We start from the raw sequence: 115,343 nt of genomic DNA, 5'->3' as shown, positions 1-115,343 counted from the left end.
GCGATTACTTGTGCAAATCTGTTTTCGGGTTGTATTGGAATCGTATTTGCATTTAAGGGCGAACTACAAACCGCTGCCTATTTTGTAATCCTTTCGGGTGTTTTTGATTTTTTCGACGGAATGGTTGCACGTTTGCTAAACGTAAAATCGGTTATTGGTAAAGATTTAGATTCGCTGGCCGATATGGTAAGCTTTGGTTTTTTGCCCGGCATCATCATGTTTCAGTTGTTAAAGGTTAGCGATTACACTTCACCCTATTTGCCTTACCTGGGTTTCATTATCACTGTTTTTTCTGCATTACGATTGGCAAAATTCAATAATGATGAAAGACAAACGGAAGACTTTATCGGTTTAAATACGCCAATGAATACGCTGTTTATTTGTTCATTGCCGTTTATAGCTGTAGATTATCCTCTGGTAATCGGTTCTACCATCCTTTTGGTAGCCATCACGGCGATAACCAGTTTTCTTTTGGTCAGCGAAATCAGAATTTTTTCCCTGAAATTCAGCAATCTAAGCTGGAAACAAAATAAGATCAAGTTTATCTTCCTGATCTTATCTGCTGTATTAATTACGGCGCTGCAATTTGCGGCAATACCGTTTGTACTGGTGCTTTATATTTTATTATCTGTTATGCACTTCCGAATTAGTAAGCCATTAACAACAAACGGCCTGTAATTGCGGTCAGTTTTCTGCTGAGATACTTTTTTTCATCTCGTCTATCTGAACATAAACGCGATCCAACATTTCTTCCAAGCGCATAACATCCAGCGGAATTTGCTCCAGCGAAACTTTGTTTCGGGCATTATGCTCTATCGTTTGTACAAAGTCCTTAATGTCGCTTCGCCCGATGTAACTAAACGTTGGCTTAATTTTGTGCGCACAATCGCCTACCTTATCCCAGTTTTCGACTGATAGGGCGTTCTCCAATTCTGCCATGTAGAAAGGCGTTTGTTCAATAAACATATCAAAAACCTCGATCATAAACTCAGGGTTATGACCAACCATTTCTGTAAGATATGATAAATCTAAGGGATGATTATCATAATTATCTTGCATAAAACAAAGCTAATAATTTACAACTTTTTTACGGCTAAATTATCAGTTATTTTTTTGCTGATCTCCAAAATCGTTTTACCTAGTCGTGGATGCATCATATCAGGGGCTATTTCGGCCAAAGGTTCCATCACGAACCTCCGATCTTGCATGTGCGGATGCGGAATCTGCAGTTTTCCGGGTATTTCTATTATTTCAACACCATAAAGAATCAAGTCGATGTCGATTAATCGCTCACCCCATTTTTCCTTTCTTACCCTACCCAGCTCCTGCTCTATCGCCAGCGCCTTTTCCAATACCTCTAAGGCCGAAAATTCTGTTTTCACCGCAATGGCCTGATTTAAAAAAGCAGGTTGGTCGGTTTTGCCCCATGCCGCGGTTTCATATATCGACGATTGCGCCTCAATTTCACCTATCTCCTTACTAACCAAAAAGATAGCTTTATTTAAATTTTCCTCCCGTTCGCCCAAATTTCCGCCCAGTAACAAATAAACAGTCGTGTACTCTAAATCCATATTAAGCACCATGTATTTTCATATCTTTACAACACAAAATTAAAATATTAAATGAGAGATTTTTTTAAATATCTATTTGCGTCGATGCTGGGTTTTTTCCTTTCCATCGCTATTATTTTCCTGATTCTTTTTGTAATTATAGTGGGTGCAATTTCTTCTATCGACGATGATAAAAGTGTTACTGTGGCCAATAATTCTGTATTGTTCTTAAATCTCGATCAGGCCATTACAGAGCGTACACCGAAAAATCCGTTCGGTAACCTGCCCATTGTAGGCGGCGGCGAAAAAGATGGCATCGGATTAAACGACCTGCTAAAATCGATTAAAAGGGCAAAAACCGACGATAATATCAAATGCATTTATTTAAATGTAAGTAGCCCGAACGCTGGCTTTGCAACCATGCGTGAAGTAAGAAATGCGTTAATCGATTTCAAGAAATCGCATAAAAAAATAATCGCCTACAGCGAAGTTTACACACAGGGCGCCTACTATCTGGCTTCGGCGGCAGATAAAATTTACCTTAACCCCGAAGGCGCCTTAGAGTTTAAAGGCTTTAGTTCGGAGTTGACTTTTTTTAAGGGAACACTGGAAAAAGCCGGTGTGGAAATGCAGGTTATTCGCGTTGGCAATTACAAAAGCGCAGTTGAGCCGTTTATTCTCGATAAAATGAGCGATTACAACCGCAAGCAGGTTACGGCCTATGTTGGCGGTTTGTACAACACCTTTTTAACGGATATTGCACAAACGAGAGATGTTTTGAAAGATAGCCTGTATACCATCGCAGATAATTACAAGGTGAGAACGCCTGAAGATGCTGTGAACTTTAAATTGGTTGATGCCCTGAAATACAAAGACCAGATATTGGAGGAACTGAAGGGCATATCTGGCAGAACAAGAGATGAAAACGTGAGAACGGTTTCTATTAACGATTATATCAAAAACAACGAAGATACAGGCACCGGCAAAGATAAAATTGCCGTTATTTATGCAAATGGCGAAATTAGTGGCGGCGAAGGAAATGATAATCAGATCGGTTCTGAACGCATCTCGAGGGCAATTCGCAAAGCCCGTTTAGATGATGATATCAAGGCTGTGGTGCTTCGCGTAAACTCACCGGGCGGCAGTGCGCTGGCATCTGATGTGATTTGGAGAGAAATTGTGCTGACCAAAAAAGAAAAGCCTGTTATTGCATCCTTCGGCGACGTGGCCGCGTCTGGCGGCTATTATATCGGTTGCGCTGCTGATAGTATTTTCGTTCAGCCCAATACCATTACAGGTTCCATCGGCGTATTTGGGATTATTCCCAACTTTCAAAACCTGATGACCAATAAGCTGGGTATTACGTTTGATGGCGTTAAAACCGGCAAGTACGCCGATATCATGGCCACAAACCGCCCAATGACCGAGGGCGAAAGGTTTATTATTCAAAACGAATTGAACAGAATTTACAGCGGCTTTGTAAGTCGTGTGGCCGATGGAAGAAAGAAAAGCAAGGCGTATATCGACAGCATTGGCGGCGGCCACGTTTGGATTGGCACCGACGCGGTTCAAATTGGCTTGGCCGACAGAATCGGTAGTTTTAACGACGCCATTAAGGCTGCGGCAAAAAAAGCCAGGTTAAAAGATTATAAAATTGTAGAATACCCTGATGTTGTTGACCCTTTAAAATCATTGGTAAACGAAGGCACCGAAAAAATCAAGACTTACTACGCCAAACAAGAATTGGGCGACAATTACATGATTTATCAGCAAATTAAAAAAGTAATGTCAAGCTCGGGAATACAAGTAAGAATGCCTTTTGAAGCAGTGATAAGATAAAGCTAAAGCCTTTCTCAGTAATTAAGTAAGCTCAGTAGCCGGCCCTTTCCAAAAGAGAGGTCCTAACACTTCGAGAGAAGTCAAGTTTTTGAAACTTGACTTCTCTAACATTCAACTGCCAGTTGCATAAGCAGCTAAGCATAACTAACTTTTCAAAAAAATTGGTGCCCTCTGTATTGTTTTTTTGCTAAAATCAATTCTTACACCATAACTTTAAACCACGTTATCATTATTTCGCTCCCTTTTTAGGGCAAAATTTGCAGTAAACAAGATAACCAACAAGCTTTAATCGAGAGGGGCTATCATCTTCCATTCCGGATGCAGCGTAAGGTAAGTATCATTAACCGATTTACTGGTTTGGTGCACCGTAAGCGCAATGCCTTTGCCCTTTAAAAATTCAAAACCAATGCCATCATGCTTCGCATCGTAAACTAAAACTGTGTCTTTTTCTTCATTTAAATACGCCGAAAGTTGCTCCATTGCAGGGAATTTCAACTTCGTATCGCGTAGGCTTCTGCCAAGGGAGAATCCGTCTTGCGTTTTAAAGCGGTTTGAGGTAATCCTGATCTGCTTTACATCCTTAACACGCATGCTGGTGTCTCGATACGATGAATAAATGGCGAGTTCGTTTCCGGTAGAATCATCGTCAAACCAAATTCCCCAGGCTTTTCCCATGGCCGCATCGCCGGCGTTAGGTTTTCCCAGTTTTTTACCTACAGCTTCCATATCCTCGCCCAATGAGATTTCGCCGATAGATTGACCCGGTACAATCAGAAACCTTTCATCAACAATTTTGCCTGGCCCCGATTCGATACTTGCAATTGAATCGCTTTGATGTTGTGAGTTTTTCGACGACTGGCAAGCCGCAAAACTAATGGCCAATCCGAACAGGATGATTTTGGTAAATTTCATCCCTGTAGAACAAGCCATCGCTAATTCTGTTTGCAAAATTGTATACCGCTGTAATTTTAACCCTTTATTTTCTAATTTTACAGCTTATGGAAAACAAAGCCATCGCCCGCAAGCTTCGCCTTTTATCGCAGTTAATGGAACTGCATGAAGAAAATCCCTTCAAGATCAAATCGATTGCAAACGCCTATTTTAAGGTAGATAAACTTCCCTTTGCATTAAAAGATAAACCTTTTAACGAATTAGAAAAAATTGATGGGATTGGCAAAAGCCTGGCGGCAAAAATTGTAGAATTGCTGCAAACAGGTGAGTTGACGGAGCTTACCGACATGATTGCGAAAACCCCTGAAGGCGTTGTAGAAATGTTGGGCATTAAAGGCATCGGACCGAAAAAGATAGCCATTATCTGGCATAAACTGGGCATAGAAAGCATTGGCGAACTCTATTATGCCTGCAATGAAAATCGGCTTACAGAGGCCAAGGGCTTCGGCTTAAAAACGCAGGAGGAAATTAAAAATGCCATTGAGTTTAAACTTGCTGCCAACGGCAGATTTCTATATTCACAAGTGGAGGGCTTCGCAAATGCCATATTTGCCGAGCTATCTGCATGGCTTACACAGGTAGATGCCGGTTATTCGCTGGGCTTTGCGGGGCAATATAGGCGCTGTTGCGAGATTATCGACGAGCTCGAATTTGTAATCGGTACCGACGCTATTGAGGAGGTTACATCAAAACTACCATCTTTTGAGCCGCTTTCGTTAATTAAAGGCGAAGAAGCTTTTATTACAACAACTGTTGCGGGTTTAAGGATAAAGATATTTTTAACGCCAAATGCTGATTTCCACCTGCTTTGGTTTAAACAAACGGGCAATAATGAACACGTAGCAAAGGTGCTGAAATTAGCTGGCAACGGCCCATTCAACGCCGAAATTGAAATATATGCCGCAGCAGGGCTGAGTTACATTGAGCCCGAATTGCGTGAGGATTTTGATGAAATTGATCTGGCCAGAGAAAATAAGCTACCAACGCTAATCAACTACAAAGACTTAAAAGGAAGTCTGCACAACCACTCTACCTGGAGCGATGGCGTACATACGCTCGAAGAAATGGCCACCTACTGTAAAGAAACATTAAATCTGCAATATCTGGGCATTTGCGATCACTCTAAAACTGCCGTTTATGCAAAAGGCTTAAACGAACAACGCGTTTTTGGTCAGCATCAGGAAATAGATAAGCTCAACGAAAAGCTGGCTCCATTCAAGATCTTTAAAGGCATTGAAAGCGACATATTGAGCGATGGTTCATTGGATTATACGGACGACATTTTAAAAACTTTCGACTTCGTTGTTGCTTCAATTCATAGCAATTTACGAATGGATGAAGCGAAAGCAACCGCTCGTTTACTCAAAGCGATCGAAAATCCATTTACCACTATTTTAGGCCATCCAACCGGCCGCATGCTCTTAACACGGGCCGGTTATCCGATTGATTATAAGAAAATAATTGATGCCTGCGCGGCAAATAATGTTGTTATAGAAATTAATGCCAACCCGTTGCGCTTAGATCTCGATTGGCGCTGGCATCGCTACGCCTTAGAAAAAGGCGTTCTGCTATCAGTAAATCCCGATGCGCATAGAATGGAGGGTTTCCACGATATGCATTACGGAATTTTAGTCGCCCGAAAAGGTGGCCTAAGCGCCGATAAATGTTTAAATGCATTATCTTTAGAAGAGATTACCCACTATTTTGGCACGAAAAAAGCTAATGAAGTTAATAGGTAGCATTTTGAAATTTAATATGGTGGTTTAAGCCACGTAAAAAGCGCTCAACTGCGAAATGAACTTAAAGTAAACAGATATGGCTAAGGAGTTATTGTTGGTTCGCCACGGAAAATCGGATTGGGGAAATTTGACTTTAAAGGACTTCGATCGTCCGCTAAATAAACGTGGCAAAGAGAATGCACCCGAAATGGCAGAGCGCTTGCTAAGCAGGGGCCTTAAATTCGACTTAATGGTTAGCAGCCCCGCAAAAAGGGCCAAATCGACGGCTAAATACTTTGCCGAGGCGTATCAAACAGACCACATTCAATACGAAGAAGCCATTTATGAAGCCAATACAAGTGCGCTGTTGAGCGTTGTTAACGGTTTGGATAATGCTGCGGATAGGGTGATCATGTTTGGGCACAACCCGGGCTTTACCGATTTCGCTAACGAGTTAAGCAATGCCAATATTTATAACATTCCAACCGCAGGAATGGTACTCATTTCTTTCCCTTTCGATTCGTGGGAATTGGTAAGCGGGGGAACCGGCGACTTGGTTTTCTTCGATTATCCAAAAAATAGCGATGAGATTTAAACTGGTTAATTGTTTAGTTGTTTTGCTTATCAAATTGTCAGTCTGAGCGGAGTCGAAGACCCTTTTCTGTAAGATAAAACGAAAGTTAATGTGGGGATGTAAGAATGATTGGATAGTCACAAGCGAGATGCTTGCGCCAGATGGGCAGCGGAATAACTAACTTAACATTTCAAAAAAACAAAAAACAGTCTCATTTGTAATTAAAAAGATTATCTTTGAGTTATTAAAACGAAAGTCCGGCAATAGACATTTCGGTGAATTCATAACCTGATCTCTTTTGGTTATTTCATAATTCGTATCGCCGGAAGATTTACCCATTAATTTTTTTGAACATGAATTTCGACTATAATACTACGCGAAGCCATTTGATTTTATCTGAATATGGCCGCAACGTTCAAAATATGGTGAAGTATATTTGCGAATTACCAACCATTGAAGAACGAAATAAATATGCACAGGCTGTTATCGACCTGATGGGATTTTTACAGCCCCATTTACGCGATGTTGCCGATTTTAAGCACAAACTTTGGGATCACCTTCACATCATTTCTGGTTATCAGATCGATGTAGATAGCCCCTACCCAAAACCACTGCCCGAAAATGCCTACAAAAAACCTGAACCTCTGGCCTATCCGCAGCAACGGATTACGTACAAACATTATGGCAAAACTGTTGAAGGTTTAATCGAAAAAGCCATGGGCGAGCAAGATCCCGAACGAAGGAAAGTGATGGTGCAAGGCATCGCAAACTTTATGAAGATGGCCTACGTTACCTGGAATAAGGATAACGTTTCGGATGAAACCATCATTAAAGACCTGAGTTATCTTTCTGGAGGCTTACTTACGCTCGATGAGGGCGTGAATTTGGCTAAAGTTGAATTCAGGGCGCAAAATCCTCGTCAGAATAGTAGCAACAATAGCAGGGGCCGTAGCAATAATAACAATAACAACAACGGAAAAAACCGTCAGAACAACAATAACCGCGGAAGAAGCAACAATAAATCTAAATATTAATTTAAGTAGGTAAAAGGTTGAGGATTTAAGGTTGAGCGTAGCAGATTTTAATCGAAGCGCTTAATCTTCATATTACACTCCTTGATACCGATACTAAATACTTGATACGAGTAAAAATATGAACGCATTTGAAATAACAGGCGGAATCAAATTAAAGGGAGAAATTACACCCCAGGGGGCAAAAAACGAAGCCTTACAAATTTTATCGGCGGTGTTACTGACCAAAGAAAAAATCATAATTAGCAACATCCCAGATATTAAAGATGTAAACAAGCTGATCGAATTGTTGGGCGATTTGGGCGTTGTAGTAGAGCGTATTAATAAAGACACGTACAGTTTCGAGGCCAGGAATATCGATCTCAACTTTTTTGAATCGGATACTTTTAAGGCCAAAGGCGGTGGTTTGCGTGGCTCGATTATGATTGTTGGCCCGCTATTGGCCCGTTTTGGTAAAGCGGCTATTCCGAAGCCCGGAGGCGACAAAATTGGTCGCAGGCGCTTAGACACCCACTTTATCGGCTTCGAAAAACTAGGTGCAAAGTTTATTTACGATAGCAAAAAAGCTTTTTTTAATGTCGATGCCACCAATTTACAGGGTGCCTATATTTTATTGGATGAGGCCTCGGTAACAGGAACCGCCAACATTGTAATGGCCGCTGTTTTAGCAAAAGGAACAACTACGATTTATAACGCAGCCTGCGAACCTTATTTGCAGCAACTTTGCAAAATGCTAAACCGCATGGGCGCAAAAATATCGGGCATTGGCTCTAATCTGCTTACCATTGAAGGTGTGGATGTATTAGGCGGTACGGAACATAGAATGTTGCCTGACATGATCGAGATTGGCTCTTTTATTGGCATGGCAGCAATGACCGAATCGGAAATTACCATCAAAAACGTTTGTTACGACGAGCTTGGCGTAATTCCGGAGGTGTTTAAAAAGTTAGGTATTAAGCTGGAGCGCCGCGGCGATGACATTTATGTTCCCTCGCAAAAGCATTACGAAATCGATACGTTTATCGATGGCTCAATATTAACCATCGCCGATTCGCCGTGGCCAGGGTTTACGCCAGATTTGTTAAGTATTGTTTTAGTGGTTGCTACGCAAGCCAAGGGCAATGTGCTCATTCACCAGAAAATGTTCGAAAGCCGTTTGTTTTTCGTAGATAAATTGATCGACATGGGCGCTCAAATCATTCTGTGCGATCCGCACCGCGCAACCGTAAACGGAATTGATAAAAAATACAAGCTTCGCGGCATCAGCATGACTTCTCCTGACATTCGGGCCGGGGTTTCGCTATTAATCGCAGCCCTATCTGCCGAAGGTAAATCGACAATCTACAATATCGAACAGATTGAGCGTGGTTATCAGGACATTGATACGCGCTTGCGTGCATTAGGCGCACAAATTAAACGTGTGAACGCCGACGCACCGAGTCACTAAAGCTGAAAGCATAAAGGCGAAAGCGGAAAGACTAAAGCTGAAAGCGTAAAGGCTAAAGCGGAAAGATTAAAGCTGAAAGGCTAAAGACTAAAGCTGAAAGACAAAAGTTGAAAGCGTAAAGGCTAAAGCGGAAAGATTAAAGCTGAAAGGCCAAGGTGCAAGTAGATAACCGCTCAATAGCAGCGAACGTTGACAACCAAAATACAAAAATGCCCGATTAAGGATTAATCGGGCATTTTTGCTTGCTGCTGGTCGGGATTTGTACTTTCGACTTTCATAACCCTGGCGCTAGTCGAGATTTGTAATCTCGACTCGTATAGCTAAGGATTTCCAATCCTTTAAAATGTGGTCCAAATCTCAAGTCTCAATCTCACATCCCATTTTTACTCGCTTGCTAATCGGGATTTGTCCTTTCGACTTTCACCCCTGGCGCTGGTCGAGATTTGTAAACTCGACTCACATAGCTAAGGATTTCCAATCCTTTAAAATGTGGTACAAATCTCAAGTCTCAATCTCACATCTCATTTTTACTCGCTCGCTAATCGGGATTTTACCTTCAGCTTTCAACCCTGGCGCTAGTCGAAATTTTTAATCTCGACTCGTATAGCTAAGGATTTCCAATCCTTTAAAATGTGGTCCAAATCTCAAGTCTCAATCTCACATCTCATTTTTACTCGCTCGCTAATCGGGATTTTACCTTTGGCTTTCATAACCCTGGCGCTGGTCGAGATTTGTAATCTCGACTCATATAGCTAAGGATTTCCAATCCTTTAAAATGTGGTCCAAAATCTCAAATCTCATTTTTACCCCGATATCGCATTGATAATATCATATTGGGTGATAATCTCAATCTTTCCGCTATCATCTTCTACCAACACCGCAGAATTTTCTTTATTGATCAACGATGAAATGCGATCTATCGAAGTATTCAAATCAACAAAAGGAAAAGTTGAGGTCATGATTTCAGCAATTGGAGCAGATTTTAAGCCCGGATTTTCGAGCAATGCCGATAAAATATCGCTTTCGGCAATCTTACCAACAATCATTCCTTGTTGCGTAACCGGAATTTGAGAAATATTCATCGATTTGATGGTGTTAATGGCTTCGAGAACCGTTTTCTGGTTATCTAAGGTAACAATCTCTGCACTTTCCTTTTTCGCTAATATTGATTTCGCTGTCAGCTTTTCATCTTGTAAAAAGCCCCTTTCACGAAGCCAGTCTTCGTTGTACATTTTGCCCATATAGCGGCTTCCATGATCGTGAAAGATTACCACAACAACATCTTCTGGCTTTAATTTAGCTTTTAACTGAAGCAGTCCTGCAATGGCCGCTCCGGCAGAGTTACCTACAAAAATGCCTTCTTTTCTGGCGATGTCGCGGGTCATTAATGCTGCATCCTTATCGGTTACCTTTTCAAATAAGTCAATCACCTCGAAGTTTACGTTTGCAGGAAGGAAATCTTCTCCAATCCCCTCTGTAATGTAGGGATAAATCTCATCCTTATCGAAAATACCCGTTTCCTTATATTTTTTGAACACCGATCCGTAAGTATCAATTCCCCAAACCTGTATATTCGGGTTCTTTTCTTTAAGATATTTCCCCGTACCAGAAATTGTTCCGCCAGTACCCACGCCAACAACTAAATGGGTAATCTTTCCTTCGGTCTGTTCCCAAATTTCGGGCCCGGTTTGTTCGTAATGTGCTTGTGTATTTGCTAAATTATCATACTGATTTGGTTTCCACGAATTTGGAACCTCACGCTCCAAGCGAGACGATACCGAATAATAAGAACGCGGATCTTCGGGCTCAACGTTTGTTGGACAAACGATAACCTCAGCACCAAAAGCACGTAAGGCATCTACCTTTTCTTTCGATTGTTTATCAGTTGTAGTGAAAATACATTTATAACCTTTAATAATTGCAGCCATGGCCAGGCCCATTCCCGTATTTCCCGATGTACCTTCAATAATGGTTCCACCCGGTTTCAGTTTGCCACTTTTCTCTGCATCCTCAATCATTTTCACCGCCATGCGGTCTTTAATTGAGTTTCCGGGGTTTGTTGTTTCAATTTTCGCTAAAATCGTTCCCGAAACTCCCTTTGTTATTGTATTTAATTTAACCAATGGTGTGTTGCCAATGGTTTCTAGAATGTTATTGTACCACATGCTACAAAATTAAGCAAAGGCATTAAGAATTTTATGAACTATATCAAATTCGAAACATAATTTTGGAAAAACCATTTAAATAGTTTTTCATTTCGTAATCTACAATAATGATAGGCAATATAGATTGATTATTGGGCGAAAAACGATATCGGTTGAAATTTTCGGTCATTGCCGGTTAACAGCGCACAGATTTTCGAAATCAATTATGCGAATTCAGTCAATTATACATCGCAAAAGTCACCGATCCATCTCAACCGTTAATTTTAAACCCGATAGCGCCAAATAGCCCGGAGCGAGCCAAAGCTTTGTGTGTTGGCAAAGCGAGGACTATGGGCAATAGCGGGGCTGCACGCCGCCAGGTGCCGCAAACACTCGTTTTCCAAATCTATTGATCGGTTACTTATATAGGATACGCTAGGATTTACTATAATTAGTCGTCCGATGAGTATGTGCGATATGCCGAAACTCATCGGATGACTTTGCAAAACAACTTTGTATCAAGCCAACTTATATACTTTACCAGGCAATGAAACGATAATTCCCTGCATTTCTAACGTGAGGATAACAATGGCCAGTTTGCTTTGTTGAATATTGAGTGCAATGCAAAGCTCGTCGATAGAAAGCTGGCCAGTTTGCAGTGCCTCAACAACTTTCTGTTCGTTTGGGGTGAGGCTGAGTTGCAAAGCTGTTTGAGTTTGCTTTTTCTCTTTAACCTTATCGTCCCAGCCCAGATAATAAATTAAATCGTTGGCGTTGTTGATTAACCCCGCCCGGTTGGTTTTGATGAGAAAATTGCAGCCCTCCGAAAAAACATCATTCGTTCGGCCGGGAAAAGCGTAAACGTCTTTATTGTAAGAATTTGCTATTTCGGCTGTGATTAGTGCACCACCTTTTATCGATGCTTCAACTACAATCGTGGCGTCGGCAATGCCTGCAATAATCCTGTTCCGCTGTGGAAAGTTCTGCCTATCCGGATTGGTCAGCGTTGGAAATTCAGAAAGCAGGCCGCCATTTAGCACCATTTTTTGCGATACGCTTTTATGTACCTGCGGATACAACCTATCTAAGCCGTGCCCAAGTACGCCAACTGTAGCAATTTGATTTGCAATACACTCTTTATGAGCCGTTACATCTATTCCATAGGCGAGGCCGCTCACAATCAACAAATCGTAGGGCGAAAGTGTTTCGCATAAGCTTTTGCAAAGTTGCTTACCATATTCGGTGGCATTCCGGGTGCCCACAATGCTAATAATGCGTGGGTGATTTAAGTTCGCTTCCCCTTTAAAGTAGAGTAAAATGGGCGAATCAAAGCAATTTTTCAGCCTTTTGGGATAATTTTCGTCAGTAAAAAAAAGCACCTCAATGCCATGTCGCTCAACAAATTTAAGCTCTTCTTCGGCTCTTTTAAGCGCATTGGTAGTTAAAATGGCTTCAACGGTTTTCTGGCCAATGCCCGGAATCTGCAGTAACTGCGTTCTGTTGGCCGAAAAAACGGCTTCAGCACTTCCACAATAGGCAAGCAGGTTTTTGGCGTTAACGGGGCCGATTGATTTAATAAAGGTTAAAGCAATGTTGTGGAGCGTACTCATTAATTTTTAGGTTAAGGTTAAATAAAATCGGGATGATTTATTTTCCTTGATAACGGCCTAAAAATCAATAGCTATTAAACTTTTAAGCGGTATGTGGATGTTGTTTTTCAATTGAACGTATTTTTCGGTAACCGACCAAACCGTTGTATCTACTCTTTTTGGGCCAATTGTGGTGTTAAAGGTAATTACCGCTTTTGCTTTAAACTCGTTCCCAAGTCGCTGCGCCTCATCGAGTTTCTTTTTTAAATCGTCGCTGTGATCTTCTTTCGCATTGATGATGTTCAAATACGCTATATGTTCTTTTTCTACGGTTTCTATTGGCATGATGTCTTTAACGATTAAGGATGAACAAGCTTATTAAATTTTTGTATAAAAAACAATCTCTGCTCGTACATTTATTGGGTAAAGGGCATAAAAAAACCGATGCATTTTAAAGCACCGGTCTAAAACTAGTGTCGTGTCAACCGTACTTTTTCATCCACGCTGTCGGGTTGGGCAGAGTCGAAGTCTACATTAACCCTTCGAATCCGCTCAGGGTGACAACCGGCTTGAAGCTTTACACGCCTGACTTATAACTGGTTGTTTGGCTTAGTTATTGAGTTTCAGTTTTCTGGTTTCTACCATTCCCTTAAATTCGTGATCGAGCTTTTCGTTAGCGTTATCAATCGACTGCCTTGATGATCCCGTGGTACTGCTGAGGCTATTATCTTTTAAGTAAGAGGTAAAATTGCCCGTTGCAGAATAATTCAGAGCCTCTGCCAATAATTTTTCTGATGGATCGCCGAAATCCTTTGTCAAATCGTCGGCAATATTTTTATTTACTGCCAACCCGTTAAAGTAACCGCCTTCGTCTACCTGGTTTTTGGTTTCGAACTGGGGAATATACAGATCGTTTTTATCAATTCGAAGCGAGAAAAACCCAACTGGCTTACCGTAGGTTTGTTTGCCGATCAGCTTTACATCCATTACTGGTTTCAAGTTATTAATAAGCAATTCGCTGGCTGAGGCAGTGCCGCCTAACACTAAAAAGTACACCCTGATTAGGCCGTTAAGTGTGCCTCTTTTGGCAAAAACCTCCTGATTACCTGCATCTATTGTTGGTTTGTAAGAATAATCATAATAAGAGTACAGCCGAACCACTTTATCATTTCCTTCAGCATAAAATTTTTGGTTTTGCAAAATCGTCGCTGCGCCATCTCGCATCGTTTTTGTCCAATAGGTGGTGTACATTACCTTTCCGTTTTCTGCGCTTGGCGCAATTAAATTTGTCAGGGCTTCAGCAGTAGCTACCGAGCCGCCGCCATTATACCGCAAATCTACAATCAGCTCACTAATTCCATCAGTGGCAAATTGATTAAACAATGGGTCTAATAACGCAACAGCATTTGTAGTGAATGTATTGAAGGCCACGTATCCAACCTTTTTTGCGCCGACGTTAAAGGTTTTCGATGATAAAATCGGATTAATGTTATAGGTTTTTCTCTGAATAGTTACATCTTCTGAACTTCCATCGGGCTTTACCACTGTTAATGATATACTTGGGTTGTCGCCAAAAATCCCATTGTTTAAATTATCAATATCGCTTTGGCTTGATCTTATTGTTGTTTTGCCATTTACCTTGGTAACCTGATAGCCTCTTTTAAGGCCGACAGCTGCGGCTGGCGAAGCTGAATACACATATTTTACCCTTAGCAGGTTCGAACCATCGTAATTTACAGAAAAGCCGTAATCGCCCCCTACCCCGCCCAACTCTGTGGCAACGGTGCCGTCATCAATAAACGAATATTTATCTTTCCCTCCGGTACTCGGCAAGGCCTTAATGGCGTTTAATACGGCTTCATTTGAGCTATATTTTCTGGGGTTAAAGCTCGAATAACTGGGCATGCCTGCATTCCAAAAATAAGTTTGCTGCGCATATAAATAAATCGAATCTTTGGTTAACTCAGCCCGGGTGCCTTTTCCGTTCGAATCTGATTTTTTACAAGAGGAAGCAAGGCCAACTACACCAACCAACACGCAAAAAAAGGCATTGTGTGCAAAAATTTTTCTTAACATAGTTTATCTGTAAATATCTAATGACTCAATATACGGCAAATTAATTAAACCAGCCTGATGTTCATCTAAATTATTTACGCCTACAACCAGCGCTTCGTCATTTGATAAATTGTTCTGGATTAGGATGTTCTTAAAAATTTCTGATTTTGTTTGATTCAGTTCTGCCGAGAAATAAACGGTGAGGTAGCTCTCTAATCCGTTCCATTCGGTTTGCTTTATTTTGTTAAGTTGTTGCTCGGGATTTCCAGCTGTTACAATGCAAATCTTTGTTCGATCGATCACCAGCTGCTGCAAAAACTCGAGCATATTTTTGTACAGCAAAAGTTTTAACGGCAACCGTGCATTGAGGTGCAGTAAATCGAAATTGCGCTTATACTTTCGGTCTATATCGAATGCCGTAGCCATTTTTTCGAAAATCTCCTCACGCCCATTAACTTCAAACTCATTGCGCATAAACTCGAGAATCGGTGTCGCCAGTTTTTGCTCTGTATATTCTATAAACTGGGCAAATAAGTAATAAACCTGCAACAAATAATCTTTTTCGGGGAATAAAACATTATCCAGTTCGAAAATTACGAGCTTTTTATCCTTTACTTTTTGATAAGCATCCATATTATATCGTAAATAGTTTTAAGTCATCGCCAGCTGTTTCGTAGCCAAATACCCCATTAACTTCTTCACTTTGTTTCACAAAAATTTCTTTTCCACTGGCAAAAATGCATTCTCCGGCGATAAATATTGCAAAGTTTTTATAAAAGTTAGCGTCCGGCGGAAGATAGTCAACTAGCTTATCGGCTGGCGGTGTTAAAACCTGAATGCCATATTCGTTGAACAGAACCGACGATTTGGCCAAAGGCTCGATTTCAAACTGGTGAAGTGGAATGATGCTATCGATGGCTTCGGTAATGCAGAAGTTTAACAAAACATGGGCAATACTCTCCTTATTAAGCTCGCCAAGCGATTTGATGGCGTAATTTGCGGTGGCCATTTCTGGTACCTCTCCATAATCGGCTAGCAAAAGAAAATGGTTTGGAAACGCCTTTAATAGCTTCATAGCCTTTGCATTGTTTGCTCCTGTAATGAGAATTTTCACGGGCGAAATATTGAATGAATGAGTGAATGAGTGAGTGAATGAGTAAGTAAATGAGTTATTGAATGACTGAATGAATGAGTGAGTGAATGAATTATTGAGTGAGAGAATAACATATGATCGAATTGCTAATATTGTTGAATTGATTATTGAAAACTGCTAAATTGCTAACTTAAAATAAGCATGTATCTTGAAGAAAAAAGGCTTGGTTCGCTTTAGTCTTCACCCATAATTCGGACACCGGACTTTCCGACTTCGTACTTTCTTCAAATCATGTCCTATATTATTAATCCGTCCTTCATAGTCACTACCCTATCTCCTGTTTTGGCCAGGTGCTCATTGTGGGTAACGATTACAAAAGTTTGGTGGAAATTATCGCGTAAGCTTACGAAAAGCTTGTGCAAAGCCGCAGCATTTTCAGAATCGAGATTTCCCGATGGCTCATCGGCAAGAATAATCGACGGACTGTTAATCAAGGCCCTGGCGATTGCAATTCGTTGCTGCTCTCCTCCCGATAATTGATTGGGTTTATGTTGTGCCCTGTCTTTTAACCCAAATAAATCGAGTAACTCCAAAGCCCGCGTTTCAGCCTGCTTCTTACCCGTTTTTGCAATAAAGGCAGGAATACAAATATTCTCGATTGCGCTAAATTCAGGCAATAAATGGTGAAACTGGAAAACGAAACCTACGTTTTGGTTGCGAAAAGCACTTAGCACATTCCCGTTTAGCTTATTAATAACTGTCCCTTTAAGCGCCACAGTGCCGCTATCGGGCTTATCTAACGTACCTAAAATATGCAAAAGTGTACTTTTACCAGCGCCGGAAGGGCCAATGATGCTTACAATTTCCCCTTTTTGTACCTCAAAGTCTACCCCCTTTAAAATTTCCAGATTTCCGTACGATTTTCTTATTCCAGTGGCTTTTAGCATGGTTCAAATTTAAGAAAAAAGCTTAAGAAAGCCGAAAGACTAAAGATTAAAGCTGTGCCAAGGGCATCCCTTTGGGAAAAGACTAAAAAGTCCGGGGTCGGGAGTCCGAAAGCCAGAGGTTTGGGAGTGAAAAGACTGAAGTTTAAAGGTTAAAGCTGAAAGCTCAAAGCTGAAAGGCCAAAGCTGTGCCAAGGGCATCCCGTTGGGAAAAGACCAAAGCTTAAAGCTTAAAGAACAAAGTGCAAACTGAAAATTTACTACCCGCAACTTGATACTTGATTCTTAATACTTGATACTCGCTTCTTGATACAACTTAGATCTTCTTGAAAAAAAATTTGCAATTACCATTTTCTTCCTTAACTTTGAAAAACAAAGCACTTTTAAAATGGACAGCTCGCAGGAACAACTTAATGCATTGAAAGACATCAGAGAAATGATGGATAGATCTTCGCGATTTATTTCGTTAAGCGGGTTATCGGGCGTTTTTGCAGGGGTAATTGCGCTTATCGGTGCCTATTTTGCGCAGGTTGAGATCGATAAGTTTAAAAGCGGCGATGTTTACAGATATGGTGTTTCAGGAGAGCTCGATTTGGAGTATAATCTCATTAAACTGGCCTTTATCATCTTATTCGTTGCCCTGGCCGGAGGAATTTTGTTTACTTATAGAAAAAGCCAACGCAGCGGCTTACCCATTTGGGACAAAACCTTTAAGTCGCTCATCATTAATCTGTTTGTACCTATTGTTGCGGGTGGCCTGTTTATTATCGCTTTGCTGGTTAACCACCCCAATACTTATAGCATTATTGCGCCAACCTGTTTAATCTTCTACGGGCTGGGGCTTGTTAACGCAAGCAAATACACATTCAGCGACATTAAATATTTGGGATATCTTGAGATTATATTGGGATTGATTTGCATGTTTAATGTGGGCTACGGATTAATTTTCTGGGCGTTCGGTTTTGGTATATTACATATTATTTATGGGCTTTTAATGTATTTCAAGTACGAAAAAGGCAAATAGGATGAAGAACCCCATAGCAGATTTAAATAAGATTTTTGATAGCAGAATCAGGCTGGGCGTAATGTCTGTTCTGGTTGTGAACGATGAGATCGGCTTTAACGACCTAAAACAAATGCTCGAATTAACGGATGGAAACCTCGCCTCGCACCTCACTACCTTGGAGCAGGCCGAATTTATCAAAGTACATAAAGGTTTTGTGGGGCGAAAAACGAGTACTACCTACACCATTACTCCGTTAGGAAAACAAGCATTCAAGGCGCATTTAGATGCCCTCGAAAAAATGATCAGAAAACTATAACAATTTTTTTTTAACCATTTACTTTGAATTTCAAAGTACTTTTAAAAGCCCAAAGAATGAATCACGATAACGAACCCAGAATAATTTCAGTAGGTAAACGTGTTGCCCAATGCTCGGCCGTAATTGGCACATTTATCTTCCTGTGTTTCATGGTACTTAACAGGCTTGAGATAGCCATTTTCGGCCTCGCTTTTATCTTTTCTGCAGCGCTGGGCAACTTAATCGTTGTTTTGGTCTTATTGATCGAGATGAGCCGTAACGTTCAATACCGATCTAAAATAGCGGCTACCATCTTGTATACGCTGCTCAATATTCCGCTCGTTGTATGCTATTCCTTTATCGCAACAAAACTGATCTTTTAAACCTAAATCGAAATAAAATGAAAAATAAATCTAATTTTTTATTGGCCTCTACCCTCATTGGCGGCGTACTGTTTAACGCTATTTTCTGGGAAGAGAGACTCGCCCTAAACCTGTTCATTTATAGCCTGTTTATTATTGCCGTTATGCTGTTAAACAAAAGCATCAGCAAAAGCGCCAAGTTTGGGTTATATGCCGGGGCCCACTTGTTTGCAGCCGTTTTGGTTGTAGTTAACAATTCAGATCTTAGCCTTGCAGCCTATTATATTAGTTTACTTGCGTTTATAGGTTTTAGTCATTTCCAACAAATAAGAACGGTGTTTTTGGCTATTGTAAGCGCAGTTTTCCAGTTGATAACGGCTCCCGTGGGTCTGCTGCAAAATATGGGTAATGCCCAGCTTGGCACCTTTAACCTTAAACCAATGCTCAGGTTTTTTCGGTATATTATTCTACCCATTTTTATCATAATTGTTTTTACCTCCATATACTGTGCCGCAAACGAGGTATTTGCAGAAGCTGTAAACAGTATCTTAAACAAGATCGGGAATTTCTTTTACGATATTGTTCATTTCTTTTTTAAGGATATTAACATAAATCGAGTGCTATTCTTTTGCTTCGGGCTATTGGTTACCGCGGGTTTGTTGATTAAATTCATTAGCAATTTTATTGAACGATTGGAACTCTTGTTTAAGGAGCAACTTTTAAGACTAAAAAAAACTGAACATACGAATGGGATTTGGGTAGAATTTATGAGAATTTTTACCGGCAATTTGCCTAAACGGAAGCTCGGCCTTAAAACCGAATATATTATCGCACTAATTTCCTTCGCTTCCTTGAATCTGTTGCTATTATCATTAAATCTTGTCGATATCACCACGCTTTGGTTCAGCTACGAGCCCTCGGGCAGCCTATCTGCAAATGTGCACCATGGAGCCAACGCGTTAATTGCAAGTATTATTCTCGCCATGGTTGTGATCATTTTCTTTTTTCGCGGAAACCTGAACTTCTACAGCAAGAGCAAGCCATTAAGAGTTTTAGCCTACACCTGGATGGCCCAGAATTTTATATTGATTATTTCTGTGTTCATTCGTGATGGTTACTACATCGAGTTTTATGGCCTTACGCACAAAAGAATCGGTGTTGTTGTATTTGCAATTTTGTGTACTATCGGTTTGGCAACTGTTTACATTAAGGTCGCCAGACAAAAAACACTGTTCTATCTGCTAAAAGTAAATGGCAACGTTTGGTTTGTGCTTTTATTGGCCTTCGCCACCATAAATTGGGACGTTGTTATTGTGAGGTACAATTTAGCGCATACGGCATCGATAAGTCTCGATCCGGATTATTTGTTATCGCTTTCGGAAAAAACGCTGCCTATTCTAGATCAAAACAGAGCGATACTGTTGGCCGGTCCTTCTGTCGCTCCTCGCGAAGAAGTAGCTGTACAATCCACAAACAAGCAAATGTTGTATCAGATCGACACCCGGATACGCTTTTTTAAAGAACGTTGCGCACAACAAAGTTGGCTCTCGTGGAATTTGCAGGATTGGCATGCCGCTAAATATTTTGAAGTTGACGGAAATGAAGCGAAGTGACAAAATTTTGGCCATGGCTATTGCGTTGATGGGCCTGGCATGGTTTCTCTTAGATAATCTCATTAAAGATCTATTTGATATAACAATTCGCGAACCTCATAATAAATAGGTTATGAAAATCGGCCTTTCAAATAGCAGCTTCGATGGAAGTAAAAAACCGAAACATTTAAAATTTTCCAAATAACTAACAAAAACAATAAATTTAAACATCATGAAAAATCAAGTAACCACTAACACAGTAAGACTTACAATTATTTTAAGTGTAATCGCAGCTATCCTGTTTGTTCCATTAATCGCCATGCAGTTTACGACGGAGGTAAATTGGGATTTGACCGATTTCATAGCTGCAGGCGCGTTGCTATTAGGTGCCGGCCTGGCCATAGAACTTGTTTTTAGAACCGTTAAAACCGGCAATTTCCGAACAGTACTGTTCATCGTCATTTTACTGGCTTTGTTTTTAGTTTGGGCGGAGCTGGCGGTAGGTATCTTCGGATCGCCTCTAGCGGGAAGCTAATTTGTTTTAAGACCTGTTATCCGTCGGTTTCAACCGACGGCAAAAAAAATGGATGGTGCTTATACCCGTTTAAAAAGATAGACTTATCGGAATTTCATTACCGTTGGCTACAACCAACGGCTAGCAAGTGATGTTTTTGGCTTTAGCCATCATCGATTCACACACAACCTTCATTTTCTTGAAAAAATCGGCTATACCTATTTTGTTTAAAGGCTTTGAAATTGTAGATTTGGGCAAATTTTGTAGCAAATGAATATTCACGAATACCAGGGTAAACAAATATTAAAGAGTTTCGGTGTTAACGTTCAAGAAGGAATTGTTGCCGATACGCCAGAGCAAGCTGTTGAGGCTGCAAAGCAATTGAAAACTGATTATAACTCTGATTGGGTTGTAATTAAGGCGCAAATCCACGCTGGTGGTCGCGGTAAGGGCGGTGGCGTTAAGCTTGCCAAAAACCTCGATGAAGTAAAGCAACGCGCTACCGATATTATCGGCATGCAGTTGGTTACTCCGCAAACCGGACCAGAAGGTAAAAAAGTGAACAAGGTTTTAGTTGCTCAGGATGTTTATTATCCAGGTGCTTCTGAAACCAAAGAATTCTACATTTCAGTATTGCTGGATCGTGCAAAAGGCCGCAATATCATCATGTACAGTACCGAAGGCGGTATGGATATTGAAGAAGTTGCTGAGCATACACCACATTTGATTTTCAAAGAAGAAATTGACCCTAAAGTTGGTTTACAAGGTTTCCAGGCCCGCAAAATTGCGTTTAACTTAGGTGTTAGCGGTGGTGCTTTTAAAGAAATGGTAAAATTTGTTACTGCTTTATATAAGGCCTACGAGGCAACCGATTCATCGATGTTCGAAATCAACCCCGTGTTGAAAACCTCTGATGATAAAGTAATTGCAGTTGATGCGAAGGTTAATTTGGATGAAAACGGTTTGTTCCGTCACCCGGATTATGCAGCAATGCGTGATGTTACCGAAGAAGATCCGATGGAAGTTGAAGCCAGCGCTTCTAACTTAAACTTCGTCAATCTTGATGGTAACGTAGGTTGTATGGTTAACGGTGCTGGTTTGGCGATGGCAACCATGGATATTATTAAACTGGCTGGTGGTGAGCCTGCTAACTTCCTGGATGTTGGTGGAACTGCAAACGCACAAACCGTAAAGGCTGCATTCAATATTATTTTGAAAGACCCTAACGTTAAGGCCATCTTAATCAACATTTTCGGCGGTATTGTTCGTTGCGACCGTGTTGCACAAGGTGTTATCGATGCTTATAAAGAAATTGGAAACATTCCAGTGCCAATTATCTGCCGTTTACAAGGTACAAATGCCGAAGAAGCGAAGAAATTGATAGACGAATCGGGACTTAAGGTTTACTCGGCAATTGCTTTAAAAGAAGCAGCCGATTTAGTAACAAAAGTTTTGGCTTCTTAAGCCTAAAGCAAACATATTTATAAAACCTTTCAGTATAAACTGGAAGGTTTTTTTTGTTTATAACATTAGCGCGCTAAAGAGTTACATTTAAGCAAAACAATCGTTATTTAGGCACTCTTCCTCTACTGAAGTGTAATGCGGATTATAAAATACATCATTATGAATCCGTTAACGAAAAATGTATATTTGTTATAAAAGTCGAAATATGTTAGCCACAGAAAAAGGATATTACGAAAAAGGACAGATTATTTTAAAAGAGAAAGCGCCTGTGGAATCGAAAACTGAAATTATCGTAACCTTTTTAACGGATGAAAAGTCGCAAGTATCGAAGCGAATTCCCGGAGCGTTCGAAGGAAAAATATCCCTGCCTGACGATTTTAACGAACCTTTAGACGACTTAAAGGATTATATGTAATGGCATCTAATATTTATCTTTTAGATACACATTGCTTAATTTGGTTTCAGGAAAACAATCCAAGAATACCGAAAGACGTAATGAATGTTATTTTAGATACAGATAACATTATTTATTTCAATCAAATAAGCCTTTTCGAACTCTCGATAAAACAATCATTAGGAAAGCTAAGTCACTTTGATATTACTCTTGAAGATATATTTAACCAGGCTTTGGCAGACGGATTCACTTTTCTTCCAATAAAAAACTCATCGATATTTAATTACGGCAATGTTCCATTATTAGCGCAACATCGCGATCCGTTCGATCGTTTACTGATTTGTTCTGCAAGTGAAATAGATGCTACCCTAATATCCGCTGACGAAAAATTCGAACTTTATCCATATTTTGAAACTTCTTTGGCAATAACCTAAAAACATGAAAATCCTATATATCATTCCCCTAGCCATGATGCTAAGTTGCTGTTCGTCGGTTAAAAACCAAAGCGTAAGCGGTTCTGGCAAATTAGATACACAACTATTAAAAGATGTCGAAACGCTATCTTCTGACGCTTACCAAGGCCGAAAAACAGGAACAAAAGGCGCAGAGCTGGCAAGGGCCTACATTATTGAGCGTTTCCAAAAGCTGGGCCTAAAATCCTATCCGCAACATGTAAATTATGCGCAGGAATTTACTTTCAACTCCAGAAGCGGAGCAAAGGTAAACGGTACAAACATCATCGGCTACATTCCTGGTAAGGGCTCCAACGCAATTGTTGTTTCTGCACACTACGATCATTTGGGTGTGGTGAAAGATCAGGTTTTTAATGGCGCCGACGATAACGCCTCCGGCACAGCGGGCCTATTGAAAATTGCGGCCTATTTTGCAAAAAATAAACCCAACAACACCATTATTTTTGCGGCCTTTGATGCTGAGGAAATGGGTTTGCAGGGCGCTAAGGCATTTGTAGGAAATCCGCCAGTGCCCATTAACACCATTGCCGTGAATTTAAATATGGATATGATTAGCCATAGCGAAAAGGGCGAACTTTATGTTTGTGGCACCTTTAAATATCCGCAGCTAAAAAGATATGTAGACACTACCAGAAAGGATGTGAAGGTTATTTTGGGCCACGACGACCCTAAACTTGGGCACGACGACTGGACGAACCAGAGCGACCAGGGCGCTTTTAACGCCAAGAACATTCCATTTTTATACTTTGGTGTTGAAGATCATAAAGATTACCATAAAGCCACCGACGAATACCCAACCATTACCAAACAGTTCTTCAGCGATGCTTCTAATGCCGTTTTAGATGTTGTTAAAAGCATCGACAGGCAAACGGGTCTTCAGCAGTTGTTGAAGGATAAAATGATAATGAAAAATTAACGGCTTATTTTGGCTGCAATTCGAAATTTGGGGTTTCTTTAAAGCGCAAAGCCATAATTTATCGCATAAAATCGATGTTCTATTAAATATAGATCAAACCAAACAATTTTTTACTGTTTGGTTTGATTCATTTCTTTTTGGCTTTTCTCTAGTTTTTAAAGAGTGCTGCTGGTGTCTCCGGTGCCTCTACCCGGGTGCCGTCTTTGTATATAACAAACGCTGGCCTCCATTCAAATTTTAGCTTTGCAAACGGCAGGGTTTTCAACTCCATTAAATTATCATCATCCATTATCAAGCCTTGCTCAATCGTTTCAATTTCGCCATTGGCCGGAATATCATACGTTTTTTCCACTAAAAAACTCATCAACTCCTCTCCTTTTTCATTGTTAACGTGCAACATTCCCTTGAAGGCGCCAATTGCCTGTGGCTTATTGTTCGTTAATCGCAAGTGCACATCATACCGATCAGAATAGTCGTTATAAACCGACTCCTGATCGGCCAAGCTGATGTACTTGCTATCAGTAGCTGTAACAGCAAACACCTTATTAAAGGCCAATAATGCTGTATTGTATTTTTCAATTTCTTCCTTGTTTTTTAAATTTAATGCATGGGCATGGTCCAAAATTTTTCCATAGGTTATATCCAATGGCTTGCTGGGTGTTGCAATATTTTGGAACAGGTACTTTCCGATCTCGTCTGCTGCAGTTTTATAATCTTCCTCGGTGTACTTTTTTTCATCGCTTTTGATCTCTTCCATTACTTTTTTGTACTCCGTGAGTACAACTTTTTTGTCGAGATTGGATTTACATGCGCAAAAGGTGCTACATAATAAGGCTAAGAGCAATAATTTATTCATAATGTTTGGTTTTTTTAGCGTACTGGCACCTTGCCAACACTTAAGTAAAAATACAAATTATTCCTATAAGTTGTATAAGCTATCGAAATTAAATGCTTATGCAGCTTTCCTTTTATCTTTCCCGATCGTTTGCGAGGATTAATTTCTAACAAAAACCATAACCGATAAGTAAGCTTCAAAATAAAACTATAAAAATAGTTGATAAACTACAAAAATAGTTGTACCTTCATTTAATCAAACTATAAAAATAGTTACAATGATAAAAGAACTTACAAAAGCCGAAGAACAGGTTATGCTCATCCTTTGGGAAATGGGCGAAGCATTGGTAAAGGATATTATTCAAAATATGACCGATCCTAAACCAGCCTACAATACCGTTTCAACGGTAATTCGCGTGTTGGAATCGAAGGGTTTCGTTGACCATAAAGCGATAGGAAACACGCATATTTACTTCCCTATCATTAAAGAAACTGATTATAAGCATTTTGCACTTGGCAAAGTGATGAACAATTATTTTGAAAACTCGTATGAAACTCTCGTTTCGTTTTTGGTAAACGAAAAAAGCATGAGTGCCAAAGAGCTAAACGACCTTATTAAATTGGCTGAAAAACTTAAAAAAGACCAATCATGAGCTGGATTTATTATTTAATCGAGACTAATCTGTACCTCGCCATTTTTTATGGTTTCTATCGGTTGTTTTTGTGTAAAGAAACATTTTATGCAATAAACAGATACTACTTAATTGCGACGACAGCAATTGCTTTCGTCCTTCCCTTTTTTGAAGTGGGATTTCTAAAAAAGCCAGTGCCCTCAGTGATTGCTTATATCCCTACTGACGGAATCGATCAGATATATTTTCAGGCCCCACAAATCGAAGTACATGCGAACGAACCAACTGTTACAATTGCGCAGGTAGTAACTGCGATATATCTTTAAGTGACATTATTTTTTCTACTAAGACTGTCGTTCAGCCTGTTAAAAGTGATGCACATGAGAAAAGCACCTTCAATTATGTTGGAAAACGGGGTGAAACTCTTTGACTTGGAAAGATCGAAAGTTGCCTTTTCTTTTTTCAATATGATTTTTTTGGATCCCCAGCTTCCAGATAAGGACACCATAATAAGGCATGAGCTGGTACACATTAAGCAGCGACACAGCATCGACGTAGTGATTTTCGAAATGGTTCAGATTGTAAATTGGGTGAGCCCAATTACCTACCTCATTAAAAAAGATATTAAGTTAATACACGAGTTCTTAGCAGATGAAGGAGCAACCAGCAAAGGCGTTGAAAAATACAATTATGCTTTATTTCTAATTAAGAATGCTTCGGCAATTCAAGATGTTGCACTTAGCAATCAAATATTTGGTTCATCAAACTTAAAAAGCAGAATTAGCATGTTAAATCAAAAAAAATCGGCAAAATGGGCAAGGCTCAAACTGCTATTCGTATTACCTATTAGTATTGGAACACTTTGTATTTCGACGATGGCTTTTACAAAAGATTATGGTTTTATAGATATTTATTCAGGTACTAGCCAGATAAAAGTTATCATCAGACAAGATACTGTCAAAAAACCTTTCTATTCAAATGGAATTAATGTACCTAACCTAAAAACAGTCAACTTCGATTACAGCTATAATGACCGACTGAAAAAGCCAATGCCTATAACAAAAAGGTTGTTCGTGTTTAATGGCGAGGTGATTGAAGCTGGAACGTCTGGTGGAGCAAAAAATGTGGATCAGATTATATTATTAGATGCTGAAAATGGAATTAAGAGGTATGGACAAAAGGGAAAATATGGTGTAATCGAGGTCCGTGGTTCAAAAGCGGTAATGTTGAGCATCCCGCCTCCGCCTCCTCCAACAATGGCTCCTCCTCCTCCGCCAAAGGTTGCACCGCCGACAGTTGCACCGCCACCTCCCCCGAAAAATGAACCGACCCCCACAAACAAATCTGGAGCTGACGCTGCACCTACGGCTACAACTAATCAACAGCTATCTTTTTTTATTGATAGAAGTAAAAATCAAAAGCTCGTACTGCCTGAAAACGATAATCGCAATAGTATTTTAATTGCTAACAAATGGGGAAATGAGGTCTATAAAAGTGAAAAATATTTAAATGATTGGGACGGAAAAGGTGAGAATTTAAGCACAGGAAGCTATTTTTTTATTCAAAAAGAAATAAATAATCAGGGAGAAGTAGTTAACATCAACAGGGGGTACGTTAATGTAGTCGATTCAATGGGTGATTTTCTAAAATCCGGCAGCAATATAAAAGGAGAAAAGGTTTCGACCGTTGAACTGAGTAAGGACCAAGGCAACAAGCTGGTTTTCGCCAAAACTAGCGACAGACGCATGTTGACAATCTTTAATACACAAGGTAAGGGGATTTACAGAACTGATGATTATCAGAATAATTGGAATGCTAACGTCGGCAATCTACAAAATGGGCTGTATTATTTTAGCGTTGCTACGATTAATACTGCAGGCAGAAAAACGGGTTCTTCCACCGGATCAATTGCCTTAGTAAACTAGCATTTTCGCTACTGCGGTACATAAACCACATACTTGGTTTCAAAAAAGTCTTCCTCAAAATATGCTGAAAGCGGGTACAACTCTGCTTTCAGTTTCGATTCCTTGATCTCCTCCGCCAAATCGCCGCCTTTTAAATAAAGAATACCATTTGGAATCGCATTTAACGTGTCTTTTTTAAATTTCCCTTGTATCCAGGGATAAAATTCGCCCAAGCGGGTAACAGCCCTCGAAATTACAAAATTGAACTTCTCTTTAATTTGCTCTGCCCGTAAATGGTCGGCTCGCAAGTTTTCGAGGCCCAGCGCAGAGGCTACCTCTTTAACTACCTTAATTTTTTTCCCTATCGAATCGACCAGATAAAAATCAGTTTCCGGAAAAAGAATCGCCAAAGGAATACCTGGAAAACCGCCACCAGTGCCCACATCCAAAACAGATTCTCCGGCTTTAAACGTGCAAATTTTGGCTATTCCAAGCGAGTGTAAAACGTGGCGCTCATACAGTTCCTCAATATCCTTTCTCGAAATCACATTGATTTGCGCATTCCAGTGACTGTAAAGGTCAAACAGCTGCGAAAACTGATCGATTTGTTTCGCTGTTAAATCTGGAAAGTATTTTAGAATAATATCGGGTTTTACATCAGCCATAATCTAGTAGTTTAATTTTTTATTTCCAGTCGACCTTTTTTTTGCCAAACATCGCCAGAAACCCATTCAATGTTAAAAACAGAAACAAAAGTATATCTAATATTGGGAACCACCAACGCAAATCGCCATAGTTTAATCGCTTAAGTAATTTCGGATAAACAAGCGATCTGATCACAATGCTAAACAACAGTATTCCACCAGCAACATATTGGGCCTCCCTACTTAAAAACAGGCAGCCAACGAAAAAGCCGTAAAACAAAAACTGAAAGATGATCTGCATGCTCAAAACGAACTTATGTTTTGATTTATAGAGCTTTCCGGCGCCAAAATGACGCTTTTTCTGCTTTAAATAGCCGCTCCATGTGGTTTTGGGCTCGCTCCACACATGTCCGTCAGGGTTCAATCTAATTTCGGTATTGTTGCTACTGGCATGTGCATTTACAAAAAGATCATCATCGCCCGATGGGATGTGCATATGCGCAGCAAAACCCTTATTCTTAAAAAACAGCGCTTTCTTATAAGCCATGTTTCGGCCCACGCCCATGTAAGGCATCCCTTTAATGGCAAAACCTAAATAGTTTGCGGCAGTAAAAAAAGTTTCGAAACGGATAAGCGCATTCAGCAACCCCCGGCGTTTTAAATAAGGCGAATAACCCAGCACAATTTCTACCCGGTCATCTGCAGGTTGCTGCATATCCAACAACCAATTTTCCGTTGCCGGCATGCAATCGGCATCGGTAAATACCAACCAATCGTATTTAGCAGCCTTTATGCCCATAGTTACTGCAAACTTCTTTCCGGCAATAAATTTATCGTTATCCAGTATTTTAACAACCTTTAAATTGGGGTGTTTCTTGTCCATTTCATCTAAATACTCCTCAGTTCCATCCCACGATCGATCGTTTACCACAACAACCTCATATTCAACGTAGTTTTGCGACATCAGCGTAGACAAATATTGGTTAAGGTTGGCAATTTCGTTTCTGGCACAAACAATTACACTAACCGGCTTCCTGGACACTGCCGGAATCTCTTCAATTGTTGCATTAGCAAGCTTTAAATGAACAAACAATACATAATAAAGCTGAATCAATAGGCAAAAAGCCAATGAGGAGAGCAGCACAATTTCAAGCGGAGATAATATCACAATGGTAAAATAAATAGGCGCAAATTTCTCATTTTTAATCTGTAATCCCCTTTATGTTGATAAATATACTGAAGCCGTAAGCTAAAGGGGGTAAGGCGTAGGGTTTAGACGCGTAGAAAGCCTAAAATTCAGACGTCAAGCTCAAACCAAAGCCCAAAGCTTAAATGGCAATTTAATGTGTTTAAGGCGATAAAAAAGTTAGCGTAACGCTATTTAAAAATATACCCTCAATTTTTGTTATTTTTGGCAGATTTTTGACGAGAAAAAACACTTATGAAGTTTAGTTTACAGGCGAAAGATTTACAGTCTAAAGCCAGGGCCGGAACAATTACCACTGCTCATGGCGAAATACAAACCCCCATTTTTATGCCTGTTGGTACCGCCGGAACGGTTAAAGCCGTTCACCAGCGGGAATTAAAACAAGATATCGACGCTCAAATTATCCTCGGTAACACTTATCACTTATACCTCAGACCGGGTTTAGACATTTTGGAGAGGGCTGGGGGATTACACCAGTTCATCGGCTGGGACAGGCCAATTTTGACCGACAGCGGTGGTTATCAAGTGTACTCGCTGAGTAAAGTACGCAAGATTAAGGAAGAAGGAGTTACCTTTAACTCGCATATTGATGGCTCAAAGCACTTGTTTACGCCCGAATATGCAATGGATATTCAACGCACCATTGGCGCCGATATTATTATGGCGTTTGATGAGTGTACACCCTACCCGTGCGATTATCGCTATGCGGCCGAATCGATTAAAATGACGCACCGCTGGTTACAGCGCTGTTGTACGCATTTCGACAATACGGAACCGAAGTACGGGTTCGACCAAACACTTTTCCCAATTGTTCAGGGTTCTGTTTACAAGGATCTGCGAATAAAATCGGCAGAGTTTATTGCAAGTATGGAACGTGAGGGAAATGCAATCGGCGGACTTTCTGTGGGCGAACCTGCCGAAGAGATGTATGCAATGACCGAGGTAGTTTGTGATATATTACCGTACGAAAAACCACGTTATTTAATGGGCGTAGGGACACCAATTAACATACTGGAAAACATTGCCCTTGGCGTAGATATGTTCGATTGTGTAATGCCAACACGCAACGCCCGCAACGGCATGTTGTTTACTAGGAACGGCATTATCAACATCAGAAATAAAAAATGGGAAGACGATTTTTCGCCGTTGGATGCTGAAAGCGATCTGCATGTGGATAAAGTAACGAGCAAAGCCTATTTACGACATTTGGTGCATAGTAATGAGATGCTTGGCGCACAAATTGCTACCTTGCACAATCTGCATTTTTATTTGTGGCTCGTAAAGCAGGCCCGCGAAAAAATCCTTGCAGGCGAGTTTTACGAATGGAAAAATAAAATGGTTAAAGTTTTAGGCAATAAACTATAAAATGAGTCTGTTAAAAGGGAAAATCAAGATCATCGATCAATACATCATCGGAAAATACCTGGGTACATTTGTGTACACCCTGGCCATTTTTGTGATTATAATTGTTGTGTTCGACATATCGGAAAAGATGGATGATTTTATGAAAAGCGGCCTAAGTTTCTGGGGAATTGTTTCTCAGTATTACGCAGGCTCGGTTCCCTTTTATGTTAATATGCTTTCTCCGCTCATCAATTTTATTGCGGTAATTTTCTTTACAGCAAAAATGGCCGATCAAACGGAGATTGTGCCGATATTGAGCGGCGGTGTAAGCTTCAACAGGTTCTTATTCCCTTATTTTGTGTCTGCAAGCATTATATTTTCTGTTAACCTTGCTTCAAACCTGTACATATTACCTTATACCAATACTTTAAAAAACAAGTTTGAGAATACGTATGTAAAGCGAAACGACCCATCCACAAAGTCGAACATCCACATGAAACTGGATGACAAAACTTATATCTTCATCGACAATTTCGATAACAAGACCAACTCTGGTTATCGGTTCTCGTTGGATAATTTTGAGGGAGATGTGCTGACAAAAAAGATTATCGCCGAAAATATTAAATGGGATTCGCTTAAACGAAAATGGCAGCTAAGTAACTATTCCATCCGCAAAATTGATGGCCTTAAAGAGACTATGATTTATGGAAACGGAAAGCTAAAAGATACCATTTTGGATATGCGCCCAAATGATTTTTCTGCCTATGATAATGTGGTGCAAAACCTAACCACACACGAACTTTCGGTAAAGATTCAGAAAGAAAAGATACGTGGTACGGGCATTATGAACGACCTGCAGTTTGAACGTTATAAACGCTATTTCCACCCCCTTTCGGCATTTGTTTTAACGCTGATTGGCGTGGCGCTTTCCTCACGAAAAGTACGCGGTGGCGTCGGTGTTTCTTTGGGTATCGGCATATTCATCAGCTTCGCTTACATTGTGTTTAATCAATTTGCACAAATGTTCTCAACAAAGGGTGGGCTGCCGCCGTTGGTTGCAGTAGTTATGCCATCAATCTTCTTTGGCCTGCTGGGTTTATACTTGCTCAGGAAAGCTCCAAAATAGCGTATGGATGCAACAAAAAAGAACCTCCTGATACTGCACTTAACGGTATTGGTTTGGGGCTTTACCGGCGTACTCGGTAAAGTAATTTCTATTGATGCCGTACCGTTGGTTTGGTACAGGGTATTAATTGCTACGGTAACCCTTTTCGCCTGGTTTCTGGCTACTAAAAAGAATATCGCCGTCACCAAAAAACAGTTTTACCAGTTCTTCGCAACCGGGGCATTAGTGGCCATTCATTGGATTTTTTTCTTCCACGCCATCAAGGTTTCCACCGTTTCCGTTACACTGGTTTGCCTTTCGTCATTCACCTTGTTTACGGCAATTTTAGAGCCGCTGATTAAGAAACTACCACTACAGCCGGGCGACATTTTTGTCGGTCTGTTAATCATCCTTGGCATCTATCTGATCTTTAAGTTTGAGAGCCAATACACCTTGGGAATCATCTTTGGTTTACTGGCAGCCGTGGCTTCGAGTTTGTTCTCCATTATCAACTCTACGCTGGTGCAAAAAAGCGAACCTGCAATCATCGGATTTTACGAACTGGTGGGGGCATTGTTCTGGATCACCTTGTACCGATTATACAACGGATCGCTCATTAACACGCACTTCAACATGAACACAATGGACTGGGTATACGTTGCAATTTTAGGCACCGTGTGTACATCCGTAGCCTACGTGGCGGGCGTTTCGGTAATGCGAACATTATCCGCTTTTCGGGTAGCATTAATTACCAATTTAGAACCCGTTTATGGGGTTTTGCTGGCATTCCTTTTCTTCAAACTACAGAGCAAATGACAGGCGGATTTTACGCCGGAGCAATCATTATTCTTGGTTCGATATTCCTGTATCCAGTTTATAAAAAGAGAAGAAACAAGCACTAAATTTAACCGTAAGAAGCCGCATAATTTGTCGCGAAAAACAGCAATAAAAGCAGGCACCATTTGAGCAAAAAACTCTAGGCGATACTACTCCTGTTGAAGTCATAATTCCGATCAAAAATTGACCGATCACAGGCAACAAAACCGAGCGCTAAAATCTCCATGCTATTAAGATTTAGTACCGACTAAAACATCCAAAAAAAGCACCTATAAAACACTCGTGTAATTCGGTATCTGGCCGCTTTAAATCGGCTGATTTGTTAGCACATTCACCATGAATCTGACACCTGAAACTTCACCTTCACGGCAATCAAAAACAAGGTAATTTTACCCATCGACTTCGGTACACAACATCCAATGAAATTATAAATACTTTTAAAGTACATCAGAATTTCATTGCAGTAGCAAAGAAACAAGAACGTTATCGGTGCTTGTACTTAACCTATTTGGGCAATAAAAAGCGCATATAGTATTGATAAAATACAGGAAAACATTCATTCACCCTAATAAATAGCAGCGTTTATTAACTTTTACCCAAACCACGGTTCTACTCCAGAAAATAATTATAACTTATTGTTAATCAAGTTGATAAAACTCAGCATGAAGGTTTGAGATAAAAATGAATTGAAAATTCAGATTTGAGCAATATCGCAAGGAAATTGCATTAGCGGCTCGATTTTAATCCAGTTTTGGACCTCAAAACCTCCGCTTGATATACATATTTCACTAAGAATAAGGTTGCAAGTAAGAAAAATAACAGGAGAAATCTGTTGTTTTGAAGTGATATGAGATACATTTTTTTTGAAAACGCAGACTGTTTTTTCAGCACCGAATGGACAGTTCGAGTGCCGAAGTTCGAAAGTAATACGGTCGCTCAGGCGCAAAATTATCACAGAATTTATTCTGCCATTTAGTCATAAATAAAATTTTACTCTTTTAATTGTCTTGTCCTATTCTGGAAAAAGAAGTCTGGTTTTAAAAATATAGCGACCTCTTTTACCTTGCACTTCTCGATCTCGTTTACCCAATTTCTCTTTTTACAAACGCATCATTAGGGCCGATGCTGGAGTTAATAAATTTAGATCAAGACTGATTTCGCGGGGATATACTTTGAACCATGTTCCTGAACGCAAAATTCCATTCTACTGAAAGTTTAGTCAGCCTGAAAAATCGTAAGGTAAATCAGTAACCATCAAAAAAATTTTCAAGGAAAATCGATTATTAAGTGTAAATTAATGGCTTAAAGCGTTTAAAAGACAAATCGATGTTTCTGCTTCAAAAACATCAATTAAAACGCATAGATCAATCCATTTACAATGGAGAAACCAACTTTATTTAAACTACACAAGATACTGTTAATCAGTCTATAAAAATAATCAAATAAATTAACGATTAATATAAAGAGAAATTGAAAAAAATCGAAAAACTAATAATTTTAGCAATTCAATTTTATGACGTCAAATAACATACTCAATAAATTACTTATCAGCATATTAACGATAATTACATTAAGTTTAAGTTCAGTATCAGTTTTTGGGCAAATTTTCAGCACTGCTCAGAACCCCCTTAGTGTAAAGTGGAGGTATATTCGCGCTGACGGCTTCAAGATCATCTACCCTGACAAACTAGAAATCGAAGCGCAACGAATGGCCAATACCTTGCCGCTTACTTACCGTAGGGTGGCGACTGGCTTAGGGCAACAAAATACCTCCATCCCACTCTTGCTGCAAAATCAGGAAACAATCGCAAATGGCTTCGTTCAGCTGGGGCCGAAGAAAGCAGAGCTTTACGCAACACCGCCCCAGTACTTTGATAGTCAAGATTGGTTAAACAACCTTGCGGTACACGAACTCCGACACGTTGCACAGTTTGACAAATTGACAGGAGCGCAGGCGCACCCCTTTCCCGAGTTGGTTTATTTCGCTTACTTTGGTGCGGGGTTGCCCACCTGGTTTTTTGAGGGCGATGCCGTAGTTACCGAAACCGCTTGGACCGAGTCGGGCCGGGGCCGACAGCCGAATTGGATCATGCCTTTTAGAGCTTCAGTTTTGGAGGGCAAAAAGTTCTCTTACAGTAAAGCGTATTTCGGCTCGAACCGAGACGTTACTCCGGGCTACTACCAGATGGGTTATTTGATGGCGGCGGACATGAGAGAAAAATATGGAAGGTTTTTTTCAGACAGCCTGTTGACCGACATCAGACGGAGGCCGCTAAGGCTTTATCCGTTTTCGCGGAGCCTTAAAAAATTCTCTAATCAAAACACGAAAAACTATTTCTTATCGGTTCAAAAAAACGCAACCGAAAAATGGAAAAATCAGGAAGAAAATAATGAGACTGAAAACTATAAAAGCATCAACAAAAAAACGGGTGTGGCAACAAATTATTTCTTGCCGGTTCGGTTAAACAAAAACAGAATTTTAGCACTTAAAGAAAGTAAACAAGAGGCACGATATTTCGTGGTTATAAATGAAGATCAATCTGAACAAAAATTATTTGGAATCGGCTATCAGGAACAGCCCTGGTTTAGCTACAAAAATGGCGTGGTTGTATGGGACGAAATTCGTTACGATCCGCGATACAAACAAAGGAGTTACAGCGTAATTTGTTCGTATAATTTGAAGACAAAAAAATTTAAAAAACTGAGCAGCAAAAGTCGGCTCTTCTCCCCTAGCCTATCTGCAGATGGAAAGAAAATAATTGCTTCGAAAGTTGAGCTCAACAACCAGTTTAATCTGGTCGAAATTGATGCGGTGGCTGGCAACATCACAAAGGTTTATCCGAACCCCGAAAACGCGATCTTACAAACACCAGGTTTCGACAAAAGCGGAAATCGCATTGTGTACATCAGCGTAAGCGAAAAAGGAAAAAGCTTGTGCCTGCTTGACAGCAATAAAAAGACGGTGCTGATTGGCAACAGCCGGCAGCAGTTGAGCAGGCCAATCTTTATCGGGGATAAAATTGTTTTTAATGCGCACTTTAATGGCATCGACAACATTTATTCCATCGATATCGAAACGAAAAAAATTACGGCTTTAAGCAATTCGAAATACGGCGCTTTCAATCCTTCAGAAACGGAAGATGGAGCGATCATTTTTAACGATTACAAAATGAACGGTTATGAGATTGCGGAGGAAAGGTTGACCGAAAAACCTGTGGGCGAAAATAGTTTTGTAGATTTTTCTGCGGCGGCTGAGCAGCAGGAAAATGTGGGCAATGTTTTTGCGAACATTCCGGACAGCACTTTCAAATCGGAGCCATACCATCAGGCACTAAATCTATTTTCATTTCACAGTATCGTGCCCGTTATCGATAATGAATATGTGTTTGGACTTGAGCTTCAATCGAACAATTTGTTAAACACGATGGATTTTTACACGGGCGCAAAATATCACCGCGATCTACACCGATTTGAATACACGGCAGACGTTAGCTACAAGGCGCTCTATCCTGTGTTAAGCGTTCTGTATCGCGACCGACCGAGAAGATCGTTCTATCGATCTAAAAATGCGATTCAGCAAGGCGACTGGCGTGAACACTACATCAAGTTTAATGCTTCCCTTCCATTATCGTTCAATGCCCGCAATCAAAATTATGCGTTTACGTTAAACGCCGCAACCAGTTTTACGCAACGCTACCAGCCTGAAAATATGCCGACCAATTTTATTCGCAGACTTAAGTTTCCGCTGGAGTACAATTTCACATTCAATCACAGTGTGCGCACGACGGAGCGAGACATTGCGCCAAAATGGGCGCAGGTTTTGAGGGCCACTTACAACCACCAGCCGTTCGATAAAAATCTTGGCGGCGAAATCATGGCTTTGGAAAGCTTCTTCTACTTCCCCGGTTTTTTCAAAAACCATAGTTTTCTGGCGAGCTTCAATTATCAAAAAGCTTCTGGCGTAAACCAATATGCAACTGAAATTGCAACGGTTTATGGTTACAACAATATTTTGGCAAAAAGCAAATTGCAGAATAGCATGCTCTTTAATTACCGTTTTCCCTTTGCCTTTCCTGATTGGGAAATCGGTCCGCTGGCGTATGTTCGAAACTTTAGGGCAGGTTTATTTTGCCATTACGAAAATATTGGCGTAGATTCAAACATTGGAGCGCCCAAAACTTACGGTTTTGAGCTAAATACGAGCGTAAACATTTTAAGGTATCAACCTGTTGTTGATTTAGGAACAAGGGTTGTTTTCGTTAATAAAATTTACAATCAGCATCCGATATTTGAATTTTCATTTAATTATAGCTTTTAACCAATGAGCGGAAAAACCATTTTCATCATCATCCTTACAGCACTGTTGACCATTTTTTTAATGTTAAATGTCGAACCGGTCGATTTCAACTTCTTGTTTGTCACCTTTGCGGTGTCTAAACTTTTGGTAATCGGAGTCTGCATCGTTGTCGGTTTTATTATTGGCTTCGTTGCGGGGCGCCCGAAAAAGACGGTAAGCAGTTACGACGACGAAATTGACCGCAACCAAACAACCAGCAAAAGCGAGTTAAGCGATGAAGATCGGGATTATATTAGTTAGAAGGGAGTTTTGAGTTGGGAGTTGGGAGTTTTGAGTTGGGAGTTGGGAGTTGGGAGTTGGGAGTTTAGCGCAATAAGATTATGATTTAATGTTTTAGAAGATTCTCTACCGCAGCGGTCGTGCTGAGTTTTAATTTCCGCCTGACCGGACGAGAACATTCAGAAGAGGGCTCGTAGAAAATGTCGTCATTTCGAGCGCAGCCGATAAATCTCTACCCAACGTTAGAAGATTCTCTCGCTCGGTCGAAAATGACGATTTTTGGATCACTTCAAAAATCGTCAATCCTAGCCACGAAACATCTCTTTCATCTGCTGCAGGTGCTTCAACATCATAGCGTATTCAGGGCTACTAAATGTTTAAAATCACATTGTTGCAAGAGTGATTAACTTAGCGCCGTCATAATCTCGCCGTAAAGCAGACCACTTCCTCCACCATAATGCTGAATGATTTTTACATTCGGTCGAAGCGCCAAAAGGTTTGCTCTTAAATCAACTTCTGTTTGTTGGTCTATGCCATTTCCCAACAAAACCAAATCAATTTCGTTTTCCTTGCATAGTGCGATCGCCTCTTCATCCGAGCAAACGCAAATTCCCTTCCATTCCGGTCGGGCGTTAAGCAGGCGATTCATCACGGTGGTAATTTCAGTGTCTCTGCCGATATAAAGTATGGTAGTTTGCATGATCACAAAAGCTTAAAAAAATAAAATTGTCACATTGAACCTATCAAGATGTTTAAGGTACCTCGACAGGCTCAGTATGACAAAAATTAATAAGTGTTTAATTCAATTCCATCGGAACATCCATCAACAGCACTTCAGCATCGGCGGTGTTTGCCTTGAAGCTAATGCTGTCTACATCCCAAATTCCCAAACCATCTCGGGTGCTTAATGTTTGACCATTTATGGTTACTTCGCCACCTATTACGAAGGCGTAAACGCCGTTTCCAGCTTTTTTGATCTTATATTCGGTTTCAAAGCCTTCATCAAATTTGCCTAACGAGAACCAGGCGTCCTGATGGATCCAAACACCCGCATCATCGGCACTCGGCGATAAGATTTGCTGAAAATTATTGTGGCGTGCATCTGCATCTAAAGTCAGCTGATCGTAACGTGGCGTAACATTCTTTTTATTAGGGAACAACCAGATTTGCAATAAACTCAATTTCTGGTCTTCCAACGCATTAAATTCGCTGTGGCTTACACCAGTTCCGGCGCTCATCACCTGTATCTCTCCGCTCTTAATTACGGCCGAATTTCCCATGCTGTCTTTATGCGCAATTGCTCCGGCCAATGGAATCGTAATAATTTCCATATTGTCGTGTGGATGCGTTCCGAAACCCATTCCTCCATCAATTAAGTCATCATTTAAAACCCGTAAAACTCCAAAATGCATTCTTTCAGGATTGTAGTAATTGGCAAAACTGAATGAGTGATGTGCATTTAACCAACCATGATTTGCATGGCCCCTGGTATTTTCTTTGTGCAAAATGAACTGTGACATAAATTTCCTTTCTTGTTTATGATACAAATTTACTGCAGGTAGCGGAGCGCAGCATTGATGTAGGGTAAGAAAGTTTGGAGTTTGAGTTGGGAGTTTTGAGTTGGGAGTTGGAGTTGGCCAAGCGCAATGAAAGAACGGCAAGGAATGCTTTTATGGAACCCGGGTAGAAATTTTTGGACCTTGCATACAGATTTCGCGGCTGCACTCGAAAGGGCGTATAATTTTAATCTTGTGTATCTCTCAGAATATTGCGTTTTACCGATCGGTGAAACACCGACCGGAGGGGTAAATCATCATTTCTCCTTTCGCTGGAAAGATTCAGCGGAAATGACGGATAGTTCTAATCGTTCAACGCCTGTTCAATATCGGCTAAAATATCATTAATATGCTCTAAACCAATCGACAAACGAATTGAACCTTGCTCTATACCTACTATATTGCGTTCTTCTTCGGTTAATTTACTGTGCGTGCTCGTTGCCGGATGTGTGGCTATTGAGCGGGTATCGGCCAGGTTTGCAGAGATAGAAAACATTTTCAACCCATCCATAAACTTCCGGGCGCCTTCAATTCCACCGTGCACAACAACGGTTACAATACCGCCGCCCTGCCTCATTTGCTTTTTGGCAATTTCGTACTGCGGGTGAGATGGCAAAAATGGGTATTTCACCAACTTTATTTTAGGATGTTTCTCCAGGTATTCGGCTACTTTTAATGCGTTCTCGCAATGGCGATCCATGCGAACGGCCAATGTTTCTAAGCTTTTTGATAAAATCCAGGCATTAAAGGCTGATAAAGATGGGCCGCTATGGCGGGCAAACATCACAATTTCGGTAATTAAATCCTTTCGTCCTAAAATTATTCCACCCAAAACGCGCCCCTGTCCATCGATATATTTTGTAGCCGAATGAATAGAAATATGTGCCCCAAGCTTGATAGGTTGTTGTAAATATGGTGTGGCAAAACAGTTATCAACCACCAAAAGTTGATTGTGCTTTTTGGCTAAATCGCCCAAAAACTCCAGATCGATAATGTCTATCCCAGGATTTGAAGGGGTTTCAACAAAAATCATTTTTGTGTTTGGCTTAATTAAAGCCTCCCAATCTTCGGGCTTATCAAGGTCGGCATAATCGAAAGTTACACCCCACTTGGCAAAAACATTAGTTAATAGCTGATGCGTAGAGCCAAAAACAGATCGGCTCGAAACAATGTGATCGCCCGCTTTTAAAAATGCACCAAAGGTTGTAAAAATAGCCGCCATGCCGGTTGCAGTGGCAAAGCCATCTTCTGCCCCCTCTAAAAGACACATTTTTTCGATAAACTCTGATGTATTCGGGTTCGAATAACGGCTATACACGTTTCCTTCTTTTTCGTTTGCAAAGAGGGCACGCATTTCTTCGGCATCATCAAACTTGTAGCTCGATGTTAAGTAAATTGGCGCAGAATGTTCTTTATGACCACTGCGTTCGGTTTGAGTGCGTATGGCTATGGTTTCGAAATTTTCGGATTTCATTTTTTTTGAGATGTGAGTATTGAGATTTGTGATATGAGATTTCAGACCTTACGCCTTAAACCCTCTACCTTAAACCTTTTTTATTGTGTAAGTAAAATTAATTTTCGCTGAACGCCCAAGAATGTTCGATACCGAGCAATATTTATCGAAGGTCATGTTTAGCGCACGTTCTACCTTGGCAACACTTAAATCGCCAAATAAGTCGAAATGAATGTCGATCACTTCAAAAATAGGCGGCATTTCCTCGTCCTTGCGGGTTGCGTTGATGACAATCTTGATATCGTTAAGCGGCTCTTTTTGTTTAGTTAATACGTTTACCATATCAATTCCACTGCAGCCGCCCAAACCAATTAGCAGCATTTCCATCGGCCTAAAGCCCTTTCCTTCGCCCCCAATTGCGGCTTTGGCATCCAATTCGACAGTAAAACCGCTCTCGTTTTCTGCTTCGAAATTAAATTTTCCGCTTTTGCGGATCAGATTTATGTTCATTGTTATTAGTATCAAGCCCCACCCCAACCTCCCCAGAAGGGAGGGAGCGCAAGACGTTTATGCATTTTTTTATAAAATTAGTTCAAAGCTTTAAGCTTTTGTCTTTCAGCTTTAAGCTACATTTAAACATTGTAATAAACTAAGTTGTCTTTTTCCAGTTCGGGCAGTTTAACAGGATCGTTAAATAGCGCAAAAACCGACGAGCCGCTGCCACTCATTAAAGCGAACGTTGCGCCTGCATCGTATAAACTGGTTTTTATTTGATGAATTTGGGGATATTTTGCGAATACCGAAGCCTCGAAATCGTTGATAACCTTATTTTTCCATGTTGTTGGCGACAAATGTATGATTTCTTTTAACGATTGCAAAGGCTTTTGAGGTTTTACAAGCGCATAGGCATCGGCCGTGCTGACGTGTACGGGCGGTTTTACCAAAACTTTAAACCAGCCTGACAAATCTATTTCACATTTTTCGAACTCATCGCCTTTATTAAAAGCATACACAGGTTTGTTCTCGATAAAAAAAGCACAGTCGGCGCCTAATCGACGAGCATAATTTTGCATTGTGGTAACCGACATGCCTAAGCGAAATTTTTCGTTCAACAGCTTAATCAGGAAAGCGCAATCGGCCGAACCGCCGCCGAGACCAGCCCCAACGGGGATATTTTTTAAAAGGCTTATTTGCTGTGCAGGAATATCAAAATCTTGTTTAATTTGATTATAAGCCCGCATGCACAAATTATCGTTTGCATCGCCGGGAATATTGGTGCCGTAAATTTTGCACGAAGTCTGTTCAGCATCAGTTATTTCTACCGCGTCTTTGATATTAATTGGGTAAAAAACGGTTTCGAGGTTATGGTAACCATCACTTCGTTTTTCTGTAATATTTAGGCCTAAATTTATTTTTGCGTTTGGGAAGGATAACATTTTGGTCGTAAGTCTTAAGTCGTGAGTCCTTAATGCGAAAAATTGCTCGGAACTTTGCTTACAAACATACATTGTTGGTATTTGATAACAAAGTATTCAAATATAAACAAATCGCAAGTGATGTTTAAAAGGATCAGATTGTCGAAAACTAAAAACTTCAACGCCTAATAAATTTTAGATATTTGCACCTAATTATTATTTTCCATTAAAAGCCTCTGTTGAGATTTAAGCCGGATTTATGAAACAATATTTAGATTTAATGCAGCATGTGCTGGATAACGGCACACAGAAACACGACCGTACAGGCACGGGAACGATTAGCGTTTTTGGGCATCAAATGCGCTTTAACCTGCAAGATGGCTTTCCGATGGTTACGACGAAAAAGTTGCATTTGAAATCGATTATACACGAATTGATCTGGTTTTTAAGCGGCGATACGAATATAAAATACCTGAAAGAGAATGGTGTTCGGATTTGGGATGAATGGGCGGATGAAAATGGCAACCTGGGGCCTGTTTATGGCTCTCAATGGCGAAGCTGGCCAACGCCTGATGGGCAACACATCGATCAGATTACGAATATTATTAATACGATTAAAAACAACCCCGATTCGCGTAGAATTATTGTTTCGGCATGGAATGTTGCTGAGATCGAAAATATGGCTTTGCCGCCGTGCCATGCCTTTTTTCAGTTTTACGTTGCACCGCCCGATTCCGAGAAAGGCGAAACAAGGGGCAAGTTGAGTTGCCAATTGTACCAGCGTAGCGCAGATATTTTCCTTGGTGTTCCTTTTAATATAGCGTCTTACGCCCTTTTAACGATGATGGTGGCGCAGGTATGCGATTTAGATGCCGGAGATTTTGTTCACACGCTTGGCGATGCGCATTTATACAACAACCATATTGAGCAGGCCAATCTTCAATTAAGCAGGGAGCCAAAAGCCTTGCCTACGATGAGAATAAATCCCGAAGTAAAAAGTATTTTCGATTTTAAGTTCGAAGATTTTACCTTAGAGAATTACGAGGCACATCCGCATATCAAAGGTGCGGTGGCGGTATAGTCAATTGGCTCATTGGTCCATTTGTCATTGGTTCATTAGTCATTCCTTGATTAGTCATCGGATGAATACCTAGCCCGTTTGCTATATTCATCCGATGACTATTCGACTTATTGGTTCATTAGTCAATGGTAATGCTAATTTACTAAAGTCTAATTTTTAATATATTTGTATATGGCTGACTTAAAGACCAAACCGTTATTAGATGAATTAGGCCTTGTTATGAAGATAAAAAGCAATGAAATGCCTAATAAAAAGACTTTAAAGGCTATGAAAAGGACTTTTAAAGGCGAAAGACTAACAAAAACCAATAGCCACGCGGATCTGATGCAAAAGCTTAATGCTTAGATATACCAATGGTTTCACGCCTATATAAAGTATATTGGGAAAAAGGCTGAAAAGCCATAATCAAAATTATTGCACATTTAGTTTGTCTTCTGCTTTACGCATATTAAACGCTGCAAACTAATGAACTAATCAACTAATGACTAATCAACTTAACATAGCCGTCGCAGTTGCCGATAATTTCGCAATTGGCAGAAACAACCAGCTATTATGGCACATGCCTGCCGATCTAAAATTCTTTAAACAAACCACCTCTGGCCATACGGTGATTATGGGCCGCAAAACATTTGATTCGGTTGGAAAGCCATTGCCAAATCGTCGAAATATTGTGGTTACGAGGGATGCTTCATTAAAGATTGATGGTGCCGAAGTTGTAAATAGTTTAGACGAAGCGATTAAATTGAGTGAAGATAGCGATGGTCCAATTTTCATTATAGGCGGAGCTGAAATCTATCGTCAGGCTTTACCCAAAACCGACACCATTTATCTAACCACGATACACCATACCTTTGATGCTGACGCCTTTTTTCCGGAGATTGATCGGAACGAATGGGAAGTGATTAGCAGCGAATCGCATCAAGCAGACGAGAAAAATAAATACGATTATACGTTTAAGGTTTTGAAAAGGAAGTAGACAAAACCTGCCGTCGTGATGCTGAACTCTCCAAGATGAAGGAGTATACATGCTTTATAATAAGATTGCTTCGTGCCTTGCAACGATGATAGCAACACAGGCTAATGCCAGCCGAGGGATGCATCCTCAGACGACCGGCCCTATTTCCTCTTCTCAATACCACAACGAGTCAAAAAAAGTTATATTTGCTGAGTTAAACCCAACCGACAAATTTCTGCAATTATCTCCAAACAAACAGTCTTTTGAACCGATGAACATAAAAAGCGTTCGAAGCGGCTATCGGTTGCGCTATTGTTCCATGTTAGAAATTAATCTTAATAAATTATTAATTAAGGGGTTCTATAATTTAAAAATTTAATTAGATTTGCCGACTTGTTAAAAACAGCGAAAGACAAATTATTTTAAACAAACAATGCAAGGAAAAGGTTTTATTAAGTTTATAGCGATAGTGCTAGCTATCGTTTGTGCGTATGCACTTTCTTTTACTTTGGTAGCATCTAAAGTAGAAAAAGACGCAAAAAACTATGCGAAAGGTGATTTAGCCAAAGAAAAGGCTTACTTAGATTCGATGAGTACCGAAAAAGTATATCCAGTAATTGGATTTACTTACAGTGATGTAAAAGCGAAAGAGATTAATTTAGGTTTAGACTTAAAAGGCGGGATGAACGTAACGATGGAGATATCGTTAGCTGAATTGGTTAAATCTTTAGCGGGTAACCCTACTGATGCTAACTTTAACAAAGCGATTCAAAACGCACAAGCTCAACTAAATGCTGGCGGTAAAGATTACATCAAGATTTTTGTTGACGAATTTGAAAAATTAAGCCCTGGTGTAAAACTTGCAGATTTTTTCTCAAATCAAGATAATGCTTCTCAGTTAAAACCAAACGCCAGCAATAGCGAAGTAGAAAACTTTTTAGAAAAAGAAGCTACCAGCGCTATCGATCGTTCATTTACCGTATTACGTTCGCGTATCGACGGTTTTGGTGTGGTTAGTCCGAACATGCAAAAGCAAGAAGGCAGTAACCGCATTTTAATCGAAATGCCAGGCGTACAAGATCAAGATCGTATCGCCAAGCTTTTACAGGGTTCTGCCGAATTACAGTTTTGGCAGGTTTACCAATCAACCGAAGTTTATCCTTTATTGGAGAACATTAATAAAACCTTAGCTGCGACTTTAAAAACCGAAGCGCCTGCAACTACCGATACTACAAAGGCCGCAGCAGCCGGAAGTAAGTTGGCTGGATTGGAAAAAGCCGCTACCAAAGATTCGACCGATAAAGGCAAGCTTGCTGGCCTCGGAAAAAAAGATTCGACAGCGGTTAGAGCAGAACTGGCAAAATCGAACCCATTATACGCTGTGCTTAACCTTCCCATCTATCAAGGTGAGAACGGTCAACAGCAGCTTGTTCCAGGCGCCGTAGTCGGCATGTCCCTACAAAAAGATACAGCGAAAGTTAACTCTTATTTAAAAATGCCTGAGGTTGCCGCATCAATTCCATCAACGATGAAATTTATGTGGAGCGTTAAACCGAGAGAAGGTTCGAAAATTTTCGAACTGTATGCTATAAAGGTGACCAGCGCCGATGGCAAACCAGATTTAGGTGGTGAGGCAATCAGCGATTCGCGTGCCGACTTTGATCAAAAAGGCAAGCCGGAAGTAACCATGTACATGACCAGCGAAGGTGCTGCGAAGTGGAAAAAGATTACTGCCGAAGCTGCTGCAGATCCAAACAACAAAAAATCGATTGCTATCGTATTAGATAACATGGTTTATTCTGCACCTACGGTTCAAAACGAAATTGCTGGTGGTGTTTCATCTATCACCGGTAACTTTACACAAGCAGATACAAAAGATTTATCGAACATTTTAAAAGCTGGTAAATTGCCTGCTCCTGCGCGTATTGCAGGTAGCTATGTAGTTGGACCTACCTTGGGAGCACAGGCCATTCACGATGGTTTAATCTCGTTCGTAATTGCGTTTATCGTAATCCTGATCTTCATGGCGTTGTATTATCACCGTGCAGGTTGGGTTGCAAACTTCGCTTTGTTAATCAACTTATTCTTCATCATCGGTATTTTGGTATCGCTCGGTGCCGTTTTAACATTACCTGGTATTGCCGGTATCGTACTAACCATTGGTTTATCTGTTGATGCAAACATCCTGATATTTGAGCGTGTACGTGAAGAACTTGCTTTAGGCAAAAACATTCCGACAGCCATCAAAGAAGGTTTTAAACATGCCATGCCTTCAATTTTGGATGCAAACATTACAGTGTTTATCTTGGGTGCTATTCTTTACGCATTCGGTAGCGGGCCGGTTCAAGGTTTTGCAACTACGTTGTGTATCGGTATTATTTCTTCATTGTTTGCTGCCGTTGCCATCTCAAGGGTTGTTTTTGAAGGCATGTTGAGCCGTAAAATGGAGATTAGCTTCGATAACAAGTTTACTCGTAATGCGTTCAAGAACCTGGCTTTTAACTTCGTAGGCCGTCGTAAAATTTACTACATTATTTCTAGTGTAATTATCATCGCTGGTATTGGCATGTACTTCAAACACGGAGGCTTAAACCTGGGTGTAGATTTTAAAGGTGGTAGAACGTATTTGGTTCACTTTGATAAAGCCGTTAGCACCGAAGATTTAAAAACTAAACTTACCCCTGTTTTTGGCAACGAAACCCCTGAGGTTAAAACTGCAGGTGAAGATAGCCAGGTAAAAATCACTACGACTTTCTACATCGAAGATCAGGATATAAAAACGGATAAGGTTGTAGAAAATGCATTAAAAAATGGCTTGGGCGATTCTAAATACGAAATCGTAAGCTCGCAAAAGGTTACGCCGATTATCGCCAGCGACATCGTAAACGGTGCATTTTATGCTGTATTGATTTCATGTATATTCATGTTTATCTACATCGTTGTTCGATTTAAAAAATGGCAATATGGTTTAGGTGCCGTGTTGGCATTATTCCATGACGTATTAATGGTACTCTCTTTCTATACCATTTTAGATGGTGTAATGCCGTTCTCGCTAGAAATTGGTCAGGATTTTATTGCCGCCATCTTAACCGTAATGGGTTACACCATGACGGAGACAGTTGTTGTTTTCGACCGTATCCGTGAGCGATTAAAAGAAAAAGGTAAAGAAGATTTACATGGCGAAGAGCGTAACCAATTAATCAATTTCGCATTAAACAGTACATTAAGTCGTACAATTTTGACTTCATTAACTGTATTCTTTGTGTTATTGGTGATCTTCATTTTCGGTGGCGATAGCATCCGCGGGTTTATCTTCGCGTTATTGATCGGTCGTATCATCGGTACTTACTCATCACTGTGTATCTCTACTCCTATCGTAATTGATTTGGGAAGCACTGCAGAGAAGAGAAAATAAACAGTTCAAAATTTTTTGAAAGATATAAGCGTTCCGAGTAATCGGAACGCTTTTTTTTTGTCTCCGGCAACACCTTCAGACCGACGTAATGAACTCAATCTTTTTGACAGGTTTGCCATGCTGAGTTTAATTTCCGATTGACCAGGGGGGCAGCAATGCTATTTAGTTCGCGATCAAACCAAAAATATTGTCATCCTGAGCATTTCGACTGGAGTTCATCTTGAGCATTGAAGTTTCAATGACAGCACCTGTTTTGTCATTCTGACGAAGGAAGAATCCGCAACATACATTTCAACGTCCTAGCCCCCCTTCACTTGCCCTCTTTTGGCAGTGGACATTTGGCGTTTTCTTTTTCATCGCCTGGGGATCCTTCGTTGCACTCAGGATGACAGCGTAAAAAACCTAGCATCCCAACGTCGTTGTTTTTTCTAAACTAATCTCTGAGGATGACGACTAGATTCGAATCTCTTTCTAACCTCCCATACGCGTTCTGGGTTAAAAGTGCGGTCCTTCAAAATCCTCTCCCCTGGAGAGCGAGACACCGCGACCCGGTATATCACGAACTTTCATGAGGCGAGGCTTTTATGGAGGCCGACTACTACATTAACCTATAATTTGACATTCAAAGGGTAAGATTTAAACCTTTTGGCTATCTTTTTGTTACTTTAACAATAGATAAACCGAGATAAAATGGATTTACAACTTCCTAAAAGCGAATACCCAAGAGTAGTGATTGTAGGCGGAGGATTTGGCGGGATTGAATTAGCTAAAAGATTAAAAAATAAACCGTTTCAGGTGGTTATGTTGGATAAACACAACTACCATACTTTTCAACCGCTACTCTATCAGGTTGCTACAGGTGGTTTAGAGGCAGATTCAATCGCTTTTCCGCTGCGCAAAATTTTTAAGGGGCAAAAAAACATCGTATTTAGGGTAACCAAAGTAACCTCGGTAAATGCGAGCGAAAACTGCCTGATAACCGATATCGGAAAGGTAAGCTACGATTACCTCGTAATTGCAACAGGTTCAACCAGTAATTTTTTCGGCAACAAAGAAATTGAGGCCAATTCTATGCCGATGAAATCAATTCCGGAGGCATTGGATTTAAGAAGCCTTATTCTTCAAAATTTCGAAAAATCGTTGATTGAAAAGGATTTAAACAAAAGAGATGCCTTATTAAACTTTGTTGTGGTGGGTGGTGGACCTACAGGCGTAGAAACCGCCGGTGCCATTGCAGAGCTTAAAAAACACGTAATTCCGAACGATTATCCAGAAATGGATTTGAGTAGGATTAACATTTACCTCATCGAGAACTCGCCAGAATTGCTTGGGCCAATGTCGCCGCAGGCACAAAAGAAATCAAAAGAATTTTTGATTGAGATGGGTGTTCAGGTAATGAACGAAACCAGGGTACTGGGTTATGATGGGAATACACTCTTATTGCAGGATAAAGCGCCGATTTTAACCTCTACCGTAATTTGGAGTGCTGGCGTTAAAGGCGAAGTGTTGCCGGGCTTAGATCAGGCTGAAATCGTTCGCGGAGGAAGATTGAAAACCGACACCCAAAACCTGGTTGTGGGTTATAAAAATGTATATGCCATTGGTGATGTCGCCGCAATTATTACCGACGATACACCTAACGGCCACCCCGGCGTTGCCCCGGTTGCCATTCAGCAAGGACACCAACTGGCTAAAAACCTGGTTCATATTGCCGAAAACAAACCTTTAGAGCCATTTAAGTATTTCGATAAGGGATCCATGGCTACCGTTGGAAGGAACAGGGCCGTGGTTGACATTGGTAAAATTCACTTTCAGGGAATTTTTGCCTGGTTTGCCTGGATGTTCGTCCACTTAATGACGCTTGTTGGTTTCAGAAATAAGATAATTGTATTTATAAACTGGGTTTGGAGCTATTTTAGTTACGATAGAGGCACACGACTCATCATCAGAACGTTTGCCAAAGACAGAAGTGTAGATTATAGGGCCGAGGTTCCCAGCGTTAAAGAAAATGTTAAAGCCTCGTAACAACTAAATAATGACCTATAAAACCCTCTCTCCAAATAAGAAAATTGCAATGGTTGCCCACGATCATCGGAAAGATGACCTAGTGAACTGGGCCCTGAGAAACAGAGACGCATTTATTGGCCACGAGTTACTGGCCACAGGAACCACCGGAAAACTGATAGAAGAACGTTTAAACCTACCCGTGCGCAAACTATTAAGCGGACCCCTGGGCGGCGATCAGCAAATCGGAGCGCTGATTGCCCAAGGCGAAATAGACGTTTTAATCTTCTTTTGGGATCCAATGGAGGCGCAACCGCACGATCCTGATGTTAAGGCGCTATTGCGAATCGGCATTGTATGGAATATTCCAATGGCCTGCGATGTAGCAACAGCGGATTTTTTAATATCTTCGCCTCATATGCAAGGAAATTACAAGGTAGCGTTGACCGACTACGACGAATACAAAAACAGAACATTTTAGTTCATTGGTCATTAGTTAATTGGTCATTGATCATTGGTCATTGGTCATTGGTAATTGCTTATTCTCCTTGCAAACTGCAAACTGCTAACTGCTAACTGCTAATTGTTAACTGCTAACTGCCAATTGTTCATCAACCTTTGTTCTTAACACTCGTCAATCGGCCTTTTGCCTAATAACCAAACAAATATGAGCCAAAACAAATTCAAGCTAGTTGAATGCCCCCGGGATGCGATGCAGGGACTGCACGATTTTGTTCCAACTAAATTAAAAGCAGCATATTTGAATCTATTACTGCAGGTCGGTTTCGATACGCTCGATTTTGGAAGTTTCGTATCTCCAAAGGCTATTCCGCAAATGGCCGATACCGTGCAGGTACTCGATAGCCTCGATTTAAGCAACACTTCAACCCAACTTTTAGCCATTGTGGCCAATTTGCGAGGCGCTCAAGATGCAGCCAAACATGAACAGATTAAGTTTCTAGGCTTTCCATTTTCGATCTCCGAAACTTTTCAACAACGCAATACGAACGCTAGCATTCAGCAATCGCTGGTAATCGTAGAGGAAATGCTATCACTCTGTGCAGCAAACAACAAAACCGCGGTGGTTTACCTGTCGATGGGTTTTGGAAATCCGTACGGCGACGAATGGAATTACGAGATTGTAGAAAAATGGGCCGATATTTTGGTTACCAAAGGTGTCGAAATTCTTTCTTTGGCAGATACTGTAGGCATTTCAACGCCTGAAAAAATACAAGAGATATTGCCTAAACTTATCACCAAATTTAGCAACACGGAGATTGGCATGCACTTACACTCCACTCCCGCCGAGCGTTTCGAAAAAATTAAGGCTGCTTACAGTACCGGCGTTAAACGAATAGATTCTGCTTTGAAGGGTTTTGGCGGCTGCCCTATGGCGGCTGACGATTTAACCGGAAATATTGCAACGGAAGATGTAATCGAATTTTTGAACTCAAAAGGCGAAAACCTAAACCTCAATATGGAAAAATGGCATGAGGCCATGGTATTATCAGCGAAGATATTCGGGTAATTCGCTGTTAGCCACAACGCACGACTATACTTATACTAGTCGTAGCGTCCCGCTACGACTTAAATTGTAAATTGGGAGGTGGAAGGTGCGTAGCGAGACGCTACGCCCAGATGAGGCAATGACATTTGCTTATCTACACCTTTTTCACCATTTTAAAATGCTGAATACCAGCCTCTTCAAATTGCTCCCCTTCCGCTACAAAGCCAAACTTCGCATATAAACTCATGGCATCTAACTGAGAATTTAGATAAATATAATTCGCATCTTCAGGCAAATCAGAAAGTGCTTCGGCAATTAACGCACGGCCTACCCCCTGCCCGCGGTACTCTTTTAGTACAGCAAAGCGCTCCAGTTTAAACCCCTGATCGGTTTTACGCCACCGGCAGGCGCCGCACGGCTGTCCGTTAAAGGTGGCCAAAAAGTGGATGGAAACATCTTCATTTTCCCATTCCAATTCCGGCGGACAGTTTTGCTCATCTACAAATACAATTTTACGTATTGCAAAAACTTGTTCTAATTCTTCCGGATGAATTACTTTTTGAACTTGTAAGCTCATTCTTTATTTTGTTTAAAGTGTTTATTTGATTTAACTTTTTGCTCGTTGAGCGCTTTGGCCACATCTATTGAGTGCGAACAATGAATATCGGCCTCTTTTTTGGCAAGCTCGGCAATAGTAACGTAAAAACTATGCAACTGGTCGAGGTCTTTTTCACTCAAATCTTCAATATCTACCATTCGGTTACTTGCGCCTTGCTGGGCCGCAATGAGTTCATTCAGTTTTAATTGAATCGCCTTGCTATCTTTATTTTGGGCTTTCTGGATTAAGAAAACCATCAAGAAAGTAATAATTGTTGTTCCGGTGTTAATTACCAACTGCCAGGTTTCAGAGTAATCGAATATCGGGCCTGTTACTGCCCACGTAATTACGGTGAGGGTGGCCAATATAAAAGCTACCGAGCTCCCCGTAAATTTGGTCGCTGCATTCGAAAATCTTTCGAAAAAATTGTTTTTTTTGGTGTCGGGTCTCGATTTCATGGTCGTATTTTGATCTGCTTAAATATAAAGAGAAAAACAACCAAAAGCGCCATAAGTTTTCAAACCTATGGCGCTTTTATAATGATCGAATGACTGATTTCCTGAATGATTGAATAAAAATTCAATCTAAAAAACCGTCAAAAATTACAATTTATCGTTTGCGTTAACGCAATTTAAATCTTCAAAAGCAACAGTTAAACGTTTAACAAATGCTTCTTCCGCTTTGCGTAGCCATACACGCGGATCGTAGTATTTTTTGTTAGGTTTATCATCGCCCTCAGGGTTACCGATCTGTCCTTGAAGATAAGCTTCGTTCTGTTTGTAATAACCTAAAATACCTTCCCAAAATGCCCACTGCATATCGGTATCGATATTCATTTTAATGGCACCATAAGAAATTGCTTCTCTGATTTCCTCTTGCGAAGAGCCCGAGCCACCGTGAAATACGAAGTTGATTGGTTTCTCGGCAGTTAAATTGAATTTTTCTTTGATAAAATCCTGAGAGTTTTTCAAAATCACTGGCTGCAATTTTACGTTTCCGGGTTTGTACACACCGTGAACGTTACCAAACGCCGCTGCAACCGTGAAACGAGGCGATACCTTGCTTAATTCTTCGTAAGCATAAGCCACTTCGCTAGGTTGAGTGTATAGTTTTGAGCTATCTACATCGCTGTTATCAACACCATCTTCTTCACCACCGGTAACACCCAGCTCAATTTCGATAGTCATATTCATTTTCGCCATGCGGGCAAAATATTTTGCAGAGATTTCCATGTTTTCTTCGATCGATTCTTCCGAAAGATCCAACATGTGCGATGAAAACAAAGGTTTTCCCGTTTCAGCGAAGAATTTTTCGCCATGATCTAAAAGGCCATCAATCCAGGGCAATAATTTTTTCGCGGCGTGATCTGTATGTAAAACCACTGCGACACCGTAGTGCTCTGCCAATAAGTGAACATGCTTAGCTGCCGATACAGCACCTAAAATACATGCCTGCAATTTTTCGTTATCTAAAGATTTACCCGCATAAAATTGTGCACCTCCATTAGATAATTGAATCATAACAGGCGAATTTACTGCCTTTGCAGTTTCCAATACCGCATTAACCGTGTTTGTACCGGTTACATTTACTGCTGGTAAAGCAAACTGATGTTTTTTAGCCTGCTCAAATAATTCCTGAACGGCATCTCCGTAAATTACGCCTTTGTAGCCTTTTAAACTCATCTCTTGTTAATTTTTATTAAGTCCGAAGTTATAAAAAAAAATAACATTTCAAGCTTTTGTAACAACAGAATTATTTGCCTAACAACCAAATAAGGGCTATTTAGTGTAATTAGCACATTATCCTTAGTGTAAAAAGAACACACTTAAGAAAATGACCAATTTACAATAATCAGTTATCAAACCCCGTCTGCAGGTAAAAAATAGCCCATAAGCTTTGCTAACCTGTTTAATTGCTGAGTAGGTTAATTGTTGAATTGCTATTATCCTTCGACTCCGCTCAGGATGACAATTGGTTGTTGCTGATTGGTTATGTTAATTGTCCTTCGACTCCGCTCAGGATGACAGTTGGTTGTTGCTGATTGGTTATGTTAATTGTCCTTCAACTCCGCCCAGGATAACAGTTGGCCGTTGCTAATTGGTTATTGTTAATTGCTAATTGGTAATTCTTTATGTTAATTTTATTTTTCGTTTCTTTGCAGTCCAATTCTTTAAAAAATTATGGCTTGGTTTAAAAGAGAAAATAAAGGTATCATTACCACAACCGAAGAGAAGAAAGAGGCACCTGATGGCGTGTGGAACAAATGTCCAAATTGTAAAAAACCGCTTCATCAGGCAGAACTGCAAGAAAACAAGTACGTTTGCCACTACTGCGATTATCACCTCAGAGTGGGATCTAAAGAATATTTCGAAGTTTTGTTTGATAACAACGATTTCAAGGAACTTTTTGCAAATTTAACTTCCGGTGATCCATTAAACTTTAACGATAACAAACCATACACCGAGAGAATTAAAGAAAGTCAGGCAAAAACAGGCTTAAAAGATGCCATTAGAGCTGGCGTGGGTAAAATCGACGGGCAAGATTTGGTTATTGCATGTATGGATTTTGCTTTCATCGGCGGTTCGATGGGCTCAGTTGTAGGCGAGAAAATTGCTCGCTCGATCGATTACAGTATCAAACAAAAAATTCCGTTTCTGATGATTTCAAAATCTGGCGGTGCCCGGATGATGGAGGCTGCATTCTCGTTGATGCAAATGGCAAAAACTTCTGCAAAGCTGGCCTTACTAAGTCAAGCGAAAATTCCATATATCTCACTCTTAACAGACCCCACAACGGGTGGTGTTACAGCATCTTACGCTATGCTTGGCGATATTAATATTGCAGAGCCAGGCGCTTTAATCGGCTTTGCCGGCCCAAGGGTAATTAAAGAAACGATTAAAAAAGATTTGCCAAAAGGTTTCCAGACATCAGAATTTGTGTTGGAACATGGTTTCTTAGATTTTATAGTCGACAGAAGGGCCATGAAAGCCAAACTTGGTGCTTTTCTTAAAATGATGCAAAACTAGTTATTGGTTAATTGGTTCACTGGTCAGTAGTTTAACGACAATTGGTTAATTGGTAATTGGTTATTGTTCCATTACAAAAGCAGGACTTGAATGACTTAGGTTATTTCAGTCCTGCTTTTTTTGTTTAGTCCTTTTTCCACACGCCACGGCGGCACACCAAACCAACTGCAACATTTCCATTAACATCGCCGCTTCTGCTAGCTAATTACTTAAATTGGCACTCACAAACCCTAAACTTATTATGAATAAAAAACTACTTTTTCCTGCCCTACTTTTGTTTACTTCGTCCGTTGCTTTTTCGCAAGACAAAAAGGTGATCGATAACATCGTTAAGGAAGTAAACGAAAACTCCCAATTAGAAAAGCTCGCCCACGAGCTTCTGGATGTTGTAGGACCGCGGTTGGTCGGATCGCCGCAAATGAAACAAGCGAACGACTGGGCGGTAAAAAAATACAGCGGCTGGGGCATCTCGGCTAAAAATGAGAAATGGGGCGAATGGCGTGGCTGGCAACGTGGCATTACCCACATTGATTTAGTTAGTCCCAGGTTAAGAACCCTTGAAGGAACGCAACTGGCCTGGAGCCCATCTACAAACGGAAAAGCGATAAATGCAGAAGCTATTGTACTTCCGGCGATAACCGATTCGGCGTCGTTTCAAAAATGGTTGCCCAATGTGAAAGGGAAACTGGTACTAATTTCTATGAACCAGCTATCGGGCCGCCCAGAGAAAAACTGGGAAGAATTTGCAACGAAAGACCTTTTCGAAAAGTACAAAAAAGAAAAGGCTGATGCAGCAAAAGCCTGGTTTGCCTCGATGTCTAAAACCGGATTAAATGCGAAAAATTTAGCGCTGGCGATCGAAAATGCGGGTGCGGCAGGAATTATCATTAACAACTGGTCGCAAGGATTTGGAGTAGATAAGATCTTCGGCGCCAATACCACGAAAATTCCTACACTGGATTTGTCGGTTGAAGATTACGGTCTTGTTTACCGCTTAGCAACAAATGGCGATAAACCGATGTTGAAAATTGAATCGGAATCGAAAGAATTGGGCGTAGTACCAACCTTCAATACGATCGCGGAAATCAAGGGAACGCAAAAACCTAAAGAATATGTCATGTTATCGGCACACTTTGACTCGTGGGATGGCGCTAGTGGCGCTACGGACAATGGTTCGGGAACAATTATGATGATGGAGGCCATGCGGATCTTAAAAAAGTTTTATCCTAACCCTAAGCGTACCATTTTGGTTGGCCACTGGGGAAGTGAGGAACAAGGACTTAATGGCTCAAGGGCATTTGTTGAAGATCACCCGGAAATCGTGAACAACTTACAAGCACTTTTTAATCAGGATAACGGAACAGGCCGTGTGGTTAATATCGGTGGACAAGGTTTTGCAAAATCAAAAGATTACATTACACGCTGGTTAGCGGCGGTACCAGACACAATTAAAAATCAAATTACAACGAGTTTTCCGGGAATGCCGGGCGCTGGCGGCTCTGATTTCGCTTCTTTTGTAGCCGCCGGGGCACTAGGTTATTCGTTAAGTTCTACCAGCTGGGATTATGGAACTTACACCTGGCATACTAACCGCGACAGCTATGATAAATTAGTTTTTGACGAGATTCGCAGCAATGTAATCTTAGCGGCAATAATGGTTTATATGGCTTGTGAGGACCCTGAAAAAACATCGACTGAGAAAGCTACAGATTTACCTGTAAACGAACGCACGGGCAAACCAGCAAGTTGGCCAGAAGCCAGAAAGGCAACCCGAAAAGGAGGCTTATAAAATACCAACAATTTAGACCGGCGCTCTCTAATGTCGATTGTATATTCCCTTATCAAATTAAAATGCGCATTGCTTTTAACCTCTCCCATTTAGCGTGGTTAAAAGCAATGCCTAAAACGTAAAGGCTACTCTTCCTTTTTCTGAAACTTGTAAAATAAATAGCCCAGGAAAGGCAAGATTAATACGCTTCCCAACAAAAGTGCAAGCCCCAGGCTGTAAATGGTCTTCTCAGGGCCCAATGTATTAAAAAGTGAGATTGTATCGCCATTTTTTAAGCGGATAAAATTTGGAAAGTGGGCATAGCTGATTGCCAGTAAGATCATGCTGACTTGAAACCCTGCCAAAATCCTTAAAACCTTGGTTTTTCCCTTTAGTAAAAGATACCAAAGTAAAATGAGGGATAAACTGGCCAATACGATGGCGCTCAACCCTACGGGATTTTTAAAAACCCAATCGATAAGCGGAATTTTATCTATCGCGGCAGCGATGAAAACCATTGCACCAAAAATTACCGCGGCAATGTTCATGTATTCTGCTTTCTTAATAAATCTGCGTTTATCATGTCCGTCGTCCGTTTCGCCGATAAGGTAAATCGCAGCTAAAAACCCACAAAGCGATACGGTGAACAAGCCTACGGAAACTGAAAACCAATTGAGCCAGCTAAAAACATAGGCAGACAGGAAATCATTGGCGTTGGTATCAATATGGCCAGAAATTACACTTCCGGCGATAATTCCTAAAAACAAGGGAGTTATAAAACTAGAATACCTGAAAATACGGTTATAAAGCCAGTGCATATCATCCTTAATGGCGTCGTAATGGCGGAAAACAAAGGCTGTTCCACGGGCAATGATTCCAATGAGCATGATGAGCAAGGGAATATGCAAATAAACAGACATCGTAGTGTAAATGTGCGGAAAACCCACAAAAAGAATTACAATGGCAATGATTAGCCACATGTGGTTGGCCTCCCATACGGGACCAATGGCGTGATACATCGTTTTTCGTGTTCTACTTCTGTTTTTTGCGGAAGTAAAGAGTTCAATTATTCCCGCCCCAAAATCTGCTCCGCCCAACAAAAAATAAAGCAAAATTCCCAAACATAAAAAAGTAATGACTACGTATTCCATAATTTTTAAGTATCAAGCGTTGAATATCAATTAGCGAGTAGCAAGTATGAAGATACAGAACGTTGTCTGTGCTCATCCTCTTTATTTGTGGTTAATATCCGGTTCAGCTGTTTTATCGTAAACATACGGCACCATTTTAATCTGGCGGTAAAGCAAAAATGCAACGACACCACTCAGCGAAAGGTAAATTGCCGAAAAAATATAAAATGAATAAGCAATTCCCGGCATGGGCGTAACGGCGTCGGCGGTGCGCATAATGCCATAAATTATCCAGGGCTGCCTGCCCACCTCGGTAACTGTCCAACCGGCTTCTAACGCAATATAACCCAGCGGAATGGCGAGCACAAAAAGTTTCAAGAGCCAGCGTTTGTTTAAAATCGATCCTTTACGTGCTAAGTTGAAGAAATAAATAAGCGAAATGATCATCAATAAGGTACCAATGCCCACCATCACCTGAAAGGCGTAATGAGTAATTGCCACCGGTGGATGCTCGTTCTCGGGAATCTGATCTAATCCTTTTACTTCGGCATCAAAATCGCCATGCGCCAAAAAGCTCAATGCGCCTGGTATCTTAATTGCAGCCGTTACCGTTTTTTCTTGTTCGTTTACAATACCACCGATTAACAGTGGCGCCGGCTTCTCAGTTTTATAAAGCGCTTCCATAGCGGCAAGTTTAGCAGGTTGCCTTTTGGCAACGTCTTTAGCCGATATATCGCCACTTAAGGGCTGCAACAATGCGCCAATACAAGCAAAAACGGCAGCTATTTTAAATGCTTTGAAATGAAATGCTTTGTTTTTATTCCTCAATATCATCAGCGCATGTACACCAGCTACTGCGAACCCGGTGGCCGTAAATGCCGCCAGGCACATGTGTAAGGCCTGGGAAAACCAAGCCTTGTTAAACATCGCCTGTATCGGGTCGATATTTAAATACTTTCCATCAACAAAATCGAAACCGGCCGGACTGTTCATCCACGCATTTGCTGCTACCACTAAAATGCCCGAGGCCAGCCCGCTTACGCCAACAACCATTCCGGTAAACCAATGGAACCATTTGTTCAGCTTATTCCATCCGTACAAGAAAAAACCCAGGGCTATGGCTTCAATAAAAAATGCTGTTCCTTCGAGCGAAAATGGCATCCCGAAAATCGGCCCGGCGTGTTCCATAAATTTGGGCCACAACAAACCCAGCTCAAATGATAACATCGTACCCGATACAGCGCCAGTAGCAAAAAATATGGCAACGCCTTTGCTCCAAGCCTTAGTTAAATTCTTATAAAGCTCGTTATCGGTTCTCAGCCATTTGTAATGCGATACTGCCATAAAAAACGGCATGACCATGCCGATACAAGAAAAAACAATGTGGAAGCCTAGGGATAAGGCCATTTGGGATCGTGCCGCTAAAAAGTCATCCATATCTGATGTTGGATTTGTGTAACACAAATATAGCAGATAACGACTTAGTTACCGGGCTCGAAACGAGCTAGTTTAGATTTATTTTAAATATAGAATGGTTATAAATTAGCTTTTTGTTTAGTTGTTGAATTGTTTTAATTGCTGAACTGTTTAATGGCCGGATTGTTTAATTGTTTAATTGCTAAATTGGTTAATGGTTCAACTTCCAACTAAGAAATTTGTCAGTGCTAATTGCAAATTGTAAACTGTAAACTGTTAATTGCTAACTGGTTATTAAAACTTTTTAACTTCCAATTGCTTATTGTCCATTGCTAATTCCCTTCAGCTCATCGTAAGCAGCGGTTAAGCTTCTTTGAATGCCATCACCCTGCCATTCGGGAGATTTTGGAATTGTAGTAGCCTTTAGAATTTCTTCCTTACTTTTTCCGGCTTTGATTTCGGCAGTAACATAGGCCATTAAATTTTGCAGGTATTCCTGATAGGCTTTTATATCTGTTTTGGTGCCTGTTACCTTTTCGGGATCGAGGCTATGGCCCCAGATAAACATGGTGTCGTTATCAAATTGATTCTGGATTTTATCAAGCGCAGTAATCCAGTTGCCAATGTGGGCACCGTTTTCTCTATCGATATAAGGGAACCTACGGTTAAACACTAAATCGCCTACATGAACGATATTGGCATTTTCGAAGTGATAAACAGCGTCGCCATTGGTATGGCCGGAACCGTAATAATAAGCACTGATTTTTTCTTCGCCAACCGGAGCCTTCCAACCCGTTCCAAAGGTGGTATCAGGAAGCAATTGCTTATCCAAATTATTGGCTTTCTCAGCACCTCTTTTCTGGTTCACCAGCGAATTCTGGTGTGCAACCACCTTTTCTGCCAAACCTTTAAAAGCAATGTTACCTGCGGTGTGGTCGCCGTGGTGATGAGTATTGATCAGATATTTGAAAGGCTTTTCGCCAAGTTTCTTCAGTTCATCAATTACATGAGGCGCGGAAGTTGGAAACTGTGCATCAACAACAACAAAGCCGTTCTTCGAATTTAGCCAGCCGATGGTTCCACCCTGCTCGGTAAAAATGCCGACGTTGTTTCTCAATGGTTTAAAGTTGTAAGCCCTCAGAATTTTGTTTTGGGCAAAAACGTCTGTCTTGTAAATCGATAACATGGCCATTGCCAAAGCCGAATTCCTGATAAAGTTTCTTCTTTCCATTTGAGATAAACTTAAAAAAGCCACGACAAATGCCGCGGCTTAAATTTAATAAATTATGTTCGTAAGTGCTGTGCCATCAATTATATCGATGAACCTGGCGTAGTACCCGGTTCGTGCCCAGGGCCTAGTGGATTGTTTTTTCGGTCCTTATCCTTTTCAAATAAGGTGGTACCCTGCTTAGAAGATTTATTATTATCTAAAGAATCGTGTTCCCTAACATCTTCAACTTTGTTATCAAGTAACTCATTCTCGATAACCTTTCCTTGTTCTTTATCTTTATTATTTTCCATGGCTATTTGATTTTGTATACATAAAGAACACGCAACAAACAATATTGTTTTAGCCGTTATTTAGGTAGGTATTTTACAAAATCGTTCCTGGTCCTCTCCGAAGAAAAGACATGAGCAATTGCGCTTAAAACAAATTACAACATTGCGCCTGGCAATTTTTTAAGCTCGTGTATGCAGCCAAACGAATTAAATTTTCGTTTATGAATTTTGTTGAAGTGGTGCGATGATTCAAATGAAAATGGATTTAAAATAAACTTGTAAATGTGTTTTCTATCCATTTTTAACCGTGCTTCTATTTCGGGCTGTTCGGGGTCGGGTGTAATTTCATAGTCTTCCATAGCGATTAAAATTATAAGAAGCAGTTACGCTTCTCTGTGGTAAATAAATTTAAGACGAATAGCCGTTGGGCCGCAATTAAATAGCCAAAAAGCTGCTGTAAATTTGCTTAACCTTATACCGGAGGTGCTAATAAGGTTTCGTTGAGGACCGTGATCGTATAGGCATTTGCAGACTGCCTTTCTCTTAATTAAATTTAAGAATAAGTTTCGAGATTTGCAACATTTTTTTTAGGGCAAGTTACCGGCTGTTTATTTTAAACGAAGTAACCAATCAGTTGGCATTTAACAACAAAAAAAGCCAATTTGGAAATCCAAATTGGCTTAATTAATTGAGACATTTTCTTAAATCACTGTTCCGCTTGGCAAAACAGCGCCTTTTTTAATTACCACAATACCATCTTTAACGGTATAGAGTTCAAAGTCGCCATCTTCCAAATGCGGACCGCCGTTTATTTTCACATCGTTTCCGATGCGGCAGTTTTTATCGATGATGGCATTATTGATGTAACACCTGTCGCCAATGCCAATGAGCGAATTTCCTTTGCTTGTTTCAAGCTCAATTTCCTCGAGCGTTTGATAACGATCGCTACCCATTACATACGCGTTTGTTACTACGGTATGTTTGCCGATACGAGCCCTGATACCCAAAACGGCATGCTCAATTCTGCTGGCCTGAATAATACAGCCCTCGGCAATAATTGCTTTTTCTAAGGTGGTACCCGAAATTTTCGATGGCGGTAACATCCTCGCCCTGGTAAAAATAGTATGGTTACTATCAAACATGTTAAACTTCGGAATCTCGTCGGTTAAACCCAGGTTTGCCTCAAAAAACGATGAAATATTACCAATATCTGTCCAGTAGCCCTCGTATTGATAGCTTAAAACGCGGCTTTGAGTAATTGCTCTTGGTAAAATCTCCTTGCCAAAATCTTTTTCCTCCTCGTTTTCGTTCAAAATATTGATCAAATACTCGCGGTTGAACACATAAATCCCCATCGAGGCCAGGAAATTTCGGCCTTCGGCCTGCATTTCTTCCCCTGTATCCGAGGTCCAGTTTTCCAGGCCCGTTTTTGGCTTTTCGGTAAACGACGTAATCATGTTCTCATCGTCGGCCTTTAAAATACCGAAATCAGTAGCATCTTTTGCCGTTACGGGAATGGTACCAATGGTAATTTCTGCGTTTGCCTCAATATGCTTTTCGATCATATCCTTAAAATCCATCTGGTACAATTGGTCGCCAGATAAGATTAAAATGTAATCGAACTCGTGTGAAACAATGTGGTGCATACATTGGCGCACGGCATCGGCCGTTCCCTGGAACCAGCCAGCGTTCTGCACCGTTTGTTCGGCCGCAAGGATATCAACAAAAGCCGTACTAAAATGGCTAAAGTGATACGTGTTTTTAATGTGTTTATTTAGGGATGCTGAATTAAATTGTGTTAACACAAACATTCGGTGGATGCCTGAATTGAGGCAATTTGAAATTGGGATGTCTACCAACCGATATTTACCAGCAATTGGAACTGCCGGTTTAGAACGTGTTTGTGTAAGTGGCGATAATCTAGATCCCTGGCCACCGCCAAGGATAACGCCTAAAACTTTGTCAGTCATGTTTAAGCTTATTTTAAAATTTGGTATAACTCTATGTAATTCGTTGCTGCCCTATCCCACGAGTGGTCTATCTTCATCATCGTTTTGCGCACAGCCTTAAAAGCCTTTTTATCATTATATAAATCCACCGCACGGTTTATTGCATGTGTAACGTCCCAAACGCTCGCCTGGTCGTGGCAAAGGCCAAAGCCTCCATCGCCAATATCAACCACCGTGTCTCTCAATCCGCCAACCCGCCTTACAATGGGTACCGTTCCGTACCTTAAGGCATAAAGCTGGTTTAGGCCGCAGGGCTCAACCCTCGATGGCATCAGCAGAAAATCTGCGCCTGCATACATCTCGTGAGAGACCTGTTCGTTATAACCGATATAGGCGTTATACTTTCCGCCGAAAACATCTTTCAACTGGTTTAACCTGCCCTCAACCCAATTTTCGCCCGATCCGAGTACCAAAACATTAATGCGATCGCCATGTTGCTGTAAAGCGCTATAAAAGATATCTGGTAATAAATCGGCTCCTTTTTCATCAACCAACCTGCCGATAAAAGTGAACAATGGCTTAGAAGAGTCTAGTTGAAAAACATCGCACAAAGCTCTTTTGTTTGCCTCTTTCCCTTTTTCTACTGTTTTTAAATTGTAATTCTTGTTCAGCATCTGGTCCGTTGCCGGGTCCCAAACCTCGTTGTCTATTCCATTTAAAATTCCGGCAGATTTCCAGCGCTCCTGGCGCAGCAAACTTTCGAGGCCGCGGGCGTTGCTCATCATCTCTTCGAGGTAACTCGGCGAAACCGTAGTAACCCGCCATGCGCATTTTATAGCTGAGGCCAACGGATTAATGGCATCATCCCAGCCCAGCAAGCCGCCTTTCCATAAATCGAAAGCGGGAATGTAATACAATTTCTCCCAGCCAAACTGCCCCTGGTATTGCGCATTATGGATCGTTAAAACAGTAGGCACCTTGCTGATGGGCGCATATTTTAAACAATTTGAAACCATAAATGGAATCAGCCCGGTATGATGATCGTGGCAGTGGATAACGTCTGGACGATGTTCCCATTGCACTATCCAATCCAAAGCAGCAATCTGGAAAGCTACAAAACGCTCCGTATCATCGCCATAACCGTAAACACTCGGTCTATCGGTAAGCCCTTGAATATGAACCAGAAATAGATCAAAACCCAGTTTGTTTGTTTTCTCTCGTAAAATGCGATAGGGAAAATGATGATTTCCGTAGTTTGACCAGGCGTCGTAAACGACCTCGAACTCGCTTTCGCGAATAAATTTGGTGTCGTAAGCCGGGATAACTACCTTGCCAATGTGGCCTACTTTATTTTGGTATTTTGGTAATGCCCCAACAACATCAGCTAAGCCACCAACCTTAGCCGCAGGGTAACACTCAGCGCTTATATGTATAATTTCCATCAAATATTTGGTGTAGATAACTTTGTTAAGATACTAATTGTTTTCCGATTTTGAAAGATTTTTGCATTAATTTTGATGCTGTTTTTAGATTTTACAGAACTGCACAATTTGTTTACCCAGGGCAAAGATTATTTTTTTGAAAGTGAAATCTTAGCGCTCCTTTGCCGGTTGCAGTCCTGCTTTTTGCTATAATCTTTTCTTGCGATTGGTAGGCCCAACCGATCAGTATTGCAACCTAAAAAAGTATTTCCGCTTCAATCAGGCTTATATATGAAGTGCATTGCCGCGAAAACAAAAAAAGCCGCCGAATTTTAATCAGCGACTTCACAACAAAAGCAAATATATAATTTAATAAACCCTAATATTCGTTGGCAATAACCTCATAAAAATCTTTAATAGGCTGAAACTTGGGATGAAGTGAAACAACATCGCCGAATACAAGCAGTGCAGGCGCCTTAATGTTTTTATCTTCAACAACTTCGGCAATGGTATCAACGGTTCCGACAGCAATTTTTTCTTCGGGTGTAGAGCCGTTTTGAATAACGGCAACGGGTAACAAGCCTTTATTTTCGGACTGAAAGATCTCGGCGATTTCCTTTACCCTTGCAATGCCGTTTAAAACAACAATTGTAGCTCTGGTTTTTGCAGCGATATACAAATCATCAGAAATTTCTCCTTTTGAATTTGTTCCCGTCACCGCCCAGAAGCTTTCGCTAAGGTCTTTATAAATCATCGGAATTTTCTGCAGACTCGGCGCACCTGTAGCGCTCGAAATGCCGGGAATAATCTCTGTAGGAATGCTATACGATTCGGCAGCATCGATCTCCTCATACCCTTTCGCAAAGAAAAAAGGATCGCCGCTTTTTAATCGAACCACATGCCCATAATTTAAGGCATAATCAATAATGAGCTTGTTAACCGCCTCTTGCGAAAAATCTTCGTCGTCGGTGCGTTTGCCTACGTATACTTTGGGAATATCATCTGCTGCATGAGCCAGTAAAGCTTCGTTCACATTGGCATCGTACAATACAACATCCGCCGTTTTTAATGCTTTAACACCTTTCAAACTAAATAAATCCGGATCGCCAGGACCAGCACCTATTAGCGTAATTCTGGGCTCAATGTTCGCTTTCTCTACTTTACTTAAAATCATATCAGAAAATATTAGCTCGTTTTCTCTTTATTAATTACACAAATATATAAAGTCTATAGAATTTGTAGTAATTTATTTCAAAATAAATTGCAGATAGAACTTTGGTGAAGAAAAACCTGCCGCTGAAAAAGTCTTAGCGAGACGCTAACAATGCTATTAAGTTAAGGATAAAACGAAAAATATTGTCATCCTGAGCATTTCGACTACGCTCAATACAGGCTTAGTCGAAGGACAGCTATTTTTCGTTTTATCCTATAGAACGGGTCTTCGACTAAGCCTGTATTGAGCCTTTCGTCTAGAGTTTATCTTGAGCGTAGGCGAAAGGCTCAAGATAAACTCCAGTCGAATGCTCAGATCCGATAGCTATCGGATGACAATTGACAAGCTTAACTTAATAGCATTGGAGATGCTAAGACTAGTATGGGTGAGGTTATTGCATCATTTACAAGGAACTTCTTCAAAAGTAAATTTACCTGCTTCATAGTTAATCGGCTTACCTTTAACGAAGTACGAGCGGCCCAATGTGGTTTCAATTTGCCCCACGCCCATTATCAGCTTACCGTCTTTCTTTAAAAATGCCAACGGATTGGTGAATGCTCTTGTAGTGTCTCCGCCAGTGTTAAAACGGTAATCGACTAATAAAGTGTCGCCGTGAAACTTACCATCAATTTTCCCATTGTTTTGCGGCTTTTCTGCATATTTGACTAAAAGTGAGCCGGTAATTTTCCCCGATGCCATGGTTTTAACGATCATTGCTGCACTATCTTTCTCGAATGATGAAGCATAGCACGTTTCACTAATTACAGAATCTTTTTTTGCATTTTCAGCTTTTTTATCTGATGAGTTGCAAGCGTAGAAGAACGGAAAAGCAGCAAAAGCGAGGTAAACAGAAATTTTATTCATAGTTTAATTTTTAGGATTAAGAATTTTAGATAGTATAAATATGATGAAAAAACCTCAGAGTTTCCATAATAAAGGTCTTCATCCTCTCCGGAGTTTATTTTTTATGAGGCTATATGACCGAGAATTTTCAGCCGCCTTAACCAACTGGTTGGAAGGCCAACTACGAACGGTCGTCATTCCCAATTTAGTTGGGAATCCTAAAGCGAAAGAATGGCTTTAGCTTGCATTAATCCCGAAGTTTCGGGACCGCCTGCGCTGCAAAGACGGCAAGAATATAAACATCACCCACATTGATTTTTTCGCTAGAAAATTAAAACTCAGGATGACAGGAAAAAAACTTAAGAAAGAAAAACGGGGCTATCGTTTTCGATGCCCCGCTGAAGTTTTCCAAAGGAATCCTTTGTAGCGTTCACTCTAAAATTAGAGTTTTCATATGATATTTGGTTACGGTTCTTTCTGAGTTTGCCAAAAACATCTTCCAGTCATCGTTTCCAATTTACTCAACTGCAGCTCTGAACATCAAGGCACCTACGGTTAAATTGGTGCGGCTATCAATCAGGATCGCTGATCCGTTTGCCCTGTTTTCGTCGTACAAATCGAACGCTAAGGCATCAGCAGTTTTAACGATTACCCGGCCAATGTCGTTCAATTTGAATTCGTCAGCGGGGTGCTTTTCTAACGTATTAATATCTACTTTGTGCAAAATCTCGCTGATTTTACATTTGGTTACCTTGCTGTTATGTTGAATGAGGTACATAATCGAAGTATCTAAGGCACGGCTGTCCATCCAACATAAATCGGCCTCAATTAGTTTCGATTCTTGTGGCACGGCAGATGCATTTACGATGGTATCGCCCCGGCTAATGTCTACATCATCTTTTAAATGAATGGTTACCGACTGGCCTGCGTGTGCCGCGTTGGGCGCCTGATCAAAAAACTCAATCTTCTCGATGGTTGAACTGGCACCAGACGGCAATACCGTAACTTTATCGTTGAGGTTAAAGGTACCGCTCAGTACGCGACCTGCATAACCACGATAATCGTGCAAATCGTCGGTTTGAGGGCGGATCACCCATTGAACGGGCATCCGTGCCAACTGCGATTTATCTAAGTTATCGGTATCTACTTTTTCTAAAAAGTGCAGCAAACTCTCGCCCTGGTACCAAGCCATCCGATCAGAGTTTTGAACAATGTTATCGCCCTTTAACGCACTAACGGGAATAAAATTTACATCGGCAAGTTTAAGTTGTTGGGCCAACACTTTGTATTTATCGATGATGGCGTTGTACACTTCTTCGCTGTAACCAACCATATCCATTTTGTTGATGCAAACTACGATATGTTTAATCCCCAAGAGCGATACCAGATACGAATGGCGAATAGTTTGCTCTACTACGCCGTTTCTTGCGTCGATAAGAATAATGGCCAGATTTGCTGTTGAGGCGCCTGTAACCATATTTCGGGTGTACTGGATGTGGCCCGGGGTATCGGCAATAATAAATTTGCGATTTGCGGTTTGAAAGTATTTGTAAGCTACATCAATGGTGATACCCTGCTCGCGTTCGGCCCGTAAACCGTCGGTTAAAATGGCTAAATCGATGGTTCCATCGTCGTTTTTGCGGTTAGAGCTTTGCAAGGCTTCCAACTGATCGGCTAAAATGGAATCGGTATCATATAACAAACGGCCGATTAAGGTGCTTTTACCATCATCTACGCTGCCTGCTGTAAAAAATTTTAATATGTTCATAACTAATAATGATTGAATGAATGAGGGATTGAATGTGAATGACTCCGGACTCAGAACTACAGACTCAAAACTAAAAATACCCTCCCTTTTTCCTGTCTTCCATTGCGGCTTCCGAAACTTTATCGTCCATGCGTGCGCCACGCTCAGATATTTTCGAAGCACTTATTTCGGAGATGATATCATCAATCAAAACTGCTTCTGATTCTACCGCAGCGGTACACGACATATCGCCTACGGTACGGAAACGCACTTGTTTGCGAAACACGATATCCTCTTCATCCATATTCAGAAATGGCGATGCGGCCATTAACTGCCCGTTTCGGGTGATCACTTCTCGCTCGTGAGAGAAGTAGATGCTTGGCAATTCAATGTTTTCCCGGCGGATATAATTCCAAACGTCTAACTCTGTCCAGTTGCTGATCGGAAAAACACGAACATTTTCACCTTTGTGAATTTTACCGTTGTAAATATTCCAAAGTTCTGGCCGCTGGCGTTTTGGGTCCCACTGGCCAAATTCATCACGAACGGAAAAAATGCGTTCCTTGGCCCTGGCTTTCTCCTCGTCTCTGCGTGCGCCGCCAATACAGGCATCGAATTGGTGTTTAGCGATGGTATCTAACAGGGTAACTGTTTGTAAGGCATTTCTGCTGGCATTTTTACCTTTTTGCTCTACTACTTTACCTTGATCGATAGATTCCTGAACTGAGCCAACAATTAATCTTTCGCCGATTCTCTCGATCATTTTATCGCGATAATCGATCGTTTCCTGAAAGTTGTGGCCGGTATCTATATGAACTAAAGGAAAGGGAAATTTCCCCGGACGAAAAGCTTTTTCTGCCAAACGAACTAGCGTAATGGAATCTTTTCCGCCTGAAAATAATAACGCCGGTTTCTCAAATTGTCCCGCAACCTCACGTAAAATGTGAATGGCCTCGGCCTCAAGCTCATCTAAGTAATCAAAATTATATGTACTCATTTATTAATTTTTGAATGATTGTTTTATTGAAGGATGGAATGATTGGATGAGCGAATGATTGAATGATTGAATGGGACATTCAGCTCATGCGTTTCTGATCATTACCTTTCTTATCTTCAATTTGTTATATCATTTGTTATTTTTTTTCATCTCATTATCGCGAGGGATCGCTTTGTTACTACTTGGCGCATCGTTACAAACTAGCCCCTCTGGTGTGGCGAGGGCTTTTCGCTTTAGCTTTGCTCACTACCTTCGGACTTCCTGACTTCGGATTTTTTCCTCTTAGTCGTTAAGCTTTAATCCTCCCCCTGCCCCCTCCAAAGGGGGACACCCCTCACAGTTCGCTATAACTTTCGCTTAGACTCTGCTCACTATCTTCGGACCTCCTGACTTCGGACTTTTTCCTTTTAGTCGTTAAGCTTTAATCCTCCCCCTGCCCCCTCCAAAGGGGGACACCCCTCACAATTCGCTATAACTTTCGCTTAGACTCTGCTCACTACCTTCGGACTTTCGGACTTCCTGACTTCGGATTTTTTCCTCTTAGTCGTTAAGCTTTAATCCTCCCCCTGCCCCCTCCAAAGGGGGACACCCCTCACAGTTGGCTATAACTTTCGCTTAGACTCTGCTCACTATCTTCGGACTTCCTGACTTCGGATTTTTTCCTTTTAGTCGTTAAGCTTTAATCCTCCCCCTGTGCCCTCCAAAGGGGGACACCCCTCACAGTTCGCTATAACTTTCGCTTAGACTCTGCTCACTATCTTCGGACTTTCGGACTTCCTGACTTCGGACTTTTTCCTTTCAACCCTCTGCCTTTACGCCTTCCGCCTCTGTAGCGTGCAACCCGCATTCTTTTTTGCTTTGGTCTTCCCACCACCATCTGCCGGCCCTAAAATCTTCGCCGGGTTGTACCGCTCTTGTACATGGGGCACAGCCGATGCTCGGAAAGCCTTTATCGTGCAAGGTATTGTAAACGATGTTATTTTCTTTGATATAGCTTTTCACATCGTCTAAAGTCCAGTCGAAAATTGGGTGAAATTTTATCAACTGGTTTCCCTCATCCCATTCCAGATCGTGCATATCCTCGCGGTTTGCACTTTGTTCGGCCCTGATTCCTGTTATCCAAATCTCATTGCCTTTTAACGCTCTTTTCAGCGGTTCAATTTTGCGAATATAACAGCATTCTTTTCTATTCTCAACAGATTCGTAAAAACTATTTGGGCCTTTGGTATTCACCATTTCCTGCGACAGTTCATTTTGCGGATAATAGGCATGAATGGGCTTGTTGTACACTTCGAGCGTACGGTTCCAAACATAATAGGTTTCTGGAAATAATCGCCCGGTTTCCAGCGTAAACACTTTGATCGGGATATCATTTGAAAAAATCAGGTGTGTAATGGCCTGATCTTCCCAGCCAAAACTAGTGGAAAAAATGATTCTCCCGGCAAATTTATCGGCAAGATATCTTAGTTTTTCTATTGTATTTAAACCTTGAAGTTCGGTTTTAAGCTCCTCTACTCCCATCACTAAATTAATTTTAAAACAAACATGACTACACTGCGCAAACTTACAATCATTACGATAAACCCAACGGCTACCATAATCGTTTTTGCAGAAATTTTATTTGAAACTCTTGCGGCTATTGGTGATGCGATGGCACTACCGACAATCAGGCCCAAAACCGCTTCCCAATGCTTACCGCCCAACATGGTAAAAAATGTTAGGGAACTGAGGGTGGCGATAAAAAACCTGCTGATTTTAACTGTTCCGAGCGAAAATAAGGGGTGGCGTCCGCCTGCAATCAAGCTCGATAATACGATAGAACCCCAACCCCCGCCGAAAGCTGCATCGATAAAGCCGCCCACGAAGCCCAAAAAGCCAATTCTTTTGATTTTTTGATCTGCCCGTTTTCTTTTAACATTAAACGCTTTCATTAAAATTACACCGCCCAAAAAGAGGGTATAAATAGCCACAACGGGCTTTACATAAGAACTGTAATGCTCTAACGACGACAGAATGAAAGCCCCTAACACTGCACCAACAATTGCCGGAATAATTAGAATCCTAAACAATTTCCAGTTTACGTTGCCCATGCGGTAGTGCATCCAACCGGCAATTCCGTTGCTCATTACTTCTGAAATGTGGATGGCCATACTGGCCGAGGCCGGTGGCAAGCCCATTGCCAACGAAAATGAGGCGGTGGTTACGCCGTACGACATGCCAATGGCACCATCTATAAGGGCAAATACAAAACCTGCACCCAAAAACCAGTAAAAAAGCGGATCGATATTGATTAAAAAGGCCTGAAATTCGGGCTCTTTATGCCATAGCGATAAGCCGATGGTACCGATAAGTAAAACTGATGCTATCCAAATTAACCATTTAATGTTGCGCTCGGCAAAGGTTTTAGGACGGGGATTGATTAAGCTTTCTGTTACCTTGTTCAGCTTTCTAACTTTAGCCGAAAAATCGCCATTTAGGGTTTGGCGCAGAGCGCTCATATTTTGCAAAGTTTCATCCAGCTCGTGCGGAATGCCCTCATTTAAAATTTGCTTCAATCGCTTTGCAATGGTCGGCGATTTGCCGTTTGTAGAAATAGCGATCTTTAAATCGCCCCTTTGCACGATAGAACCTAAATAAAAGTCGCACAAATCGGGTTTATCGGCCACGTTGATTAGCAATCCTTTTTGATGGGTTACGGCTCTAATTTCTTCGTTTAAGATGTAGTTATTTGTAGCCGCAAAAACGATGTCGATATTTTCGAGATCAGCTACATCAAAGCTTTTCTGCCTTACTTTTATGTTGGGGTAATCTGCTATGAGTGTATAAACCTCCGGCGAAATAATTTCGGCAACAATGGTAATTCGGGCATGGCGACTGTTGTTTACAATTGCCGTTAATTTTTCGAGGCCAATATTTCCTGCACCAATTAATAATGTACGCAGCTTGTTCAGTTTTATAAAAACCGGAAAAAGCTGATTGCCTTTCTCTTCATCAGAGAGGTAGGCGGCATCATCGGGCTGGTTAGGCAATACTTGCATATTGTTTTACTAAGTTTTTAAATGAAGGATGCAGGGAAACAACTTCGCCAAAAATTAGCAGTGCCGGGGCCTTAACTTCTTCTTCCTTAGCGAGGGCCTCGATAGTTTCAACTACGCCGACAACCAATTTTTCATCGGCCGACGATCCGTTTTGAACCACGGCTGCAGGCAAATTGTGCTTTCCTGCTGCTTTAAAGATCTCAACAATTTTCGGTAGTTTTTTCAGTCCCATTAAAACGAGAACGGTAGCACTGGATTGCGCTGCCTGATAAATATCGTTAGAAACTTCTCCTGAGGTTGTAGTGCCTGTAATTACCCAAAAGCTTTCGCTCAACCCGCGATGGGTTACGGGAATTTGCTGCAGGCCGGGAACGCCGATTGAACTCGAAATGCCCGGAATAACATCAACAGGAATGCTGTACGATGCCGCGTAATCCAACTCTTCATATCCTCTGCCAAAAACAAACGGGTCGCCGCCTTTTAAGCGCACAACGTGCCCGTAATTGAGCGCATAATCAATCATTAATTTGTTGATGGTTTCTTGCGGATACGAGTGTTCGCCGGAGCGTTTGCCTACGTAAACCTTAATTGCAGCTGCAGGCGCATGCTCCAATAATGCCTCGTTTGTTAATGCATCGTACAAAACTACATCTGCAGCTTGCAAAGCCTTAACACCCTTTAACGTCAACAAATCCGGGTCGCCAGGACCAGCGCCTAAAAGTGTAATTCTTGATTCTTTATTTTTATTAACCATGTTCTTTTTCTAATTATTGAATTTTGAATGAGTGAATGATTTTGAGTATACCGCCCTTCGACTCCGCTCAGGGTGACATGCTTTTATTTGTTCTTCATCCTACCACTCCCTCATTCATTCTATCATTCTATCATTCACTCCATTCTATCATTCACTCATTCTCTCACCCAATCTGCTACCCCTTTACCAGCGTTCCTCTTTTCTCTTTAATTTGATTCAAAAATTCTTCCGCCTGAGCGAAATAGGTTTTGGCAAATTGTTCTGTTGGCTCGTTTTTATTGATCTGCAATACCAAATCCGAAAAGTTGGTAGGCAATTTAAATTCTCCTGTTTCTACGTAGTTGTTATCAAATTCGCGAATTACGCCAACCTGTGTGCTGCTGTTTACACCTTTATCTAAAAGCAACGATTTTGCTGCGCTAACAAAGGTGCTGTAAGTATGGTAAATGGCATCGGCATAAGCGCCTTTTTCTAAATTTTGTTTTGCCCAATCGAATTTTTCGTCGGCTTCTAAAAGCAGGGTTGCAACCAAATCGATTACTACACCTGCACATTCGCCAACACCAATTGCGGTTGCAAACTGTTCAACATGGCCCCAATCTACAAACTCATCTTGCTGAAGGTTGGTTAAATCGGCCAAAGGCTTTAGCAACTGATAAAAATGGTCTTTACCCTTTCTGTCGTAATATTGATGGAAATTTTCGTCCTCCAGGTTATTGTCTTTAAAATCGTTCAGAATGAAATGCAAAACGCTGGTGGCTCTTTTTGATGGCACTTTAATTACGCGTTCGGCCACACGGCCCACACCGTTTCCAACCGTTCCGCCGCCAAGCATTACCTGCACAGCGGGAACAACTTTTCCTTCTGCTTTTACGGAGCTTCCATGGAAACCTATTTCGGCCAGGCCGTGCTGACCGCAAGAATTCATGCAGCCGCTAATTTTGATCTTAATATTTTTTTCGTAGATAAACTCCGGGAAATCGGTATAAATTACATCTTCCAAAACCTCGGCCAGCGTCATCGAATTAGAAATACCCAAATTACAGGTATCTGTTCCGGGGCAAGTGGTAATATCGGCTAAACTATCGAAACCGGCGGTGGTAAAACCAATTTTATTTAGGGCCACGTACAATGACGGCAGGGCTTCTTCGCGAACAAATTTTAAAAGTAATCCCTGATTTTGTGTAATCCTGATCTCATCGGCCACGTAAGGTCTAATTGCCTCTACAAAAGCCCTTGCTTTATCGGTTTTAATGTCGCCAACCTGAACTTTAACGTACACGGAGTAAAAACCGGCTTGTTTTTGCTCCACCACGTTTGTTGCCGACCAGTGTTTATAGTGTGTTTCATTCAAAATATCTACCGGAGCGTAAGCTTGCTCTTGCGGCAAAGCAGGTTGAGGAACGGTATCTCTATCAATTTTAAAGCTTTTAACCTTATTTGCGGTACGCTCTTCGGCAACAAGGCGTAAAACCTCTTCTAAACCTAGCTTTTGAACCAAATATTTTAAACGGGCCTTATTTCTATTGGTACGTTCGCCGTAACGATCAAACACCCGTAAAACCGATTCGGTAAAGGGAATAATCTGGTCTTCGTGCAAAAATTCGTACACCGGACTTGCCAAGAAAGGTTGTGCACCCAAACCACCAGCAAACAACACCTTAAAGCCACGCTCGCCATCGGCATTAATTTTCGGAATAAAACCTAAATCGTGTATATAACTAAATGCTGTGTCTTTATCGCTTGATGAAAAAGAAATTTTGATTTTTCTTCCCATTTCCTGACAAATCGGGTTACGCAAAAAGTACTTAAAAGTAGCGTGTGCGTAAGGCGAAACATCAAAAGGCTCGTCTATATCAATACCAGAGTTTGGCGATGCGGTTACGTTACGAACGGTATTTCCGCAGGCTTCGCGAAGTGTGATGTCATCTTGCTCTAACTTTGCCCAAAGCTCCGGCGTGCGGTCTAAGCTTACATAATGCAACTGAATATCCTGACGGGTGGTTAAGTGCAGGTTTCCGCTTCCGTACTCATCGGCAATATCGGCAATACGCAACAGTTGCTTAAAGGTCACTTTTCCGAAGGGCAACTTAATGCGGATCATTTGAACGCCGGGTTGCCTTTGCCCATACACGCCACGTGCTAAACGTAAACTCCTAAATTTCTCATCGTGAATGGTTCCATCGCGAAAAGCCTTAATCTTATTCTCTAAATCGATAATGTCTTGCTCAACAACCGGATTTTCGAGTTCTGTTCTGAAACTTTGCATATTGTTTTGTTAGCTTTATTCTAAAAATGCCTCTCTTATCACTGAGAAGCATCCAACGTTTACACCAAATAAATTATTAAACGCTTCTTTATTTAACTTTACGATACTGCATCGGCAGGCTATAAACTTGCTCAGGTGTAAAATTGAATTTCATCCGTCAAATATATAAAGTATATAGGAATAGTAGTAATTTTTCTAAAAAAAGATTCTTAAATGACGGTTTCGAGACATGCCGGGGTTCGATTTATGCAATGATTATTGCTAAGAATGACAATAGGTTTTCTTTTGCCAACTTAACAGCGTTGAAGCCCGAGGTAACATTTATTTTACGAGAAATTGTAAAAAACGCCAGAATAAACTGCCAGTAAAATGGTCGTCAAGAAATTGTTACATTATTTTTTTTATACAGAATCAGGCTTAAAATGATGTTGTTTTTTTGGGTGCTAAAGCGTTTCTATACCGAGTTTTAAAGTACCTTCTCTTCCGATTACATCGGCGATGCTGGTTTCGCTCAATACCTTTAGCGTGGCGTCTCTAACGTCGATAAACGCACTTCTGATGCCGCAGGTTTTTTCATCAACGCACTCATCGCACTTGTGATAAAAGTTTAAGCTTGCACAAGGCACCATGGCAATGGGCCCATCAGTAACCCGCATTACCTGAACCAAAAGAATTTCTTCGGGCCTCTTATTTAGGCTGTAGCCGCCTCCAGCCCCCTTTTTGCTGTACAAAAAGCCAGCGTTACGGAGATCAAGAAGGATCTGCTCCAGAAATTTTTTGGGAATATGCTCCTCCTCCGCAATCTTGGAAATCTGCATGGGGGGTTTATCTACGTTTTTACCAAGTGCAACGAGTGCTTTAATGGCATATTTAGTCTTTTTTGATAGCATATATTATACAAAGCTACGAAAAGTAACTATAATTTAAAATTGTACAAGTTTTGGGTCATTAGGTAAATAGAGTTATTGTGTAGCAGTCTATTAATTATAGCAAATCGCTATCTTTAGCGATCAGATCTATTCGTTAATGATTAAACAGATTAAATTACTAAATATTAGAAATAGAAAAATCAGCATCGAATCGAAGGTTTTTGCCGTTTTATGTTTGTGTTTGGTTTTCATTTCTATTATAAGCATAATTGGCAACTTTATCTTAGGCATGCCACTGGCTAACAATGTATTGATATTCTTTTATCTGCTTGTTCATTCTACATTTTATTACTACGCTTTGTTAGACAAGGTTTCAGAAAAGGGGCGTTTCTGGTATTTCGCCCTCAACTGTTTAAGCATGTTCCCATCGTGGTTTTTAAATGGGGGCTTACTGGGCTCTACACCAATCTTGTTTATCTTTTATTTAACAGTTGCCATTATTTCCCTATCCAAAAAGTATCGTTTTTATTTTGTTTCCCTATTTGTTCTGATCATCAGCTCGTGCATAGTTTTAGAGAATCTATTTCCAACGCTGACTACGCCTTACGCTACCGAGCAGGAAAGAAATTTTGATGTCATGCTGGCCTTTGTAATCACTTGTTTTATGATGATTTTAATGGTTGCAGTATACCGAAAAGTGGCCGATTACGAAAGGTTTTTGTTATTAAAGAGCAAGCAGCGCCTGGAGGTTTCGAGGCACGACCTCATTGTTGCAAAAGAAGCCGCTGAAGCCGCTACGAAGGCAAAATCGCTTTTTTTAACCAATATGAGCCACGAAATCAGAACGCCGTTAAATGGCATTACGGGTGCTTCGGAGCTTTTAAAACTGACTGCACTAACTGCCGAACAATCGGAACTGTTAAACACCTTGCAGGCGAGCAATAGCATTATGATCGACATTGTAAACGATCTTTTGGATATATCGCGGATCGAGGCCAATAAAATGGAAATTCACAATCATCCTTTCGAAATCAGAAAAAGTATTATCGAGGTTGAAAAAATCTTAAAAACTTCTTTCAGCAAGAAAAAAATCGATTTAGTTCTTGAAATTGATCCATCGGTACCAAACGTAATCATTACTGATGAGATAAAATATAAGCAAATTATAATCAATCTGTTGAGCAATGGATTAAAATTTACCGAAAAAGGGCATGCAAAACTCCATGTATCTTACATTGGCAATGAAAAAAATGGCAAGCTCATTTCGAAACTGGAAGATACGGGTATTGGCATTGCCGAAGATGATATGATTAAACTGTTTCTCCCTTTTTCGCAGCTTAATCTTTCCACCAGCCGCAAATTTGGTGGTGCTGGCCTCGGCCTGGTCATCTGTAGAAAACTTGCTGAAATGATGGGTGGCAATATTATGGCAACCAGTAAGGTTGGCGTCGGATCGGTATTTGAATTTTCTATTCCTGTTGATGCGTTTAACCGGCAACAAACAAATGTTACAGAACACACGCAAGCTGATCAAAATCCACCGGTTTCAACCGGCATGCGGATCTTAATTGCAGAAGATAATATGTTCAACCAGGTGATTACTTCGAAAATGTTGAAAAAATCGGGCTACGAATATGCTGTGGCCAACGATGGGCTCGAAGCTGTTGAGCAGGCCAGATCCCAACATTTTAATGTGATATTGATGGATATGCAGATGCCGAATATGGACGGTGTGAGTGCAACAATCGAAATTATCAAGCTGTACAAATCGTTAAACCTGCAACCGCCCGTTATTATTGGCTGTAGCGCCAATACCTTGAACGAGGATAAGGAAACCTGTTTAAACGCAGGCATGAAGGATTTTTTAACGAAGCCTTTTACACTAGACGATTTGCGATCTGTAATTATTAAATGGACCAACTTCGATCTTTCTGCTTGATCAACAGGGCGTAAAAATTACCGGCAACAGAAACCCGATGGTGGATTTTCGGGTTTAAAATCTATTTTTACGCAGTTCTGTTATTCAATTTAAAATGAAGCGAAGATTTAGTTTTTTACCAATAGTAATTGTTGCCCTTTTATTTTTTTCGTTAAATGCCTATTTTCTTTCGGGCTTAACAACCATCAATTCCTCTACCTGGCTTAGCCCGATTGTTTGGGTGGTGGCCATTGGTTTAATGTTTGCGCTAATTTATGCCATCAGAACATTCAGCGCACAGGGTATAAACAGGTTTTTTCAAATCATTGTACACGCTTTTCTGATTGTATTTGCTGCTGAGCTCATTTTTGCCGTCTTTTTGCTTTTAGGCGACGTTTTCCGTTTTCTCTTTTCAATTCCGTCGCATTTTACTGTAGCAGGCTACGAAACGATGGCCCGAAGCAGTTATTGGATCGATTTTGCATTTATTATGTTCTGCTTAACGGTGGTGCTGTTTATTTACGGCATTACACGTGGAAAATATGCTTACAGGGTAATTAAGCACACCTTGTTTTTTGATGATTTGCCTGCAAGCTTTGATGGCTTTACGCTTACGCAAATTTCTGATGTCCACGCCGGAAGCTTCACCAACCCTGCGGCCGTGCAAAAGGGCATCGATTTAATCAACGCCCAAAAGAGCGATCTGTTCGTTTTTACAGGCGATCTGGTCAATAATGCATCATCAGAAATTGTACCGTACATTGGCCACTTCTCGCAAATTAAAGCGCCGTTTGGGCAGTTCTCCGTGCTCGGAAACCACGATTATGGCGATTACATTAAGTGGCCTTCGGAACTGGATAAAGCAAAGAATTTGCAGCAGCTAAAAAACTATCACAACGATTTGGGCTTTAGGCTGTTGCTTGATGAACATGTGGTGTTAGAGAAAAATGGCGACAAGATTATTCTGGTCGGTATCGAAAACTGGGGAATCGGTTTCGGCGAGAGAGGCGACCTGAACAAAGCCTTGAAAGGAACGGCTAATAACGATTTTAAAATTTTGCTTTCTCACGATCCGTCTCATTGGGATGCCCAGGTTAAAAATTACCCATCGAAAATTCAGCTGAGTTTGGCCGGTCACACGCACGGCATGCAATTCGGAATTGAAGCGTTCGGCATAAAATGGAGCCCCGTGAAGTACAGATATAAGCATTGGGCGGGAATTAAAACTGAAAACGGCCGGTACCTAAACGTGAACAGGGGATTTGGTTTTCTTGGTTTTTCGGGCCGTATTGGCATTTGGCCCGAGATTACGGTAATTGAGCTCAAAAAAGGCGAAAAGGGATAAGCCCCCGGTCGGGAGTCCGAAAGTCCGTAGATAAAACGGAAAGACCAAAGCGAAACACCTATTTACACGTAAAATTTGGCATCTCTTCCTATTTAATGCTGGATTTAAAATCCAGAGCAAAAAAGTCACGATTGCAAACCACCATTAGGAGCCAAAAAAATCAAACCAAATGAGGTTATTCTTATTTTTATTGTCAACGACATTATGGTTCCAAAATCCAACGATTGAACAAGATCGCGGGCGCTGGAAACCCTATTATACTGATGTTAACCCAGCAAAAATCGCCGATAAATGGTTCTTACCCTTTGATATCGGCGATCGGAGGAAGCGAAGCAACCTGAAAATTATCAGCATTTTTGGCGATCATAGAAACAGTTATGTAAAAGGACATATCCACACGGCTATCGACATAAACCCTGCAAATCCTAAATCGGAATTAATAGCCGTTTATCCGATGGCAAATGGCGTAGTGTGCTCTATCCATTTAGGCGAAAACCAGCGAACAGTTGTGGTGAGACATAAGTTGCCGAACGGAAGCACCATGTTTACCTCTTATAAGCATTTAAAAGAGGTTTATGTAACCAATGGTCAAAATGTAAACCCTAACACCAAAATCGCCAGGTTGTTCACCAAGCTGGAAAGCAAGAAATATGGCGGCGATTATCATCATTTACATCTCGAGATCAGAAAAAAGTTCGATGATTTTGGATGTGCCAGCTGGCTTACTTTTAATGAGACGCAGTTGAGCGACCGATTTTATAACCCTCAAATGTTCATCAAAGAAAATCTTATTAACTGAGATGAGGTGCGAAGAAGCTTGCCGCTAAATGCCAAATCCTAATTCAGTCACCTGCCTCATGTTTCCCTGGCAAACAGCAAATATTCTGCTATGGAAAGCATGAAGACCACGGAAAGGAACGAGAAGCTTTAATTCCCATTCAAAAGCCGCTGGCGTACGCAATAATTCTCACTAAATTGCTAATGCTCCGTGCCTGTATCAATACCCTTTGTAATTTCGTGCAAACTTTTTTGCGTAACAGATAGGGCTTCAATTATTCGCAGATAGGTCTGATTCAAATCTCTAAGATGCTCATTCTCTAATTTCAATCGATAAAACTCACCATGGGGCGCACTGTCGGCTGCTTCGTGCTGTTGCTTTTCGTCCACATCACCATCGTATGCGTGCTCACTAAACGGTGCCCCTTTGCCCGTGATAAACCACCGGAGGTTCAAATCTTCAAACTTGTTTGCTAAATCTGAAATAATTTCGAAGGATGGTTTGGCTTTCGGGTCTCTCCCAATCCGATAAATTTTTTCAGGACTGGAATAATTTAATGCCTCTGCGAGCCCATTAATGCCTTTTATACCGTTAAATTCAGTTATCACCTCTATTCTTTCAAAGATATTTGATTTTTCTTTCATAAAAATTTGATAAATACAAACTTGTTTGTATATTGTGCATACCTTAACCCAACAAACAAACGTAAATTCATTTTTTTGAAAGATTTGAGTACGGATGATTTTTAGGGGTTAAAAATAAACTACTAAAGTACCAAAAAAACAAAAGATGAAAAAGAACTACAAGATCAATTTTAGGAGGCTAACTGCCGCGGCCCTACTGGTCTACCTTGTGCAACCCGCGTTTGCGCAGCAAAAAAAGCCGAACATCCTCATTATTTGGGGAGATGACATTGGCACATGGAATATTAGCCACAACAATCGTGGCATGATGGGTTATAAAACACCAAACATCGATCGAATTGCCAAAGAAGGTGTTTCTTTTACCGATTATTATGGGCAGCAAAGCTGTACGGCCGGGCGGGCAGCGTTTATTGGCGGTAGTGTGCCGGTAAGAAGTGGGATGACGAAGGTAGGCATGCCGGGCGCCAAAGAGGGTTGGCAAAAAACTGATGTTACTATGGCTACCGTGTTAAAAAGCCAGGGCTATACCACAGGCCAATTTGGAAAGAACCACCAGGGCGACCGCGATGAGCATTTACCTACCATGCATGGTTTTGATGAATTTTTGGGAAATCTGTACCACCTTAATGCTGAAGAGGAGCCTGAAAACGAAGACTATCCAAAAGACATGGTGATGGCCAATGGGAAAACATTTAAGGAAGTATTTGGCCCTCGTGGCGTAATCCATAGTTGGGCCGATGGTAAGGGCGGGCAGCGCATAGAGGATACGGGCCCGTTGACGAAAAAACGAATGGAAACGATTGATGAGGAATCGATTGCTGCCGCTAAAGCATTTATAAAGAAACAAGTTGATGGCGGTAAACCGTTTTTTACCTGGTGGAACGCCACGCGTATGCACTTCCGTACGCATGTAAAAAAAGAACATAGGGGGATAAGCGGGCAAGATGAATACAGCGACGGCATGGTAGAACACGATATGATGGTGGGCGAACTGCTGAAATACCTTGATGAACTGGGCATTGCAGATAATACCATTGTAATGTACTCAACAGATAACGGGCCGCATTACAACACCTGGCCTGATGCCGGAACTACACCTTTCCACGGGGAGAAAAACTCAAATTGGGAAGGGGCCTACCGTGTGCCAGCCTTTATAAAATGGCCCGGTCATTTCCCCGCCGATGTTACTTTGAATGGAATTGTATCTCACGAAGATTGGCTGCCAACTTTTGCTGCCGTAGCCGGTAACGATAAAATAATCGACCAACTAAAGAGTGGTGTAGACTTGAACGGCAGACATTATAAAAACCACATCGACGGAGCCAACCAACTAGACTATTTAACCGGTAAATCGAAAAAATCTGCACGCGATGGCTTCGTTTACGTAACAGATGGTGGCGAGGTAGCTGCATTACGTTACAACGATTGGAAAGTTACCTTTTTGGAAGAACGTGCTAATCAGCTACAGATTTGGTTAGAACCTTTTGTAACCTTGAGAACGCCTTACCTATTTAATTTAAGACGGGACCCGTTTGAAAAAGCACTAAAAGGATCAAACACCTATTACGATTGGTATTTAAGCCGGGCCTTTGTAATTACGCCAATACAGCAGTACGCCATCAGGTTTCTATCAACTTTCAAAGACTTTCCACCTAGTCAAACCGCGGGCGACTGGAGCTTAACGAAAGTACAGAAGCAGGTTAATGAAATGAACGTAAAAGGAAATTAACTATTAAACATACCCTTAATTAGTAATCCCAGAAAGGGGGGCAACTCCCTTTCTTAAACTCTCGACATGAAAAGAAAATTATTACTCTCGCTCGTGCTTTTGCTTGCTGTTATGGTAGCTAAAGCACAAGCTCCCGACTTAAACGAAGATGAAATCATCCGTAAGCAATGGGGAATGGCATTGAAAGACCTTACCGCTTCGGTATTAAAATTGAACCAACTGGAAGCGGATCATTTTTGGCCGATTTGGGATGCCTACCGTGAAGACAAAAAACAAATTGTAAACGCCAAATGGAGCTACCTGGCTGATTATGCAGCTAGCTATGACAACATGACGAATGAAAAAGCGTCAGAAATAACTTATGGTCTTTTGAGAAGCGAAAAAAGATTATCAGGTATTAAATCTAAATACTTCAAAAAAATAGCAAATAATATTTCTGCAATTAGAGCGGCACAATTTATCCAGATAGAGACAAGCATAGACAACGAGCTGCGATCTGTACTTACTCAAAATATGCCATTGATGCCAGATCCGAAGCAATAAACAAAAAATATGCGGCCTGCACCACAACATATCCAGGCAGCGCTAACCACAAATCCTGTAATTGTAATCTAACATGAAAATTAATTCAGTTGTATTCATGCTGTTTATTTCCGTGGGCCTTGTGGCCTGCAAACAAACAAACAAAAGCAAAGACAGCCATCCTTTTGACATAGCTACATTGGATGACATTCTCCTGCCATCTTGGAACGAGGGGTCGAACAAAGAGGCAATTATCGATTTTGTAACCAAAACCACCACTAAGGGAAGCGCAGAATTTATTCCCGTTGCCGACCGTATAGCCTGTTTTGATAATGATGGAACACTTTGGAGCGAACAACCGATGTATTTTCAACTGGCCTTTGCTATAGATCGGGTTAAAGCCTTGGCCAAAGATCATCCAGAGTGGAAAGCCAAAGAACCTTTTAGGTCCTTACTGGAGGGCGATATGCAGAAAGTACTGAGCGGTGGCGAGCCAGCGCTGCTTCAGTTGGTTGCGGCATCACATGCGGGCGTTTCAACAGATGAGTTCAATCAAAACGTGGCCCATTGGATGAAAACAGCAAAGCACCCCACAACTGGCAAAGCATACTATAAAATGGTATACCAACCCATGATAGAATTGCTTGATTATCTTCAAGCTAACGATTTCAAGACCTTTGTCGTTTCTGGCGGAGGAGTTGACTTTATGCGGGTTTGGGCCGAAAAAGCATATCATATTCCGAGCTATCAAATTATTGGGAGTTCGCTTAAAACCAAATACGAAGTTGGCGCAGATGGCATTCCGAAGCTGATCAAGTTGCCCGAATTAAACTTCAACGATGACAATACGGGCAAGCCGGTTGGCATCCACCAGCATATTGGCAAAAGGCCAGTTCTGGCGTTCGGCAACTCGGATGGCGACTATGAAATGTTACAATGGACAACAACAGCCAAAGGTTATCCGAGGTTGGGACTGATCCTGCACCACACCGACGCAGAAAGTGAATGGGCTTATGATAGAAAATCGGCTGTTGGCAAACTTGATAGAGCTTTAAATGACGCTGATAAAAACGGCTGGCTGGTGGTAGACATGAAAAACGATTGGAACAAGATTTATCCAAGACAATGACCAATGAACCAATTGTCATCCTGAGCGGAGTCGAAGGACAATAAACCAAGTAACCATTAAACCAATCGTCATCCTGAGCGGAGTCGAAGGACAATAAACCAATGACAAATAAACCAATTGTCATCCTGAGCGGAGTCGAAGGACAATAAACCAATGAACTAATAAACCAATTGTTATCCTGAGCGGAGTCGAAGGACAATAAACCAATGAACTAATAAACCAATTGTCATCCTGAGCGGAGTCGAAGGACAATAATCCAATTGTCATCCTGAGCGGAGCCGAAGGACAATAAACCAATGAACCAATTGTCATCCTGAGCGGAGTCGAAGGACAATAAACCAATGACCAAAACATACTCAAAATGAAATTTTATAAAACAATGGCCTTACTCCTATGTGCACTTTTACTGCTACAATGCAAACAGAAGCAAGGTAAAAGTGGGGTAGAAAACGTAACACCACCTCATATGGTATTAATACCGGGCGGAACCTTTAGCATGGGCGCCAAGAGCGGGGCCGACAACTTGATTAATGCAAACGAGTACGGGGTACGGGTTGATAGTTTTTACATGGACGAAACCGAGGTTACCAACGATGAATTTACAAAGTTTGTGAAAGAAACCGGCTATAAAACAGTTGCTGAGAAGCCCGTTGACTGGGAAGAAATAAAGAAACAACTTCCTGCGGGTACGGCCAAGCCTGACGAGAAACTTTTGGCGCCAGGATCGCTGATTTTCGATCCATCGAAGGAAATTCACAATCTCTACGACATTTCGCAATGGTGGACATGGTTAAACGGTGCCGATTGGAAGCACCCAAAAGGACCTGAAAGTTCTATCGACGGCTTAGGGAAGCACCCTGTGGTTCATGTTGCTTACCAGGATGCTGCCGCTTATGCCAGGTGGGCCGGAAAGCGATTGCCTACAGAGGCCGAATGGGAATACGCGGGGCGGGGCGGAAAACCGAACCAAACTTATGCCTGGGGCGAGCAATTAACGCCAAATGGTAAATACCTCGCCAATTTTTTTCAAGGTTCATTTCCGTTAATGAACACCAAAAACGATGGTTTCGAACGAACTGCTCCTGTTAAAAGCTTCGCCCCTGACGCTTATGGCCTGTACGATATGATTGGTAACGTATGGGAATGGACAAGCGACTGGTATACGGCAGATATTCATGAACTAAATAGAAAAAACTTAAAAGCTGGGTTTTGTAGCAACCCCCGCGGGCCCGAAAAAAGCGCCGACCCGAATGAACCTACAACACCCAAAAGAGTAATTAAAGGCGGTTCATTTCTTTGTAGCGAACAGTACTGCAGTAATTACCGACCTGATGCACGCATGGCTACGGCATTTGACTCGGGCCAAACACATTTGGGCTTTAGGTGCGTGAAAGAGGTAAAAAGGTAGAGGGTTAAAAGGCTAAAGCTTAAAGACTAAAGCGAAAAGTCTATAGCACTGCATCACCAATGAACCAATAACCCAATTGTCATCCTGAGCGGAGTCGAAGGACAATGAACCAATAACCAACTGTCATCCTGAGCGGAGTCGAAGAACAATAAACCAATTAACCAATAACCAACTGTCATCCTGAGCGGAGTCGAAGGACAATGAACCAATTCAAACAATTAACCACTTCACCTTATAAACAATGAAAACCATCTTGATCTCCATATTGATGATCTGCTGCTCCCTAACCCTGCATGCGCAAGAGGAGGACAAAGATGAATTTTTTCAGGAAGCAGAGGCCGCGTATACCTATGTAAACAACAACAAATGGCGAGGTGCTGCAACCGCCAATTGGAAACACCTTTTCGACAAATACAACTGGAGCAGGTGGGGCATGGACGCGTACATTTCCAGAAAAATGAAATTTATCAGTTTAGAGGCTGGGATTACCACATACTACACTGTCGACAAGAAAACAGCCAATTTTTTAGAATTAAGACCTTGGTTTGGACTTCGTTCAGATTTTGAACTGAGTAATCGGTTGTTGCTGATGCAGAAATTTAAGATAGAACGCCGACACTTTCTATACAAAGACGATACTTTCGCCGACATGCACACCACGCGAACCCGGTTTTTACTTTCGCTGAAATACGATTTCATAAAAGATAGAGAAGATTGGAAGTTGAACCCAACCAGTGAATGGTACTTTGTAAGCAAAAACGCCGATGCAGAACGGTTTTCAAACTCGGTTGAGTTCGGTCTTAGATTATTAAAAATATTTAAAAACGAACATGAACTCGCGGTAGGATACAAACGAGAATCATACAAATCGGAATACATAAGCGAAGACAAACACGGCCACATCTTTTTATTGGAATACGCTTTTTGATAGAAAGTCTGAAGTCGCAAGTCCGAAGTCCGAAGTCGTGATTGGATAGTCGATAATTTAAGCACTTAGATTATGAACTAATAACTAGCAATTTAACAAAGAAACAATTCAGCAAACTAATCAATGAAAATGAAAAACACACTAATGATCATCATAACAGCCGTGGTCTTCAACTTTGGGAAGACCCAAACACAGGCACAAGAAATTAGATTGAATGCCTATTCGGGTTATTCGTTTGACGACCGGGTAAACACCTATTATAGTACCAGCGACTATTACGAAGGCAGGATAGAAGGAAGCTACAGATGGGGCTTTGACGCGGAGTACCTGCTTCAGCAAAGATATGGATTAGCGCTGAATTACAGCCGTCAAGATACCAAAGCACCGATCAGGTATTATCAAATTAAGGATAGACAAACCACTTTCGACCTGGGAATTGACTGGATTACATTAGCTGGAACCCACTATTTTAAGGTGAACGAAACGGTAGAACCCTATGCGGGCATTATGGGAGGTGTGGCCATTTTCAATATTCGCAACCCAGATAGTGAATTGAGCCAATCTGTTACCAGGTTTGGCTGGGGATTACGAATGGGTACCAATATATTTTTTTCCGAATCTCTGGGCATAAAGTTTCAAGCTGATCTCCTTTCAGCTGCACAAGCTGTTGGCGGCGGGGTATACTTCGGCACAGGTGGCGCTGGAACGGCCGTATCAACTTACTCGAGTATGCTGCAGTTTACGTTGGGTGGCGGATTGGTCTACCGGTTTGGCAAGTAAAGTAAAAGGACGTAAGATCGTCGGAAGCCGCGATTGCCATCAGAAATTTGCGGCCGCAGCGATTAAAAATTATATTTATGAAAAAGATAATACTTTTGGCTATGGTTTGCTTATATGCAAACATAGCATCGGCACAGGTTTTAATTGCCTTGTTATTGGGCGATAAGTTAAATTCGGAAAAGATAGAATTCGGGTTTAATGTTATGCCAACGCTTAGCACGCTCACCCAAACGGATGGAGATTTTAAATCAGGCTTGGGCCTGGGCCTGTATTTCAATATTCGATTGAAACCAAACCTCTACTTTCACCCAGAATTTAGCCCCAAAACCGCATTTGGAACCGCAAACCTCGCACCGTATGCTACGGGTTATAACAACATTGATCAAATTTATTTAAACGATGCTCAAGCCGGAGTTTTAAAAAAAATAAAAGCAATGAGCCTCCCATTATTGATTCGATACCGCATTAAGGGGCTTCTATTCGCAAATCTGGGGCCTCAAATCAATGTGTTTTATAAACCTAAAGATATATTTACTACCGAGGCCGATGGAAACGAAATTGACTATACCACATCAATAAAAAACCAGGTTTCTTTTATGGACATTGGCTTAGCTGGAGGCTTAGAATACAAGTTAAAGAAAGACAAGGGCATGGGTATTGGCCTCCGTTATTATTATGGGCTTACTGATGTATTAACGAAACTGAGTGGTTCGCAACGAAATTCTGCTTTCAATTTAAGTGTGTTTATCCCGATAGACCCCGGGGCGAAAAAGAAGTAACTATGAATGCTAATTTTTGTTTTTCCTTAACCGCGAGCTAGCTACGGTGAAGGCTTTGGCAACCTCCAAAAACTCATTTATTGCGATTTATTTAAACCAATTGCCCACATACTTGTTAGCAGAGTGGTAACCGGAAACGATGGCAAGAGAAAAAACATTAAATCGATTTATAGAAGCGCAAGAACAAGACTATAGCCGAGCTTTGACTGAAATAAAGCAGGGCCGCAAGCGCAGCCATTGGATGTGGTATATTTTTCCGCAAATAAACGGATTGGGCTTTAGCGAAACCTCTAAGTTTTACGGCATAAAAGATCTGGCAGAAGCAGAAGAATACCTGTCGCACCCCATTTTAGGCAGCAGGTTATTAGAGATTTCAACAGCCCTTTTAGCGCTCGACGAATCGGATGCGTTAAAAATATTCGGTTCGCCAGACAATATGAAACTGAAATCGTCGATGACACTTTTCGCCAGTATTGATGATGCGCCTCAAGTATTCAAATCCGTTTTAAATAAGTTCTTTAACGGAGAAACAGACTCAGAAACTTTAAAATTGATCAAGAATGGCTGATTTAAACGCGATGCCAAAACTTTATATGCTGTTGTTGGGATCGAAAGCACCACAGCGAAACGTTGAACAACATGATTACTTTTTCGGCATAGCCCACTCCCTGAAAGAGCTGGTGCCTCACATTAAAGCGTTTTGGCCCGAGGCTGGGAACAGCATCCATGTTGATGGCTGGCGAGAGGTGAACACGGTGGGCGAATTTCAAATTAAAGTAAGACCAAAAGACGAGGCGGCAGCACCCGATCTGAAAAAATTGTTTTTTATCAATTTAGGCGGCTATCAAAGTCATAAACTGGTTGAGCATCACCACATTGTGCTTTCGGTAAACAACGACAGGGCGCAGGCGGTACAGGAAGCCAAAAAAAGCGTGTTTTTCAAAAGTAATTCGATCAAAGGAGCCAACGCCCACGTCGACGAGAAATATGGAGTTGATGTAGATGATATTTACAAAATTGAAGATGTGCTGAGTGCCGAAATGAAAGCAAAATATCAGGTTGAGATTATCCACTCGCCAGATTTAGCGGAAGATGAAATCCATTTGGGTTATTTCAAATTGGATAAACTGTAGTGATCACATTGATTTTTTAAAAATCTACAGTTATGTTAATACTGATTTGTCAGGCTGAGCGGAGTCGAAGCTCAATTAACCGCCCCTTCGACTCCACTCAGGATGACAAACGATATGAAGTTTTACGCTTGACTTATCGCTGCCTGGTAACGCTGAACAACTACAATGTAGCCATATCGATAACAAATCGGTACCGAACATCCCCTTTTTCCATACGCTCGTAAGCGTTGTGAATGTCTTTGATATCAATCAATTCAATTTCCGACACGATGTTGTTTTCAGCACAGAAATCGAGCATTTCCTGCGTTTCTTTAATGCCGCCAATGTTCGATCCTGCAAGGCTTTTTCTGCCTCCAAGTAAGCTAAATGCAGCTATTTCGGCTGGTTTTGGTGGTACGCCAACGCAAATGTGTACGCCATTGGTTCGCAACAACGAAAGGTACATGTTAAAATCGTGCTCTGCTGAAACTGTATCTAAAATAAAGTCGAAGGTACCTCTGGCAGCCTTAATCTGAGCAGGGTCGGTAGTAACCACAAAATGGTGAGCACCAAGCTTTTTGGCATCAGCTTCTTTACCCGGCGATGTGCTTAATACGGTTACATCTGCACCAAATGCAACACCAAACTTAACTGCCATGTGGCCTAATCCGCCTAAACCCAGTACCGCCAGTTTATGGCCTTTTCCAACTTTCCAGTGGCGCAAAGGCGAATAGGTGGTAATGCCTGCGCAAAGCAGTGGCGCTGCAGCAGCTAAATCAACTCCTTCTTTAATTTTTAAAACAAACTCTTCACGCACTACAATTTGATTCGAATATCCACCGTAGGTTGGGCTTTTTCCGTCTCTTTCGCGGTCGTTGTAAGTTTGCGTATTTCCCTCCAGGCAATATTGCTCCAAATCTTGCTTACAGTTTTCGCATACCTGACAAGAATCGACCATACAACCGGTACCGGCCAAATCGCCTACTTTAAAGTTCTTAACATGATCTCCAACCTTAACCACACGGCCAACAATTTCGTGCCCCGGAACCATCGGAAAAATCCCCGGAAACCAGTCGTTTTTAATTTGGTGAAGGTCTGAGTGGCAAACACCACAAAAAAGTATTTCGAACTGCACATCGTGAGGTCCTACTTCTCTCCTTTCGAAGCTCCACGGTGCAAGATCAGTTCCGGCAGTTTGAGCTGCATATCCTTTTGTTGCTATCATAATTCTTTTTATTTATATACTAACAAAGTTAATGCGCATTTGTTAAACAAATTATCTATTTCGAAGAATTGATAAATTTCAAACAATTTTGTCAACCACCTCCCATCATCCAGGGAAGTCGCTTTTAACTTTTCTTTGCTAATTTTTTCTGTTTTCTATGAATGCCAACGGCAAAAACCATGTATTATATTTGCCACGCCCGCCCAATGTCATTTGGTTAAGCTCGACGGGTGTCCGTTTGAGCCTTTCGACTTGAGCTTGTATTGAGCGTACTCGAAATGCTCAAAATAAACTCAGACGAAGACCTTTTGTATAGGATTAAACAAAAAACAGCTGTCCTTCGACTAAGCCTGTATTGAGCGTAGTCGAAATGCTCAGGATGACAATATTTTTGATTTAATCCTCAACTTAAAGCATTGCTGCCCCTTGGATCAGACGGGCGTGATTTCTATTCTTCCGCGGCCATTTTTGCGTATGTCCACGGAAAAACTATGCATTATTCGCCAAGGAAGTACGAAAAACACGAAACAACTTTAATTCTTTTTCGTCGCTATAATTTTGCTAACTTAGCTCTTCCTGATTTTATCGTGGCCACCATCACGTTTAATTTGACAAGAACTTAAAATCTCTCTCTAGCTTTTCACATCCCTGTTTAAATAGACAGAAATGATTAATAGATTTATTAAAAAGCGAGGCTATATACTTTTGTTTTTTGCGTTTACTGTGACTTCCGCTTCTTCGCAAGATTTTTTAAAAAACAGAGAAGTTCAACTATTAACCCATTGGGATTTTTTATTGGGTAATGAAATTCCACCCCGTGTAACAAAATATGCAACCCGAAATTGGACGCCTGTAAGCGTACCGCACACCTGGAACGCCAAAGATGTGCTGGAAAAAGGTTTTGAAATGTATAAAGGACAGGGATGGTACAAAACCAATTTGAAAATAAGCCCGCAAAAAGGCAAACGCTATTTTTTACGTTTCGAAGGCGCGGCTATAGTGGCCGATGTTTATGTAAATAATAGGCTAATAGGCGAACATAAAGGATCGTACACGGCTTTTATTTTCGAATTAACCGACCACCTTCGCGAAGGCAACAATGAGCTGAAAGTAGGTGTTAGCAATGCCTTCCGTATGGATGTTGCACCAAATGATAGTGACCTCTATCCGTCTTTCGGTGGTATTTACAGACCTGTAACACTTTTTACTACCTCCAACCTGTGCATCTCTCCGTTAGATGATGCCTCTACGGGTGTTTATATCAGTACGCCAAACGTAGGTAGCGCAAGTGCAACGGTAAACATCAAAACATTGGTTAATTACAAAGCCGACGATGGCAGCGAAGCTTCAGCGAATGTAGAAACCATCATTAAAAACAGGGAAGGGAATATTGTAGCTTCGGCAAAAAGCATGGCCCAAAATCTCTTATCAGAAAAAACAAAATCAGTTTCGGTACAATTAACCGTTAATAACCCAATATTTTGGGATGCGAAGCGAAATCCATATTTATATCGTGTTATAGTTTTGCTGAAAGATGAGCAGGGAAAAACTATCGACGAAATTGCGCAGCCTTTGGGCATACGAAGCTTTTTTGTTGATGCCAATAAAGGATTTTATCTCAATGAAAAAAAATACGATTTGTACGGTACAACAAGGCATCAGGAATGGGAAGGACTCGGCCCGGCATTGAGCGATGCAAACCACAAGACCGACATGTATCTGATTAACGAACTTGGTGCTAACATGCTTCGCCTGGCGCACTACCCGCAGGCTGAAATGATGTATGCAACGGGCGACACGACAGGGATTGTAATTTGGGCAGAAGTGCCTGTTACGCCCCCTTACCGGTTTAACTTTCAGCCGTACATTGAAAATACCCACCAGCAATTGCGTGAAATGGTTAAACAACTGTACAACCACCCCTCTATTCTATTTTGGGGCATGCAAAACGAATCGCATATTCCCGCAAATGATCTGGCCGAACTGCACAAGCAGGCCAAATTGTTAGATCCTTATCGACTCACTACACAAGGAGATCATACTTCCCTGCAGGAGCGCCATTTTATTACCGACCTGGTTGCCTGGAACCGTTATTATGGTTGGTACGGCGGTAAGTTTGACGATTTAACGACCTGGTACAATGGCATTAAAAGCAAGTTTCCGAGCCTTAAAGTGGGTATTAGTGAGTATGGTGCGGGAGGTTCTATATCGCAGCAAGAAGAAAACCCCAAAGTGCCCGACCCCACCGCAGGCAAATTTTACCCTGAACAATACCAGCGGCTTTACCATGAGGAAACTTACCGAAGATTAAAAAAAATGAACGGCCTCTGGTGCAAAATTATCTGGAATACTTTCGATTTTTCGTGGGAAAATGTCGATCGTGGCGATCGCCCTTTTATCAACCACAAAGGATTGATTACTCACGACCGGAAAACTAAAAAAGATGCCTTTTACTTTTACAAAACGCAGTGGACGAATGAACCTGTTTTGTACTTGTTAGATAGAAGATTAGTGAAGCGTAGCCATGCCAATACCGTAGTAGCTGTTTACACCAATCAACCCAACCCGACATTAAAAGTAAACAACAAGGTTATAAAAGGGCGTGAATACGATGCTGAACTAAAAAAATACCTGTGGAAAGTGGTATTGCAGCCCGGCGAAAACCATATCGAAGCCAATGTAGGGTCCAAAAGTGGTCGACTCAGCGATTCGTGTAAATGGAATTTAACCACACAGTAAGGATAAAATAAAAAACATTGTCGTCCTGAGTTTTAATTTTTCGGAAAAAAATCAATATTAAGTAACGTCCTTTTTTAGAAGAATGCTCCTAAGAAGGGTCGTCATTTGGAGCACAACCGAGAACCACGAAGTGCTCAGCATAGCTAAATCTCTATCCGAGGTTCAAAAATTTCTCCTCCAAAGGCGCTCCTACGGAGCGCTTCGGCGAAAGGACGATTTTTATGGTATTTACGAAAAACTTCCACTCCTTTGTTTTTTCTAAAACTAATCTCTGAGAATGACGACCGTTCATAGATAACTCGATATAAGGTTGGTGCTCATTGCAACCATTCTATACTTTATAACACCCTTTTCAAGATGTGTTCACACCATAGCGAGAATCGGGACAGGCCGTTCCTCAGCATGACAAAACAAGTGTTGATCACCAGCTAAAATTTACCGTAAAAAAATGATTACGTCTTCGGGCTTGCTAGTTGAAGATCGTACTTTTGCCTCACACACAATAAATTATGGGCACTTTTACTAAATCGATTTTCCTGATGCTGCTTCTGGCGGGGATTTTCAGGAACAGCAACGCACAAAATTCCGTCGTCAGCGGAGTGGTTTTAGATACGGCAGGCCTGCCTCTTCCCGGTGCTGTTGTCAGGATCAAATCGGCCACTGATAGCGTAGGCAGCTCTGCCGATAACGATGGTAAATTTACGTTCACAAAGGTTAAGTATAAAGCGTTTACCCTATCCGCTTCATTTATTGGCTACGATACTTTTACCAAGCAATACGTCATCTCGAAAGGAAACACCCTTCATATTACCGATATCAAACTGAAACCCTCATCGAACACGCTCGATGCGGTTACCATTTCGGGAACGCCGCCAATTAAAGTAACCGAAGATACCGTGAGCTTTAACGCCAAGGCGTTTCCGGTACGAGATGGCGATGCTGTTGATGAGGTATTAAAAAAATTGCCAGGCATTAAGGTTGATAAAGACGGTAACGTAACCAGCCAGGGAACACCGGTAACCAAGATCCGCGTTAATGGTAAAGACTTTTTTGGAACCGACGTAGCTACTGCGATTAAGAACCTGCCTGCCGAAATTATAAAAAACCTGCAGTTTATAGACGATTATGGCGACCAGGCGAAACTGACCGGCATAAAATCGGGCGAGCCGGAAAAGATACTAAACCTCACGATTGAGGAAGACAAGAAGAAAGGTTACTTTGCCAGGGCCTCTGCCGGGCTGGGCAATGCCGATCGGTACAACACCAACATCAGGGGCAACAGTTTAAAAGGCGAGCGGCAAATTTCGTTTAACGGAACTGCTGCCAATGCAAATATGCGTGGCGGTGGCGGCGATGGCATTACCACCAGAAATGATGTAGGCTTGAACTATAAAAACGAGTTTAACACTAAAATTTCTGCTGATGCGGCTTACAATTTCAACAACAACAAAAATAACACCATTAGCAGCACCTACACGCAGAACTTTTTACAGGATGCCAACCAGAATGCAATAACCCGCCTGGAAGATGCCCGGGGCAATGCGAAAAGCGACAGTTATAACCACTGGTTTGGAGGCAATTTTGAGTATAAAATCGATACGATGAACTACCTAAAAATTTCGCCGAACTTTTCTTACAACAAAAATAACGATGATAACACGAGCGCCTCGTTAATTACGCAAGATACTTTATCAACCCGGCGAGAGAGCAACAGCCTCAATACGGCCAACAACATCAACTTGCGTACAAACGTATTTTACAACCATAAATTCGCTAAAAAAGGTCGAAACTTTACCACATGGGGCAACATCAACTACTCGAGCGGAGAAAGTTACAGGCAGGCGCTAAACCAGTACATTAACCAATATACCAACGCTACCGATTCGCTTTTGCAAAACCAGTTGAATAATCAGGATAACCGAAATTTTTACCTCAATGTTGGTGCTTCGTACATGGAGCCGCTATGGAGAAAAACGTTCTTGGAATTTAATTACAGCTGGAACCGTTCGGCAACAAATAATACGAAAGACACTTACGATGTTAACGGTGGCAACCAGGTTTTTAATCCCAACCTGAGCAACATTTACGATTATCAGTTTATCACCAACAAGGCCGGCGTAAACTACAGGTACATTGGCGAAAAATTAAATTATACCCTTGGGCTAAGCGCACAACCGGCCCTACTGCGGGGGCAAAACCTCAGCACCGGCGTGCAAACGGTTAATCGAACGTTTAATTTTATTCCTTCGGGCAGATTTTCGTACAAGTTTTCTAACCAGCAATCGCTCGATGTAAACTATTGGGGTCGCAACAACCAACCGGGGTTTTTACAACTACAGCCCATAACCGATAATTCAAACTTGCAAAACGTGGTAACGGGAAACCCAAACCTGAAGCCTGAATTTATCAACAGCATTAATGCGCATTACAAACAGGCCGACTGGAGCGCAGGCAAAGTGTTCATCGCCAATTTTAGCTATCAGCGTACCAATAATAAGATTGTTACTACCAAAGATCGTGTACCAGGAACGGTAAATCAGCTGACGAGTTATATCAATACCGATGGTTTTTATACGCTGCAAGGGGATTACGACATCAGCAAGCCGTTTTCTGCCGACCGCAAGTTTACGCTGGGTTATTCGGGCTCAGGGCGCATGAACAATAACATTTCGTTTACCGACGGAAGCAGAATTAAAGCAAAAAACTTATCGTGGCGCCAGGAACTCGAATTTAGGGTCGATTTAAAAGACATTGTAAACTTTGAAATAGAAACCTCTTATTCGCAAAACCTGACCAACTACTCTACAGATACCTTCGCAGATCGGCAGTCGAACCGTTTCGAGTACGGCATTGAAGGGCGTAATTATTTTTTTAAAGATCTTACCCTGGGCTACGATTTTAGCAAGCAGATAAACACAGGCTTTGATAACGGTTCGGTGCGTAACCCGACGCTGCTTCGTTTGTATTCTGAATACAGGTTTATGAAAGATAACATGGCCGCCATTCGTATTGAGGGTTTCGATTTGCTGGATCAAAACTCGGGCATTTCGAGAGATGTTTTCGACAACGTTATTGTGGATAGGCAGGTGAACCGACTTGGTCGCTATTTTATGCTTTCGCTGATTTATAGGGTGCGCAAATTTGGGTCTTAAATCATTCCGTCGGTTGAAACCGACGGCAAATTCAAACTGACGGCAAATTCAAACCGACGCAAAAGGAATAGCGATTTGCAATTAATTTAAAACTCGAATCCGTCGGTTGAAACCGACGGCAAATCGAAACCGACGCAAAAGGAATAGCGACCGCAAAGGAATAGCGATTTGCAATTAATTTAAAACTCATATCCGTCGGTTGAAACCGACGGCAAATTCAAACCGACAGCAAGGGAAACCGACGGCAAGGGAAACCGACGCAAAAGGAAGTGACACATCTTCATCATGGTAAGAAAAGCAATAAAAATACTATTCATTCTAAGCATTGTTTTAGCTATAAAAGCCAGTGCTCAAAATGCTGTGCCAATTCGATTGGCCGACCCAACAATTTTTTATCATCATAAAACCTATTATTTATACGGAACAGGTGAAACCAAAGGGCGAGGCGGCTTTGAGGTGTTCTCATCTCCTGACCTGAAAAACTGGAAAGACGAGGGGCTTGCCTTGAAAATGGGCGATGCCTTTGGCAATAAAGGATTTTGGGCGCCACAGGTTTTTGTGTATAAAAACAAATTTTACATGGCTTATGTAGCTGATGAAAATATTGCCATTGCAGAAAGCGATAGTCCGCTTGGGCCATTTACTCAAAAGGTAAAAAAATCGATTGCTGCACCGACTAAAATGATCGATCCATTTGTGTTTTTTGATGGCGATAAAATTTATCTTTATCATGTTAGGCTGATTAACGGAAATCGCTTATACGTTGCCGAACTGAATAGCGATTTTACTACAATTAATGAAGAAACAGCCAAAGAGTGCCTTCATGCTGCCGAGCCCTGGGAAAACACCCAGCATACCGGCTGGGGAGTAACCGAAGGCCCAACAGTGGTAAAAAGAAAGGGCTTATATTATTTGTTTTATTCGGCAAACGATTACCGCAATGTTGATTACGCAGTCGGTTACGCAACAGGGAAAACGCCTTATGGCCCGTGGAAAAGGTACACCAATAATCCTGTGCTCAGCCGCATACAAACACAAATGAACGGCACTGGCCACGGCGATTTTTTTACCGATAAAAAAGGGAAACTCAATTATGTTTTTCACACCCATGAGTCAAATACCAAGGTGGGCCAGCGCAAAACGGCAGTTATAGCAGCCAAATTTGCTAAAGGCAATGGCGTCGAAGAAACTTTAAAGATAGACAGCACCACTTTCAGATACCTCAACAAATAGCAAAACCGGGAAAAACCGTTCACATTCATATTTACCCGCGAGCCAGGAAAGCAGCCTTGCTTAACTATTAAGTTTGAAACCATGACCATATTAACCGTTGTGGTTTTTACGTAAACGGCTTTGCGTATTAGCCAGTAAAGCACAACGTTAACTACTTAAAACATAAATAAAACACGCCATTATGATTCAAATTTTTTAAAATAATTTTTAATTAGTAAATTGTGTTCTGTTTAAAACCATTCGGAGCCAGAAGACGTTAGTCATATTTGAAGTGAACATTTGATGCGAATAGATGTGGGGCCATAATTGGCATAAAACCACACCCGCATTGCAACCGGTATACTTGCCCATCTCCGCAGCGGAATTTAAGAACAGTAGCTTAAATTGGTTAATCAAAAAGAAAATAATATGGCTAAAATTCTTGTTTTGGACGACGATCGGAGCAATGCTGATGCCATTCAGGCCGTGTTAGAGGATCAGGCTTTTGATGTGGCGAGCATTTGTCACTCCGATGAACTCGGATTGGCCATAAAGCTTTTTCAGCCCGACCTTATTGTAATGGATATCTTGTTGGATAACGGCGACGGGAGGATGATCTGTAACGAAATTAAAGGAGATAAGCGCACCAGCCACATCCCCGTTCTTTTAATTACCGCTATGCTTGAGTCGCAAGCCATAAAGATTCCCAACCTTGCAGATGCAATCATATTTAAGCCATTTGATTATACCAAGCTTTATCAAAAAGTAAATCGACTGATCAATTAAACCGAACACAAAGTCTATAGAATTTTATTTAGACAAATGAAGCGCAATACCTTATAGTTTTATATTTAATGAGAACGGGCCACATAATTTCGTACAACAAAAAAGCGGGCGTTGGCTGCATTAAAAACGTTAATAACCAGCGCATCAGGTTTTTTAGCGATGATTTGCTCGTCCACGCTCACACCGGAGATGCCGTTTCATTTGACATCAGTTTTCGCAATGGCTCACTCGTTGCCATTAATATTAAGTTGTTAACGCTCAGCTAGAAGTTACGCGGTTGGAAGTTGGATATAAAACGTTGTTCCTTTGTTTTCCTCACTTTCGAACCAAATGCTTCCATGATGCCAGTCGATAATGGTTTTCACTATAGACATACCAAGACCGGTTGAGCGCTCGCCTTTCAACCCGTTTCGACGGGCATTGCTAAATTTCTCAAAAAGCGTGGCATGAAATTTCTCTGGTATGCCAATTCCGCTATCGGCAATTGAAATTAACACGCCGCTTTTGTTCTCTTTTATAAAGATGTCGATTTTTCCACCATCGGGCGTAAATTTAAGGGCATTAGAAATGAGGTTATTAATGGCCTGCATAAACTTGTCTTCATCAACCTCTACGTAAATCCGGCTTTTGTTAGCCTGGCAGGAGAATTGCACACCCAGCTCTTTTTGCATATCGAAATAGGCCTTAGTTGTCGACCTGATTTTTTTGATCAGCTCTATTCTTCTTTTAACCAGGGTTACGCCAACGCTTTCCAGGAACTCATGATCGAGAAAATCGTGAATCAGCTTGATGCTGCTTTGCGAGATATTATTGATCATTTTAATATAGCGATCGATCGCTGGAACCTTATATTTTTGGGTATCGCGGGCCAAAAGGCCCGATAAACTGCCGATTGTGCCAAGGGGTCCCGCCAAATCATGCGCCAAAATGTTAAGGATGGAATTTTTCTTGTTGTTGTGGTTATGAAGCACCTCAGCGCTTGCTTTATAAGAGGTAACATCCTCGGCCTGGCCAATTAGCAGGCTTTCGCCCGGTTCTTGTTTTAGGTACGGGTTTATCCTCAACCAGCGTTCGTTTTCGCCGCGTCGCACCCTGCATTCAACATCGGCCACGCTTCGTCCGTCCGTACAATCTTTCAGTTTAGAAAGTACATATCCCTGATCATCAGCGTGTATCATCTGCAGCAAGAACTTCGACTTTACGTTAATCGACTCGAGATTGAAAAAGGAAAGACATGTGGGGTTCATATAAGTAAACTGATCTGCCCTCAAATCAAAAATAAAGAATAGTTCGCTTGAATGCTCGGCAAGGTATAAATGAGGATTTGAAGTTGTCATGGGACGAAGAAACGTTGAAATCCCGCGGGCCGCTTCATTAACAATAGTAACCATAATTTTAACGGAATCAAATCTGCCATTGAGTAAAACTGCCTCAGCTTATAACAATGTGAAGGGTGTGAATTGTTTTTGCACAAAGTCAAAATAGATCCAAAACGAGCCAAAAAGCAATATTTTAAGTAAATAACCGATCAAAAGACAGAAACTGTCTGGTGGCAAAACAAAATTATGCCCATGTCTGTCGTTCTCCGAAAAAAGCCAATAACAGCAGTCAGACTCTTTTCCTCTTAGCGGAAATAGAAATGTACACATAACCTGACTTCCACTTTATGGCAAATGAAGTTTGGTTTGTAAAAGCTAATCAGATTTTTAAACTTTACAGCGCTCAAAATTTTCTATATTAGCATGCTAATAATTTATGAAAGAATCGAAGGAGATTACAGAAATCATCGCTGCGTTAAGGAAAAGTGAAGTTGACCTACAACTAAATAACGAACAGTTGAAGACACTGAATTTGGCCCTTCGCGTTGCTGAAGAGAAAAGCGCTATACTAAACTCAATTATCGAGAGCTCCGACGATGCAATCATCAGTAAAAATCTGGATGGGATTATTACCGGTTGGAACGCCGCTGCGCAAAGAATTTTCGGGCATCGGGCTCACGAAATTATTGGCCGTTCGATTCTTAACCTGATCCCGCCGGAAAGGCACCATGAGGAACCTAAAATAATCGAACAACTGCGAAGCGGTAAACGGATAGATCATTTTGAGACGCAACGGCTAAGAAAAGACGGAACGCTGGTTGATGTATCGCTAACCATTTCGCCGATTTTCGATTCTACAGGAAACATTATTGGCTTATCCAAAATTGCCCGCGACATTACTCCGCAACGACATGCGGAGGTGATGAGCGAAAGACTGAGCGCAATTATCGCCTCATCTGACGACGCCATTGTGAGTAAAGACCTAAACAGCATAATAACGAGTTGGAATGATGGTGCTGTGCGCATATTCGGGTTTACGGCCGATGAAATGATCGGAGAATCGATCTTTAAGATCATACCGGAAGACCGCCGCGAGGAGGAACCAAAAATACTTTCGCAGCTGAAACAAGGACTTAGGGTAGATCACTTTGAAACCATAAGAAGAAGAAAGGACGGCACTTATATCCATGTTTCGCTTACCATCTCTCCGATCAAAGACCGGAAAGGAAATGTAATCGGACTTTCGAAAATTGCAAGGGATATTTCGGAAAGAAAGGAAATAGAAAAGAAAAAGGATGAATTTATCGGCTTTGTTAGCCACGAACTAAAAACACCGCTTACCTCACTTCGCTCCTATATACAGATTTCGATGCACAAGGCGTTGCAGCAGGGACATGATTTTATCGGCCACGCACTTTCAAAAGCTGAAATGCAAACAAAGAAAATGGAAAAGATGATAGCCGATTTTCTAAACGTTTCGCGGTTGGAGGAAGGAAAAATGAAGCTCAATTTGGGTAACTTCGACCTTGTTGAACTGATTAATGGCTCAATTGCGGACGCAAGCATTATCAGCGCAAAGCACCAGCTTCGTTATGCTGGCGAAACAGAGGCGTTTGTTCTTGCCGATCCGGAGAAAATAGGATTGGTGCTCACAAACCTGATTAGCAATGCACAAAAATATTCGCCATTAGGTGGCGAAATTATTGTTTCGTGCCAAAAGGTAGGGCAAAGTTTTTCAATCAGCGTAAAAGATGTTGGCATCGGCATCGCACCTGAAAACCAAAAAACGTTATTCGACAAATTCTCGAGGATCGACTCCGATCAAACGCGGTCTATCAGTGGCTTCGGCATCGGGCTCTATTTGGTGGCTTCCATTATTGCCCTTCACGGTTCGGAAATTTCGGTGCAAAGCGAACCCGGCAAAGGATCGTCGTTTATGTTTATACTTCCAATAGCGAATACGGCCACAGCAACGCCTGATGACAGTAAAATTTCGAACGACGAATAAACGAAATGCTCAAGATAAACTCAGCCGAAGACCTTTTCTGTAGGAAAAAACAAAATAAACATCGCCCTTCGACTCCCTAACCGTCCTATCGTGTGGACACATCTCGTTTTATGCGCCGTCATTCCCGCGTAGGCGGTCCCGTACGTACGGGATTAATGCTGGGCGCCCAATTTATTGCGCATTAGGATCCCCTACCGATAGCTATCGGTACAAGCTGAGGATGACGACCGTTCTTAGAAAACGCCATAAAATGTGTTGTCATCCGATAGCTATCGGATTTGATGATTTCAGCTTGTAAAACGATATTTCAAAAATGTGTCCACACGATAGCACCCGCCCGGTCAGGCGGGCGCTCGAAATGACCACGTTATATTAGTTCCAAAAACGTCATAGCGAGCAATTTTTGCAGCAAATATCAGCTAAAAAAACAGCTTCAATCTATTAGCGATTCACTTTCTTGCAGCTTTGTTGTAGATGCCCTTGGTATAAGTGTGGGCTCGATAACAACATTGCCGATATTTTCGTACGGATTCTGCTGTGAAACCATTTTAAGAAACATTTCGGCACAGGCCGCTCCCATTTGTGACGGATGTTGATCGATGGTTGATAAACTTGGGGTAATGTAGGCCGAAAACGTTTCGTTGGCGAATCCGATTACACCTATTTTTGGCGGAACCTCTCCGGCCTCTTGCAGCTCCTTTATTACGCCGAGCGCAGTGAAGTCGTCGCCAGCGATGATTGCATCGGGCTTAGGTAAAGTTTGCAACAATTGGCCCGCCCCAAACCGGCCATCGTTAATTGATAGCCCACCTAAAATAATATGGTGCTCATTAACCTTCAGGTTATGTTTCTTAAGCGCTTCTTTATAGCCGTTGAGCCGATCGTTAAATATTTTAACCTGATGTGTGGTGGTTACAAAGGCAATGTTTCTATACCCCTGTTTAATAAGGTGCTCAGTGGCCATATAACCCGCACGAAAATCGTTCAGCGTAATTGTTGGCACATTAATTTCCTGGTTTACCCGATCGAAGATGATGAGCGGCTTGTTTTGAGCAACAATTTCCTGAAAATGCGCAACATCATTGGTTTCTAACGACATGGAGGCCAAAATACCATCAACCTGCGCTTCGAGCAGCGTTTTTACACCCCTGATCTCATTCGCCAACGATTCTTTGGACTGAAAAAGGATAATTCGGTAACCACTGTCTTTTAATCCCTCTTCGATATTGTGGATAATGGTTGCAAAAAAGTGCGCTTCAACAGATGGCACAATTACGCCAACGATAAAGGTTTTACCCGATTTTAAGGCCGAGGCAAGCTTATTTGGGCTATAGTTCAATCGGGCTGCAGCCGCTATAACCGCCTGCCGGGTGGCCTTGCTAATTGCCGGGAAACCACTCAAGGCCCGCGAAACGGTAGATACCGTTACACCCAGCTCTTGGGCAATATCGTAAATGGTGGTTTTTTTCTTCAATATGTTGTTGAAAATGGTACTCACTTTAAAAAGAGAAGTCAGGTTTCGAAAACTTGACTTCTCTTTTTGGGCAAATTAGATATATCGGTTAATCAAATTCTCTAAATACTCTTGTTTTCCACTTCTCACCTCTGGCTCTCCATTTTCTGCGGCATAGTTGCGCAGATCTTGGAGGCTCAGTATTCCTTTCTCAAATTCTGCACCTTTTCCATGATCAAAAGAAGCATATCTTTCGGCTCTGATTTTTTTGTAATCTGATTTTTGGAGTATTGCATCTGCCGTGATCAATGCCCTTGCGAAGATATCCATGCCGCCAACGTGCGCATAAAACAAATCAGCAGGATCGGTCGAATTTCTGCGGATTTTGGCGTCGAAGTTTACCCCTCCGCCCTTTAATCCGCCGCCTTCTAAAATAATGAGCATGGCCTCCGTCAATTCATTTATATCATTGGGGAACTGATCCGTATCCCAGCCGTTCTGATAATCACCGCGATTGGCATCAATCGACCCCAACAAGCCATTATCAACGGCTACCTGCAATTCGTGCTGAAAGGTATGGCCGGCTAGGGTGGCGTGGTTAACTTCCAGGTTTAGCTTAAAGTCGTCGAGCAGATCGTACTGCTGCAAAAAGCCTTTAACTGTTGCCGCATCGTAATCGTACTGGTGTTTAGATGGCTCACAAGGTTTTGGTTCGATAAAAAAGGCTCCCTTAAATCCCTGGCTTCTGGCATAATCTTTTGCGGTATGTAAAAAACGGGCCAAATGCTCCTGTTCGCGTTTCATGTTGGTGTTAAGCAAGCTCATGTAGCCCTCTCTTCCACCCCAGAAAACATAATTCTCGCCGCCTAGGGCTATGGTGGCATCTAAAGCGGCTTTTACCTGAGCCGCTGCATGCGCCAACACGTGAAAATCGGGATTTGTTGATGCGCCGTTCATATAGCGTTTATGGCTGAACAGGTTTGCGGTGCCCCAAAGTAGTTTAACGCCGCTTTCTGCCTGTTTTTGCCTGGCATAATCGGTTAAAGCCTGCAACCTCCGCTCGTTCTCTGCCACATCGTTTCCGTAATCTACCACATCCACATCGTGGAAACAATAATACGGAATCTGCATTTTGGTGATAAACTCAAACGCCGCATCCATTTTATCTTTTGCCCGTTCGATAACGTCTGTTTTTTCATCCCAGGGAAACACATGCGTTGCCCCTCCAAATGGATCGCTGCCGTTGCCGTTAAAAGAATGCCAATAGGCACAGGCAAACTTAAAATGTTCGGCCATCGTTTTTCCAGCTACCCTCTTTTCTGCGTCGTACCATCTAAATGCCAGTGGGTTATCACTCTCCAGCCCTTCAAATTTTATCTGTTGGATATCCTTAAAAAATTCCTTTTCTCCTGTGGTTACTCTTGTCATAGTTGTATTATTTTAGTTCTGGTTGTTGAGTTCGATCTGAAGTGTTTTTTTCCACTGTTGATAAATGCCTTCGTAAGCTTCGCTATGCTTTGGTTGAAACTGTTTCACGATTTGATGTTTTGAAAAGGCTTCTTCTGCGCTGCTGAACATACCCGCTCCAATTCCTGCACCTATAGCAGCACCCACGCTGCCATCGTTTTGGTAAAGCTCGAGGCTAATGCCGGTTAAATCCACAAAGGTTTGTGCAAAAACATCGCTCAAAAACAAGTTTGCGCTGCCCGCACGAATAACATTGACTTGCATGCCATTCTCTCGCAAAATATCGAGCCCGTACCTGAATGCACAGGCTATCCCCTCTTGCACAGCCCTAAAAATATCGGCCCGCGTATGCAGGTTAACGTCTATACCTTTTATCTGAGCTCCGGTAAACTTATTGCCAAGCATGCGCTCAGCGCCGTTACCAAAGGGAAGCACGGTTAGGCCCTTACTGCCGATTGGCGCTGTTGCAGAAAGTTGGTTAATTGCTGCATACGAAAGATCCGGAGCAAAATTATGCCTTGCCCAACGGTACATACTTCCCGTTCCGTTTATACAAAGCAACACTCCTGTGTGGGGCGTTTTGTTGCTGTAAGTTACATGTGCGAAGGTATTTACCCTCGATTGCTCATCGTAAGTGAGGGTATTGCTCACGCCATAAATTACACCCGATGTACCGGCGGTGGCAGCAATTTCACCCGGTTTAAGTACGTTTAAAGATAAGGCATTGTTTGGCTGATCTCCTGATTTGTAGCTTACCGGAATCCCCTCGCGTAAGCCCAGTAGAGCAGCAACGCTGGCCTTAACGGTTCCGTGAACGGAAAACAATGGTTTGATTTCGGGAATAAGCGATTGCTCAATCTGGTAATGAACAAGCAGTTCTTTAGAAAGGTCGTTTGTACCAAAATCCCAGAAAATACCTTCTGAAAGCGCAGGGATGCTGGTTGAGATGTCGCCCGTTAGCTTCATCGCGATGAAGTCGCCTGGCAACATCATTTTGTGAATTTTCTGATAAATTTGAGGTTCATTTTCCTTTACCCAGGCCAGTTTGGATGCGGTAAAGTTGCCCGGCGAATTTAGCAGATTGTGGAGGCATTTTTCTCGCCCGATTGCTTCAAAGGCCTTTTCACCAATTTTCACTGCCCTGCTGTCGCACCAAATGATACTGTCTCGCAATACATTTTGGTGTTCATCAACCAAAACCAATCCATGCATTTGATAAGCGATTCCTATCGCCGCAATTTCTTGCAGATTGATGCCTGCGCTTTCTTTAAGCTTACGAATGGCGCTTTGCGTGTTCTCCCACCAATCTACAGGGCTCTGCTCCGCCCATCCTGGCTGCGAAGACTTGATCTTGGCCTCGGTTTCAGGGTAGTGCGCAGCCGCAATACACTCGTGCGAAGCCGCATCAATTATTGAAACCTTAATGGAGGAAGTGCCTATATCTATGCCTAATAAATACATATAAAAATGCTAATATCTGGTTATGCAAACGGTTGCATAAATATAGACTAAAAATTTTTAATGGCAAATGTTTAAGGAAAAAGAATGGTCATAGTACGTAACTCGTCGTAGCGTCTCCGATGCTATTAAGTTAAGGATAAAACGAAAAAATATTGTCATCTTGAGCATTTCGACTGGAGTTTATCTTGAGCCTTTCGTCTACGCTCAGATCCGATAGCTATCGGATGACAATTGACAAGCTTAACTTAATAGCATTGGTAGCGTCTCGCTGCGACATATATTAAATTAATAGCGTAGAACTTTTCTTCAATGAACTTCAAAGATTTCTCCTCCATAGGAGCTCCTATGGAGCGCTTCGGTCGAAAGGACGATTCGTTGAAAAAATTGTTAGCTGATACGCATCGACCGACTTAACCGATGAAAATCGATTATCGATATGACATAACGTAGCAAGAAAACCGGTTATCGGTATGACGGAAACGGCGAAAGAAATACGTTAATCGCCCTAAACGGAAAACAACAACGCAATAGCGGCGGTTAAAAATACCTCGGCGTCAGCATCCTAATGTCTCGTCGATTGAAGAAATAACCAATTGAAATCTCGTGTGTACCGCCGCTGTATCCCTTTAGGGGGCCAATTGAAAAATCGTAGGCATAACCTATCCTAAAGTTTTGATTGGGAAATACCTGCACTGCGGCAACCGCAGAGTTCAATTGTGTAAGGTCGCGCTGTAGGTAAGATTTATCGTAAAGTTTCACTCCCGTTCTATAAGATCCTCCAATCCACAGTTTATCGGCAAGGATAAAAAATGCATTAAGGTCAAGGCTCGTTGGCCCACCCCTATCGTCTTTAAGCAAAACAGAAGGCTTCACGTAGATGTCGGTAGTTAATGGCAGCAACATTCCCGCCGTTAAGTAATAGTGCGGCTTGGGTTGAGGAATATAGGTAAAGTTAGAGAGGTTTTTAAACTGCGACAGCAAATTATCGGCCGAAAAGCCTGCATAAAATCGATCGTTCGAAAAGAAGGCACCTGCCCGGGCATCGGGAGCAAAAACCGATTGCATGCCAAGCGGCTGCAACGGTTCGGGATTGTTGGGGTTCAGCAAGGCGCCATCAATGCCCAGCTGCACCACACCAAGGCCAAGCCCAAAAGCCAGTCTTGATGTTCCATCTTCATTCATCCTGATGCGGTAGGCGTAGTTTCCATAGGCAGCGGCGTTTCGCTGAGCGCCCAATCTATCGTCAGACACTTGCAGCGCAAGCCCTACATTACCATTATTGGCTATTGCATCAACGGCTACTGATACCGTTTTTGGTGCTCCATCTACCCCAGTCCATTGGTTGCGGTAAAAAGCGTGTACATTTAGCTGCTCACGGTAGCCCGCATAAGCCGGGTTAATGTAAATGCCATTAAACATGTACTGGCTAAACTGTGCGTCTTGCTGAGCCATGGATGGCTTCAACAGAAACGAAAGGCAGGCCATTACTAAAAATATCGTTTTCTTCATTTCACGGTAACTTGTTATGGTGGTTCATATAGTTTGTATGCACCTATTTTATTTATTTCTTAAATTCTCTGATTAGTGTTAGCCAACCCTTGTAAACTACCCATTCTGAATTGTCGGCGTTCTTCACTTTCAACAGATAGAAGTAAGTACCTTCGTTTAAACCCTCTCCAGACCAGTTATTCTGGTAGTTGTTCATATGGTACACTTCATTACCCCAACGATTTACGATAACCAGACTATTTTGGATAAACTGGTCGAGACCGATAATTTCAAAGGTATCATTATTGCCATCTCCATTTGGTGTAAAGAGATTTGGTATCGATAATGCGACGTTTGGAAGGGTAATTTTGGTGAAGAAAGTTCCTGATGCCAACATGTCTGAAAAGATCGATACATCGCCAGTGGAATGCACGCCGAGGGTAGGGTTGGTGGTTGGCAGGGGTTGCCATACATTCTGCCCTGCATAGCGATTTACGCTCGCTTTTTCATCTTTAAACAGCGAACCGTTACTATTGCTGTTGTGCTGCAAAGTTACACTGGCTTCCTGCATGTTATCTCCGAAGATGTGCCACACCCGATCCATTCCCAGTTCTTCGTTAGGCAGCTGCTTGGCCGCGGCAAAATAATCCTGAACGCTGACGTGGAATCTGCCCGCACGCTTGGGCGTTAGGGTTGCCGGTGTATAATCTCTTTCAGCTAGCCCAACTGGGAAGATAAAAGATTGTCCATCCCCGATCTCCTTTACCAGGTGCCCTTGATTGCTGTTGCTGGTTACCACCATTCTGTCTCTCGAGAAATTAGCAAGCGTACCAGCACTGCCCAACGAAAGGTCGTGCCCATTCAAAATGATATTTGCGCCGTTTACGTTCAAATTGAGCGTGTTGTTTAAATTTAGTGAAGCCGACCGCACGCCAACTGGGTTTGCAGTTCCGAAGCCGGGATCTGAAACATCTTCCAATACCACATTTCTGTCGTTCCCGTGTTCGATTAAAAGATTGACAAAGGTTCCATTGTTTCCGTCGATATAGGTGGACGAATTAGGCATGCTCTCGTAAAGAGGGTTATCGCCAGGGTTGTGAATGATGATTTTTCCACTGCCGCTAAAAACCGCGGTTGGTGCAATCCAGATGTTTCTGCTCCAAATTTCTAAAACCCCATCTATAGTCCAATTGGCTTGTGGGCCAAAATAGGTACCTTCTGAAAATCGCTGTTCCGTCATTCCAGCCGACACCACTACCGTCGAATTATCAACTGTCATGCTACCGGTTCCGGTTTGGGCAAAGCTGTTATAGGACAAACCAAATCCAAAGACAAAAAGCAAGAAAAGATTTGGTAAAGTTAATTTCATTTTATTTGGGATTATTGCAAATTTAGTAATTTTAAAACAAATGGTGGAATACAGGCCCTATTTTCAACGCGTTAGCTATTTATCGTCAGATTTACTAGGTCTTAGTCAAAAGCTTTTTCTATTACTACAGTATAGTCTCTCGGAACATTTCCTTCATTTTTAATAGATAATGCTCCTGTAGCCTGATTGACGGATATTGTATAGGTGAATGCCGTAGAATCGCCGGAGCCGGTGCAGCCAGCGGTTGCGTTAGTAACCTTCATGGAATTTTGGCCGGTGCTTTCAACTGATGGATCTGCCGAAGCTGACACACCGCCAGCAGAGACCCCTCCTACATAATTTATTGACCAGGTAGAATTGGCGTTTGATCCTGATCCTGTAATGAAAAATTTATTATAAAAGGACTGCCCACAACCGTTATTAGAATAAACTTTTATTTCATAAGCAGCAGTAAAAGTATCCGCAAAGATATAAACTGTAGATATGCCGTTTGGAGCTAAACCAGTTATCTTCTGTTTTACGTTCTCTAGAATAACAGATTCTACTCTTTTTGTGGTCGTGTTCCATACTAAAGGAGCATAATTATTGCCATTTGCAACCTGTTCAACAGCCTGAATCTCCACATTTCCGTTTACCTCCAACTTGGCTGAAGGAGCTGTTTCGCCTATACCTACATTACCCCCTGCTAACAAACTCAGTCCTGGCGCTGCAACGCCATTAAAAGCAAGGTCAAGGCGATTATTGTTACTAGCGTCTCCTTGATAATTGAACCTAATTTCACCGGTGTTTTTGGATGTATTCGCGGTTCCCAGTTTAACAATAGTATTGTTTCCGACAACATTGTTAGCAGGTGCTAAGAAACTGACCAGTTGCGCATAAAGTCCTGCGCTGTTATCTTCTACACTGAGCTTAGCTACAGGAGTTATGGTTCCGATCCCTACTTTTCCGTCATTTTTTGCTACAAAAGCAGCGTTGTTAACTCGTGCAGTTGTACCATCGCTCAATGTACCCAGCTTTACCATCGAATTAAAATTATCATCAACCCAGGCATCCTTTGTAAGATCAGCTGAGGCAGTAGAAGCCGCAGTTACCCATTGCGTATCGTCATGGTATTGAAAAGCTTTACTTGTGCTATTGTATCTGATCATTCCTGCCCGATCTGAAGCTGTAGCCAAGGCATCGGCAGGGGCATCTAAACTACCTAGTTTAGCATAACCATTTATATCTAAGCGAGATTGTGGCGTTAAAATGCCGATACCGGTATTGCCATTATCTGATATCCTAATGCGCTGGTTGCCATCTCCATCAGCAAGGATGATGTTATTGCTAAGAGCTGCAGGAAGCCCGGAAACATTTGCTCCCAGAATGGTATTTTTACCACCAGTGATAATGCCGTCGCCGGTACCGTAGCCCAAATAAGTGTTATAAGAACCTGTACTATAAGTACCAGATGTGGTGCTATTTTGCCCTGTGTAAGCTCCTATCGAAGTATTGTAAGCCCCGGTTTGATTAAAAGCGAGGCTTCTTTCACCTATGGCAACATTAAAACTACCTGTTGTATTACTGAGTAGCACATTGGCACCAATACCGGTATTTGACGATCCGCTGCTGTTACTGAACATTGAACTTACCCCAAGGCCCGTATTTTGCGACCCTGTGGTAGTTTTCCATAAGCTGCGATAGCCAAAAGCAGAGTTACCAAACCCTTTAGGGTTAGTAGTACTAAGATCGCTAGAAGCAATCTCGCCAAATGGTTTAAATAATGCTGAGCCTATTGCTACGTTAGAATAAGTTGGATCGTTATATCCATCTTTAAGGTCATGAACAGTTTCGATAGGTTTAAGCGTACGCCACTCTGCGTTATCATGGTATTGCAAGTTTTTATTAGAGCCATTGTAACGCATCATTCCAGCTCGGTCAGAGGCAGTGACCAAGGCGTCTGCTCCGGCATCAGCGCTACCGAGCTTAGCATAACCATTAATGTCCAAACGAGATTTTGGCGCTGTTAATCCTATCCCTACATTTCCATCGTCTTTAGCTACAAAAGCTTTGTCAGCTGTACGAACCGTTGTACCATCGCTCAATGTACCCAGCTTTACCATCGAATTAAAATTATCATCAACCCAGGCATCTTTTGTAAGATCAGCTGAAGCAGTAGAAGCTGTAGTTACCCATTGCGTATCGTCATGATATTGAAAAGCTTTACTTGTGCTATTGTATCTGATCATTCCCGCCCGATCTGAAGCTGTAGCCAAGGCATCGGCAGGGGCATCTAAACTACCTAGTTTAACATAACCATTTATATCTAAGCGAGATTTTGGCGTTAAAATGCCGATGCCGGTATTGCCATTATCTAATATTCTAATGCGCTGGTTGCCGGAACCATCTGCGATAACGATGTTGTTGCTTACATCACCAAGTCCCAACACCCTAGCTCCAAGTATTAGGTTGTTAGAGCCCGTGGTAATGCCATTTCCAGAATTGTAGCCCAGAACGGTATTGTAGCTACCCGTTGAAATGTGACCGTTTAGAACGTTAGTGGCAGAGTCTGTGCTTCCTACAAACGTATTATAATCTCCGCTAGTTAACGATGGCAACGCCTTAAACCCTACAGCAGTATTATATCTCCCGGTAAACGCCGATAAATCATTTTGCATTGAATTAGCACCTAAAGCAGTATTAAAACTACCAGTAGTATTACCCCTTAAGGCATTTGAGCCCACAGCCGCATTTTGGCGACCAGTCGTATTGGCAATCAAAGCACCAGCTCCTGTAGCGGTGTTACCCCAGCCTGTGGTATTTTTATTTAATGATTTTGACCCTACAGCGGTGTTTTCGGCGCCAGAGGTATTCGCGGCAAGCGATTCAATCCCAACACCCGTATTGTGCCTCGCTTGAAACGTACTACCGCTGGCCGAAGCTAGGTTGTTTCCCCCATTGCCTATAAAAAGCGAGCCTGTAAAGCTTGTGTTCAAGGCATCGGCATTGTAAATGGTTTGTTTACCATTTACACCAATTTTTCCATTTAAATCGAGTAAATAGGCTGGGGCGGTTAAGCCAATGCCTGTTTTACCATCGTCTTTAATCACAAATTCGCTGCCAGCTGTTCGAGCGGTAGTCCCATCGCTCAAAGTGCCTAATTTCACTTGGGTACTTGCTGGTTCGTCAATCCACGCATCTTTAGTGGGATCACCACCCGATACTTTTGCCGCTGCTGCCCAGCCCGTCCCGTCCCAAAAATAAAGGCCAGTACCATCGCCAGTGGCAACAGGATAAGTCGTGGTTCCTGTAAAGCCAGCTGTGGTGGTTTTGGTGTTATAAATTAACATCCCCCTGGTTGCGGTGCCTGCTAAGCCCCAGGTAGTGGTATTGCTAAGCGCTACCCGTGGAAAAAGCACACCTTTATCGGTCGATTCAAGATCTAGTACCGCTCCCGGATGTTTCGTTGTCGGGTTTTCGCCTATTTTTTGTCCCGTAGTTTGCGCAATACTAACAAAGCTGGTGCTTACGAGTAATGCAATTGCTAAACCTATATGTTGAGTTTTCATAAAATTCTTTTTGATGCTAAAGATGATTGCTTAGTCTATTTTGTACCAATTTGTGCCGTCGCTCTGAATGCGCATGGTGGAGTTTACATTCAGCGTAGTTACACTATTAACAGCACCACCGGCGGTTATCGAAATTACGATTGGGGCACTAAATGTTAGCGTATTGCCCGATTCATTTAATTTACGTATCACGAGGATGCGGCCAGTACTAGCTGCTGCTCCCGGAAGTGTTATCGTAAATCCTGCTGTAGCGGTGTTAGCCAAAATGGTATAATCTGTGTCAATCACTGTATAATCCGCGGTTTTTGTGATAATATTTTTTACGTTGGGATTAATTGTTTTCCATTCTGGTGCGAGACTTCCCCCTTTTGAGGTGAGCACCTGTCCTGGTGTACCTGCACTGCCTGCGGTACTCTCCGTCCCACCCACATTCAGTTCGCTGGTGATTTGCAGGGCACCGTTTACGTGAAGCTGCCTTTGTGGAGTTATGGTTCCGATTCCCGTTTTACCATCGCTAAGCACTCGGATTCTCTGCGTACCAGCACCATCGGCAAGGATAATATTGTTGGTTAAATTGGGGGGCAAAGCTTGTAAACTAGCGCCAATGATGGTATTTCCAGAACCCGTTGTAATGCCAGCCCCAGTGCCATAACCTATAATTGTATTGAATGTCCCGCTGGTGTTGTTTTGAAACGAAAAGGCGCCTAAAACGGTGTTTGCCGATCCCGTTGTATTGCCAAAAAGAGAAGCAATACCTATGGTAACATTACTGGTTCCGCTAATGTTAGAATAAAGGGCACTGTTGCCCAATGCTACATTTTGCCCGCCTGTGGTGTTCTGGTTCATTGCCGTTTTGCCTAAACTCAAATTGTTTGAGGCGGTCATATTGCTGGCCAATGCACCCGATCCGATAGCAATGTTGTCTGTACCTGCACCCACCGATGTTCCATCGCCGCCAACCCCAGCATCCTGGGTAATGTGGTTATTGGTACCGCCTGGTAATAAGCGTAAATCGACTTTTTGATAAGCATCAGTTGTTTTCTTTAATACGCCGTCTGCACCAGCCACAACAATATTTTCGCCACCTACTGCATCTTTCAAGTCCTCGATTTTAACGGGATCTAAACCAGTTTCGGGTACTACATGAAGTTTATTGGTAGGTGTACTTGTACCTAAACCAATACTGGTTTGGCCAGCAGTTCCTTTAACACCACCAAGTACCAGGCTGTTATCGGCGCTTACTAATGCCTGTGCACCTATTGCCGTTGCAAAGTTTAAATTGTTCGCTCCAACATTGGCATTATAGCCCAAAGCTGAGTTGTTACTGCCAGACGTGTTTGCCGCCAATGCGCTGGCACCTACTGCCGAATTTGATGTTCCGGTAGTGTTTACGTTTAAGACATTCAGACCCAATGCTGTATTACCAGTTCCGGTAGTGTTCTTGTTCAGCGCATCGCTTCCGATAGCAAGATTATCAGACCCTGTTGTGTTGGCTGCAAGCGTGTTAACGCCTATCGCAATATTCTTTGTACCCGAACCAACCGATGTTCCGTTGCTACCATCTCCGGCATCTTGGGTAATGTGATTTGTGTTCACTAAGCGTAAATCCTGAAAAGAGGATGCAACAAACATGGCACCGCCATCGGGTCCTACGGTTAAAGCGTTGTTAGGAGCAGCACTTGTCACGATCGCAAAACTATTAGTTCCTGCTTCATTAGTATAAGTAATTACTCCTGTTGTTGTGCTTTGCGCAAAGCTGGTTGTTGGGGTATTAATTCTATAAGGGTTGCCAGTAGTTCCGGTGCCTTCAAATGTTGTGTTCATACCGTTAGCGATAACTCCAATTCCTCCTTGTGGACCCGCCGGACCAGTTTCGCCCTGAGGGCCCGCCGGACCAGTTGCCCCTTGCGGACCCGCCGGACCAGTTGCCCCTTGTGGACCTGCCGGACCCGTTTCACCCTGAGGACCCGCTGGACCAGTTGCCCCCTGTGGACCCGTTGGACCAGTTGCTCCCGTGTCTCCTTGCGGACCTTGTGGCCCAGTTGTTCCTTGCGGACCCGCGGGACCGGTTGCCCCCTGTGGACCTGCAGGACCAGTTGCTCCCGTGTCTCCTTGCGGACCTTGTGGGCCAGTTGTTCCTTGCGGACCCGCGGGACCGGTTGCCCCCTGTGGACCCGCTGGACCAGTTGCTCCCGTGTCTCCTTGCGGACCTTGTGGGCCAGTTGTTCCTTGCGGACCCGCGGGACCAGCTTCACCCTGAGGGCCTTTTATGTTTGTCCAGGTTCCAGTATCTGGATTATATACCCATGTACCACTTTCGTTGTTTACTATTGTTACGCCCTCGCCGGGACCACCAGGTGTACCAGGCGTACCAGGTGTGCCTGTTCCGGTTACTGTTTCAACCTTTACAACGCCAGGATCACCTTGTGGGCCTTGCGGACCTTGTATGTTCGTCCAGGTTCCAGTATCTGGATTATATACCCATGTACCACTTTCGTTGTTTACTATTGTTACGCCCTCGCCGGGACCTCCAGGTGTACCAGGAGCACCAGGTGTGCCTGTTCCGGTTACTGTTTCAACCTTTACAACGCCAGGATCACCTTGTGGGCCTTGCGGACCTTTTATGTTTGTCCAGGCTCCAGTGTCTGGGTTATATACCCAAGTACCACTTTCGTTATTTACGATTGTTACGCCCTCGCCGGGACCGCCAGGTGTACCAGGCGTACCAGGTGTGCCTGTTCCGGTTACTGTTTCAACCTTTACAACGCCAGGATCACCTTGTGGGCCTTGCGGACCTTGTATGTTTGTCCAGGTTCCAGTATCTGGATTATATACCCATGTACCACTTTCATTGTTTACGATTGTTACGCCCTCGCCGGGACCTCCAGGTGTACCAGGAGCACCAGGTGTGCCTGTTCCGGTTACGGTTTCGACCTTTACAACGCCAGGAGCACCTTGTAGGCCTTGCGGACCTTGTATGTTTGTCCAGGTTCCAGTATCTGGATTATATACCCATGTACCACTTTCGTTGTTTACTATTGTTACGCCCTCGCCGGGACCTCCAGGTGTACCAGGAGCACCAGGTGTGCCTGTTCCGGTTACTGTTTCAACCTTTACCACGCCAGGATCACCTTGTGGGCCTTGCGGACCTTTTATGTTTGTCCAGGTTCCAGTATCTGGATTATATACCCATGTACCACTTTCATTGTTTACGATTGTTACGCCCTCGCCGGGACCACCAGGTGTACCAGGAGCACCAGGTGTGCCTGTTCCGGTTACTGTTTCAACCTTTACAACGCCAGGAGCACCTTGTGGCCCTTCTGGGCCTTGCGGACCTTTTATGTTTGTCCAGGTTCCAGTATCTGGATTATATACCCATGTACCACTTTCGTTGTTTACGATTGTTACGCCCTCGCCGGGACCACCAGGTGTACCAGGCGTACCAGGTGTGCCTGTTCCGGTTACTGTTTCGACCTTTACAACGCCAGGAGCACCTTGTGGGCCTTGCGGACCTTGTATGTTTGTCCAGGTTCCAGTGGCTGGATTATATACCCAGGTACCACTTTCATTGTTCACGATTGTTACGCCCTCGCCGGGACCGCCAGGTGTACCAGGAGCACCAGGTGTGCCTGTTCCGGTTACGGTTTCAACCTTTACAACGCCAGGAGCACCTTGTGGGCCTTGCGGACCTTGTATGTTTGTCCAGGTTCCAGTGGCTGGATTATATACCCATGTACCACTTTCGTTGTTTACGATTGTTACCCCCTCGCCGGGACCGCCAGGTGTACCAGGAGCACCAGGTGTGCCTGTTCCGGTTACGGTTTCAACCTTTACAACGCCAGGATCACCTTTTTTTCCTTCTGGGCCTTGCGGGCCGTTTATGTTTGTCCAAAGCCCTGTGGTTGGATTATATACCCAGGTACCGCTGGCATTAGTCACTATGGTAACGCCGGCTCCCGGGGCACCGGGCTCACCGATACCAGGGGTATTGGGAGGGCCTGTTTGCCCGGGTTGATTTTCGACCTTTACAACACCGGGATCGCCTTGCTCTCCTTTTATATTTGTCCATGTTCCGGTAGTTGGGTC

The 115,343-nt window shown here is 41.9% G+C and carries 97 protein-coding genes (2 of these 97 running past the window's edge); 50 read left to right on the top strand and 47 right to left on the bottom strand.

Features of this window, described 5'->3' with window-relative positions; genetic code table 11:
- A protein-coding gene (pssA, locus tag IZT61_RS20675) for a CDP-diacylglycerol--serine O-phosphatidyltransferase (protein ID WP_196098892.1) crosses the window boundary here: on the top strand, positions 1–678 show its 3' portion. The gene continues 21 nt to the left of window position 1, outside the view; the window shows 678 of its 699 coding nt (coding positions 22–699); its start codon lies off the left edge, out of view; its stop codon occupies positions 676–678.
- Positions 679–684: 6 nt separating this feature from the next.
- On the opposite strand, the gene IZT61_RS20670 is transcribed toward pssA, so the two are convergent.
- Positions 685–1,059, bottom strand: a complete 375-nt coding sequence (locus IZT61_RS20670) for an Hpt domain-containing protein (RefSeq protein ID WP_196098891.1) — start codon at positions 1,057–1,059, stop codon at positions 685–687.
- A gap of 17 nt (positions 1,060–1,076) precedes the next feature.
- Positions 1,077–1,571, bottom strand: coding sequence for a 2-amino-4-hydroxy-6-hydroxymethyldihydropteridine diphosphokinase (gene folK / locus IZT61_RS20665; protein ID WP_230383787.1), 495 nt, complete (start codon positions 1,569–1,571; stop codon positions 1,077–1,079).
- Positions 1,572–1,622: 51 nt separating this feature from the next.
- On the opposite strand from folK, the gene sppA reads away from it, so the two are divergent.
- Entirely contained in the window at positions 1,623–3,389 is a 1,767-nt protein-coding gene (sppA, locus tag IZT61_RS20660; RefSeq protein ID WP_196098889.1) for a signal peptide peptidase SppA, read from the top strand.
- A 285-nt stretch (positions 3,390–3,674) separates the two neighbouring features.
- Here sppA and IZT61_RS20655 read toward each other — a convergent pair whose 3' ends face one another.
- Positions 3,675–4,337, bottom strand: coding sequence for a hypothetical protein (locus tag IZT61_RS20655; protein ID WP_196098888.1), 663 nt, complete (start codon positions 4,335–4,337; stop codon positions 3,675–3,677).
- Positions 4,338–4,387: 50 nt separating this feature from the next.
- On the opposite strand from IZT61_RS20655, the gene IZT61_RS20650 reads away from it, so the two are divergent.
- From IZT61_RS20650 to murA, 4 genes are all read left to right on the top strand, one after another.
- Positions 4,388–6,079 carry a DNA polymerase/3'-5' exonuclease PolX gene (locus IZT61_RS20650; protein ID WP_196098887.1) on the top strand — a complete coding sequence of 564 codons (1,692 nt, stop codon included), beginning with the start codon at positions 4,388–4,390 and terminating at the stop codon, positions 6,077–6,079.
- Between the two features lie 76 nt (positions 6,080–6,155).
- On the top strand, positions 6,156–6,653 hold the full coding sequence (locus IZT61_RS20645) for a SixA phosphatase family protein (RefSeq protein ID WP_196098886.1): 498 nt from the start codon (positions 6,156–6,158) through the stop codon (positions 6,651–6,653).
- A gap of 332 nt (positions 6,654–6,985) precedes the next feature.
- Positions 6,986–7,666 (top strand): DUF4290 domain-containing protein, encoded by a 681-nt coding sequence (locus tag IZT61_RS20640; protein ID WP_196098885.1) that lies wholly within the window; start codon positions 6,986–6,988, stop codon positions 7,664–7,666.
- A gap of 118 nt (positions 7,667–7,784) precedes the next feature.
- Positions 7,785–9,110, top strand: coding sequence for a UDP-N-acetylglucosamine 1-carboxyvinyltransferase (gene murA, locus IZT61_RS20635; RefSeq protein WP_196098884.1), 1,326 nt, complete (start codon positions 7,785–7,787; stop codon positions 9,108–9,110).
- 803 nt (positions 9,111–9,913) lie between these two features.
- Here the strand turns inward: murA and IZT61_RS20630 are convergent.
- The 7 genes from IZT61_RS20630 to IZT61_RS20600 form a co-directional block, all read right to left on the bottom strand.
- Complete coding sequence (locus tag IZT61_RS20630) at positions 9,914–11,275, bottom strand: pyridoxal-phosphate dependent enzyme (RefSeq protein ID WP_196098883.1); 1,362 nt, start codon at positions 11,273–11,275, stop codon at positions 9,914–9,916.
- 497 nt (positions 11,276–11,772) lie between these two features.
- Positions 11,773–12,864, bottom strand: coding sequence for a DNA-processing protein DprA (gene dprA, locus IZT61_RS20625; RefSeq protein ID WP_196098882.1), 1,092 nt, complete (start codon positions 12,862–12,864; stop codon positions 11,773–11,775).
- Positions 12,865–12,921: 57 nt separating this feature from the next.
- The gene (locus IZT61_RS20620) at positions 12,922–13,188 is read right to left on the bottom strand and encodes a hypothetical protein (protein WP_196098881.1); all 267 of its coding nucleotides are present in this window, start codon (positions 13,186–13,188) and stop codon (positions 12,922–12,924) included.
- Positions 13,189–13,452: 264 nt separating this feature from the next.
- Positions 13,453–14,919 (bottom strand): S41 family peptidase, encoded by a 1,467-nt coding sequence (locus IZT61_RS20615; RefSeq protein WP_196098880.1) that lies wholly within the window; start codon positions 14,917–14,919, stop codon positions 13,453–13,455.
- Between the two features lie 3 nt (positions 14,920–14,922).
- Positions 14,923–15,531, bottom strand: a complete 609-nt coding sequence (locus IZT61_RS20610; protein ID WP_196098879.1) for an HAD hydrolase-like protein — start codon at positions 15,529–15,531, stop codon at positions 14,923–14,925.
- Position 15,532: 1 nt separating this feature from the next.
- Positions 15,533–16,012: an ATP-grasp domain-containing protein gene (locus IZT61_RS20605; protein WP_196098878.1), complete on the bottom strand. Its 480-nt coding sequence runs from the start codon at positions 16,010–16,012 to the stop codon at positions 15,533–15,535.
- Positions 16,013–16,287: 275 nt separating this feature from the next.
- Complete coding sequence (locus tag IZT61_RS20600; protein ID WP_196098877.1) at positions 16,288–16,938, bottom strand: ABC transporter ATP-binding protein; 651 nt, start codon at positions 16,936–16,938, stop codon at positions 16,288–16,290.
- 385 nt (positions 16,939–17,323) lie between these two features.
- Here IZT61_RS20600 and IZT61_RS20595 point away from each other — a divergent pair, with 385 nt between their 5' ends.
- From IZT61_RS20595 to IZT61_RS20555, 9 genes are all read left to right on the top strand, one after another.
- Complete coding sequence (locus IZT61_RS20595; protein ID WP_196098876.1) at positions 17,324–17,959, top strand: hypothetical protein; 636 nt, start codon at positions 17,324–17,326, stop codon at positions 17,957–17,959.
- A 1-nt stretch (position 17,960) separates the two neighbouring features.
- The gene (locus tag IZT61_RS20590; protein WP_196098875.1) at positions 17,961–18,257 is read left to right on the top strand and encodes a winged helix-turn-helix domain-containing protein; all 297 of its coding nucleotides are present in this window, start codon (positions 17,961–17,963) and stop codon (positions 18,255–18,257) included.
- A gap of 56 nt (positions 18,258–18,313) precedes the next feature.
- Positions 18,314–18,619, top strand: coding sequence for a hypothetical protein (locus IZT61_RS20585; RefSeq protein ID WP_196098874.1), 306 nt, complete (start codon positions 18,314–18,316; stop codon positions 18,617–18,619).
- A gap of 17 nt (positions 18,620–18,636) precedes the next feature.
- On the top strand, positions 18,637–20,211 hold the full coding sequence (locus tag IZT61_RS20580; RefSeq protein ID WP_196098873.1) for a DUF4153 domain-containing protein: 1,575 nt from the start codon (positions 18,637–18,639) through the stop codon (positions 20,209–20,211).
- A 211-nt stretch (positions 20,212–20,422) separates the two neighbouring features.
- Positions 20,423–20,725 (top strand): hypothetical protein, encoded by a 303-nt coding sequence (locus IZT61_RS20575; protein ID WP_196098872.1) that lies wholly within the window; start codon positions 20,423–20,425, stop codon positions 20,723–20,725.
- Between the two features lie 249 nt (positions 20,726–20,974).
- Positions 20,975–22,168 (top strand): ADP-forming succinate--CoA ligase subunit beta, encoded by a 1,194-nt coding sequence (gene sucC, locus IZT61_RS20570; RefSeq protein WP_196098871.1) that lies wholly within the window; start codon positions 20,975–20,977, stop codon positions 22,166–22,168.
- Between the two features lie 205 nt (positions 22,169–22,373).
- On the top strand, positions 22,374–22,583 hold the full coding sequence (locus tag IZT61_RS20565; protein WP_196098870.1) for a DUF2281 domain-containing protein: 210 nt from the start codon (positions 22,374–22,376) through the stop codon (positions 22,581–22,583).
- Positions 22,583–22,996 carry a type II toxin-antitoxin system VapC family toxin gene (locus tag IZT61_RS20560; RefSeq protein ID WP_196098869.1) on the top strand — a complete coding sequence of 138 codons (414 nt, stop codon included), beginning with the start codon at positions 22,583–22,585 and terminating at the stop codon, positions 22,994–22,996. Before IZT61_RS20565 ends, IZT61_RS20560 begins: the two co-directional genes overlap by 1 nt.
- Positions 22,997–23,000: 4 nt before the next feature.
- Positions 23,001–23,951: a M28 family peptidase gene (locus IZT61_RS20555; RefSeq protein ID WP_196098868.1), complete on the top strand. Its 951-nt coding sequence runs from the start codon at positions 23,001–23,003 to the stop codon at positions 23,949–23,951.
- Positions 23,952–24,099: 148 nt separating this feature from the next.
- Here the strand turns inward: IZT61_RS20555 and IZT61_RS20550 are convergent, their stop codons facing one another.
- Positions 24,100–24,807, bottom strand: coding sequence for a gluzincin family metallopeptidase (locus IZT61_RS20550; RefSeq protein WP_196098867.1), 708 nt, complete (start codon positions 24,805–24,807; stop codon positions 24,100–24,102).
- Between the two features lie 256 nt (positions 24,808–25,063).
- Between IZT61_RS20550 and IZT61_RS20545 the strand changes: the two genes are divergently transcribed.
- From IZT61_RS20545 to IZT61_RS20535, 3 genes are read left to right on the top strand one after another with little or no spacing between them, the layout of a single operon-like run.
- Positions 25,064–25,438 carry a BlaI/MecI/CopY family transcriptional regulator gene (locus IZT61_RS20545; protein ID WP_196098866.1) on the top strand — a complete coding sequence of 125 codons (375 nt, stop codon included), beginning with the start codon at positions 25,064–25,066 and terminating at the stop codon, positions 25,436–25,438.
- Positions 25,435–25,743, top strand: a complete 309-nt coding sequence (locus tag IZT61_RS20540; protein ID WP_196098865.1) for a hypothetical protein — start codon at positions 25,435–25,437, stop codon at positions 25,741–25,743. Before IZT61_RS20545 ends, IZT61_RS20540 begins: the two co-directional genes overlap by 4 nt.
- 48 nt (positions 25,744–25,791) lie before the next feature.
- Entirely contained in the window at positions 25,792–27,342 is a 1,551-nt protein-coding gene (locus tag IZT61_RS20535) for a T9SS type B sorting domain-containing protein (RefSeq protein ID WP_317193167.1), read from the top strand.
- An 8-nt stretch (positions 27,343–27,350) separates the two neighbouring features.
- Here IZT61_RS20535 and rsmG read toward each other — a convergent pair whose 3' ends face one another.
- Together rsmG and IZT61_RS20525 are read right to left on the bottom strand one after the other, a co-directional pair.
- Positions 27,351–27,986 carry a 16S rRNA (guanine(527)-N(7))-methyltransferase RsmG gene (rsmG, locus tag IZT61_RS20530; protein ID WP_196098863.1) on the bottom strand — a complete coding sequence of 212 codons (636 nt, stop codon included), beginning with the start codon at positions 27,984–27,986 and terminating at the stop codon, positions 27,351–27,353.
- 19 nt (positions 27,987–28,005) lie between these two features.
- Positions 28,006–29,133: a glycosyltransferase gene (locus tag IZT61_RS20525; protein ID WP_230383786.1), complete on the bottom strand. Its 1,128-nt coding sequence runs from the start codon at positions 29,131–29,133 to the stop codon at positions 28,006–28,008.
- A gap of 273 nt (positions 29,134–29,406) precedes the next feature.
- On the opposite strand from IZT61_RS20525, the gene tgt reads away from it, so the two are divergent.
- From tgt to IZT61_RS20500, 5 genes are all read left to right on the top strand, one after another.
- The gene (gene tgt / locus IZT61_RS20520; protein WP_196098862.1) at positions 29,407–30,537 is read left to right on the top strand and encodes a tRNA guanosine(34) transglycosylase Tgt; all 1,131 of its coding nucleotides are present in this window, start codon (positions 29,407–29,409) and stop codon (positions 30,535–30,537) included.
- Position 30,538: 1 nt separating this feature from the next.
- Complete coding sequence (locus IZT61_RS20515; protein ID WP_196098861.1) at positions 30,539–31,642, top strand: LptF/LptG family permease; 1,104 nt, start codon at positions 30,539–30,541, stop codon at positions 31,640–31,642.
- A 3-nt stretch (positions 31,643–31,645) separates the two neighbouring features.
- Positions 31,646–32,437, top strand: a complete 792-nt coding sequence (locus IZT61_RS20510) for a DMT family transporter (RefSeq protein ID WP_317193166.1) — start codon at positions 31,646–31,648, stop codon at positions 32,435–32,437.
- A gap of 1,534 nt (positions 32,438–33,971) precedes the next feature.
- Positions 33,972–36,776, top strand: a complete 2,805-nt coding sequence (locus tag IZT61_RS20505) for a TolB family protein (RefSeq protein ID WP_196098860.1) — start codon at positions 33,972–33,974, stop codon at positions 36,774–36,776.
- A gap of 3 nt (positions 36,777–36,779) precedes the next feature.
- Positions 36,780–37,055 (top strand): lipopolysaccharide assembly protein LapA domain-containing protein, encoded by a 276-nt coding sequence (locus IZT61_RS20500; protein ID WP_196098859.1) that lies wholly within the window; start codon positions 36,780–36,782, stop codon positions 37,053–37,055.
- Positions 37,056–37,437: 382 nt separating this feature from the next.
- Here IZT61_RS20500 and IZT61_RS20495 read toward each other — a convergent pair whose 3' ends face one another.
- The 5 genes from IZT61_RS20495 to ispE all read right to left on the bottom strand — a co-directional run bounded on the left by IZT61_RS20495 (position 37,438) and on the right by ispE (position 41,479).
- Positions 37,438–37,734 carry a response regulator gene (locus IZT61_RS20495; protein ID WP_196098858.1) on the bottom strand — a complete coding sequence of 99 codons (297 nt, stop codon included), beginning with the start codon at positions 37,732–37,734 and terminating at the stop codon, positions 37,438–37,440.
- A 97-nt stretch (positions 37,735–37,831) separates the two neighbouring features.
- Entirely contained in the window at positions 37,832–38,554 is a 723-nt protein-coding gene (locus tag IZT61_RS20490; protein ID WP_196098857.1) for a pirin family protein, read from the bottom strand.
- 340 nt (positions 38,555–38,894) lie between these two features.
- Positions 38,895–40,064 (bottom strand): O-succinylhomoserine sulfhydrylase, encoded by a 1,170-nt coding sequence (locus tag IZT61_RS20485; RefSeq protein ID WP_196098856.1) that lies wholly within the window; start codon positions 40,062–40,064, stop codon positions 38,895–38,897.
- A gap of 69 nt (positions 40,065–40,133) precedes the next feature.
- On the bottom strand, positions 40,134–40,553 hold the full coding sequence (locus IZT61_RS20480; RefSeq protein ID WP_196098855.1) for an OsmC family protein: 420 nt from the start codon (positions 40,551–40,553) through the stop codon (positions 40,134–40,136).
- 122 nt (positions 40,554–40,675) lie between these two features.
- Complete coding sequence (gene ispE / locus IZT61_RS20475; protein WP_196098854.1) at positions 40,676–41,479, bottom strand: 4-(cytidine 5'-diphospho)-2-C-methyl-D-erythritol kinase; 804 nt, start codon at positions 41,477–41,479, stop codon at positions 40,676–40,678.
- Positions 41,480–41,717: 238 nt separating this feature from the next.
- Between ispE and IZT61_RS20470 the strand changes: the two genes are divergently transcribed.
- The 7 genes from IZT61_RS20470 (at position 41,718) to IZT61_RS20440 (ending at position 50,441) form a co-directional block, all read left to right on the top strand.
- Positions 41,718–42,539: a thymidylate synthase gene (locus IZT61_RS20470; RefSeq protein ID WP_196098853.1), complete on the top strand. Its 822-nt coding sequence runs from the start codon at positions 41,718–41,720 to the stop codon at positions 42,537–42,539.
- 171 nt (positions 42,540–42,710) lie between these two features.
- The gene (locus IZT61_RS20465) at positions 42,711–42,884 is read left to right on the top strand and encodes a hypothetical protein (protein WP_196098852.1); all 174 of its coding nucleotides are present in this window, start codon (positions 42,711–42,713) and stop codon (positions 42,882–42,884) included.
- A gap of 136 nt (positions 42,885–43,020) precedes the next feature.
- Positions 43,021–43,515: a dihydrofolate reductase gene (locus tag IZT61_RS20460; RefSeq protein WP_196098851.1), complete on the top strand. Its 495-nt coding sequence runs from the start codon at positions 43,021–43,023 to the stop codon at positions 43,513–43,515.
- A 412-nt stretch (positions 43,516–43,927) separates the two neighbouring features.
- Positions 43,928–46,909, top strand: a complete 2,982-nt coding sequence (gene secDF, locus IZT61_RS20455) for a protein translocase subunit SecDF (protein WP_196098850.1) — start codon at positions 43,928–43,930, stop codon at positions 46,907–46,909.
- A gap of 690 nt (positions 46,910–47,599) precedes the next feature.
- A complete protein-coding gene (locus tag IZT61_RS20450) occupies positions 47,600–48,934 on the top strand; it encodes an NAD(P)/FAD-dependent oxidoreductase (RefSeq protein WP_196098849.1) in 1,335 nt (444 codons plus the stop codon).
- Between the two features lie 10 nt (positions 48,935–48,944).
- Positions 48,945–49,394, top strand: coding sequence for a methylglyoxal synthase (locus tag IZT61_RS20445; RefSeq protein ID WP_196098848.1), 450 nt, complete (start codon positions 48,945–48,947; stop codon positions 49,392–49,394).
- 186 nt (positions 49,395–49,580) lie between these two features.
- Positions 49,581–50,441, top strand: a complete 861-nt coding sequence (locus IZT61_RS20440; RefSeq protein WP_196098847.1) for a hydroxymethylglutaryl-CoA lyase — start codon at positions 49,581–49,583, stop codon at positions 50,439–50,441.
- A gap of 133 nt (positions 50,442–50,574) precedes the next feature.
- On the opposite strand, the gene IZT61_RS20435 is transcribed toward IZT61_RS20440, so the two are convergent.
- From IZT61_RS20435 to fbaA, 3 genes are all read right to left on the bottom strand, one after another.
- On the bottom strand, positions 50,575–50,997 hold the full coding sequence (locus IZT61_RS20435; RefSeq protein ID WP_196098846.1) for a GNAT family N-acetyltransferase: 423 nt from the start codon (positions 50,995–50,997) through the stop codon (positions 50,575–50,577).
- Positions 50,994–51,476, bottom strand: a complete 483-nt coding sequence (locus IZT61_RS20430) for a low affinity iron permease family protein (RefSeq protein WP_196098845.1) — start codon at positions 51,474–51,476, stop codon at positions 50,994–50,996. The genes IZT61_RS20435 and IZT61_RS20430 overlap by 4 nt, the downstream gene beginning before the upstream one ends.
- 144 nt (positions 51,477–51,620) lie before the next feature.
- Positions 51,621–52,700, bottom strand: a complete 1,080-nt coding sequence (gene fbaA, locus IZT61_RS20425; RefSeq protein ID WP_196098844.1) for a class II fructose-bisphosphate aldolase — start codon at positions 52,698–52,700, stop codon at positions 51,621–51,623.
- Between the two features lie 498 nt (positions 52,701–53,198).
- Here fbaA and accD point away from each other — a divergent pair, with 498 nt between their 5' ends.
- Together accD and IZT61_RS20415 are read left to right on the top strand one after the other, a co-directional pair.
- The gene (gene accD, locus IZT61_RS20420; protein WP_196098843.1) at positions 53,199–54,044 is read left to right on the top strand and encodes an acetyl-CoA carboxylase, carboxyltransferase subunit beta; all 846 of its coding nucleotides are present in this window, start codon (positions 53,199–53,201) and stop codon (positions 54,042–54,044) included.
- Positions 54,045–54,285: 241 nt separating this feature from the next.
- On the top strand, positions 54,286–55,833 hold the full coding sequence (locus IZT61_RS20415; RefSeq protein WP_196098842.1) for a M20/M25/M40 family metallo-hydrolase: 1,548 nt from the start codon (positions 54,286–54,288) through the stop codon (positions 55,831–55,833).
- 125 nt (positions 55,834–55,958) lie between these two features.
- Here IZT61_RS20415 and IZT61_RS20410 read toward each other — a convergent pair whose 3' ends face one another.
- The 16 genes from IZT61_RS20410 to IZT61_RS20335 form a co-directional block, all read right to left on the bottom strand.
- Complete coding sequence (locus IZT61_RS20410) at positions 55,959–56,963, bottom strand: cytochrome d ubiquinol oxidase subunit II (RefSeq protein ID WP_196098841.1); 1,005 nt, start codon at positions 56,961–56,963, stop codon at positions 55,959–55,961.
- A gap of 81 nt (positions 56,964–57,044) precedes the next feature.
- Entirely contained in the window at positions 57,045–58,379 is a 1,335-nt protein-coding gene (locus IZT61_RS20405; RefSeq protein WP_196098840.1) for a cytochrome ubiquinol oxidase subunit I, read from the bottom strand.
- Positions 58,380–58,677: 298 nt separating this feature from the next.
- A complete protein-coding gene (locus IZT61_RS20400) occupies positions 58,678–59,589 on the bottom strand; it encodes an MBL fold metallo-hydrolase (protein ID WP_196098839.1) in 912 nt (303 codons plus the stop codon).
- A gap of 80 nt (positions 59,590–59,669) precedes the next feature.
- On the bottom strand, positions 59,670–59,879 hold the full coding sequence (locus IZT61_RS20395; RefSeq protein WP_196098838.1) for a hypothetical protein: 210 nt from the start codon (positions 59,877–59,879) through the stop codon (positions 59,670–59,672).
- Between the two features lie 134 nt (positions 59,880–60,013).
- Positions 60,014–60,217 carry a hypothetical protein gene (locus IZT61_RS20390; RefSeq protein WP_196098837.1) on the bottom strand — a complete coding sequence of 68 codons (204 nt, stop codon included), beginning with the start codon at positions 60,215–60,217 and terminating at the stop codon, positions 60,014–60,016.
- A 342-nt stretch (positions 60,218–60,559) separates the two neighbouring features.
- Positions 60,560–61,828, bottom strand: a complete 1,269-nt coding sequence (locus IZT61_RS20385; protein ID WP_196098836.1) for a glucose-1-phosphate adenylyltransferase — start codon at positions 61,826–61,828, stop codon at positions 60,560–60,562.
- 8 nt (positions 61,829–61,836) lie between these two features.
- On the bottom strand, positions 61,837–63,249 hold the full coding sequence (locus IZT61_RS20380) for a glycogen synthase (protein ID WP_196098835.1): 1,413 nt from the start codon (positions 63,247–63,249) through the stop codon (positions 61,837–61,839).
- 358 nt (positions 63,250–63,607) lie between these two features.
- Positions 63,608–64,402, bottom strand: a complete 795-nt coding sequence (gene cobA / locus IZT61_RS20375) for a uroporphyrinogen-III C-methyltransferase (RefSeq protein WP_196098834.1) — start codon at positions 64,400–64,402, stop codon at positions 63,608–63,610.
- Between the two features lie 438 nt (positions 64,403–64,840).
- Positions 64,841–65,305, bottom strand: coding sequence for a hypothetical protein (locus IZT61_RS20370; RefSeq protein WP_196098833.1), 465 nt, complete (start codon positions 65,303–65,305; stop codon positions 64,841–64,843).
- 496 nt (positions 65,306–65,801) lie between these two features.
- Entirely contained in the window at positions 65,802–67,052 is a 1,251-nt protein-coding gene (locus tag IZT61_RS20365; RefSeq protein WP_196098832.1) for a sulfate adenylyltransferase subunit 1, read from the bottom strand.
- Positions 67,053–67,122: 70 nt separating this feature from the next.
- On the bottom strand, positions 67,123–68,028 hold the full coding sequence (cysD, locus tag IZT61_RS20360) for a sulfate adenylyltransferase subunit CysD (protein WP_196098831.1): 906 nt from the start codon (positions 68,026–68,028) through the stop codon (positions 67,123–67,125).
- A 798-nt stretch (positions 68,029–68,826) separates the two neighbouring features.
- A complete protein-coding gene (locus IZT61_RS20355) occupies positions 68,827–69,549 on the bottom strand; it encodes a phosphoadenylyl-sulfate reductase (RefSeq protein ID WP_196098830.1) in 723 nt (240 codons plus the stop codon).
- A gap of 2 nt (positions 69,550–69,551) precedes the next feature.
- Positions 69,552–71,066, bottom strand: a complete 1,515-nt coding sequence (locus IZT61_RS20350; protein WP_196098829.1) for a TSUP family transporter — start codon at positions 71,064–71,066, stop codon at positions 69,552–69,554.
- Positions 71,050–71,820: a uroporphyrinogen-III C-methyltransferase gene (gene cobA / locus IZT61_RS20345; RefSeq protein WP_196098828.1), complete on the bottom strand. Its 771-nt coding sequence runs from the start codon at positions 71,818–71,820 to the stop codon at positions 71,050–71,052. The genes IZT61_RS20350 and cobA (IZT61_RS20345) overlap by 17 nt, the downstream gene beginning before the upstream one ends.
- Positions 71,821–71,995: 175 nt before the next feature.
- A complete protein-coding gene (locus IZT61_RS20340) occupies positions 71,996–74,089 on the bottom strand; it encodes a HEPN domain-containing protein (RefSeq protein ID WP_196098827.1) in 2,094 nt (697 codons plus the stop codon).
- Between the two features lie 443 nt (positions 74,090–74,532).
- Positions 74,533–74,979, bottom strand: a complete 447-nt coding sequence (locus IZT61_RS20335; protein WP_196098826.1) for an RrF2 family transcriptional regulator — start codon at positions 74,977–74,979, stop codon at positions 74,533–74,535.
- Positions 74,980–75,115: 136 nt separating this feature from the next.
- Here IZT61_RS20335 and IZT61_RS20330 point away from each other — a divergent pair, with 136 nt between their 5' ends.
- The 3 genes from IZT61_RS20330 (at position 75,116) to IZT61_RS20320 (ending at position 79,020) form a co-directional block, all read left to right on the top strand.
- Positions 75,116–76,897, top strand: coding sequence for a response regulator (locus IZT61_RS20330; RefSeq protein ID WP_196098825.1), 1,782 nt, complete (start codon positions 75,116–75,118; stop codon positions 76,895–76,897).
- 94 nt (positions 76,898–76,991) lie between these two features.
- Complete coding sequence (locus IZT61_RS20325) at positions 76,992–78,221, top strand: metallophosphoesterase (protein ID WP_196098824.1); 1,230 nt, start codon at positions 76,992–76,994, stop codon at positions 78,219–78,221.
- A 169-nt stretch (positions 78,222–78,390) separates the two neighbouring features.
- Positions 78,391–79,020 (top strand): M23 family metallopeptidase, encoded by a 630-nt coding sequence (locus tag IZT61_RS20320; RefSeq protein WP_196098823.1) that lies wholly within the window; start codon positions 78,391–78,393, stop codon positions 79,018–79,020.
- Between the two features lie 179 nt (positions 79,021–79,199).
- Here IZT61_RS20320 and IZT61_RS20315 read toward each other — a convergent pair whose 3' ends face one another.
- A complete protein-coding gene (locus tag IZT61_RS20315; RefSeq protein ID WP_196098822.1) occupies positions 79,200–79,643 on the bottom strand; it encodes a hypothetical protein in 444 nt (147 codons plus the stop codon).
- 145 nt (positions 79,644–79,788) lie between these two features.
- On the opposite strand from IZT61_RS20315, the gene IZT61_RS20310 reads away from it, so the two are divergent.
- From IZT61_RS20310 to IZT61_RS20270, 9 genes are all read left to right on the top strand, one after another.
- The gene (locus IZT61_RS20310) at positions 79,789–81,372 is read left to right on the top strand and encodes an arylsulfatase (protein ID WP_196098821.1); all 1,584 of its coding nucleotides are present in this window, start codon (positions 79,789–79,791) and stop codon (positions 81,370–81,372) included.
- Positions 81,373–81,438: 66 nt separating this feature from the next.
- On the top strand, positions 81,439–81,915 hold the full coding sequence (locus IZT61_RS20305; RefSeq protein ID WP_196098820.1) for a hypothetical protein: 477 nt from the start codon (positions 81,439–81,441) through the stop codon (positions 81,913–81,915).
- 73 nt (positions 81,916–81,988) lie between these two features.
- Positions 81,989–83,023 (top strand): HAD family hydrolase, encoded by a 1,035-nt coding sequence (locus IZT61_RS20300; protein WP_230383785.1) that lies wholly within the window; start codon positions 81,989–81,991, stop codon positions 83,021–83,023.
- Between the two features lie 361 nt (positions 83,024–83,384).
- Positions 83,385–84,431 carry a formylglycine-generating enzyme family protein gene (locus IZT61_RS20295; RefSeq protein ID WP_196098819.1) on the top strand — a complete coding sequence of 349 codons (1,047 nt, stop codon included), beginning with the start codon at positions 83,385–83,387 and terminating at the stop codon, positions 84,429–84,431.
- A gap of 241 nt (positions 84,432–84,672) precedes the next feature.
- Positions 84,673–85,359 carry a hypothetical protein gene (locus tag IZT61_RS20290; RefSeq protein ID WP_196098818.1) on the top strand — a complete coding sequence of 229 codons (687 nt, stop codon included), beginning with the start codon at positions 84,673–84,675 and terminating at the stop codon, positions 85,357–85,359.
- Positions 85,360–85,488: 129 nt separating this feature from the next.
- Positions 85,489–86,139 (top strand): hypothetical protein, encoded by a 651-nt coding sequence (locus tag IZT61_RS20285; RefSeq protein ID WP_230383784.1) that lies wholly within the window; start codon positions 85,489–85,491, stop codon positions 86,137–86,139.
- 77 nt (positions 86,140–86,216) lie between these two features.
- Positions 86,217–86,918 carry an outer membrane beta-barrel protein gene (locus IZT61_RS20280; RefSeq protein ID WP_196098817.1) on the top strand — a complete coding sequence of 234 codons (702 nt, stop codon included), beginning with the start codon at positions 86,217–86,219 and terminating at the stop codon, positions 86,916–86,918.
- Between the two features lie 139 nt (positions 86,919–87,057).
- Positions 87,058–87,486 (top strand): DUF1810 domain-containing protein, encoded by a 429-nt coding sequence (locus tag IZT61_RS20275; protein ID WP_196098816.1) that lies wholly within the window; start codon positions 87,058–87,060, stop codon positions 87,484–87,486.
- On the top strand, positions 87,479–88,051 hold the full coding sequence (locus tag IZT61_RS20270; protein ID WP_230383783.1) for a DUF1543 domain-containing protein: 573 nt from the start codon (positions 87,479–87,481) through the stop codon (positions 88,049–88,051). The genes IZT61_RS20275 and IZT61_RS20270 overlap by 8 nt, the downstream gene beginning before the upstream one ends.
- Positions 88,052–88,211: 160 nt before the next feature.
- Here the strand turns inward: IZT61_RS20270 and IZT61_RS20265 are convergent, their stop codons facing one another.
- The gene (locus IZT61_RS20265; RefSeq protein WP_196098815.1) at positions 88,212–89,255 is read right to left on the bottom strand and encodes an NAD(P)-dependent alcohol dehydrogenase; all 1,044 of its coding nucleotides are present in this window, start codon (positions 89,253–89,255) and stop codon (positions 88,212–88,214) included.
- A 666-nt stretch (positions 89,256–89,921) separates the two neighbouring features.
- On the opposite strand from IZT61_RS20265, the gene IZT61_RS20260 reads away from it, so the two are divergent.
- The 5 genes from IZT61_RS20260 to IZT61_RS20240 all read left to right on the top strand — a co-directional run bounded on the left by IZT61_RS20260 (position 89,922) and on the right by IZT61_RS20240 (position 97,410).
- Complete coding sequence (locus tag IZT61_RS20260; protein ID WP_196098814.1) at positions 89,922–91,994, top strand: glycoside hydrolase family 2 protein; 2,073 nt, start codon at positions 89,922–89,924, stop codon at positions 91,992–91,994.
- 509 nt (positions 91,995–92,503) lie between these two features.
- Complete coding sequence (locus tag IZT61_RS20255; protein ID WP_196098813.1) at positions 92,504–95,146, top strand: TonB-dependent receptor; 2,643 nt, start codon at positions 92,504–92,506, stop codon at positions 95,144–95,146.
- A gap of 285 nt (positions 95,147–95,431) precedes the next feature.
- Positions 95,432–96,379 (top strand): glycoside hydrolase family 43 protein, encoded by a 948-nt coding sequence (locus IZT61_RS20250; protein ID WP_196098812.1) that lies wholly within the window; start codon positions 95,432–95,434, stop codon positions 96,377–96,379.
- A gap of 408 nt (positions 96,380–96,787) precedes the next feature.
- A complete protein-coding gene (locus IZT61_RS20245) occupies positions 96,788–97,144 on the top strand; it encodes a response regulator transcription factor (RefSeq protein WP_196098811.1) in 357 nt (118 codons plus the stop codon).
- A 68-nt stretch (positions 97,145–97,212) separates the two neighbouring features.
- Complete coding sequence (locus IZT61_RS20240) at positions 97,213–97,410, top strand: hypothetical protein (RefSeq protein ID WP_196098810.1); 198 nt, start codon at positions 97,213–97,215, stop codon at positions 97,408–97,410.
- A 3-nt stretch (positions 97,411–97,413) separates the two neighbouring features.
- On the opposite strand, the gene IZT61_RS20235 is transcribed toward IZT61_RS20240, so the two are convergent.
- Positions 97,414–98,535, bottom strand: coding sequence for a PAS domain-containing sensor histidine kinase (locus IZT61_RS20235; protein ID WP_196098809.1), 1,122 nt, complete (start codon positions 98,533–98,535; stop codon positions 97,414–97,416).
- A gap of 364 nt (positions 98,536–98,899) precedes the next feature.
- On the opposite strand from IZT61_RS20235, the gene IZT61_RS20230 reads away from it, so the two are divergent.
- Positions 98,900–100,471 carry a PAS domain S-box protein gene (locus IZT61_RS20230; protein ID WP_196098808.1) on the top strand — a complete coding sequence of 524 codons (1,572 nt, stop codon included), beginning with the start codon at positions 98,900–98,902 and terminating at the stop codon, positions 100,469–100,471.
- Positions 100,472–100,904: 433 nt separating this feature from the next.
- On the opposite strand, the gene IZT61_RS20225 is transcribed toward IZT61_RS20230, so the two are convergent.
- From IZT61_RS20225 to IZT61_RS22500, 7 genes are all read right to left on the bottom strand, one after another.
- Positions 100,905–101,945, bottom strand: coding sequence for a LacI family DNA-binding transcriptional regulator (locus IZT61_RS20225; protein WP_196098807.1), 1,041 nt, complete (start codon positions 101,943–101,945; stop codon positions 100,905–100,907).
- Positions 101,946–102,020: 75 nt separating this feature from the next.
- Positions 102,021–103,352, bottom strand: a complete 1,332-nt coding sequence (xylA, locus tag IZT61_RS20220; protein WP_196098806.1) for a xylose isomerase — start codon at positions 103,350–103,352, stop codon at positions 102,021–102,023.
- A gap of 12 nt (positions 103,353–103,364) precedes the next feature.
- Complete coding sequence (locus IZT61_RS20215) at positions 103,365–104,852, bottom strand: xylulokinase (RefSeq protein WP_196098805.1); 1,488 nt, start codon at positions 104,850–104,852, stop codon at positions 103,365–103,367.
- Between the two features lie 537 nt (positions 104,853–105,389).
- Entirely contained in the window at positions 105,390–106,361 is a 972-nt protein-coding gene (locus IZT61_RS20210; RefSeq protein ID WP_196098804.1) for a PorP/SprF family type IX secretion system membrane protein, read from the bottom strand.
- 52 nt (positions 106,362–106,413) lie between these two features.
- Complete coding sequence (locus IZT61_RS20205; protein WP_196098803.1) at positions 106,414–107,709, bottom strand: gliding motility-associated C-terminal domain-containing protein; 1,296 nt, start codon at positions 107,707–107,709, stop codon at positions 106,414–106,416.
- 101 nt (positions 107,710–107,810) lie between these two features.
- Entirely contained in the window at positions 107,811–111,257 is a 3,447-nt protein-coding gene (locus IZT61_RS20200; RefSeq protein ID WP_196098802.1) for a beta strand repeat-containing protein, read from the bottom strand.
- Positions 111,258–111,287: 30 nt separating this feature from the next.
- A protein-coding gene (locus IZT61_RS22500) for a hypothetical protein (RefSeq protein ID WP_262895703.1) crosses the window boundary here: on the bottom strand, positions 111,288–115,343 show its 3' portion. 426 nt of this gene lie beyond the right edge of the window; the window shows 4,056 of its 4,482 coding nt (coding positions 427–4,482); its start codon lies beyond the right edge, outside the window; its stop codon occupies positions 111,288–111,290.

The organism is Pedobacter endophyticus (assembly GCF_015679185.1).
Lineage (GTDB): Bacteria > Bacteroidota > Bacteroidia > Sphingobacteriales > Sphingobacteriaceae > Pedobacter > Pedobacter endophyticus.
This window is presented reverse-complemented; position numbering and strand designations above follow the sequence as displayed.

Excerpts from the sequence above, each read along its gene's own strand:
- IZT61_RS20200 (WP_196098802.1), bottom strand. The coding sequence starts at position 111,257 with ATGAAAACTCAACATATAGGTTTAGCAATTGCATTACTCGTAAGCACC.
- IZT61_RS20535 (WP_317193167.1), top strand. The coding sequence starts at position 25,792 with ATGCACATGAGAAAAGCACCTTCAATTATGTTGGAAAACGGGGTGAAA.
- IZT61_RS20545 (WP_196098866.1), top strand. The coding sequence starts at position 25,064 with ATGATAAAAGAACTTACAAAAGCCGAAGAACAGGTTATGCTCATCCTT.
- IZT61_RS20380 (WP_196098835.1), bottom strand. The coding sequence starts at position 63,249 with ATGGAAATTATACATATAAGCGCTGAGTGTTACCCTGCGGCTAAGGTT.
- cysD (WP_196098831.1), bottom strand. The coding sequence starts at position 68,028 with ATGAGTACATATAATTTTGATTACTTAGATGAGCTTGAGGCCGAGGCC.
- dprA (WP_196098882.1), bottom strand. The coding sequence starts at position 12,864 with ATGAGTACGCTCCACAACATTGCTTTAACCTTTATTAAATCAATCGGC.
- IZT61_RS20435 (WP_196098846.1), bottom strand. The coding sequence starts at position 50,997 with ATGAGCTTACAAGTTCAAAAAGTAATTCATCCGGAAGAATTAGAACAA.
- IZT61_RS20245 (WP_196098811.1), top strand. The coding sequence starts at position 96,788 with ATGGCTAAAATTCTTGTTTTGGACGACGATCGGAGCAATGCTGATGCC.
- IZT61_RS20595 (WP_196098876.1), top strand. The coding sequence starts at position 17,324 with ATGGACAGCTCGCAGGAACAACTTAATGCATTGAAAGACATCAGAGAA.
- IZT61_RS20470 (WP_196098853.1), top strand. The coding sequence starts at position 41,718 with ATGAAACAATATTTAGATTTAATGCAGCATGTGCTGGATAACGGCACA.
- IZT61_RS20615 (WP_196098880.1), bottom strand. The coding sequence starts at position 14,919 with ATGTTAAGAAAAATTTTTGCACACAATGCCTTTTTTTGCGTGTTGGTT.
- IZT61_RS20280 (WP_196098817.1), top strand. The coding sequence starts at position 86,217 with ATGAAAAAGATAATACTTTTGGCTATGGTTTGCTTATATGCAAACATA.
- IZT61_RS20370 (WP_196098833.1), bottom strand. The coding sequence starts at position 65,305 with ATGAATAAAATTTCTGTTTACCTCGCTTTTGCTGCTTTTCCGTTCTTC.
- IZT61_RS20295 (WP_196098819.1), top strand. The coding sequence starts at position 83,385 with ATGAAATTTTATAAAACAATGGCCTTACTCCTATGTGCACTTTTACTG.
- IZT61_RS20395 (WP_196098838.1), bottom strand. The coding sequence starts at position 59,879 with ATGGAAAATAATAAAGATAAAGAACAAGGAAAGGTTATCGAGAATGAG.
- IZT61_RS20565 (WP_196098870.1), top strand. The coding sequence starts at position 22,374 with ATGTTAGCCACAGAAAAAGGATATTACGAAAAAGGACAGATTATTTTA.
- tgt (WP_196098862.1), top strand. The coding sequence starts at position 29,407 with ATGAAGTTTAGTTTACAGGCGAAAGATTTACAGTCTAAAGCCAGGGCC.
- IZT61_RS20305 (WP_196098820.1), top strand. The coding sequence starts at position 81,439 with ATGAAAAGAAAATTATTACTCTCGCTCGTGCTTTTGCTTGCTGTTATG.
- IZT61_RS20290 (WP_196098818.1), top strand. The coding sequence starts at position 84,673 with ATGAAAACCATCTTGATCTCCATATTGATGATCTGCTGCTCCCTAACC.
- IZT61_RS20300 (WP_230383785.1), top strand. The coding sequence starts at position 81,989 with ATGAAAATTAATTCAGTTGTATTCATGCTGTTTATTTCCGTGGGCCTT.
- IZT61_RS20510 (WP_317193166.1), top strand. The coding sequence starts at position 31,646 with ATGGATGCAACAAAAAAGAACCTCCTGATACTGCACTTAACGGTATTG.
- IZT61_RS20240 (WP_196098810.1), top strand. The coding sequence starts at position 97,213 with ATGAGAACGGGCCACATAATTTCGTACAACAAAAAAGCGGGCGTTGGC.
- IZT61_RS20550 (WP_196098867.1), bottom strand. The coding sequence starts at position 24,807 with ATGAATAAATTATTGCTCTTAGCCTTATTATGTAGCACCTTTTGCGCA.
- IZT61_RS20205 (WP_196098803.1), bottom strand. The coding sequence starts at position 107,709 with ATGAAATTAACTTTACCAAATCTTTTCTTGCTTTTTGTCTTTGGATTT.
- IZT61_RS20285 (WP_230383784.1), top strand. The coding sequence starts at position 85,489 with ATGAAAAACACACTAATGATCATCATAACAGCCGTGGTCTTCAACTTT.
- IZT61_RS20275 (WP_196098816.1), top strand. The coding sequence starts at position 87,058 with ATGGCAAGAGAAAAAACATTAAATCGATTTATAGAAGCGCAAGAACAA.
- IZT61_RS20310 (WP_196098821.1), top strand. The coding sequence starts at position 79,789 with ATGAAAAAGAACTACAAGATCAATTTTAGGAGGCTAACTGCCGCGGCC.
- IZT61_RS20575 (WP_196098872.1), top strand. The coding sequence starts at position 20,423 with ATGAAAAATCAAGTAACCACTAACACAGTAAGACTTACAATTATTTTA.
- IZT61_RS20540 (WP_196098865.1), top strand. The coding sequence starts at position 25,435 with ATGAGCTGGATTTATTATTTAATCGAGACTAATCTGTACCTCGCCATT.
- IZT61_RS20620 (WP_196098881.1), bottom strand. The coding sequence starts at position 13,188 with ATGCCAATAGAAACCGTAGAAAAAGAACATATAGCGTATTTGAACATC.
- IZT61_RS20260 (WP_196098814.1), top strand. The coding sequence starts at position 89,922 with ATGATTAATAGATTTATTAAAAAGCGAGGCTATATACTTTTGTTTTTT.
- IZT61_RS20650 (WP_196098887.1), top strand. The coding sequence starts at position 4,388 with ATGGAAAACAAAGCCATCGCCCGCAAGCTTCGCCTTTTATCGCAGTTA.
- murA (WP_196098884.1), top strand. The coding sequence starts at position 7,785 with ATGAACGCATTTGAAATAACAGGCGGAATCAAATTAAAGGGAGAAATT.
- IZT61_RS20250 (WP_196098812.1), top strand. The coding sequence starts at position 95,432 with ATGGTAAGAAAAGCAATAAAAATACTATTCATTCTAAGCATTGTTTTA.
- IZT61_RS20465 (WP_196098852.1), top strand. The coding sequence starts at position 42,711 with ATGGCTGACTTAAAGACCAAACCGTTATTAGATGAATTAGGCCTTGTT.
- IZT61_RS20610 (WP_196098879.1), bottom strand. The coding sequence starts at position 15,531 with ATGGATGCTTATCAAAAAGTAAAGGATAAAAAGCTCGTAATTTTCGAA.
- IZT61_RS20490 (WP_196098857.1), bottom strand. The coding sequence starts at position 38,554 with ATGTCACAGTTCATTTTGCACAAAGAAAATACCAGGGGCCATGCAAAT.
- IZT61_RS20555 (WP_196098868.1), top strand. The coding sequence starts at position 23,001 with ATGAAAATCCTATATATCATTCCCCTAGCCATGATGCTAAGTTGCTGT.
- sppA (WP_196098889.1), top strand. The coding sequence starts at position 1,623 with ATGAGAGATTTTTTTAAATATCTATTTGCGTCGATGCTGGGTTTTTTC.
- IZT61_RS20585 (WP_196098874.1), top strand. The coding sequence starts at position 18,314 with ATGAATCACGATAACGAACCCAGAATAATTTCAGTAGGTAAACGTGTT.
- IZT61_RS20385 (WP_196098836.1), bottom strand. The coding sequence starts at position 61,828 with ATGACTGACAAAGTTTTAGGCGTTATCCTTGGCGGTGGCCAGGGATCT.
- IZT61_RS20460 (WP_196098851.1), top strand. The coding sequence starts at position 43,021 with ATGACTAATCAACTTAACATAGCCGTCGCAGTTGCCGATAATTTCGCA.
- IZT61_RS20445 (WP_196098848.1), top strand. The coding sequence starts at position 48,945 with ATGACCTATAAAACCCTCTCTCCAAATAAGAAAATTGCAATGGTTGCC.
- IZT61_RS20215 (WP_196098805.1), bottom strand. The coding sequence starts at position 104,852 with ATGTATTTATTAGGCATAGATATAGGCACTTCCTCCATTAAGGTTTCA.
- IZT61_RS20210 (WP_196098804.1), bottom strand. The coding sequence starts at position 106,361 with ATGAAGAAAACGATATTTTTAGTAATGGCCTGCCTTTCGTTTCTGTTG.
- IZT61_RS20340 (WP_196098827.1), bottom strand. The coding sequence starts at position 74,089 with ATGCAAAGTTTCAGAACAGAACTCGAAAATCCGGTTGTTGAGCAAGAC.
- IZT61_RS20485 (WP_196098856.1), bottom strand. The coding sequence starts at position 40,064 with ATGAAATCCGAAAATTTCGAAACCATAGCCATACGCACTCAAACCGAA.
- IZT61_RS20235 (WP_196098809.1), bottom strand. The coding sequence starts at position 98,535 with ATGGTTACTATTGTTAATGAAGCGGCCCGCGGGATTTCAACGTTTCTT.
- IZT61_RS20270 (WP_230383783.1), top strand. The coding sequence starts at position 87,479 with ATGGCTGATTTAAACGCGATGCCAAAACTTTATATGCTGTTGTTGGGA.
- IZT61_RS20265 (WP_196098815.1), bottom strand. The coding sequence starts at position 89,255 with ATGATAGCAACAAAAGGATATGCAGCTCAAACTGCCGGAACTGATCTT.
- IZT61_RS20670 (WP_196098891.1), bottom strand. The coding sequence starts at position 1,059 with ATGCAAGATAATTATGATAATCATCCCTTAGATTTATCATATCTTACA.
- cobA (WP_196098834.1), bottom strand. The coding sequence starts at position 64,402 with ATGATTTTAAGTAAAGTAGAGAAAGCGAACATTGAGCCCAGAATTACG.
- IZT61_RS20350 (WP_196098829.1), bottom strand. The coding sequence starts at position 71,066 with ATGCAAGTATTGCCTAACCAGCCCGATGATGCCGCCTACCTCTCTGAT.
- IZT61_RS20390 (WP_196098837.1), bottom strand. The coding sequence starts at position 60,217 with ATGGAAGACTATGAAATTACACCCGACCCCGAACAGCCCGAAATAGAA.
- IZT61_RS20335 (WP_196098826.1), bottom strand. The coding sequence starts at position 74,979 with ATGCTATCAAAAAAGACTAAATATGCCATTAAAGCACTCGTTGCACTT.
- ispE (WP_196098854.1), bottom strand. The coding sequence starts at position 41,479 with ATGTTATCCTTCCCAAACGCAAAAATAAATTTAGGCCTAAATATTACA.
- IZT61_RS20505 (WP_196098860.1), top strand. The coding sequence starts at position 33,972 with ATGACGTCAAATAACATACTCAATAAATTACTTATCAGCATATTAACG.
- IZT61_RS20430 (WP_196098845.1), bottom strand. The coding sequence starts at position 51,476 with ATGAAATCGAGACCCGACACCAAAAAAAACAATTTTTTCGAAAGATTT.
- IZT61_RS20405 (WP_196098840.1), bottom strand. The coding sequence starts at position 58,379 with ATGGATGACTTTTTAGCGGCACGATCCCAAATGGCCTTATCCCTAGGC.
- rsmG (WP_196098863.1), bottom strand. The coding sequence starts at position 27,986 with ATGGCTGATGTAAAACCCGATATTATTCTAAAATACTTTCCAGATTTA.
- IZT61_RS20320 (WP_196098823.1), top strand. The coding sequence starts at position 78,391 with ATGAGGTTATTCTTATTTTTATTGTCAACGACATTATGGTTCCAAAAT.
- secDF (WP_196098850.1), top strand. The coding sequence starts at position 43,928 with ATGCAAGGAAAAGGTTTTATTAAGTTTATAGCGATAGTGCTAGCTATC.
- IZT61_RS20325 (WP_196098824.1), top strand. The coding sequence starts at position 76,992 with ATGAAGCGAAGATTTAGTTTTTTACCAATAGTAATTGTTGCCCTTTTA.
- IZT61_RS20355 (WP_196098830.1), bottom strand. The coding sequence starts at position 69,549 with ATGGGAGTAGAGGAGCTTAAAACCGAACTTCAAGGTTTAAATACAATA.
- IZT61_RS20630 (WP_196098883.1), bottom strand. The coding sequence starts at position 11,275 with ATGTGGTACAATAACATTCTAGAAACCATTGGCAACACACCATTGGTT.
- IZT61_RS20410 (WP_196098841.1), bottom strand. The coding sequence starts at position 56,963 with ATGGAATACGTAGTCATTACTTTTTTATGTTTGGGAATTTTGCTTTAT.
- IZT61_RS20330 (WP_196098825.1), top strand. The coding sequence starts at position 75,116 with ATGATTAAACAGATTAAATTACTAAATATTAGAAATAGAAAAATCAGC.
- IZT61_RS20600 (WP_196098877.1), bottom strand. The coding sequence starts at position 16,938 with ATGCTAAAAGCCACTGGAATAAGAAAATCGTACGGAAATCTGGAAATT.
- fbaA (WP_196098844.1), bottom strand. The coding sequence starts at position 52,700 with ATGAGTTTAAAAGGCTACAAAGGCGTAATTTACGGAGATGCCGTTCAG.
- IZT61_RS20400 (WP_196098839.1), bottom strand. The coding sequence starts at position 59,589 with ATGGAAAGAAGAAACTTTATCAGGAATTCGGCTTTGGCAATGGCCATG.
- sucC (WP_196098871.1), top strand. The coding sequence starts at position 20,975 with ATGAATATTCACGAATACCAGGGTAAACAAATATTAAAGAGTTTCGGT.
- IZT61_RS20500 (WP_196098859.1), top strand. The coding sequence starts at position 36,780 with ATGAGCGGAAAAACCATTTTCATCATCATCCTTACAGCACTGTTGACC.
- IZT61_RS20560 (WP_196098869.1), top strand. The coding sequence starts at position 22,583 with ATGGCATCTAATATTTATCTTTTAGATACACATTGCTTAATTTGGTTT.
- IZT61_RS20640 (WP_196098885.1), top strand. The coding sequence starts at position 6,986 with ATGAATTTCGACTATAATACTACGCGAAGCCATTTGATTTTATCTGAA.
- xylA (WP_196098806.1), bottom strand. The coding sequence starts at position 103,352 with ATGACAAGAGTAACCACAGGAGAAAAGGAATTTTTTAAGGATATCCAA.
- IZT61_RS20590 (WP_196098875.1), top strand. The coding sequence starts at position 17,961 with ATGAAGAACCCCATAGCAGATTTAAATAAGATTTTTGATAGCAGAATC.
- IZT61_RS20315 (WP_196098822.1), bottom strand. The coding sequence starts at position 79,643 with ATGAAAGAAAAATCAAATATCTTTGAAAGAATAGAGGTGATAACTGAA.
- folK (WP_230383787.1), bottom strand. The coding sequence starts at position 1,571 with ATGGATTTAGAGTACACGACTGTTTATTTGTTACTGGGCGGAAATTTG.
- accD (WP_196098843.1), top strand. The coding sequence starts at position 53,199 with ATGGCTTGGTTTAAAAGAGAAAATAAAGGTATCATTACCACAACCGAA.
- IZT61_RS20480 (WP_196098855.1), bottom strand. The coding sequence starts at position 40,553 with ATGAACATAAATCTGATCCGCAAAAGCGGAAAATTTAATTTCGAAGCA.
- cobA (WP_196098828.1), bottom strand. The coding sequence starts at position 71,820 with ATGGTTAATAAAAATAAAGAATCAAGAATTACACTTTTAGGCGCTGGT.
- IZT61_RS20440 (WP_196098847.1), top strand. The coding sequence starts at position 49,581 with ATGAGCCAAAACAAATTCAAGCTAGTTGAATGCCCCCGGGATGCGATG.
- IZT61_RS20415 (WP_196098842.1), top strand. The coding sequence starts at position 54,286 with ATGAATAAAAAACTACTTTTTCCTGCCCTACTTTTGTTTACTTCGTCC.
- IZT61_RS20365 (WP_196098832.1), bottom strand. The coding sequence starts at position 67,052 with ATGAACATATTAAAATTTTTTACAGCAGGCAGCGTAGATGATGGTAAA.
- IZT61_RS20495 (WP_196098858.1), bottom strand. The coding sequence starts at position 37,734 with ATGCAAACTACCATACTTTATATCGGCAGAGACACTGAAATTACCACC.
- IZT61_RS20580 (WP_196098873.1), top strand. The coding sequence starts at position 18,637 with ATGAAAAATAAATCTAATTTTTTATTGGCCTCTACCCTCATTGGCGGC.
- IZT61_RS20515 (WP_196098861.1), top strand. The coding sequence starts at position 30,539 with ATGAGTCTGTTAAAAGGGAAAATCAAGATCATCGATCAATACATCATC.
- IZT61_RS20255 (WP_196098813.1), top strand. The coding sequence starts at position 92,504 with ATGGGCACTTTTACTAAATCGATTTTCCTGATGCTGCTTCTGGCGGGG.
- IZT61_RS20645 (WP_196098886.1), top strand. The coding sequence starts at position 6,156 with ATGGCTAAGGAGTTATTGTTGGTTCGCCACGGAAAATCGGATTGGGGA.
- IZT61_RS20450 (WP_196098849.1), top strand. The coding sequence starts at position 47,600 with ATGGATTTACAACTTCCTAAAAGCGAATACCCAAGAGTAGTGATTGTA.
- IZT61_RS20230 (WP_196098808.1), top strand. The coding sequence starts at position 98,900 with ATGAAAGAATCGAAGGAGATTACAGAAATCATCGCTGCGTTAAGGAAA.